This window comes from Methylocystis sp. IM3 (assembly GCF_038070105.1).
Classification (GTDB): Bacteria; Pseudomonadota; Alphaproteobacteria; order Rhizobiales; family Beijerinckiaceae; genus Methylocystis.
In genome coordinates this window covers 1,500,001-1,611,022 of record NZ_JBBPBZ010000002.1, presented here as the reverse complement: position 1 = coordinate 1,611,022, position 111,022 = coordinate 1,500,001, and the positions used below count along the sequence as shown (strand labels likewise).

At 61.7% G+C, this 111,022-nt stretch carries 114 protein-coding genes, 3 tRNA genes, 2 rRNA genes and 2 pseudogenes (2 of these 121 running past the window's edge); 54 read left to right on the top strand and 67 right to left on the bottom strand.

Annotated elements, in window-relative coordinates; genetic code table 11:
• The 6 genes from WOC76_RS09730 to aat all read left to right on the top strand — a co-directional run.
• Positions 1-103: the end of a DsbA family protein gene (locus tag WOC76_RS09730; protein ID WP_341107256.1), read on the top strand. 689 nt of this gene lie to the left of the window's left edge; 103 of the gene's 792 nt are visible here — the last part of the coding sequence; its start codon lies off the left edge, out of view; its stop codon occupies positions 101-103.
• A 140-nt stretch (positions 104-243) separates the two neighbouring features.
• Entirely contained in the window at positions 244-675 is a 432-nt protein-coding gene (gene aroQ, locus WOC76_RS09725) for a type II 3-dehydroquinate dehydratase (RefSeq protein ID WP_341388148.1), read from the top strand.
• An 18-nt stretch (positions 676-693) separates the two neighbouring features.
• On the top strand, positions 694-1,284 hold the full coding sequence (accB, locus tag WOC76_RS09720; RefSeq protein ID WP_341388146.1) for an acetyl-CoA carboxylase biotin carboxyl carrier protein: 591 nt from the start codon (positions 694-696) through the stop codon (positions 1,282-1,284).
• 9 nt (positions 1,285-1,293) lie between these two features.
• Positions 1,294-2,652, top strand: coding sequence for an acetyl-CoA carboxylase biotin carboxylase subunit (gene accC / locus WOC76_RS09715; protein WP_341431394.1), 1,359 nt, complete (start codon positions 1,294-1,296; stop codon positions 2,650-2,652).
• A 14-nt stretch (positions 2,653-2,666) separates the two neighbouring features.
• Complete coding sequence (locus WOC76_RS09710; RefSeq protein WP_341431393.1) at positions 2,667-2,984, top strand: MliC family protein; 318 nt, start codon at positions 2,667-2,669, stop codon at positions 2,982-2,984.
• A 60-nt stretch (positions 2,985-3,044) separates the two neighbouring features.
• Positions 3,045-3,713 carry a leucyl/phenylalanyl-tRNA--protein transferase gene (aat, locus tag WOC76_RS09705; RefSeq protein ID WP_341431392.1) on the top strand — a complete coding sequence of 223 codons (669 nt, stop codon included), beginning with the start codon at positions 3,045-3,047 and terminating at the stop codon, positions 3,711-3,713.
• A gap of 25 nt (positions 3,714-3,738) precedes the next feature.
• On the opposite strand, the gene WOC76_RS09700 is transcribed toward aat, so the two are convergent.
• The 5 genes from WOC76_RS09700 to WOC76_RS09680 form a co-directional block, all read right to left on the bottom strand.
• The gene (locus WOC76_RS09700; RefSeq protein WP_341107264.1) at positions 3,739-4,548 is read right to left on the bottom strand and encodes a DUF2155 domain-containing protein; all 810 of its coding nucleotides are present in this window, start codon (positions 4,546-4,548) and stop codon (positions 3,739-3,741) included.
• 88 nt (positions 4,549-4,636) lie between these two features.
• Positions 4,637-5,044, bottom strand: coding sequence for an NADH:ubiquinone oxidoreductase subunit NDUFA12 (locus WOC76_RS09695; protein WP_341107265.1), 408 nt, complete (start codon positions 5,042-5,044; stop codon positions 4,637-4,639).
• A 102-nt stretch (positions 5,045-5,146) separates the two neighbouring features.
• On the bottom strand, positions 5,147-6,139 hold the full coding sequence (locus tag WOC76_RS09690) for a YVTN family beta-propeller repeat protein (protein ID WP_445730633.1): 993 nt from the start codon (positions 6,137-6,139) through the stop codon (positions 5,147-5,149).
• On the bottom strand, positions 6,136-6,687 hold the full coding sequence (locus WOC76_RS09685) for an SRPBCC family protein (protein ID WP_341107267.1): 552 nt from the start codon (positions 6,685-6,687) through the stop codon (positions 6,136-6,138). The genes WOC76_RS09690 and WOC76_RS09685 overlap by 4 nt, the downstream gene beginning before the upstream one ends.
• Before the next feature lie 26 nt (positions 6,688-6,713).
• On the bottom strand, positions 6,714-7,265 hold the full coding sequence (locus WOC76_RS09680; protein ID WP_341107269.1) for an SRPBCC family protein: 552 nt from the start codon (positions 7,263-7,265) through the stop codon (positions 6,714-6,716).
• A gap of 147 nt (positions 7,266-7,412) precedes the next feature.
• On the opposite strand from WOC76_RS09680, the gene WOC76_RS09675 reads away from it, so the two are divergent.
• The 4 genes from WOC76_RS09675 to WOC76_RS09660 all read left to right on the top strand — a co-directional run bounded on the left by WOC76_RS09675 (position 7,413) and on the right by WOC76_RS09660 (position 13,345).
• On the top strand, positions 7,413-7,970 hold the full coding sequence (locus WOC76_RS09675; RefSeq protein WP_341107271.1) for a hypothetical protein: 558 nt from the start codon (positions 7,413-7,415) through the stop codon (positions 7,968-7,970).
• A 420-nt stretch (positions 7,971-8,390) separates the two neighbouring features.
• Positions 8,391-12,023 carry a vitamin B12-dependent ribonucleotide reductase gene (locus WOC76_RS09670; protein ID WP_341107272.1) on the top strand — a complete coding sequence of 1,211 codons (3,633 nt, stop codon included), beginning with the start codon at positions 8,391-8,393 and terminating at the stop codon, positions 12,021-12,023.
• A 198-nt stretch (positions 12,024-12,221) separates the two neighbouring features.
• Positions 12,222-12,806: a hypothetical protein gene (locus WOC76_RS09665; RefSeq protein WP_341107273.1), complete on the top strand. Its 585-nt coding sequence runs from the start codon at positions 12,222-12,224 to the stop codon at positions 12,804-12,806.
• Between the two features lie 197 nt (positions 12,807-13,003).
• Entirely contained in the window at positions 13,004-13,345 is a 342-nt protein-coding gene (locus tag WOC76_RS09660) for a septal ring lytic transglycosylase RlpA family protein (protein ID WP_341107274.1), read from the top strand.
• 3 nt (positions 13,346-13,348) lie between these two features.
• Here WOC76_RS09660 and WOC76_RS09655 read toward each other — a convergent pair whose 3' ends face one another.
• Positions 13,349-14,203: a hypothetical protein gene (locus tag WOC76_RS09655; protein WP_341388137.1), complete on the bottom strand. Its 855-nt coding sequence runs from the start codon at positions 14,201-14,203 to the stop codon at positions 13,349-13,351.
• Between the two features lie 227 nt (positions 14,204-14,430).
• On the opposite strand from WOC76_RS09655, the gene WOC76_RS09650 reads away from it, so the two are divergent.
• Positions 14,431-14,838 carry a flagellar export protein FliJ gene (locus WOC76_RS09650; protein WP_341107277.1) on the top strand — a complete coding sequence of 136 codons (408 nt, stop codon included), beginning with the start codon at positions 14,431-14,433 and terminating at the stop codon, positions 14,836-14,838.
• Positions 14,839-14,867: 29 nt separating this feature from the next.
• On the opposite strand, the gene WOC76_RS09645 is transcribed toward WOC76_RS09650, so the two are convergent.
• Genes WOC76_RS09645 through WOC76_RS09630 form a run of 4 tightly spaced genes read right to left on the bottom strand, consistent with a single transcriptional unit; the run spans position 14,868 to position 18,284 of the window.
• A complete protein-coding gene (locus tag WOC76_RS09645) occupies positions 14,868-15,428 on the bottom strand; it encodes a hypothetical protein (RefSeq protein WP_341107278.1) in 561 nt (186 codons plus the stop codon).
• Complete coding sequence (locus WOC76_RS09640) at positions 15,419-16,258, bottom strand: DUF692 domain-containing protein (protein ID WP_341107280.1); 840 nt, start codon at positions 16,256-16,258, stop codon at positions 15,419-15,421. The genes WOC76_RS09645 and WOC76_RS09640 overlap by 10 nt, the downstream gene beginning before the upstream one ends.
• On the bottom strand, positions 16,236-17,162 hold the full coding sequence (locus WOC76_RS09635; protein ID WP_341107282.1) for a TIGR04222 domain-containing membrane protein: 927 nt from the start codon (positions 17,160-17,162) through the stop codon (positions 16,236-16,238). The genes WOC76_RS09640 and WOC76_RS09635 overlap by 23 nt, the downstream gene beginning before the upstream one ends.
• Before the next feature lie 9 nt (positions 17,163-17,171).
• On the bottom strand, positions 17,172-18,284 hold the full coding sequence (locus tag WOC76_RS09630; RefSeq protein ID WP_341388134.1) for a COX15/CtaA family protein: 1,113 nt from the start codon (positions 18,282-18,284) through the stop codon (positions 17,172-17,174).
• Positions 18,285-18,443: 159 nt separating this feature from the next.
• Here WOC76_RS09630 and WOC76_RS09625 point away from each other — a divergent pair, with 159 nt between their 5' ends.
• Together WOC76_RS09625 and WOC76_RS09620 are read left to right on the top strand one after the other, a co-directional pair.
• Positions 18,444-19,067: a MerR family transcriptional regulator gene (locus WOC76_RS09625; protein ID WP_341388132.1), complete on the top strand. Its 624-nt coding sequence runs from the start codon at positions 18,444-18,446 to the stop codon at positions 19,065-19,067.
• 43 nt (positions 19,068-19,110) lie between these two features.
• Positions 19,111-19,188 (top strand) — tRNA-Pro (locus WOC76_RS09620).
• Positions 19,189-19,623: 435 nt separating this feature from the next.
• Here the strand turns inward: WOC76_RS09620 and WOC76_RS09615 are convergent.
• On the bottom strand, positions 19,624-20,277 hold the full coding sequence (locus WOC76_RS09615) for an FABP family protein (protein WP_341107285.1): 654 nt from the start codon (positions 20,275-20,277) through the stop codon (positions 19,624-19,626).
• Between the two features lie 174 nt (positions 20,278-20,451).
• Between WOC76_RS09615 and WOC76_RS09610 the strand changes: the two genes are divergently transcribed.
• The 4 genes from WOC76_RS09610 to WOC76_RS09595 are packed head-to-tail and all read left to right on the top strand — an operon-like array spanning position 20,452 to position 24,639.
• Positions 20,452-21,357 (top strand): polyphosphate kinase 2 family protein, encoded by a 906-nt coding sequence (locus WOC76_RS09610; protein WP_341107287.1) that lies wholly within the window; start codon positions 20,452-20,454, stop codon positions 21,355-21,357.
• Entirely contained in the window at positions 21,354-22,787 is a 1,434-nt protein-coding gene (locus WOC76_RS09605) for an MFS transporter (protein WP_341431391.1), read from the top strand. The genes WOC76_RS09610 and WOC76_RS09605 overlap by 4 nt, the downstream gene beginning before the upstream one ends.
• A 48-nt stretch (positions 22,788-22,835) precedes the next feature.
• On the top strand, positions 22,836-23,195 hold the full coding sequence (locus WOC76_RS09600; protein ID WP_341107291.1) for an MscL family protein: 360 nt from the start codon (positions 22,836-22,838) through the stop codon (positions 23,193-23,195).
• A gap of 25 nt (positions 23,196-23,220) precedes the next feature.
• Complete coding sequence (locus WOC76_RS09595; protein WP_341431390.1) at positions 23,221-24,639, top strand: TAXI family TRAP transporter solute-binding subunit; 1,419 nt, start codon at positions 23,221-23,223, stop codon at positions 24,637-24,639.
• 12 nt (positions 24,640-24,651) lie between these two features.
• Here WOC76_RS09595 and WOC76_RS09590 read toward each other — a convergent pair whose 3' ends face one another.
• Positions 24,652-25,809 (bottom strand): AI-2E family transporter, encoded by a 1,158-nt coding sequence (locus WOC76_RS09590; protein WP_341107294.1) that lies wholly within the window; start codon positions 25,807-25,809, stop codon positions 24,652-24,654.
• 102 nt (positions 25,810-25,911) lie between these two features.
• Between WOC76_RS09590 and WOC76_RS09585 the strand changes: the two genes are divergently transcribed.
• From WOC76_RS09585 to WOC76_RS09535, 11 genes are all read left to right on the top strand, one after another.
• The gene (locus WOC76_RS09585) at positions 25,912-26,376 is read left to right on the top strand and encodes a hypothetical protein (RefSeq protein WP_341388124.1); all 465 of its coding nucleotides are present in this window, start codon (positions 25,912-25,914) and stop codon (positions 26,374-26,376) included.
• Between the two features lie 22 nt (positions 26,377-26,398).
• Entirely contained in the window at positions 26,399-26,926 is a 528-nt protein-coding gene (locus WOC76_RS09580; RefSeq protein ID WP_341107298.1) for a DUF992 domain-containing protein, read from the top strand.
• A 35-nt stretch (positions 26,927-26,961) separates the two neighbouring features.
• A complete protein-coding gene (locus WOC76_RS09575) occupies positions 26,962-27,132 on the top strand; it encodes a hypothetical protein (protein WP_341107300.1) in 171 nt (56 codons plus the stop codon).
• A gap of 190 nt (positions 27,133-27,322) precedes the next feature.
• Positions 27,323-30,391, top strand: a complete 3,069-nt coding sequence (locus WOC76_RS09570; protein ID WP_341107302.1) for a plasma-membrane proton-efflux P-type ATPase — start codon at positions 27,323-27,325, stop codon at positions 30,389-30,391.
• Between the two features lie 98 nt (positions 30,392-30,489).
• A complete protein-coding gene (locus WOC76_RS09565; protein ID WP_341108807.1) occupies positions 30,490-31,383 on the top strand; it encodes a DnaJ C-terminal domain-containing protein in 894 nt (297 codons plus the stop codon).
• A 6-nt stretch (positions 31,384-31,389) separates the two neighbouring features.
• Complete coding sequence (locus WOC76_RS09560) at positions 31,390-31,671, top strand: chaperone modulator CbpM (RefSeq protein ID WP_341107304.1); 282 nt, start codon at positions 31,390-31,392, stop codon at positions 31,669-31,671.
• A gap of 690 nt (positions 31,672-32,361) precedes the next feature.
• A complete protein-coding gene (locus tag WOC76_RS09555) occupies positions 32,362-32,499 on the top strand; it encodes a hypothetical protein (RefSeq protein ID WP_341107306.1) in 138 nt (45 codons plus the stop codon).
• 52 nt (positions 32,500-32,551) lie between these two features.
• Entirely contained in the window at positions 32,552-32,839 is a 288-nt protein-coding gene (locus WOC76_RS09550) for a PsiF family protein (RefSeq protein WP_341107308.1), read from the top strand.
• A gap of 352 nt (positions 32,840-33,191) precedes the next feature.
• Positions 33,192-33,422: a hypothetical protein gene (locus tag WOC76_RS09545; protein WP_341107309.1), complete on the top strand. Its 231-nt coding sequence runs from the start codon at positions 33,192-33,194 to the stop codon at positions 33,420-33,422.
• 60 nt (positions 33,423-33,482) lie between these two features.
• Positions 33,483-33,683 (top strand): hypothetical protein, encoded by a 201-nt coding sequence (locus WOC76_RS09540; protein ID WP_341431389.1) that lies wholly within the window; start codon positions 33,483-33,485, stop codon positions 33,681-33,683.
• Positions 33,684-33,759: 76 nt separating this feature from the next.
• Positions 33,760-33,993: a cysteine rich repeat-containing protein gene (locus WOC76_RS09535; protein WP_341107311.1), complete on the top strand. Its 234-nt coding sequence runs from the start codon at positions 33,760-33,762 to the stop codon at positions 33,991-33,993.
• Positions 33,994-34,088: 95 nt separating this feature from the next.
• Here the strand turns inward: WOC76_RS09535 and WOC76_RS09530 are convergent, their stop codons facing one another.
• On the bottom strand, positions 34,089-34,703 hold the full coding sequence (locus WOC76_RS09530) for a PilZ domain-containing protein (protein ID WP_341107312.1): 615 nt from the start codon (positions 34,701-34,703) through the stop codon (positions 34,089-34,091).
• Positions 34,704-34,800: 97 nt separating this feature from the next.
• Positions 34,801-35,364 carry a PAS domain-containing protein gene (locus WOC76_RS09525; protein ID WP_341107314.1) on the bottom strand — a complete coding sequence of 188 codons (564 nt, stop codon included), beginning with the start codon at positions 35,362-35,364 and terminating at the stop codon, positions 34,801-34,803.
• Positions 35,365-35,620: 256 nt separating this feature from the next.
• Between WOC76_RS09525 and WOC76_RS09520 the strand changes: the two genes are divergently transcribed.
• Complete coding sequence (locus WOC76_RS09520) at positions 35,621-36,445, top strand: rhomboid family intramembrane serine protease (protein WP_341431388.1); 825 nt, start codon at positions 35,621-35,623, stop codon at positions 36,443-36,445.
• Positions 36,446-36,518: 73 nt separating this feature from the next.
• Complete coding sequence (locus WOC76_RS09515) at positions 36,519-36,950, top strand: CBS domain-containing protein (RefSeq protein WP_341107316.1); 432 nt, start codon at positions 36,519-36,521, stop codon at positions 36,948-36,950.
• A gap of 53 nt (positions 36,951-37,003) precedes the next feature.
• Here the strand turns inward: WOC76_RS09515 and WOC76_RS09510 are convergent, their stop codons facing one another.
• The 3 genes from WOC76_RS09510 to folE all read right to left on the bottom strand — a co-directional run bounded on the left by WOC76_RS09510 (position 37,004) and on the right by folE (position 39,641).
• Entirely contained in the window at positions 37,004-38,002 is a 999-nt protein-coding gene (locus WOC76_RS09510) for a patatin-like phospholipase family protein (RefSeq protein WP_341107318.1), read from the bottom strand.
• Between the two features lie 557 nt (positions 38,003-38,559).
• Complete coding sequence (gene hisI / locus WOC76_RS09505; protein ID WP_341107320.1) at positions 38,560-38,943, bottom strand: phosphoribosyl-AMP cyclohydrolase; 384 nt, start codon at positions 38,941-38,943, stop codon at positions 38,560-38,562.
• Complete coding sequence (folE, locus tag WOC76_RS09500; protein WP_341107322.1) at positions 38,943-39,641, bottom strand: GTP cyclohydrolase I FolE; 699 nt, start codon at positions 39,639-39,641, stop codon at positions 38,943-38,945. The genes hisI and folE overlap by 1 nt, the downstream gene beginning before the upstream one ends.
• A gap of 257 nt (positions 39,642-39,898) precedes the next feature.
• Between folE and WOC76_RS09495 the strand changes: the two genes are divergently transcribed.
• On the top strand, positions 39,899-40,348 hold the full coding sequence (locus tag WOC76_RS09495) for an iron-sulfur cluster assembly scaffold protein (protein WP_341107323.1): 450 nt from the start codon (positions 39,899-39,901) through the stop codon (positions 40,346-40,348).
• Here the strand turns inward: WOC76_RS09495 and WOC76_RS09490 are convergent.
• Entirely contained in the window at positions 40,339-40,617 is a 279-nt protein-coding gene (locus WOC76_RS09490) for a hypothetical protein (RefSeq protein ID WP_341107325.1), read from the bottom strand. The genes WOC76_RS09495 and WOC76_RS09490 overlap by 10 nt on opposite strands.
• Before the next feature lie 135 nt (positions 40,618-40,752).
• Between WOC76_RS09490 and ruvC the strand changes: the two genes are divergently transcribed.
• From ruvC to WOC76_RS09475, 3 genes are all read left to right on the top strand, one after another.
• Positions 40,753-41,259 carry a crossover junction endodeoxyribonuclease RuvC gene (gene ruvC, locus WOC76_RS09485; protein ID WP_341107327.1) on the top strand — a complete coding sequence of 169 codons (507 nt, stop codon included), beginning with the start codon at positions 40,753-40,755 and terminating at the stop codon, positions 41,257-41,259.
• Positions 41,256-41,873: a Holliday junction branch migration protein RuvA gene (gene ruvA / locus WOC76_RS09480; RefSeq protein ID WP_341388108.1), complete on the top strand. Its 618-nt coding sequence runs from the start codon at positions 41,256-41,258 to the stop codon at positions 41,871-41,873. Before ruvC ends, ruvA begins: the two co-directional genes overlap by 4 nt.
• A gap of 86 nt (positions 41,874-41,959) precedes the next feature.
• A complete protein-coding gene (locus tag WOC76_RS09475; protein WP_341431387.1) occupies positions 41,960-42,556 on the top strand; it encodes a methyltransferase family protein in 597 nt (198 codons plus the stop codon).
• Here WOC76_RS09475 and WOC76_RS09470 read toward each other — a convergent pair.
• Positions 42,532-43,116 (bottom strand): Uma2 family endonuclease, encoded by a 585-nt coding sequence (locus WOC76_RS09470; protein WP_341388102.1) that lies wholly within the window; start codon positions 43,114-43,116, stop codon positions 42,532-42,534. The genes WOC76_RS09475 and WOC76_RS09470 overlap by 25 nt on opposite strands.
• Positions 43,117-43,176: 60 nt before the next feature.
• Here WOC76_RS09470 and ruvB point away from each other — a divergent pair, with 60 nt between their 5' ends.
• Both ruvB and ybgC read left to right on the top strand, forming a co-directional pair.
• The gene (gene ruvB, locus WOC76_RS09465; RefSeq protein ID WP_341388101.1) at positions 43,177-44,214 is read left to right on the top strand and encodes a Holliday junction branch migration DNA helicase RuvB; all 1,038 of its coding nucleotides are present in this window, start codon (positions 43,177-43,179) and stop codon (positions 44,212-44,214) included.
• Complete coding sequence (ybgC, locus tag WOC76_RS09460) at positions 44,215-44,631, top strand: tol-pal system-associated acyl-CoA thioesterase (protein WP_341107333.1); 417 nt, start codon at positions 44,215-44,217, stop codon at positions 44,629-44,631. It abuts the gene before it with no gap.
• Between the two features lie 36 nt (positions 44,632-44,667).
• Here the strand turns inward: ybgC and WOC76_RS09455 are convergent, their stop codons facing one another.
• Positions 44,668-45,639, bottom strand: coding sequence for a PstS family phosphate ABC transporter substrate-binding protein (locus WOC76_RS09455; RefSeq protein WP_341107334.1), 972 nt, complete (start codon positions 45,637-45,639; stop codon positions 44,668-44,670).
• Positions 45,640-45,868: 229 nt separating this feature from the next.
• Between WOC76_RS09455 and tolQ the strand changes: the two genes are divergently transcribed.
• From tolQ to ung, 5 genes are read left to right on the top strand one after another with little or no spacing between them, the layout of a single operon-like run.
• Positions 45,869-46,615 (top strand): protein TolQ, encoded by a 747-nt coding sequence (gene tolQ / locus WOC76_RS09450; protein WP_341107336.1) that lies wholly within the window; start codon positions 45,869-45,871, stop codon positions 46,613-46,615.
• Positions 46,616-46,617: 2 nt separating this feature from the next.
• A complete protein-coding gene (locus WOC76_RS09445) occupies positions 46,618-47,067 on the top strand; it encodes an ExbD/TolR family protein (RefSeq protein ID WP_341107338.1) in 450 nt (149 codons plus the stop codon).
• Between the two features lie 10 nt (positions 47,068-47,077).
• Positions 47,078-48,271, top strand: a complete 1,194-nt coding sequence (locus WOC76_RS09440) for a cell envelope biogenesis protein TolA (protein ID WP_341107339.1) — start codon at positions 47,078-47,080, stop codon at positions 48,269-48,271.
• A 59-nt stretch (positions 48,272-48,330) separates the two neighbouring features.
• Positions 48,331-49,626 (top strand): Tol-Pal system beta propeller repeat protein TolB, encoded by a 1,296-nt coding sequence (gene tolB, locus WOC76_RS09435; protein WP_341107340.1) that lies wholly within the window; start codon positions 48,331-48,333, stop codon positions 49,624-49,626.
• A 49-nt stretch (positions 49,627-49,675) separates the two neighbouring features.
• Positions 49,676-50,344: a uracil-DNA glycosylase gene (gene ung, locus WOC76_RS09430; protein ID WP_341107342.1), complete on the top strand. Its 669-nt coding sequence runs from the start codon at positions 49,676-49,678 to the stop codon at positions 50,342-50,344.
• 15 nt (positions 50,345-50,359) lie between these two features.
• Here the strand turns inward: ung and WOC76_RS09425 are convergent, their stop codons facing one another.
• Positions 50,360-51,001 (bottom strand): glutathione S-transferase family protein, encoded by a 642-nt coding sequence (locus tag WOC76_RS09425; RefSeq protein WP_341388093.1) that lies wholly within the window; start codon positions 50,999-51,001, stop codon positions 50,360-50,362.
• A gap of 14 nt (positions 51,002-51,015) precedes the next feature.
• Positions 51,016-52,125 (bottom strand): calcium:proton antiporter, encoded by a 1,110-nt coding sequence (locus tag WOC76_RS09420; RefSeq protein ID WP_341107346.1) that lies wholly within the window; start codon positions 52,123-52,125, stop codon positions 51,016-51,018.
• Positions 52,126-52,253: 128 nt separating this feature from the next.
• On the opposite strand from WOC76_RS09420, the gene uvrC reads away from it, so the two are divergent.
• Positions 52,254-54,239: an excinuclease ABC subunit UvrC gene (uvrC, locus tag WOC76_RS09415; RefSeq protein ID WP_341388091.1), complete on the top strand. Its 1,986-nt coding sequence runs from the start codon at positions 52,254-52,256 to the stop codon at positions 54,237-54,239.
• On the opposite strand, the gene WOC76_RS09410 is transcribed toward uvrC, so the two are convergent.
• Both WOC76_RS09410 and WOC76_RS09405 read right to left on the bottom strand, forming a co-directional pair.
• Positions 54,240-54,821, bottom strand: coding sequence for a J domain-containing protein (locus tag WOC76_RS09410; protein ID WP_341107350.1), 582 nt, complete (start codon positions 54,819-54,821; stop codon positions 54,240-54,242).
• A gap of 89 nt (positions 54,822-54,910) precedes the next feature.
• Positions 54,911-56,044, bottom strand: coding sequence for a HupE/UreJ family protein (locus WOC76_RS09405; RefSeq protein ID WP_341107351.1), 1,134 nt, complete (start codon positions 56,042-56,044; stop codon positions 54,911-54,913).
• A 184-nt stretch (positions 56,045-56,228) separates the two neighbouring features.
• Between WOC76_RS09405 and WOC76_RS09400 the strand changes: the two genes are divergently transcribed.
• Together WOC76_RS09400 and WOC76_RS09395 are read left to right on the top strand one after the other, a co-directional pair.
• Entirely contained in the window at positions 56,229-56,753 is a 525-nt protein-coding gene (locus WOC76_RS09400) for a copper resistance CopC family protein (protein ID WP_341388088.1), read from the top strand.
• Positions 56,754-56,819: 66 nt separating this feature from the next.
• Entirely contained in the window at positions 56,820-57,389 is a 570-nt protein-coding gene (locus tag WOC76_RS09395; RefSeq protein ID WP_341107354.1) for a hypothetical protein, read from the top strand.
• 16 nt (positions 57,390-57,405) lie between these two features.
• Here WOC76_RS09395 and WOC76_RS09390 read toward each other — a convergent pair whose 3' ends face one another.
• The 3 genes from WOC76_RS09390 to WOC76_RS09380 all read right to left on the bottom strand — a co-directional run bounded on the left by WOC76_RS09390 (position 57,406) and on the right by WOC76_RS09380 (position 60,250).
• On the bottom strand, positions 57,406-58,539 hold the full coding sequence (locus tag WOC76_RS09390) for a PepSY-associated TM helix domain-containing protein (protein WP_341107356.1): 1,134 nt from the start codon (positions 58,537-58,539) through the stop codon (positions 57,406-57,408).
• A gap of 395 nt (positions 58,540-58,934) precedes the next feature.
• Entirely contained in the window at positions 58,935-59,378 is a 444-nt protein-coding gene (locus tag WOC76_RS09385; protein WP_341107358.1) for a DUF6641 family protein, read from the bottom strand.
• A gap of 596 nt (positions 59,379-59,974) precedes the next feature.
• Complete coding sequence (locus WOC76_RS09380; RefSeq protein ID WP_341107360.1) at positions 59,975-60,250, bottom strand: DUF6626 family protein; 276 nt, start codon at positions 60,248-60,250, stop codon at positions 59,975-59,977.
• A gap of 92 nt (positions 60,251-60,342) precedes the next feature.
• On the opposite strand from WOC76_RS09380, the gene WOC76_RS09375 reads away from it, so the two are divergent.
• A complete protein-coding gene (locus WOC76_RS09375) occupies positions 60,343-61,029 on the top strand; it encodes a hypothetical protein (RefSeq protein ID WP_341107361.1) in 687 nt (228 codons plus the stop codon).
• Between the two features lie 289 nt (positions 61,030-61,318).
• Here the strand turns inward: WOC76_RS09375 and WOC76_RS09370 are convergent, their stop codons facing one another.
• From WOC76_RS09370 to WOC76_RS09295, 16 genes are all read right to left on the bottom strand, one after another.
• Positions 61,319-61,882: a hypothetical protein gene (locus tag WOC76_RS09370; protein ID WP_341431386.1), complete on the bottom strand. Its 564-nt coding sequence runs from the start codon at positions 61,880-61,882 to the stop codon at positions 61,319-61,321.
• Positions 61,883-61,910: 28 nt separating this feature from the next.
• Positions 61,911-62,144 (bottom strand): hypothetical protein, encoded by a 234-nt coding sequence (locus WOC76_RS09365; protein WP_341101846.1) that lies wholly within the window; start codon positions 62,142-62,144, stop codon positions 61,911-61,913.
• 2 nt (positions 62,145-62,146) lie between these two features.
• On the bottom strand, positions 62,147-63,796 hold the full coding sequence (tnpC, locus tag WOC76_RS09360) for an IS66 family transposase (protein WP_341101848.1): 1,650 nt from the start codon (positions 63,794-63,796) through the stop codon (positions 62,147-62,149).
• An 84-nt stretch (positions 63,797-63,880) separates the two neighbouring features.
• A complete protein-coding gene (gene tnpB, locus WOC76_RS09355; protein ID WP_341101850.1) occupies positions 63,881-64,228 on the bottom strand; it encodes an IS66 family insertion sequence element accessory protein TnpB in 348 nt (115 codons plus the stop codon).
• The gene (tnpA, locus tag WOC76_RS09350) at positions 64,225-64,608 is read right to left on the bottom strand and encodes an IS66-like element accessory protein TnpA (protein WP_341101852.1); all 384 of its coding nucleotides are present in this window, start codon (positions 64,606-64,608) and stop codon (positions 64,225-64,227) included. The genes tnpB and tnpA overlap by 4 nt, the downstream gene beginning before the upstream one ends.
• A gap of 200 nt (positions 64,609-64,808) precedes the next feature.
• Positions 64,809-65,210 (bottom strand): hypothetical protein, encoded by a 402-nt coding sequence (locus WOC76_RS09345; protein WP_341107364.1) that lies wholly within the window; start codon positions 65,208-65,210, stop codon positions 64,809-64,811.
• A gap of 185 nt (positions 65,211-65,395) precedes the next feature.
• A complete protein-coding gene (locus tag WOC76_RS09340; RefSeq protein WP_341107366.1) occupies positions 65,396-66,046 on the bottom strand; it encodes a hypothetical protein in 651 nt (216 codons plus the stop codon).
• Positions 66,047-66,064: 18 nt separating this feature from the next.
• A complete protein-coding gene (locus tag WOC76_RS09335; RefSeq protein ID WP_341107367.1) occupies positions 66,065-68,815 on the bottom strand; it encodes a DNA methyltransferase in 2,751 nt (916 codons plus the stop codon).
• Between the two features lie 90 nt (positions 68,816-68,905).
• On the bottom strand, positions 68,906-69,469 hold the full coding sequence (locus tag WOC76_RS09330; protein ID WP_341107368.1) for a tyrosine-type recombinase/integrase: 564 nt from the start codon (positions 69,467-69,469) through the stop codon (positions 68,906-68,908).
• 248 nt (positions 69,470-69,717) lie between these two features.
• The gene (locus WOC76_RS09325; protein ID WP_341388075.1) at positions 69,718-70,167 is read right to left on the bottom strand and encodes a hypothetical protein; all 450 of its coding nucleotides are present in this window, start codon (positions 70,165-70,167) and stop codon (positions 69,718-69,720) included.
• 48 nt (positions 70,168-70,215) lie between these two features.
• Entirely contained in the window at positions 70,216-70,413 is a 198-nt protein-coding gene (locus WOC76_RS09320; protein WP_341107371.1) for a hypothetical protein, read from the bottom strand.
• A gap of 39 nt (positions 70,414-70,452) precedes the next feature.
• On the bottom strand, positions 70,453-71,724 hold the full coding sequence (locus WOC76_RS09315; RefSeq protein ID WP_341431385.1) for a tyrosine-type recombinase/integrase: 1,272 nt from the start codon (positions 71,722-71,724) through the stop codon (positions 70,453-70,455).
• 160 nt (positions 71,725-71,884) lie between these two features.
• On the bottom strand, positions 71,885-73,489 hold the full coding sequence (gene guaA / locus WOC76_RS09310; protein ID WP_341107376.1) for a glutamine-hydrolyzing GMP synthase: 1,605 nt from the start codon (positions 73,487-73,489) through the stop codon (positions 71,885-71,887).
• Positions 73,490-73,669: 180 nt separating this feature from the next.
• Positions 73,670-74,959, bottom strand: coding sequence for an RsmB/NOP family class I SAM-dependent RNA methyltransferase (locus WOC76_RS09305; RefSeq protein ID WP_341107378.1), 1,290 nt, complete (start codon positions 74,957-74,959; stop codon positions 73,670-73,672).
• Positions 74,960-75,012: 53 nt separating this feature from the next.
• Entirely contained in the window at positions 75,013-75,993 is a 981-nt protein-coding gene (locus WOC76_RS09300) for a fructose-bisphosphatase class II family protein (protein WP_341107380.1), read from the bottom strand.
• 6 nt (positions 75,994-75,999) lie between these two features.
• Complete coding sequence (locus WOC76_RS09295) at positions 76,000-77,298, bottom strand: homoserine dehydrogenase (protein WP_341107382.1); 1,299 nt, start codon at positions 77,296-77,298, stop codon at positions 76,000-76,002.
• A 198-nt stretch (positions 77,299-77,496) separates the two neighbouring features.
• On the opposite strand from WOC76_RS09295, the gene WOC76_RS09290 reads away from it, so the two are divergent.
• Positions 77,497-78,129, top strand: coding sequence for a MarC family protein (locus WOC76_RS09290; protein ID WP_341107383.1), 633 nt, complete (start codon positions 77,497-77,499; stop codon positions 78,127-78,129).
• Positions 78,130-78,215: 86 nt separating this feature from the next.
• On the opposite strand, the gene WOC76_RS09285 is transcribed toward WOC76_RS09290, so the two are convergent.
• The 4 genes from WOC76_RS09285 to mdh all read right to left on the bottom strand — a co-directional run bounded on the left by WOC76_RS09285 (position 78,216) and on the right by mdh (position 83,379).
• Positions 78,216-80,006, bottom strand: coding sequence for a tetratricopeptide repeat protein (locus WOC76_RS09285; RefSeq protein WP_341107384.1), 1,791 nt, complete (start codon positions 80,004-80,006; stop codon positions 78,216-78,218).
• Positions 80,007-80,354: 348 nt separating this feature from the next.
• Positions 80,355-81,548 carry an ADP-forming succinate--CoA ligase subunit beta gene (gene sucC, locus WOC76_RS09280; protein ID WP_341107385.1) on the bottom strand — a complete coding sequence of 398 codons (1,194 nt, stop codon included), beginning with the start codon at positions 81,546-81,548 and terminating at the stop codon, positions 80,355-80,357.
• Positions 81,549-81,661: 113 nt separating this feature from the next.
• Entirely contained in the window at positions 81,662-82,285 is a 624-nt protein-coding gene (locus tag WOC76_RS09275) for a carbonic anhydrase (RefSeq protein ID WP_341107386.1), read from the bottom strand.
• Positions 82,286-82,416: 131 nt separating this feature from the next.
• Positions 82,417-83,379 carry a malate dehydrogenase gene (mdh, locus tag WOC76_RS09270; protein ID WP_341107387.1) on the bottom strand — a complete coding sequence of 321 codons (963 nt, stop codon included), beginning with the start codon at positions 83,377-83,379 and terminating at the stop codon, positions 82,417-82,419.
• Between the two features lie 279 nt (positions 83,380-83,658).
• Between mdh and WOC76_RS09265 the strand changes: the two genes are divergently transcribed.
• Together WOC76_RS09265 and WOC76_RS09260 are read left to right on the top strand one after the other, a co-directional pair.
• Complete coding sequence (locus tag WOC76_RS09265; protein WP_341107388.1) at positions 83,659-84,216, top strand: hypothetical protein; 558 nt, start codon at positions 83,659-83,661, stop codon at positions 84,214-84,216.
• Between the two features lie 114 nt (positions 84,217-84,330).
• A tRNA-Lys gene (locus WOC76_RS09260) sits at positions 84,331-84,406 on the top strand.
• Positions 84,407-85,392: 986 nt separating this feature from the next.
• Here the strand turns inward: WOC76_RS09260 and WOC76_RS09255 are convergent.
• The 7 genes from WOC76_RS09255 to WOC76_RS09225 form a co-directional block, all read right to left on the bottom strand.
• Positions 85,393-87,585: a hypothetical protein gene (locus WOC76_RS09255; protein WP_341107390.1), complete on the bottom strand. Its 2,193-nt coding sequence runs from the start codon at positions 87,583-87,585 to the stop codon at positions 85,393-85,395.
• On the bottom strand, positions 87,578-87,889 hold the full coding sequence (locus tag WOC76_RS09250; RefSeq protein WP_341107392.1) for a hypothetical protein: 312 nt from the start codon (positions 87,887-87,889) through the stop codon (positions 87,578-87,580). Before WOC76_RS09250 ends, WOC76_RS09255 begins: the two co-directional genes overlap by 8 nt.
• On the bottom strand, positions 87,886-88,122 hold the full coding sequence (locus WOC76_RS09245) for a hypothetical protein (protein ID WP_341107393.1): 237 nt from the start codon (positions 88,120-88,122) through the stop codon (positions 87,886-87,888). Before WOC76_RS09245 ends, WOC76_RS09250 begins: the two co-directional genes overlap by 4 nt.
• A complete protein-coding gene (locus WOC76_RS09240; protein ID WP_341107395.1) occupies positions 88,119-88,340 on the bottom strand; it encodes a helix-turn-helix transcriptional regulator in 222 nt (73 codons plus the stop codon). Before WOC76_RS09240 ends, WOC76_RS09245 begins: the two co-directional genes overlap by 4 nt.
• A gap of 196 nt (positions 88,341-88,536) precedes the next feature.
• Positions 88,537-89,151 carry a hypothetical protein gene (locus WOC76_RS09235; RefSeq protein WP_341107397.1) on the bottom strand — a complete coding sequence of 205 codons (615 nt, stop codon included), beginning with the start codon at positions 89,149-89,151 and terminating at the stop codon, positions 88,537-88,539.
• A gap of 21 nt (positions 89,152-89,172) precedes the next feature.
• Entirely contained in the window at positions 89,173-89,538 is a 366-nt protein-coding gene (locus tag WOC76_RS09230) for a hypothetical protein (RefSeq protein WP_341107398.1), read from the bottom strand.
• A gap of 77 nt (positions 89,539-89,615) precedes the next feature.
• A complete protein-coding gene (locus WOC76_RS09225) occupies positions 89,616-89,879 on the bottom strand; it encodes a hypothetical protein (RefSeq protein WP_341107399.1) in 264 nt (87 codons plus the stop codon).
• Between the two features lie 81 nt (positions 89,880-89,960).
• Here WOC76_RS09225 and WOC76_RS09220 point away from each other — a divergent pair, with 81 nt between their 5' ends.
• Positions 89,961-90,221: a helix-turn-helix domain-containing protein gene (locus WOC76_RS09220; RefSeq protein WP_341431384.1), complete on the top strand. Its 261-nt coding sequence runs from the start codon at positions 89,961-89,963 to the stop codon at positions 90,219-90,221.
• 159 nt (positions 90,222-90,380) lie between these two features.
• On the top strand, positions 90,381-91,466 hold the full coding sequence (locus WOC76_RS09215) for a hypothetical protein (RefSeq protein WP_341107401.1): 1,086 nt from the start codon (positions 90,381-90,383) through the stop codon (positions 91,464-91,466).
• 440 nt (positions 91,467-91,906) lie between these two features.
• Here the strand turns inward: WOC76_RS09215 and WOC76_RS09210 are convergent, their stop codons facing one another.
• The gene (locus WOC76_RS09210; RefSeq protein WP_341107402.1) at positions 91,907-92,530 is read right to left on the bottom strand and encodes a recombinase family protein; all 624 of its coding nucleotides are present in this window, start codon (positions 92,528-92,530) and stop codon (positions 91,907-91,909) included.
• A 384-nt stretch (positions 92,531-92,914) separates the two neighbouring features.
• On the opposite strand from WOC76_RS09210, the gene WOC76_RS09205 reads away from it, so the two are divergent.
• Both WOC76_RS09205 and WOC76_RS09200 read left to right on the top strand, forming a co-directional pair.
• Positions 92,915-94,570: an AAA family ATPase gene (locus tag WOC76_RS09205; RefSeq protein ID WP_341107404.1), complete on the top strand. Its 1,656-nt coding sequence runs from the start codon at positions 92,915-92,917 to the stop codon at positions 94,568-94,570.
• Positions 94,567-95,442 (top strand): hypothetical protein, encoded by an 876-nt coding sequence (locus WOC76_RS09200; protein WP_341431383.1) that lies wholly within the window; start codon positions 94,567-94,569, stop codon positions 95,440-95,442. The genes WOC76_RS09205 and WOC76_RS09200 overlap by 4 nt, the downstream gene beginning before the upstream one ends.
• A gap of 153 nt (positions 95,443-95,595) precedes the next feature.
• On the opposite strand, the pseudogene WOC76_RS09195 reads toward WOC76_RS09200, so the two are convergent.
• Positions 95,596-95,816: pseudogene (locus WOC76_RS09195) on the bottom strand (ISL3 family transposase); the annotation flags it as partial.
• A gap of 228 nt (positions 95,817-96,044) precedes the next feature.
• On the opposite strand from WOC76_RS09195, the gene WOC76_RS24315 reads away from it, so the two are divergent.
• Entirely contained in the window at positions 96,045-96,584 is a 540-nt protein-coding gene (locus WOC76_RS24315; RefSeq protein ID WP_445730634.1) for a hypothetical protein, read from the top strand.
• An 89-nt stretch (positions 96,585-96,673) separates the two neighbouring features.
• On the opposite strand, the gene WOC76_RS09180 is transcribed toward WOC76_RS24315, so the two are convergent.
• The 5 genes from WOC76_RS09180 to WOC76_RS09160 form a co-directional block, all read right to left on the bottom strand.
• A complete protein-coding gene (locus WOC76_RS09180) occupies positions 96,674-98,308 on the bottom strand; it encodes a hypothetical protein (RefSeq protein ID WP_341107408.1) in 1,635 nt (544 codons plus the stop codon).
• 158 nt (positions 98,309-98,466) lie between these two features.
• Positions 98,467-99,732 (bottom strand): hypothetical protein, encoded by a 1,266-nt coding sequence (locus tag WOC76_RS09175; protein WP_341107410.1) that lies wholly within the window; start codon positions 99,730-99,732, stop codon positions 98,467-98,469.
• Between the two features lie 161 nt (positions 99,733-99,893).
• Positions 99,894-101,633 (bottom strand): UvrD-helicase domain-containing protein, encoded by a 1,740-nt coding sequence (locus WOC76_RS09170; protein WP_341107411.1) that lies wholly within the window; start codon positions 101,631-101,633, stop codon positions 99,894-99,896.
• Complete coding sequence (locus WOC76_RS09165) at positions 101,630-103,912, bottom strand: ATP-dependent nuclease (RefSeq protein WP_341431382.1); 2,283 nt, start codon at positions 103,910-103,912, stop codon at positions 101,630-101,632. Before WOC76_RS09165 ends, WOC76_RS09170 begins: the two co-directional genes overlap by 4 nt.
• Positions 103,913-104,242: 330 nt before the next feature.
• Complete coding sequence (locus tag WOC76_RS09160; RefSeq protein ID WP_341107414.1) at positions 104,243-105,505, bottom strand: site-specific integrase; 1,263 nt, start codon at positions 105,503-105,505, stop codon at positions 104,243-104,245.
• A 668-nt stretch (positions 105,506-106,173) separates the two neighbouring features.
• On the opposite strand from WOC76_RS09160, the gene WOC76_RS09155 reads away from it, so the two are divergent.
• On the top strand, positions 106,174-106,413 hold the full coding sequence (locus tag WOC76_RS09155) for a hypothetical protein (RefSeq protein WP_341107416.1): 240 nt from the start codon (positions 106,174-106,176) through the stop codon (positions 106,411-106,413).
• Positions 106,414-106,805: 392 nt separating this feature from the next.
• Here WOC76_RS09155 and tnpC (WOC76_RS24310) read toward each other — a convergent pair whose 3' ends face one another.
• The 6 genes and pseudogenes from tnpC (WOC76_RS24310) to WOC76_RS09135 form a co-directional block, all read right to left on the bottom strand.
• Positions 106,806-107,540, bottom strand: a complete 735-nt coding sequence (tnpC, locus tag WOC76_RS24310; protein ID WP_445730635.1) for an IS66 family transposase — start codon at positions 107,538-107,540, stop codon at positions 106,806-106,808.
• 116 nt (positions 107,541-107,656) lie between these two features.
• Positions 107,657-107,728, bottom strand: a pseudogene (locus tag WOC76_RS24305) (hypothetical protein); the annotation flags it as partial.
• 167 nt (positions 107,729-107,895) lie between these two features.
• Positions 107,896-108,168: an IS66 family transposase zinc-finger binding domain-containing protein gene (locus tag WOC76_RS24300; RefSeq protein ID WP_445730636.1), complete on the bottom strand. Its 273-nt coding sequence runs from the start codon at positions 108,166-108,168 to the stop codon at positions 107,896-107,898.
• A gap of 347 nt (positions 108,169-108,515) precedes the next feature.
• Positions 108,516-108,592 (bottom strand) — tRNA-Met (locus tag WOC76_RS09145).
• Positions 108,593-108,678: 86 nt separating this feature from the next.
• Positions 108,679-108,794 (bottom strand): 5S ribosomal RNA (gene rrf / locus WOC76_RS09140).
• A gap of 76 nt (positions 108,795-108,870) precedes the next feature.
• Positions 108,871-111,022 (bottom strand): 23S ribosomal RNA (locus tag WOC76_RS09135); it runs 696 nt beyond the window's last position.

Here is a 111,022-nt window from a genome sequence, read left to right as displayed (position 1 = left end):
CTCCTGGGTCATCGGCAACGAGGCCTTCGTCGGCGGCGCGCCCTTTGCGCAGCTCAAGGCCAGGGTCGACAATATGCGCAAGTGCGGCAAGACCGCCTGCTGAAAACGCGCGCACAAATCGCCTGATCCTCGGATCGAACCCGCCGCGCTCCCACGCGGCGGGCTTCCTTTGCGCCCACAATGAGGCTAAGAGAGACAGCGCCGCGCGCTTTCTCGGGTTTTGTAGATCGTTTCAGGAACGCAATGTCAGCCGTACACGTCCTCAACGGTCCCAATCTCAATCTTCTCGGCAAACGCGAGCCCGCCATCTACGGGGCCGCGACCCTCGACGAGATTCGTGAAGCGCTGGACGCGCGCTGCAAGGCGCGCGGCGTGACGCTCGTCTTCAAACAGTCGAACTGCGAGGGCGATCTTGTCTCCTGGATTCAGGAGGCGGGCGCCGCGGGAGCGCCGGTCATTCTCAACGCCGGAGCGCTGACCCACACTTCCATCGCGCTCTATGACGCGATCAAGGGCGCGCAGGCGTCGGTGATCGAGGTGCATCTCTCCAACGTCCACGCCCGCGAGAGCTTCCGCCACCACTCCTACATCTCCCCGGCGGCGCGGGGAGTCATCGCGGGCTTTGGCCCGCTTTCATATTATCTGGCCCTCGAGGCCATTCTCGAAAGCATCTGAGAAAGACCTGAGACCCCCATGGCGCGCAAAGCACAATCGCCCTCCAAAGCAACGCGCGGCCGCACTGCGGCCCCCCGTCCCGCCGCCGCTCCAGCCGCCGCCGCTCCGGCGCCGTTGATCGACTCGAGCCTGCTGCGCACGATCGCGGAACTGGTGGCGTCAAGCGATCTGACGGAGTTCGAGGTGGAGAAGGGCGACCTGCGCATCCGCGCGGCGCGCACGCCGGCCCCGCAGGCCATTCCGGCGACCGTCACTATCGCCGCGCCGCCCGTGGCTCAGGCCTATGCGCCGCCCGCGCCGGTTGCGCCTGCCCCTGTCCCGGCGCCGAAACCTTCCGCCCCGGCGCCGGCCCCCGAGGAGTCGCTCGCCGACCATCCGGGGGCCGTGAAGTCGCCCATGGTCGGGACCGCCTATCTGCGACCCAACCCGGACGCCAAGCCCTTCGTGGAGATCGGCGCGCGCGTCTCCGCCGGCGACAAGCTGCTGCTCATCGAGGCGATGAAGACCTTCAACGACATCGTTGCGCCGAAGTCGGGCGTCGTGACGGCCATCATGGTCGAGGACGGACAGCCGGTCGAATATGGCGAACCCCTCCTCGTGATCGAATAAGGGTCGCGAATGTTCGACAAAATCCTCATCGCAAACCGCGGCGAAATCGCGCTGCGCATCCTGCGCGCCGCGAAAGAGCTCGGCATTTCGACGGTCGCAGTTCATTCCACGGCCGACGCCGACGCCATGCATGTGAAGCTCGCCGACGAATCGGTCTGCATCGGTCCGCCGGCCGCGCGCGATTCGTATCTCAACATCCCCGCCCTGCTGTCGGCCTGCGAGATCACGGGCGCGGATGCGGTGCATCCCGGCTACGGCTTCCTCTCCGAGAATGCGCGCTTCGCCGAAATTCTCGAAGAGCACAACATCACCTTCATCGGCCCCAAGTCGGAGCATATCCGGCTGATGGGCGACAAGATCGAGGCCAAGTCGACCGCCAGGCGCCTCGGCATTCCCTGCGTGCCGGGCTCGGACGGGCCGGTGCTCGGTGAGAAGGAGGCGCTGAAGGTCGCGCAAAAGATCGGCTTTCCGGTTCTCGTGAAGGCGGCGTCAGGCGGCGGCGGCCGCGGCATGAAGGTCGCGCGCGACGCCCATGATCTCGGCGTCGCGATGGCCACGGCGCGGACCGAGGCGAAAGCCGCTTTCGGCGACGACACGGTTTACATCGAGAAATATCTCGAGAAGCCGCGCCATATCGAGATTCAGGTTTTCGGCGACGGCAAGGGCGACGCCATCCATCTCGGCGAACGCGACTGCTCCCTTCAGCGGCGCCACCAGAAGGTCTTCGAGGAAAGCCCCTCCCCCGCACTCAACGATACGCAGCGCCGCGAGATCGGCGAGGTCTGCGCGAAGGCCATGCGCGAATTGCAATACGCAGGCGCGGGCACGATCGAATTTCTTTACGAGAATGGCGAGTTCTTTTTCATCGAGATGAACACGCGCATTCAGGTCGAGCATCCGGTGACGGAGGCCATCACCGGCGTCGATCTCGTCTGCGAGCAGATCCGGGTGGCGGCTGGCTCGCCGCTTTCCATGAAGCAGGAAGACATCGTCTTCTATGGCCATGCGATCGAATGCCGGGTCAACGCCGAGCATCCCTCGACATTCCGTCCCTCGCCGGGCCGCATCGCTTACTATCATCCGCCTGGCGGCGTCGGCGTGCGCGTGGATTCGGCCGTTTATCAGGGTTATTCGATCCCGCCGAATTACGACTCGCTCATCGGCAAGCTGATCGTGCACGGCCGCAATCGCACCGAGGCGCTGATGCGTCTGCGCCGCACGCTCGACGAGTTCATCGTCGACGGCATCGACACCACGCTGCCCCTGTTCCGCACGCTGGTGCGCAACTCGGATGTGCAGAACGGCGTCTATGACATTCACTGGCTGGAGCATTTTCTCGCGACCGGCGGCATCGAGCCGGGGTTCTGACGATGGCGACGGCCATGAAAAATCGAGCAATCCTCGTCGCGCTGCTCATCGCGGCCGTCCCTTTCGGCTTCGCGGGCGCCAAGCCCGTGACCCGCGGCCCCTTCGTCTTCGCCTGCGTCTCGGGGGAGTCTGCGCCGCTGACGGTGACCTTCCTCGGGGCACAGGCGGATCGCGCGCGCCTGACCTACAAGGGGCAGACGATCGTCGCCAGACATGCGGTCTCCGCCGACGGCGCGCTCTATACGGCAAAGGGCGTCGAGTTCTGGAACAAGGGCGACGACGGCGCTCTGGAATGGCGCGGCGAAAAGGCGAAATGCGCCGTCGATAACTGAGGGGCGGCCGAGCTTTGGAAAGGGCTGGCGCCGACGGCGTTCGCCGCTACACTTGACCTTATGTCCAAACCCGGCGCCCCCTTCGCCATCACGCCGCAGCTTCTGCTGCGGGCCTATTCCATTGGCCTTTTCCCGATGGCGGAGAGCGCCGAGGACGATCAGCTGTTCTGGGTCGATCCGGAAAAACGCGCGATATTCCCGCTCGATACGTTCATCGTTTCCCGCTCTCTCGCCAAGACGGTTCGTTCGGACCGATTTGAGATCAGCGTCGATCGTGACTTCGACGCGGTGATCGAGGCCTGCGCCGCCCCGGCGCCCGACCGTGAGAAGACCTGGATCAACAGCGAGATTCGACGCCTCTATCGGGAATTGTTCGATATGGGCTTCGCACATACCGTTGAATGCAGGCTGGAGGGCAAGCTCGTCGGCGGGCTTTACGGCGTGGCGCTGCGCGGGGCCTTTTTCGGCGAGAGCATGTTCCACCGCGAGCGCGACGCGTCGAAGGTCGCGCTGACCCATCTGGTCGCCAGACTGCGGGCGGGCGGCTTCCAGTTGCTCGACACGCAGTTCATGACGAGCCATCTCGCCTCGCTCGGCGCCATCGAAATTTCGCGAGACGCTTATCACCGCGCCCTCGAGGAGGCGCTCGTCGTGAATGCGAACTATTGCGTCTGGGAGCCCGACGCCCCTGTGAGCGGGCGCCAAGCGCTCGCAGCGCTCGACGATTGAGCAGCCAAACCGCGCCAATCAGCGATCAGAAGGGGAAGAACCCACCCCCGCCCTGAGGCTCCGCCTGCCCCGGAGGGGCAGCGGCGGGCTTGCGCTTTTTCTTTCGGGTCTGAGCCGGTTGGGCGGGCGCTTCGCCCGGCGCGGCGTCAGGAGCCGGCTGCGCATCGAGCGCGGGTTGCGGCGGCGCCGAATCGGCCGGGCCGATCGGGGCGTTCTCCACCGGCGTCGGGGCTTTCGGCTCGACCTTGCGGGATTTCTTCTTCTTGCCAGCTTCAGGCGGCGGCGCGCCGGGCTCGCCCGATGCGGCGGCGGCGGCGTCGGCCGCCGGCTGAGCCGGGGTCTCGGCCCCTGCGGCGGCGGGCGGCGGGACGGCTTCCTTGCCGCCCTTGCAGTCCAGCAGCCAGACGTCATAGACGGGATGCTCGACGCCATGGAGGCCAGGGCTCGAGGCAAACATCCAGCCGGAGAAAATGCGTTTGGCTTCCTGTCGCGTCTCGGCCTTCGCTTCCGCTTTGACAGGCTCTTTCAGATCGGCCTTGGCCTGACGCTCCGGCTTCCCGATGAGTTCGTCGACTTCGACGAAGCTCGCGGTTTGCGGCGCCTCCGTTTGGGGACGCGTGTTGCAGACGCGGGGCGTCACGTTGAGCGAGCCGAATTGAACCGTCTCGTCGATCGCCACGTCGAAATTGATGATGCGGCCGGTCGTCTTGTCGAGACCAGCGAAAACCGCCGTCGGGTGGCGAATCGGCTCGGCCCGGGCGGCGCCTGTAAGCGCGACCGCAACGGCGGCGAGCGCCACGCCGAAACGCAAGCCATAACGGAAGGATAAGACCATCAGATCACCGCGCCGCGCTTGCGGCCAAAGGAAAAGGCTGGGGCCTGTAAATCAGGGAAGAAAGGCCTTTCCAAGGAGCCGGGCGCTCTTAGCCCTCCGGCTTCCAGGCCACGTAATCGCCGCCCGACGGCGTACGCTCGCCGGTCGACAGCTGCGATCCCGGCGGCCGATAGGCCAAGGGCGTGCCGGTCATGTTGGGTTGATGCGGCAGCTCCCATTCCTTGCGAGCGTAATTCTCCTGGGTGGGCGGCGTGTCGACCGTATGATGCAGCCAGCCATACCAGCCCTGCGGAATGGCCGAGCCTTCGCAATAGCCGTTGAAGATCACCCAGCGGCGCTCGATTCCCAGCGCCTTGTCTTTCCTGCCGCCCCGGCGGCGATAATAGACGTTGCCGAATTCATCCGTCCCCACGCGCTCGCCATAGAGCAGCGTCCACAGGCCCGTGGAGAGGGTCGCTTTGTTCCACCAGGTGAAGAAACGGACGATGTAGGACATGCGTAGTTCGGCCTCTTGCTTGCGGCGCTCCCGGCGCGCCGGCCCGTCGGCGACTTTGCGCCCCTTATGGCGTCGCTGCGCCGCGAAGTCCAGTCTCGAGCGTCATCTGGTCGGCGCGACGAAAGCGCCGAAGGCGCGCGGGCCGTCGCCCGTCTCGGCCTTGCCTGCGACCTTCAGGGTTTTCGCGTCGATCGCCCAAAGCTCGTTGGAGAACCAGTTCGCGACATAGACCTGGTTTCCGTCCGCGCTCGCTGCGATTCCTTCCGGATATTCGCCCACCTTCACGACGCCGGCCGGCGCGAGGCTCGCCGCCTCGAAGACGCTGACCTCGTCGGCGTGCTGGTCCGCGACGAAAATACGGCCCGCCGCCAGCGCCACCGTATAGGGCCGGCTGCCGGTCTTCAAAGTCCCGACGACCTTGCGAGCGGCGATGTCGATCACGCTCACATCGTCCGATTCGACATTGGCGGCGTACGCGCGCGCGCCAGCGGCGTCGATCGTCACGCCGAAAGGATGCTTGCCCACCGGAACGACCGCGAGCCGCGTCAGCGTCATGGCGTCGACGATGGAGAGAGCATTGTCGTCGCGATCCGCGACCAGAAGGGTCTTGCCGTCCGGCGTCACGGCGACGCCCGACGCCATGGCGCCGACGCCCAGCTCACGCGTGGCGCCCGCCTCGGGGTCGATCTCGACGAGCAGCCGGTCGTAGGCGAGCGTCGCATAGACGCGCTTGCCGTCTGGCGAAACGGCGATCCCCAGCGGCGCGCCTTTCAAGGGGATTTTCTTGACGGCCACACGCGCGCGGGCGTCGATCACAGTGATGAATTGACCGTCCGGGCTCGTCACATAGACGCGCGCGCCGTCTCGGCTCACGGCGACGCCCGCCGGCTTGCCGCCGATGGGGAGCGTCGCCACCGTCTTCATCGAGGCGAGATCCACCACACTGACGGCGTCGGCGCTCTGCGCGGTGACGAAGGCTTCGTCGGCAGGGGCCGGGGCGCAAGCGAGGAAGAGGAACAGGGTCGAGAAGGCTGCAAGGGGGATGCTCGGATGCGCGCGCGCCCGGCTTAACCAGCAACGGGGAAAGCCGCTCACTTCCCCTCGACCCTTTTCTTCAACGCCGCAATATCGGCGCGCAACAGCGCCGTGACGGCGGCGATGGCGACGTCGTCATTGAGTTCCGGCGGCGGGTTCGGATTGGGAAAACCGCGATAGAAGCGCGCCTTCCACTCCACAATGGTCTTGCCGCCCTCCACGGGGCGCGCAGTGGCGATATTGGTGAAATTCACGACCGGCAGCCGCTTCACGTCGTCGCCCTCGCGATGGACGCCGATCATCATCTTCTCGCCGTCCCAGCGGGTGAGCATTTCGACGACGACGCCCCCATCGGCCAGGGTGAGGCGGCGCTTGGCCTTGTCGGGCGTATTGTCGCCTTCAGCGTCGACGCGCGCAACGCCGGGAAGCCAGTCGGCATGGGCGAAGTCACTGAGAATCGCCCACACCTTTTGGGGCGGCGCGTCGATCTCGCCGTCTTCGACCACCTTCAACACAGAGGCCGCATGCGCGGCCAGCGCGGCGCCCGGCGCACCCGCGAGGGCGCCGACCGCCGCGAGGAGAAAGGCGCGGCGCGCCAGAACGGCCATGACCCCTCTCCCCGCTGCTGATGCCTTTACTTGCCCTCGGCCTTGGCCTTGAGCGCCTGAAGTCCGCTGGTGTAGATGGCGGTGACAGACTTGACGGCGGCCTCGTCGGTGAGTTCCGGCGGCGGGTCGTTGTTCATGAAGCCGCGATAGAAGGCGCCCTTCCACTCGACTTCGCTCTTGCCGCCCGCGTCCTTGACGGTGATCGTCGAGGAATAATTGTTCACAGGAAGAACCTTCAAGTCCACATTGTCGATCTTGTAGCTGATCGACTTTCCGGCCGCGTCATATTTCGTGACCGATTCCTCGATCTTGCCGCCGTCCTTGAGCGTCAGCGTGCGCTTGGCGCCCGTGTCGTTGCCGCCCGTCCCCTCGGTCTTGACGACGCCCGGATGCCAGCTCATGTCCTGAAAATTGCCCACGATGGCCCAGACCTTGTCGGCCGGCGCGTCGATCTCGATCTTTTCGACGACCTTCTGGCGCGACGGGCCATGCGCGAAGGCCGGCGCCGACGCGAGCCCGGCGGAAACAAGCGACAGGGCCGCTACGACGACAGCGCGGCGCGCAATCACAAAGGACATGGGAAAATCTCCTGAACCTCTCTCAGACCGCCAGCGCGGCGGCCCCGCACATAAGGGCGCCCAAGATGGCGGCGTCAAGGGATTGTGATGACAGCCCCCGCCCGCCTCTCTAGTTTCGCCGTCGATTCTGACGATTGGAGGCGATGGATGGCGCCCTGCCCGCGCCGCCTGCTGGCGGCTGTGTTTCTTGTTGTTTCGGGCCCCGCTGGCGCAGAGGAAATCATCCCGCTTTCCGGCTGCTACGAGCACGTCTATGACGCCGCCTGGCTCGCGGCGCATCCGGCCCAGATCGTGCGCCGGGCGACACTCTCCGTGACCAAGACCTCCGTCCCCGAGACTCCAGGCGAGACCCAAAAGATTCTGGCCGACGCGGAGCTCGTCCTGCGCACGGCGGACATGGCCTTCAGCACCATCGGCGCCTGCTACTGGGACAAGCTCGGGTTGGCCTGCAACGCCTCGCTCTCGGCGGCCGAGTCGCCTCTGTGCAAAACGAAAGAGGACGGCGTGCGCAACTGCCGGTTGTCCACAGACGATCCCGGCGCTTTCGACCTCACCCAGAAAGGCCCCGGCCTGCTGCTGACGATCCGCGAGCGGCTCGAATTGACGAGCCCCCTGGAGACGCGCGCCTTTCTCTATCTTAGCCCGCAAAATACGGAAAACCGGGCCTTTCTGCTCAAGCCCGCGCCTCCGGCCGTCTGCCGCTAGCCTCTCGGAGAGGCGCCCCGCGCCACAAAAACCGGCTTGCAGAATCTTGGCCTTTAGCCGAGCCTCCCTGAACCGCGTCCCTGGATTTGTCCCCAATATCCACCATCTTCTCCACATATTGTCTCCCTGTTGATAAGCGACACAATATCTTGACGGCTGCGTGAGACTCGCGCAGTTTGGGGGCACAGGAGATGGCGCGAACGGCGTTTGACGCGACCTATGGCCATGCCCGGCGTGAGCCGGGGCACGGCGGCTTTGCTCTTGTGCGTATTCCGCTGTTTTGGCGTTCCACCCGCGCGGCCTCTTGGGCTCGCGCCAAAGGCGCGCCTCCTTCGGGTTTCGAGTGGCGAATATCGACGTCGCTTAGCTGACGGATGGCTGCGCGCGGGCTTTGACCGCGCTTTGAGGAGATTGAAGGCAATGAAGATCGAGCGGCGCTACACCAAGTCGGGCGAGTCTCCTTACGCGTCCATCGAGTTCAAGACGACGAAGAGCGAGATCCGCAATCCCGACGGGTCGGTAGTGTTTTCGCTCGACAATATCGAGGTCCCCGCGCAGTGGAGCCAGGTCGCGGCCGACGTGCTGGCGCAGAAATATTTCCGCAAGGCCGGCGTGCCCGCGCGCCTCAAGCGCGTCGAGGAAAACGCCCTGCCCTCCTTCCTGTGGCGCTCGGTCCCCGATACGGACGCGCTCGCGCAACTGCCGAAGGGCGAGAGATACACGTCCGAGATTTCCGCCAAACAGGTCTTCGACCGTCTCGCCGGCGCCTGGACCTATTGGGGCTGGAAGGGCGGCTATTTCGATACGGAAGAGGACGCCCAGGCGTTCAGCGACGAATTGCGCTACATGCTCGCCATGCAGATGGCGGCGCCCAATTCGCCGCAATGGTTCAACACCGGCCTGCATTGGGCCTATGGCATCGACGGCCCGAGCCAGGGGCATTTCTACGTCGACTTCACCAATGGCAAGATGGTGAAGTCGAAGTCGGCCTATGAGCATCCGCAGCCGCACGCCTGTTTCATCCAGTCGATCGAGGACGATCTCGTCAACGACGGCGGCATCATGGATCTCTGGGTGCGCGAGGCGCGCCTGTTCAAATACGGCTCCGGCACCGGCACCAATTTCTCGAAACTGCGCGGCGAGAAGGAGAAGCTCTCGGGCGGCGGCTCCTCCTCGGGCCTCATGTCCTTCCTCAAGATCGGCGACCGCGCCGCGGGCGCGATCAAGTCGGGCGGCACCACGCGCCGCGCGGCGAAGATGGTCGTCGTCGACATCGACCATCCCGACATCGAGCAGTTCATCGACTGGAAGGTGAAGGAAGAAGAGAAGGTCGCGTCGCTCGTCACGGGCTCCAAGATCGTCAAGAAGCATTTGAAGGCGATCCTGCGCGCCTGCGTGAATTGCGAGGGGCCGGGCGACGACTGCTTCAATCCGGAGAAGAACCCGGCGCTCAAGCGCGAGATCAAGCTCGCGCGCCGAAGCGAGGTGCCGGACAATTACATCAAGCGCGTCATCCAGTTCGCCAAGCAGGGCTACAAGGACATCCAGTTCGACACCTATGATACGGACTGGGACAGCGAGGCCTATCTCACCGTCTCGGGGCAGAATTCGAACAACTCCGTGCGGGTGACGGACGACTTCCTGCGCGCTGTGGAGAACGACGGCGAGTGGTCTCTCATCAAGCGTCTCGACGGCAAGGTCTCGAAGGCCTTGAGGGCGCGCGACCTGTGGGAAAAGGTCGGTTATGCGGCCTGGGCCTCGGCCGATCCGGGCATTCAGTTCCACACCACGATCAACGACTGGCACACATGCCCGGCGGGCGGTGAGATTCGCGCCTCCAATCCGTGCTCGGAATATATGTTCCTCGACGACACGGCCTGTAATCTCGCGTCGCTGAACCTGTTGCAGTTCCGCGATCCGGCGACGAAGCGCATCGACGTCACGTCCTATGAGCACGCCGTGCGGCTCTGGACCATCGTGCTGGAAATCTCCGTACTGATGGCGCAGTTTCCGTCCAAGGAGATTGCGCAACTGTCCTACGATTACCGCACGCTCGGCCTCGGCTTCGCCAATGTCGGCGGCCTGTTGATGTCGTCCGGCGTCGCCTATGACAGCGAGGCGGGCCGCGCCATCGCGGGCGCGCTGTCGGCGATCATGACCGGCGTTTGTTACGCAACCTCCGCCGAGATGGCGAAGGAGCGCGGCCCGTTCGCGCGCTTCATGGAGAACCGCGAGGCGATGCTGCGCGTCATCCGCAACCATCGCCTCGCCGCCCATGGCGAGCGCGCGGGCTATGAGGGCCTACACACCCTGCCCGTGCCGCTCGATTACGCGGCCTGCCCCGATCCCGTGCTGATGGCGCATGCCGCGGCCGCCTGGGACAAGGCGCTCGCGCAGGGCGAGCTCTACGGCTATCGCAATGCGCAGGTCACGGTCGTCGCGCCCACGGGCACGATTGGCCTCGTCATGGATTGCGACACGACCGGCATCGAGCCCGATTTCGCGCTCGTCAAGTTCAAGAAGCTCGCCGGCGGCGGCTATCTCAAGATCGTCAATCGCGCCGTGCCGGAGGGCCTGCGCGCGCTCGGCTATCGTGAAAGCGAGATCGCGGAGATCGAGGCTTACGCCGTCGGCCACGCCTCGCTCGCCAATGCGCCGGCGATCAACACGGCCTCGCTGCGCGCCAGGGGCTTCACCGACGAGAAGCTCGCGGCGATCGAGGCGGCGCTGCCCTCCGCCTTCGACATCAAATTCGTCTTCAACAAATGGACGCTCGGGGCGGATTTCCTCACCGGCGCGCTGAAGGTGACGCCCGAGCAGCTCGAAGACAGGAATTTCGAACTCCTCTCGCATCTGGGCTTCTCGAAGCAGGACATCGAAGCAGCCAATGTGCATGTCTGCGGCGCGATGACGCTCGAGGGCGCGCCTTTCCTCAAGCGCGAACATTACGCCGTCTTCGACTGCGCCAATCCCTGCGGCCGCACCGGCAAGCGTTATCTCTCGGTCGACTCGCATATTCGCATGATGGCGGCGGCGCAGCCCTTCATCTCGGGCGCGATCTCCAAGACGATCAACATGCCGAATGAGGCGAGCGTCGAGGATTGCGAACAGGCCTATCTCCTGTCCTGGCGCCTCGGCCTCAAGGCCAATGCGCTCTATCGCGACGGCTCCAAGCTTTCGCAGCCGCTGTCGGCCCAGCTCATTCAGGGCGACGACGACATCGACGCCGTGGACGCGGTGGAGGAAGTCGTCGCCGCCAACATGCCGGCGCGCGCCGCGCATGTCGCGGAGCGCATCGTCGAGCGCGTCGTGCATCAGCTGGTGCGCGAGCGCGAGAAGCTGCCCGATCGCCGCAAGGGCTACACGCAGAAGGCGGCCGTCGGCGGCCATAAGGTCTATCTGCGCACGGGCGAATACGCCGACGGGCGCCTCGGCGAAATCTTCATCGACATGCACAAGGAAGGCGCCGCCTTCCGCAGCCTGATGAACAATTTCGCCATCGCGATCTCGCTCGGCCTGCAATATGGCGTGCCGCTCGAAGAATATGTCGACGCCTTCACCTTCACCCGCTTCGAGCCGGCGGGTCCGGTGCAGGGCAATGACGCGATCAAGAACGCGACGTCGATCCTCGACTATGTGTTCCGCGAGCTCGCCGTCTCCTATCTCGGCCGCAACGATCTCGCCCATGTCTCGCCCGACGACATCGGCCATGACGTGCTCGGCAAGGGCGAGCATGAAGGGAAGGCGCCGGAGGCGAATTCGATCGTCTCGCGGGGTCTGCTGCGCTCCAAGACGGACCGGCTGATGGTCGTGCAGGGCGGCGCCGTCGCGCTGCGCGAGACGCCGGACATCGAGCACGAAGATTCCGATCTTTCCACGCTCGGCTGGACCGAGCCGACCAAGACCGTCCAGGGCGTCGCGGAGAAGCGCGCCGAGGCGCGGATGAAGGGATATGTCGGCGAGGCCTGCCCGGAGTGCGCCAATTTCACACTGGTGCGGAACGGGACGTGTCTAAAATGCGAGACGTGCGGAAGCACGACGGGATGTTCGTGAGATCACCGGTTGGCGCTGCAGTCCTCGTCCTTCGAGACCGCCGCCTGCGGCGGCTCTTCAGGATGATGGTTGTCGCGTTACAGCAAGAGCGTCGCAACGTTCCCTCTTGAAACCCCGCCGCCTCCGCTCCCTTTAAGGAAGCGGGAGCGCGGTTGGCCGGGAGCGTTGCGCTCGCGCCGTGCTCGCGGAGCACCGGACATGGAAACGCAAAAACCCCTCACCTCCGAACAGCGCGGCGAGGTGCGCGAGGTCGTCGGCGTGTTCGACAATCTCGACAAGCTGCAATCCGCGATCGACGATCTTCTCACCGACGGCTTCGACCAGACGACGATCAGCGTTCTCGCGCCGCAGACGGTCGTGCGCGAGGCCGTCGGCGACAAAAGCCTCTCGACGGAGCAGCTACGCGGCGATCTCAAGGCTCCCCATGGCGCCTATATCGACCCGGAAGCACGCAACGAGGCCAAGGCCGGGATCATCGGCGCGCTGTTCTACATCGGGGCAATCAGCGGCGCGGGCATGGCGCTGGCGGCGGGCGGCACGCTCGGCGCGGCCGTCGCGGCGGCGCTGGCGCTCGGCGGCGGCGGCGGGCTCATCGGCGCGACTCTCGCCCAGCTCATCGGCTCGGCAGAAGCCACATGGGTCAAGGCGCAGATGTCCCACGGCGGTCTCCTGCTGTGGGCCCGCGTCTGGGACGAGGCCAAGGAGAGAACAGCCGTCGGCATCATGGAGAAAAACGGCGGCCGCGACGTCCACGCCCAGACGGCCAGAGCCGCCGCCGCGTGATCCGTCCGCGAACCTGAGCATGATCGGCCGGGACAACCCCGGCCCCGACCCCGGCCGCGACGTCCGATCCCCGCTCAGGGCGGGCCGGGCGGGATGCGCCTCCATTTCGCCGCACCCCTCCCTTACCGCTCCGTCCGCGCTGGCCGACGCCGGCGCTGGAGGCGCGCAGCCTGCGCGCGCAGTAAAGGAGCGTTCTGTTGAAGCGTTTTGTGTTTGGAGTCGCCGCATTCGCCGCGCTGACATGCGGCGCGGAGGCGGCCTGGGTCGGCAAGGCTTCCTATTATTCGGGCCGGCGCACCTCGAGCGGCGCCCACGTCGGCGCCTTTACCGCCGCCCATCGCACCCTGCCCTTTGGCTCCCAGGTGCGCGTCACCAACCTGAAGAACAACCGCTCGGTCGTAGTCGTCATCAATGATCGCGGCCCCTTCAGGGGCGGAAGGGTAATCGACGTCTCCACTGGCGCGGCGGACGCCCTCGGCTTCCGCTCGGCCGGCATAGCCGCGGTCAGGATCGAGCCGCTTGCGCTCGCCGAGCGGTAAAGCTCAGTAGCGCCACCAGAGGGCGGTGATCAGGCCGCGCTCGGCCGGGGCGTTGGCGCCGGCGGGCGCGGCCACGCCGCCGAGTTGCACGGACAGCGACGGTGTAGCGTCATAGACGGCGCTCAACTGGAACTTCTGCTGCGCGAGCGCCGTCACGCCGCCACCGCGCGGGGCCATGGCCGAAAAGCTTTGCGCCATCAACGACAGCTTGTCGAAGGGACGGAGCCCCGCGGTCAGATCGAGGCGAATTTCGTCCCCATTCTGCCCCCCGCTCCGAAATCCGAGTTGCCCATCGAGGAAGCCCGATACGCCGAAGAAGTTGTACGAGCGGCCGATCAGCAGACGCGCATCGACCTGTACGGGATCGCGCATGTCGAGAAAGCGGCGCGCTTGCGGCGAGGCGGCGCGCAGCCGCCCCTCGACCGAAACGACGTAATCGCCGGACTCGAGCACCCGCAGCCGGGCGCCCACGGCGCCGAGCCCTAGCCCCTCATAATTCACGCCCCGGGGCGTCGGCGCATACAAGGGCATGCCGGCTTTGGCCTCTGATATGAGAAGTTCGAGCACGTCATAAGGCGCGGGCGCGCCGCGAAATTTCATGGCGTCCCCTTCGCCGACGAAGGTGAGCCAATCCGTCAACCCATGTTCGAGAGAGACGCGCGCCTCGAATTTCCGGTAGGGCGGCGTGGCGACGAGCCGGCCCGACGCGTCATAGGCGTTTCGGGCGCTGGCGAAGCCCGTCGCGATGATGAGCTGGCCTTTGCCTTCGGGATAAAGCCAGGCGCCGGCCTGCGCCGCCCGCGCGCAAGGGATCAGGGCGCTGAAGCAAATGAGCAGGCGCGTGAGCGCAGGACGCATGACGCTAAGCCAATGGGCCGCGCAATATCGCGCAGCCGAAGGTTAACGGCCATGCTCTAGCCTCACAAATCTTTTTTTCGTCTTATTCACGCCCTTTTGCATCGGCGCCACAGCATCCGCAATTTTTTCGGCCGGTAACCAAAGAGCAACCTGCGGCAGGCATAGTGAAGCGGTCTCGCGAATTAACGGTTTGTTTTTCATGAGTGTGGCGTAACGGAGTCGAAAACATGAAATCGCGGGATACGTTGGTCCGCCTGAAGCGTTTTCAGGCAGAGGAAAAGCGGCGGCGCATTGTTCAGCTCAATGCCATCATCGCCGAATTCACCCGCATGTCGAACGAGCTGGAACGCGAGATCGCAACCGAAGAACAGCGGGCCAATATCTCCGACCCCAATCATTTCGCCTATCCCACCTATGCCCGCGCGGCCCGCACGCGCCGGGAAAACATCATTGCCTCTCTCAACGATCTGCGCGGACAGCTCGCAGACGCCGAGGCGCAATTCAAGGAAGCGAGCGATGATCTCGCCAAGGCGCAAAGCCAGGAAGCGCGCGACCGTGGCGCCGAGCGCCTGATCGACGTCGTCGCCGAGCGCCGCCAGGTCGAGATGCCGCTTGCCTATCGGCGGGGCGCATAAAGGGCCTCGCCTCATCACCACCGGTGGCGCTACAGCAGCCGCCAATGCAATCGTCCCCACGGCGCGCGCAACCAAAGGCCAGTGCGCGCGCGGGGCCTTGCCTCGACGGGCGTCCCGGCAAGGAGCGCGCCGGCGATTTCGTCCACCGGAAAGGAAAATCGGCGCAACAGAAGCAAAGCGCCCGGCCGCGCGGCGGCGACGAACGCCATTTCGTAGCGCGCGAGATCAACAATCCAGGCTGGCGAGGCCCCACGCTCGGCCAGGAGCGTCGCCAGGGCCGCGGCGTCGGCGCGATGACGCTCAGGGGCGGGCGGACCTTCGATCGCCTCGAAGAGAAGTGCGTCGAACGCCGGACCCAACGCCTTCGCCGTCAGCGGCAGCGCCTTGCGGGCGTCGAGGGCGCGCTTGCCGAGGAGGCTGCGGGCGAAATCCTCGACCTCGCGCCTGTCCAGCGCCGCCAGCGCCGCGGCCTCCGAATCGCTCAGACCGAAGCCTCGCGCAGTCTCCTGCGGGGCCTGAAAGAATGCGCGCCGCAGCCTGGCGTCGGTGAAGAGACGCGCCAGCAGCGCTTGCGTCTGGCTCAGCGCCATCGGCCATGCGCCTCGAGCGTTCTGCGAGCGCGCGACACTTCTCCGAGCAACTCGCAGAATTCAGGCAGGCGTTCGTCGCGTTCGAGAATGGCGCCCTTGACCGGCGCGCGCGCGACGATGCGATCATAGAGCGACCAGACGTCCTCGCTCGTCGCCGCGTCATGGCTGTCGATCAGCACGCCCTGCCGCCAGCGCCCGCCCGCGTAATGAATTTGCACGAGCCGGTCCCATGGCCACCGTTCGAAGGCGGCGTTCAGATCGACGCCGAAATTTACGCTGTTGGCGTAGAGATTGGCCACGTCGCAGAGCCAGCCGCAGCCCGTGCGCTCGAGGACGCGCGTGAGAAACTCCGGCTCATCCATCTCGGCCCCCGGCACGCGCACGACGGTCGTGATGTTTTCCAGAAGCAGCGGCGCCTTTATGCGTTTTCGCACCGTCTCGACATTGCGCGCCACGGCGTCGATCGCCTCCTGCGTATAGGGCAAGGCGGCGAGATGGCCGATATCGACGCCGCCCGCGCGGGTGAAGCAGAGATGTTCGCTCCACCAGGGCGGATCAATGCGCGCGATCAGCCCCGCGATTTTGTCGAGATAGACAGGATCGACGCCGTCCGCGCCGCCGATCGAAAGATCGAGCCCATGCGCAACGATCGGAAAATGCGCGCCGAGAAGCTCGAGCTCGGCGAGCTTCTCGGGCGAAGCGTCGAGATAATGGTCGGCGATGACCTCGAGAAAATCGACGTGCGAGCGGCTGGCGAAGAGGTCGGCGCGGAACTGCGGCCGATAGCCGAGGCCCGAGCCGAGCGCGTCAATTGCCGGCGTATCCGCCAAAATCGCCTCCGCCGCCGTCGCCGCATGAGCCGCCGCAGCTCGATCCGCAACTTCCGCCGCCGTCGCCCGAGGCCCGCTTGAAATGCTCGGCGAAGGCCGCATCCGGCGTGCCCTTGAGCACCGAGAAGCCGTAAAGGCCGATCAGAAAGAGCGACGCCCCCTCGAAGCCTCTCATGCCGTGCGACGACCCGAGCCGGACAAGCGCCGTGTCGAGGCGCGGCCGATAGGCGAGCTCCATCGCCTGCAGCCATGCGCGGCCCCGGCGGCTGGCGTGGCTACGCGTCAGCACATAGGCGAGCGCGAAAAGCGCCAGGATCGAGGCGAGGCACAGAAAGACGAGATAGGACACATTCGCGGGCCCCACCGTCAGGGCGACATAGATCTTCGCGCCAGCGAAGCCGACAAGCAGAAGCGCGCCAATGAGCTGCGCGCGGCGGCGCCAGATCTTCACCGATTCCGGTTTGATGAGGTCCTGCGCCGCGAGCCGCGCCCGCACGGGCTGGAGAAGCTTCAGCAGTTCGGCGCGCTTGGCGCGGTTGTCGAAGAGCTCATGCGCCTTCGGCTTCGACTGAATGGCGTCGAGCACCAAGGCCTCGATTGCGTCGAGTTCGCCCGGCTGTGGCTCCTTCGCCGTCGGGATGACGCGATCCTCCTTGGCGAGTGCGGCATAGCCGCGCTGCACGAGGTCATAGACCACGGTGCGGACGACCTGATTGGCGCCGCCCTGCAGGAAAGCGATCTCGATGGCGTCCGGCTTCTCGGGAACAGGCGGCGGCGGACGGCTCCCGGTGTGATCGGCGAAATGGATCGCGAGCCAGGTCGCCGCGAGGACGATGATGGCCAGCGCCCCGAAGACGTTGAGAAACTCGGGACCGGGAAGATCGAGGAACGGGATGTTTTGCAAAGCTTCGCCTCAAATGGTTTCGAGATCGCCCACCAGCCGCCGCGCCTGAAGCGTCGCCACGGCCAGAACCCCCATTCCGAGGGCCTGATGCGCGAGCGCCAGCAGGAGATGCGGCGTCCCCGCGAAGGGCGGCTCGATGAGCAGCAGCGTCGCGACGCCGAGCGCGATCTGTCCGACGACATGGCCGAACAGGAGCACGGCGCCCTTGCGCGCGGCGCCGCCCGCATTCATCGCCGCATCGACGAGATGGATGGCCGCGACGATGAAAATCACATAGGCGATCATCCGGTGGAAGAACTGCGCCGTCAGCGGCGTGTCGACGATGTTCGACCACCAGGGTTCGTTCGGCCACAAAACGTCGGCCGGCGGGATGAACGCCCCCGCGATCAGCGGCCAGGTGTTTTCGACAAGTCCCGCGCGCAACCCGGCGACGATGCCGCCCATGAAAAGCTGAAGGAAGACGAGCGCGAGGATCGCAAGGGCCGTCGCCCGCAGCCGCCCTGCCCCGTCGTGCACGCTCGACGCCTTGCGCGGCCCGAGGCCGCCCGCGACCCAGAGACAGGCGGCGAAGATGAGCGCCGCAATGACCAGATGGATGGCCAGCCGCTCCTGCGCGACCTCTGTTCGATGGATGAGGCCGGACGACACCATCCACCAGCCGACGCCGCCCTGCAGCGCGCCGAGCGCCAGAATGCCGATGAGCTTGGGCTTGACAGAAGCTGGGAGCTGTTTGGTGACCCAGAACCAGATGAGGGGAAAAGCGAAGACGACGCCGATCAGCCGGCCCAGCAGCCTGTGCGCCCATTCCCAGGCGTAGATATATTTGAACCCGGCCAGGTCCATGTCCGGGAACAGCTCCTTGTACTGCGGGATTTTCTTGTAATCTTCGAAGGCCTGAAGCCATTCCTTTTGCGACAAGGGCGGAATGACGCCCGTGACGGGCTTCCATTCGACAATCGAGAGGCCCGATTCCGTCAGGCGCGTCGCGCCGCCGACCAGCACCATGAGCAAAACCAGCGCGGCCACGAGCCACAGCCAATTCCGCACCGCGACGGCGTTTTCTTCCGTCGCATGACGCCGCACCTCCGCCACGGGATGAGGAAAGAGAAGCCAGTCTTCCATTGCGCGCCGCCCTGTGTTTCCTGACCCCGGCACTTAAGGGAAGCGGGCGAGTCTTGTCCACACCTCGCGGCGAAGCATGGGGGGCCGTTGGCTTTTTTGGCTGAACAGACGCCCCGCTGCGGGTAATGTTCGCTTCACGGATCGAATCAGGGGGGCAAGGTGGCTGGCAAAGGCGCGACAGCCAGGGAAGAATTCGCCGCGTTGCGCACAATCGGCGAGGTGGCGGAGCATCTCGACCTGCCTCAGCACGTGCTGCGCTTCTGGGAGACGCGTTTCAAGGAGATCGATCCGGTCAAGCGCGCCGGCGGCCGGCGTTTCTACCGGCCGCGCGACATCGCCCTTGTCGAGGCGATCCGCCACCTGCTCTATCGCGAGGGCTATACGATCAAAGGCGTGCAGCGCATCCTCAAGGAGCAAGGGGTCGACGCCGTGATCGCCGACGTGCAGCGCCGCCAGAGCGGCGAATCGTCTCCTCCGGCTCCCACGCCGCCCGCCGAGACCCCGCCGCCCGAGCCGGCGGCAGAGCCGACGCTGTTCGATATGGAGCCAAAGCTTCCCGACGAGCCGCACGGCGCTCCGCCGCCGGCAGTCGCCCATCCAGACGCAGAAACCACCGATTCGCCGGGCGCCCCCCAATACCCACTGGTCGCCATTCCGTCGCCTGTTTTCAACGCTCCGGTCGTGGTCGAACGACGACCGGACACGCGGCAAGCCGAATTGCTGCGGCATGTTCTGGCCGAAATCGACGAGTGCAAGCGCCTTCTCACAGTTACCCGACGTTAGACCGTTGCCAGAGGGCCGCCGCATCTCTATAAGGGCGGCCAGTCGGAGTGTAGCGCAGCCCGGTTAGCGCACTTGTCTGGGGGACAAGGGGTCGTGGGTTCGAATCCCGCCACTCCGACCATGCACTGCAAATGCTCATAAAAAGCAGGCATATGCGCTGGATCGCCGTCTTTGATTGTAAGGGCGGCTCGAACCACGCTCTTCTGTGGCCCCGGCGATAACCCCGCCTCGGCAAACGCCCTCGGAAGACTTGAATTTTCATCAGCCCCTCAAAAAGAGGGCGCCGACGACAATATCCTCAGCGTCCTGGTTTCATCAGGAGGCGATCATGCGTGTCCTCAACAGCCCCACCTTGATATCCTTGGCGTTTTGGGTTGCGACCACGGGCGTCGCATACGCTGGGAAAATCATCGGCAACGGTTAGGCTCGACGGACCCGACCAGTGGTGCGCCGCTCGCTCTCCATCCGGGTTAAATGGGCCGCGAAATCGATTCTTTCATCCGGACGGGCGGGCGGCGCGTTCTTCTGATTTGCGTTCCAGCATGCAAAATCGCTTTCAGCTGCGCCTCGCCAGCGCCAGCGGATTCGGCGTGGGTTCACCGATCTTGAACAGAGTGCTTTTGTCCGTGTGTTCGAAAAGCTTGCCGCCCTTGAGGATAAGGCGGGTGGCTTCCTCGTAACGCCAGGTTCCATCATCGTGGATCGTTACGCGGATCCGATATTCATCGGTGCGAAAAGCGGATTCAAGAAACGGATTGGAGCAAATACCGCTGGTCGTTAGGCCCCTCTCGGCGACAAGTTCGAACTCCCTGGCGTCGGACGCCGCCCGGCCGGCCGCCATGGCGGTCTGCCCACGTGGGATCGTCAGAGTCTGCAAAATGACCCCCGTCGCCGGCTCCCACAACCAGTAGCCGATCTGGTCGTGATAGGTCTCGACGTCTCCCGGCTTTACAATGTGCTGATGGTAGCGCAATCCGTAAAAAAGCTGCGGGCCATTGGTCTGGGGATCGATCGGCTGAAGTTCGAGCCGTTCGGCATAGGCTTGCGTCTGCGGCCCCGCAGCCTTCGGATTGACGTCCAAACCCTTCTCGCCGCGCCAGACGCCCGCCATGGGACGCAAAGGCCCGAGGTTGGCGAGCGTGTCATGATCAATGTCGGACGGCTCGGTATAAATATCCTCCAGATAGCGGCCATAGAGATCGGCTGACATCTTGCGCCCTAGAAATCCCGTTTCTTTCTCAGGATGGTAGTATCGGGCCGGAAGAATGTCGATAGGCGAGGACAAGGCGCCGGTGGCTCTGCTCATTATGGCCATGTGACAGGTTGACGGTTTTCCGGCCGGGCGTGACCATTGCCGCAGTCCTTATCAATTTGGACAAGACGAATGAACTTCACCAAGCGCTTTCGCGTCGATCCCGGCTCCAAAGTCGATCTCGCCGCAGTAGATCCCGGCTTTCATGGAAAGCACGCCAACGACGCCGAGGCGGCCACCGAGCTTCAGGAGCACTTGCAGCGCATCACCAAAGCGCAGCGCGCCCTTTACGCCGATCGCAGCCACTCGCTGCTGATCGTGCTTCAGGGCATCGACGGCGCGGGGAAGGACGGGACTTGCTGGCATGTGATCAGCGCCATGGATCCCCAAGGCGTTCAGGTCAGGGGCTTCAAGCAACCGACGGCCGAAGAGCGCGACCACGATTTTCTCTGGCGCATCCATCCCCATGCGCCCGGGCGCGGAAACGTCGCGATTTTCAACCGTTCGCATTACGAGGACGTTCTGGTCGTGCGCGTGCACAAACTCGCGCCGAAGGAGATATGGAAGCCCCGCTACGATTTCATAAATGAGTGGGAGAAGCTGCTCTCCGTCGAAAACAACACGACGATTTTGAAGTTTTTCCTCTATATTTCGAAGGATGAACAACTCGCCCGCTTCAAGGAGCGGCTCGACGATCCCTCCCACCAGTGGAAAATCAGCGCCTCCGATTATACGGAGCGCAACAGGTGGGACGATTATATCGAGGCATTCGAAGCCGCGCTGTCCCGCTGCTCGACTGCGCACGCGCCCTGGTTCATCATTCCGTCGAACCACAAATGGTTCAGGAATCTCGCTGTTTCAGCCATCATCGCAGATGCGCTCGAAGACATGAAACTCCAAATTCCCAAGCCGACGGTGGACATCGAGGAGATCAGGCGCCTTTACCACCAAGCTGAGGAGGCGAAGAAGCGCGGAAAGAAATTGGAAGCGGACACTCCTCCGGCCGAGCACGCGCCGGAGCCTCCGGCGCAGCCTTGAGCCGCTCTCCAGCCATACCCGCCTCGTCGTTCTTCTCGGCAATCGATCAGGCGCCGATGACATGGCGACACTATGCGCTCTGGCTTGTCGCCAGCGGCGGCGCCTTTCTCGATGGATTCTCGGTCGTGTCGCTCGGCCTGGCCCTGCCGCTCATGAAGCGCGACTTTTCTCTGTCTCCGCTCGTCGTTGGGCTTATGGGGTCCGCACTCGTTCTTGGAGCCGCAGCGAGCGCCTGGCTTGGAGGAATGCTCGCGGACAGGCTCGGCCGCAAACGCGTCATGACGATAGACATGGCGGTGATCGGCCTCGCCGCGCTGCTCGGCGCTCTCGCGCCAGATCCTTGGGTCCTGGTGCTCGCCCAGTTTTTGACTGGCGCCGCGATCGGCGCGGATTTTCCGACAAGCGCGACCTATGTTTCCGAAATGATGCCCAGGAAGGCGAGGAGCCGGATGACGGTCGCGACGATCGCCATGCAGTCCGTCGGCATGTTCGTTGCGGCGCTGGTCGGCCTTGCCGTGCTGAAAATTCATCCCAGCCTCGCCGACTGGCGGCTGCTTCTGGCAGGGGGCGGCGTCATTGCGGTTTTGTTTTTTGTTGCGCGTCTACGCGCGCCCGAGAGCGCGCGATGGCTGGTGACAAAAGGAAGGATCGACGAGGCGAAGGCGCTGCTCGCACTCCTGCGCTGCGAATTCGGAGAAACAACGAAATCGGCGCAAGGTTTTCAGGTGGCCAAAGCGCAAGCCGACCTCGGATCGCCGACCCGGAAGTCACATGGGGCGGGACTTCGGACCCTCCTCGACCCGCATTACCGCGACCGGACGCTACTCGTATCCCTGCCCTGGATGCTCATGGATGTGGCCACTTATGGGGTTGGCCTCTTCACGCCGGTCATCCTCGGAGCATTACATTTCGGCGGCGCCGGGTCAGGGACGGTGGCGGCGGATCTGGCCGACGCCCAAGGCAGCGCGGCCGTTGATCTCTTCCTCCTGGTGGGTTTTCTGGCCAGCCTCTGGGCGGTTCCGGCTCTCGGGCGAATCTTCATGCAGATCGCCGGTTTCGCCGGCATGGCGGTCGGCATGACTCTTCTGCTCTTCGCGGCCGTCGCCAATGACGGCGCGCAGGCGCACATGGGCTTCATTATTACAGGGTTCGTCCTGTTCAACTTCTTCATGAACGCCGGACCCAATGCGACAACCTTTACGCTTGCTCCGGCGCTCTTTCCGACGGCCATCCGCGCTTCGGCAAGCGGCTTCGCCGCCGGCGCCGCCAAAGCAGGCGCCACGTTCGGCACCTTCGTCGTCCCGCAACTCCAGGCCGCCTGGGGCCTTGACGGCGTCGTCGCCTTGATGACCCTGGTGAGCGTCGCAGGGCTTATCGTCACCGCTTCTTTGGCTCATGCCGTGAACGAGGAAGGCGCCCTCGAAGAATAGCCCTCGAGAGATGAGGCCTAGTCGCCGTTGTTCGGGAGAGAAAGCAGGATGCGCAATATCAGGGACTATCTCGCGGGGTCCAGCGTTGTTGATCTGGCGCTCTCGATCCTCCTCGCCCTGGCGCTCGTAAAGGTCGTGGACTCTCTCGTCGTCGATATACTGATGCCGCTTATCAGCCACTTCGCCGGCAACGGACGAGACATGGCGGATTACTTCATCCCGATCGCCCCGGGCATTCATCAGGATATGACCTATAGTGAAGCCAAGCAGATCGGCGCTGTGATCGGCTATGGGCAATTCATCATCGCTCTTGTTTATTTCATCATCGCGGCGACCCTGTTTTTCCTGATATCGAAGGGCCTGCGCGACTGGCGCAAGGCGGATCAGTCAGACCAGACCCGCGAATAAGAGCGCACCGACCCGCCAGGGCCCTATGAATAAAAGAGAACCGGGAATCAAAGAAAAGCTCGATTCACTCGCGAAAGCCGCCCGGGAAGAGCTCGTCAGCGATTTCGAACTCATACTGGAACATCGCTATCTTATCGTCGCCCTTGCTGCGACCCTTGTGGGCATTGCGCTGTTTTCGAACCCGCCGCCGCCGGGCCGCGTCGTTCTGGCCGCAGGGGCTCCCGGCTCGTCGTACAGCGCATTCGCGGAGAAATATAAGAAGTTTTTCGCTGCGCGCGGGATAATACTCGAAGTCCGCCAGACGCAGGGCGCGCTCGAGAACGCCCGCCTCGTAACGGACGCCGGAAGCGATGTGGACGCCGCCTTCATTCAGGCCGGTCTCATCGATCCCCAAGCAGCCGCCAACGTCAGATCTCTGGGCAGTCTCAACTACGCGCCAGTCTGGCTGTTCTTCCGCGGCTCCGATAATAATGGAAAGCTACAGAAGTTCATGGAGCTCGGCCAGCGCCGCATCGCTATCGGACCCGCCGAGAGCGGCTCCTATGCGGCCGCGATGCGTCTGCTTGCGCTCAACAAGCAACCGGTCTCCCGGAATCTTGTCGTCATGCCTTTGGCCGAGGCGGTCGCGGCGATAAACCGGAATGATCTGGACGCGGTTCTTCTCGTTGACGGCGTAGATTCGGAGATCATCCGCGCGCTGGTCAGAAATCCCGATTTGCAACTGGCGAATTTTGCCAGAGCGGCAGCCTATGCACGTGCGGTGAGTCACTGGCAGGCGTTGACTGTTCCGATGGGCGGTCTCGATCTCGCCCGCAACTTCCCCCCTCAGGATACCCATATCGTCGCGACGACGACCGATCTTGTCGTCAAGGAGACCGTCCACCCGGCCATTCAGATGCTCTTTCTGGCGGCGGCGCAAGCTGTCAACGGAAGGGAGGCCTTTTTCGAGAAGCGCCACGAATTCCCTTCGTTCAAAAACGACGACCTCGAGGAAAGCGAGGAAGCAAAGATCTTCTACAAAAATGGCGAGCCGTTCCTGATGAGGTTCCTCCCCTTTTGGCTCGCGGAATTCTTCAACCGAATGTCATTCTACCTTTTTCCGCTGTTCCTGCTGTCATATCCCACGATCAAGCTGATCCTGGATTATCGCGTCAAGCAGGGACGCATCAAGATCAATGCGGTCTATCGGAAGCTGGCGGCCCTGGAAAACCAGCTCACTTATTCCTTCGATCCATTCAACCGGGAGAACTATATCACGCAGCTGAACACCATGGAGCGCACGGCCATGGCCCTGCGATTGCCGAGGGAACTCTCCGGCGAATATTTCATGCTCCGCTCCAGCATCAATTACATCCGCACATGCCTGTTACGCGGCGAGCCTTATATCGAGCAGCGTCACACCTCTCCCCGCGACCAGCCAGACCCGACGTCATTGCGCGTATAAATTCGCCGTAGATCAATCCGCAACGACGCCTTTGGAATGCAGCCAAGCATCCGCCAGATTCCAGGCGACGGCGACGACGATCGGCCCGACGAAAAGGCCTATGATTCCATGGGCCAGTATCCCGCCTATGACACCGATGAAGGTCACGATGGTCGGCGTCGTCAGCCCGTGAGACAGGAAGAACGGTTTGACCAGACCATCGGAAAGGCTCACGGCGCCAAGGCAGATTGTGAGCGCCAACGCGGGAGCGACGGGCAGATATGCCCACGCCCATATGGTTACCGGCACGGTGACCAACCCGGGACCGATCTGCACGATCGCCAGGATGAGCACGAGCAGCATCAGCACGCTCGCGCCAGGCACCGCTGCAAGAGACATCCCGACGCCCGCGACGATCGCCTGCAACAGGGAGATGCCGATCACGCCGCGAGACACCGCGCGAATCGTGGCGCCCGCAAGCTCGACGAAGCGCACGCCATTTCTTTTGTCGATCCGCGCAGCGAGATTCTCCGCTGTGCCGACGAGAGTGGGCGAGGAGAGAAAGAGGAAGCCCATGACAAGGACCGACACAAGAAATTTGACAGTGCCGACGCCGGCGCTGCTCACCGCTTCGATCAGCTTTTCGCCGAGCGGCCTCAATTGCGGAAGAAGAGGGGCTAGCGCGCTTTTTACGTTCGTCGAGGCCAGGGACCAGAAGTCGTAAAGCTGCGCCCCGATGAGCGGCCACTGCTTTACCGACTCGCTGGGCGGTGGGATGGCGAGCTTTCCAGAACTGGCGCCCTCGATCATGCTTGTCGAAGCTTCGATCAGATCGAGGCCGAGCCAGGTAACGGGACCGATGACGAGCAGCAGGCTGAGGCAGGTGATCGTTGTCGCCGCCATGCGCTGTCTGCCGCCGAGCAGCGCGGAAAGCCATTCGAAGGCCGGATAGAGCGCGACGGCCATGATCACGCTCCAGGCGATGATCGGCGCGAAAGGGAAAACGATGATCGCCGTCCAGTAGATGAGAAAGGCGATGAGACTGAGCCGAATGGCGAGTTCGATGGCGTTATGGTCGCGCTCCGCCTCCTCCTGCGTATCTGCGCCGCTCTTTCGAGCGTTTCTCCAGAAAATATCGATCCATTTGGGATCGCGGGACGTAGCAAAACTTTCGCGGCCAGACGCGCTCATTTCATCGCCATTCCATCGCTGTGCTCCGCTCAGTTTTGCGTTTCGGCGAAACCTTGGCAAGCAAAGAAAGAAGGGCGATGCTCAAACTGAGCAGGCCCTTCGTTGACCGGTTTCAGATTGTACTTATTGTCTGTCAGTGACCGTTTCGTAACGCGAAGATGGACCTCTTTGCAATCGTGTGGCGCAGCCTCGATTCGCAAACGTGACCAGGGAAGCGAAGACATGCTGGACGTAGTCGCTGGCCTTCCAATCGGCGTCTTTGGCCTGACCGCAAATGGCACGGTCATCGCCCAGGACATCACGCAGGCGCTCGAACGGGCACGTGCTGAGTCCCAAAAGCAAAGCGGCCTTATCGTATTCGTTGACCCCGACCTGGACGGCTACCTTTCAGAGATCGTCTCGGCGCTGGACAAGGCGTCAGGGGCGGAGCCAGCTCAGTTCTTCAATTGGGCGCTGGTCGTCGCGGACGACGCCGTCAGCGAGGCTGAACAATTTCGGGAGCGTGGTAAATTGCGAATCTTCGCTCAAAGCCGGCGCGGGGACGCGCTCGCTTGGGCGGCCCAATGAAAATCGCTTCAAAGAGGTTGAAATGAACAATTCGAAAACCACGCCTCTCTTCGCCGCCGTTTTCTTCGGCTTGGCGCTTTCGCCAATCGCGGCGATCGGGCAGACGGCGACCGCCGGAATGTTGCAGTGTCACCTTTCGGGCGGGGTCGGGATGATCCTGATCGAGAACCAGGCGCTCGACTGCGTCTATAAAGGCCTGTCCGGGCCGCCCCAGCATTATGTCGGCCGTCTCACCAATGTCGGCGCGAATATCGGCATCAGCGGCCCCGGCGAAATGATCTGGAACGTGGTGGCGGCGACCAACAAGGTCGGCCCGGGCGATCTCGCCGGCGATTATGCGGGCGCCCAGGGCTCGGTCGCGGTCGGCGGCGGCGTCGGCGGCGCCGTCCTGGTGGGCGGATCTGGCAATTCCATTTCCTTGCAGCCCATCTCCGTGTCGGTCGGCACAGGACTGAACGTCTCCGCCGGCATCGGCAACATCAGCCTGCAATATATGCCGGTGACTCCGCCGCCGCCCTTCCACCCGGTCAAACGCGGCAAGGGACAGTAACCGGAGGCCTGCGACGTAGCCTAAGGGAGTATGTCATGAGCAGCGATGGCAATCCTACTCAGAACAAGGCTAACCACTACATCTTCGCCGGGGTCGGCGCGGTGCTCGGCGGCCTGGCGGGCGCGGGCATGGCCGGCGTCATCACCGCCGCCGCGGGCGCCGTGCTGGGCGGTCTTGTGGGATACAATATTCTCAAGCGGCTGTAAGAAACGCGCCGCCGCCCCCATCCCGGCGCGGCGGCGCAACCCGGCTATTTTGAGAGAATTTGCTTTTTGGCGCGCCACCGGGCCGAGCTCCTCGGTCCAGTGAGTAGCATTTCATGGCCGCGCGCCTTCGATCAGGGACAGAGGACCCTGCCTCGGCCCCGGATTCATCGCGTAACGAGAGAGGGCCGCAATGGTTGCGCCGGTAGATTTATCCAAATCCCCCATTCCCGAGGTTCTGGCGGCCTTGTCAACAGACCCGCACAAGGGTCTAGACGCGAAGGCGGCGGGCGACAGGCTGGCTAAATACGGGCCGAACGCCCTCGAAGAAAAGAGAACCAGCGCATGGCTTCTTTTCCTGCGCTTCTTCTGGGGTCCGATCCCATGGATGATCGAAGCCGCAGCGGTCATGGCGGCGATCGTGCACGACTGGGGCGATTTCTCCATCATTCTCGCGCTGCTGATCTTCAACGCGCTGCTCGGGTTTTTTGAGGAGCACCAGGCGTCGAACGCCCTTCAGGCGCTCAAAAACGCGCTGGCGCTGAAAGCCAAGGTCCTGCGGGACGGCGCCTGGAACGAAATAGACGCGAAGGACATCGTCCCCGGCGACATCGTGAGAATTCGCCTGGGCGACGTCGTGCCGGCGGACGCCCGCATCGTCTCCGGCGACTATCTCAGCGTCGATCAGGCCGCGCTCACGGGCGAGTCCCTGCCCGTGACCAAGAAGCCCGGAGATCTGCTCTATTCCGGATCGATCGCCAAGCAGGGCGAGATTCAGGCGGTTGTGACGGAAACGGGCGCGCGCACCTTCTTCGGCCGCACGGCCTCGCTGGTACAGAGCGCGGGCGCGACCTCGCATTTCCAGGCCGCCGTCATGCGGATCGGCGATTTCCTGATTGCCGCGGCGGCCGTTCTCGCCGTGATCCTCATCGCGGTCCAGCTTTCGCGCGGCGCCGACGTGCTCCGGCTCGCCGAATTCGTGCTCATCCTGCTGGTCGCATCTGTGCCGGTCGCGATGCCGGCGGTTCTCTCGGTCACCATGGCGCTCGGCGCAAAGTTGCTGGCGCGCGAAAAGGCGATCGTGTCGCGGCTCGAGTCCATCGAAGAAATGGCGGGGATGGAGATCCTCTGCTCAGACAAGACCGGCACGCTCACGCAAAACAAACTGACGCTCGGCGAGGTCAGCCCCTGGAAGGGCGCCGATCCCAAGGAGGCGCTGCTCGTTGCGTCTCTCGCCTCCAAGGCCGAGGATCGCGACCCGATCGATCTCGCCGTGCTCGCCGGCCTGCATGACGACTCGGCGCTGAAAGCCTATACGCAGACCGCCTACCAGCCCTTCGATCCGGTCACGAAGCGCACCGAGGCGACGGTGAAGGGGCCGGACGGCGTCGTTTTCCATGCGGCCAAGGGGGCGCCGCAGGTCATCGTGGCGCTCGCCAAACTCGAGGGCGCCGATCTCGAGGCGGCGAACAAAGCCGTCGACACCTATGCGGCGAAGGGGTTCCGCACGCTCGGCGTGGCGCGCACGGAGGCCGGCGGCGCATGGCGCTTCCTGGGATTCATCCCCCTCTACGACCCGCCGCGCCCCGATTCCAAGGAGACGATCGCGAAGGCGGAAGCCTACGGCGTACGCGTCAAGATGGTCACGGGCGACGATGTGGCCATTGCGCAGCAGATCGCGGCGGATCTGGGTCTCGGCACAGGCATCCAGCCCGCGACGGATTTGTTCAAGAGCGGGATCGGCAAAGGCGACATTCCCGCGGACATCGCCGCAAGGATCGAGGCGGCCGATGGTTTCGCGCGCGTCTTTCCCGAGCATAAATATGCGATCGTGAAGGCGCTTCAGGAGCGCGGCCATATCGTCGGCATGACCGGCGACGGCGTGAATGACGCCCCCGCGCTCAAACAGGCAGACATCGGCGTCGCGGTCTCCGGGGCGACCGACGCGGCGCGGGCCGCCGCCGCGCTCATTCTCACGGCCCCCGGCCTCTCGACCATCATCCGCGGCATAGAGGAGGCGCGGCGCATCTTCGAGCGGATGATGAGCTACACGCTCTACCGCATCGCCATGACGCTCGACATCATGGTCTTCATCGTGCTGGCGACGATCGTCTACGGGTTCTTCCCCTTGACCCCGGTGATGATCATCATGCTCGCCCTCCTCGATGACATCCCGATCATGACCATCGCCTTCGACCGGGCGAGGGTGCCGAGCCTTCCAGTGCGCTGGCAGATGGACCGAGTGCTTGTGGTTTCTTCGGTGCTGGGCGCCATCGCCGTCGTTCAAAGTTTTGGGCTCCTCGTCATCGGGCAGAACGTCCTGCACCTCGACGCGCCTCACCTTCAAACGATTCTCTTCCTGCAGCTTGTCGTCGGCGGGCATTTGATGCTCTTCGTGACCCGCACGAAGGGTCCGTTCTGGATGCCGCCCTTCCCCGGAACGGCGCTGTTCTGGGCCATCGTCGCGACGCAGATTGTAGCGGCTCTCCTGTGCGCCTATGGCGTGCTGGTTCCTGCCCTGCCGTGGGAGCTGATCGGCCTCGTCTGGGCCTATAACATCGCCTGGATGTTCGTTCAGGATCTCGCCAAGCTCGCGATCTACAAGGAGCTTGCGCTGCGCGCGGCAAAAGCGACGCCCTTCCTGTCGCGGCTCAATGAACGGCTGAATGCGTTCGGGAAGAGCCGGGCTCCCGCAATTACCGCGCCGCAAGCGCAGGAGCGGGACGCGTCGGGGCGGGCCGCTGCTCAGATCGCGACAGCCCTTGGACTCGGCGCAATCGCGGCGCTCCTCTGGACGGGCCATCTGGTCACGGCCGACGGCGCGGCAAGCCCCGTCGCCGACGCCGCGACGCCGCCCGCCGCCGCGGCCAGTGAGAGCCCCGAGCCGAAAGTCGACGCCGCCGCGAGCGCCGCCTCGGCCCCGCAAGCCCCCGCGGCGCCGGCGACCGGGGCGCGGCCCGAGGAAAAGGCCGCCCCCGCTGCGGCGGCTGCGCCCGCCGCGCAACCCGCCACGCCGCGGATGTCGGCGCGATTGGGCGCGCTGCCGACCGAAGCGCGCGCGCGGGGCAAATGGCGCCAGCTGCAAAGGCGCGTCCCGGGCCTGATCGGCGCGCACCAGCCGGAGATCGGCAAAAAGCAGAAAGACGGCCAGAGCGTCTGGGTCATCGAGGTCGCCGATTTCGCAAACCCGCTCGAAGCCGCGGACTTCTGTCAGAGCCTGCGCGCCAAGGGCGCGGAATGCGAACTCGTCGCCGGCGAATGAGGACGAGAGATGGGCGCGCCTGAAAACGCGCCCGTCTTCGCTCAGACTGAGCACCGGAGAGATTGACCAGTGGCGCGCCGCGTCTATCCTTGCGGGCCATGAAAGATCCTTACGAGACGCTCGGCGTTCCAAAGACGGCTTCGCCCGAGGACATCAAGAAAGCCTATCTGCGCCTCGCCAAGAAACTTCATCCCGACCTCAATCCCGGCGACAAAACCGCCGAGGAAAAATTCAAGGAAGTTTCGAGCGCCAACGATTTTCTCTCCGATCCGGACAGGCGGCGCCGTTACGACGCCGGCGAGATCGACGCCACTGGCGCGGAACGACCGCAGCACAGATATTACCGCGATTACGCGGGGGCGTCGGGCCACCAATATGAAACGCAATCGGGTTACGCCGATTTCGCCGAGGATGAGATTTTCGCCGAACTGCTGAGACGGCGGGCGCAGGAAGCGCGGCGCGCGCGCGGCGCCGATCTGCACTATCGGCTGGAGATCGACTTCCTCGACGCCGTCAACGGCGCGAAAAAGGAGATCGTTCTGCCACAGGGCGGCGCGCTGGATGTCACGATCCCCGCCGGCATTGAAGACGGACAGGTCCTCCGTCTGCGCGGCAAAGGCGCCCCGGCTCCCCGAGAGGGAGAAGCAGGCGACGCGCTGATCGAGATTTCCATTCGTCCGCACCGCTTCTTCTCGAGGGAAGGCGACGACATTCATCTCGAACTGCCGATCACGATTACAGAGGCCGCTCTGGGCGCCGAGGTGAAAACGCCGACGCCCAGCGGCAAGGTGTTTTTGAAAATCCCGAAGGGATCGAATACCGGCACGGTTCTTCGCCTGAAGGGCAAGGGCGTTGCACACGGGGGCCGGAAGGGCGACGAGTTGGTCAGGCTGAAAGTCATGGTGCCGGCCCAGCCGGAGTCCGAATTGGAGGCGTTTCTTTCAAGCTGGAAACCTGCGACGCGATACGATCCGCGTCAGGACCTGGAGTGACGAGCGGTGAAAGAGCAGGAGTTTCTACAACACGCCGAGCTTGATCATGTGACGCTCAAAGCATGGATCGGGGAGGCATGGCTTGCGCCGTCAGACAGCGCAGGCGAGCCTGATTTCAGCCAGATCGACCTCGCGCGCGCCCGGTTCATCCTGGAGCTGCAACGGGACATGGGCGTGAACGACCCTGGCGTCGGCGTCATTCTCCATCTTCTGGATCAGCTCCACGGCCTGCGTCGTGCGATGAAAGAGCTGCTCGAGGCCGCTCACGAGACGCGCGATAAGATATGAACCCCCGTCCCCAGCGGCGAGAGCCAACCCCTCGCAAGGCCTATTCTCCCACTGCCGCGGATTGGGATATTTGTGAGCCGCCATCCCCGCCTCCGCCACCGGGCGCCTCGGCGTCGAGCTCGTGCAACAGGCGTCGTAATCGTTCAGGCATGGGGGCGCCGAGGATATCATCGAAACAGGACCGCAACTCGGTTCCCAATTGCCATTGGATGGCAAGTTCCTCGCGTGTCTTTTCCTTTCGTAGAAGTTCGGCCTGAAGCTTATGCACATTCCTCTCCCTGGGGGGGCTATTCAATGCTGCAAACCCCCGAGAGGGCTGCAATTCGTGACTGTCAACGATCTTCGCGCAGGTCTCGCGCGCCCCGGCCTCTCCGAGGCCGGGCGAGGGCTCGCCCTTCCCTGTAGGGAGTCAAGCGCATAACCCTCCAAAATTGACAGCGTTCCCGGACGGCGGCCAACAGCCGGAAGCTGCGGATCGAAGAAACGATCGGCCGGGGAAAGGGACCGACAGTCCCAACAGACCTTCTGTTCAGCCCGCATGGCCATGCTATAGTCCCTCGCTTCGATCGGAGTGACAGCATGGCGTCTCTTTCGAAACTCTTCATGGTCTCGATTTCCGCCAGCGCGTCAAGGTGGCCTGCTAAGGTAACGGGCTCCCCGACACAATCGCGCCGCCAACAGAAAGAAGCAATGAAAGCTGCGCTTTTCGGTATTCTGGCGATCGCCCTCAGCGGGTGCGCCATCAATATCCACCCCAAGGGGCAGTGTCCGACGCCGGGCGTCTCGCCGCTCGCATCCAATTGCCCCGCCGCGGCGCAAGACAGGTAAGGCCCGCGTTGCCAACGGGTCCGTCATGCCCGGCCAAAAAGGAGATCACACCATGGAAAGGCTTGCCCTTGCGCTGCTCTGCGCAGCCGGGACGTTTTGGTTCGGCTCGGTCGCTTACGCACAGTCCCCTGCCCCAGCGGCTCCCGATTGCGCGGCGCAGGCCACCGAGCAGAAGCTCGTCGGCGCTGCGCTCAACAGCTTCATGAAGAAATGCGAACGCGAGACGGCGATGCGCGCCTGCGAGTCCGCCGCGACGGAAAAGAAATTATCAGGGGCCGCGCGGGCGAGCTTCACCAGGAAGTGCGTGAAAGACGCCGCAATGACTCCCGCCGATCAGTAACGGCCTCCGATAGTTGTACTTCTGCGACACTGTTCCGAGGAACGACGTTCGAAGCAATTGTCAGGCTTGGCGAAAGGACGCCCCGACGCTAGCGTGAAACGGTTTTCAGGGGCGCTTTTCAGGGGTTGCGGCTTGCCCCCGCCAGCCGGGGGCAAGCCGCTTTTAATCCACCGACCACAAGCTTTCCGGTCGTCCGCCCAACCGCTGCGAGTCGCGCGTCAGCATCCTCCCGGCAAAGTGTCGCGACTCTTTTGGCATGTCCTTGATAAAACGGAAACATTCAGCCAAAATCGAGTGGCATGGAGGCGTCAGGCCTGCTTCTTCGACCCACCCGGCTGCATGGGAGAAAATCATGGATTTTCATCCTTCCATCGATCGTGCGATCCGTTCCACGCGGGTCGAAGAAGAAGGATCCGCCCCGCTTCCGCAGCGTCGCGACAATGGGCATGATTTCGACGCGCCAGCGTGGCGACAACCGAAGGGGTGGGCGCAGCCGTCCGCCGCCTTCCGTCATTTTCCCCAGCGTCTGATCGACCTCGAGCGGCGCGCCCGCTTCACCAGCCTTCCGCTCGACCAACGCTGACCCGGACGAAACAGCGCCCTATCTCTCGGCTCTGCAATCTCATGTCAGTGCAGGTCAGCCATGCCGTCCAAGCCTCCGATTCGACAGCGCACTCCCGAGGATGACCCCGCGCCCGGCGCGCCCGGCACGGGCGAGGATATTTGTCCCGAATGCCGGGGGACCGGCAGGAAGACGGACTTCGACACCGGAGCCCGTTTCGACGCGCCCTGCCCGCGCTGCGACGGCAGCGGCCGAATTGTCGAAGGGATCGGCGGAGGCTAAGGCGTTGACCGAAACCTCGACTGAAAGCTAATTTGCCAGCGGCTAAAATCGTTTAGCGCAATTCAGGAGAATTTCGATGCCGGCCCGCCGTTTCGCTCTCGCGCTTTTGTCCTTCGCCGTTATCGTCGTCGCTCAACCGGCGGCGGCCTTCGACGAGGCCGTTCTGGCCTATTGCAAGTCCGACATCGAACGGCTGTGCGCCGGCATTCAACCCGGCGGGGGGCGGCTTCTGCAGTGCCTGAAGGGCCACAAGGAAGAGATGAGCGTCGGCTGCGCGCAGGGGCTCGCGAAGATGAAGAAGGGCCGCTAAAGCCCACCGACCAGGCTTATCTCCCCTCCCCTTGCCGGGGAGGGGCTATTGCACGCCGGCAGGCTACGCCGCGGCCTTTTCGAAGCAGCCTGGCGTCACAACCTTGTTTCCTCGTTTATCTCTCCGGGGCGGAAGGGCCTTTCGAACTCCGCGCCGATGCCGCCGGCGAAATGGCGGACGACAACGGCGCGCGTCGCGCCGATGAACACGCGTGCGCCCGCAACAGGCCGCGCCTCGGTTTCGAGACCGACGCCGGAAATCGACAGGTCCCGAATTTTGACGATGGTTTCCTGCCCGTCGGGGAGACGCAGCAACGTCCGTTGCATGATCGGCACAATGCGGTCGTGCCGGCGGTCTTCCGGCAGGCTTATGGCGTTGCGATTGGCGAACCAGGTCAGCTGATCGGCAAGCCTGTCGCGCTTTGTCGGCGACAGACTCATCGTCAGGGCGAAGCCGGCCTCGGTGCGGCCGATGGCGACGCCCGCAAAGCGGCCGATCTGTTCGAGGTAGACGATGACTTTCTCCCCCACCTGGGCTTTGGCGGGCGCGGCCAGCGACATGTCGCCGGGCGACATCTCGATGGTCTGGCACGGATACTCCAGCCGCGACTCCAGCATGTAGCGCCCCCTCAATGTGACGGGAACGCGCTGGAATCTCAGGCTTTCGCGCAAGTCCTGGCAGCGACCATATTCAGGCAGGGGAAATGCCATGTCTTCGCTATCTGCGCCTTTGAGTTTCGGCAAAGATAGCGCGCGCGCCTTTAAGGATTGCTTACGCGCCGCGAAGCACGAGCGGCGCGGATTGCCGTTATTGATTGCAAACGACGAGTCGCGGGCCTGGGCGCGCCCGTTCGTCCGCCATACGCGCGCCGGGGCGCGCCGTGAGGGAGACAATCCGCATCGAGAGGAGTTCGAGCGGATCCACGCAAAATGCGCCGAGCCGATCGGCCGGAGAGGGCGCTGACAGAGAGCCGAGCATTCGGGCGTGCGTCTTCCCGAAATGGCGCAAGGGCAAAAGGAGCAACTCGAGATCGAGTCGCGCGCCGTCGCTGGTCCGCGTCCTGGCTCCGGCGACCACGGGAATCGCGCCGTCGCTGACCGTCGCCATGGCGGCGGACAGGCTTCGACGGCTCTGCTCCTCCCACAGATCGACGAAGGACTCGCCACGCTGCTCGGCCTGCCAAAGGGCATTGATGCGCGCGCCGGAATAACGAAGCGGAAAGGCGCCGTCCGCATCCACTTCGACGATGAAGGCGTCAGCCAGAATATGGCGGATGGCGGCGGGATCGATATGCGCCCGATCGGGAGCGGCGCGCGCGCCTCTCAGCCTGTTCCAGTAAGCGTACAAATCCTTGCTGACCTGATGTCTCATCTTTTCCCGTCCGGTCGATCGGCGGCTTGCGCCAGAATGAAACGGGGCGCCCCCACAGCGCCCAGCCGACGACAATTCGAGCAGGCCGCGTGCCAGCCGGGCGCATTAACCTTTTCTCAATCTCTCGCTTGCCGGAAGCGCAGCCGTGTGTGACCTTCCGGACATGGGGCCAAGGCAAGGGGGACGCTCCGCTCCCGACGCCAAGGCCCCATGACAGACCTTTTCGAAGTAACGCGACACGGCTAAGAGGGGGGCGATGCTCCGAACGCCCCCCTCGGTCCTTACCGGCGACTGGGTCGGACACAGCCAGGGAAGAGACGTGGCCGACAGGGAGAAGGTGCTCAATCTGCCGGGCGTGATCAGCGCCCTCCTCGGCGTCATGGCGGCTGTTCAGCTCTTCGCTGTGCTCGCACCGAGCAGTCTGGTCCACGGCTTCTACGGCGCCTTCGCCTTCATTCCGCTGCGTCTCAGTTTTGCCCTGGCGCCGGAGCGCGTGCTCGCGGCGCTCGGCGCCCTGCCGCTCGATCAGGGGGCCGAGGAGATCGCGGTCCAACTGAGCGACGGCCCGCTCGTCTTTCTCACGCCCCTGACCTACGCCTTCCTGCATGGCGGCTGGACACATCTCGCCATCAACGCCCTCACCTTCGCCGCCTTCGGCGCGCCCGTCGCGCACCGGCTGGGCGTGCGCCGCTTTCTGTGGTTTTTCGGGGCCTGCGCGGTGGCGGGCGCCCTGACGCATTTTGCGCTCCACCCGCTGGACGCCACGCCCGTCGTCGGCGCCTCGGCGGCAATCTCCGGAACCATGGCGGCGATCGTGCGTTTTGCATTCACCCCCGGCGCGCGGCTGGGTCGTGGCGCAATGGATGGAAGAGGGACGCGGACCGCCTCTCTTTCACAGCTCGGCGAGAACAGACAGGCGATGCTTTTTCTGATCGTCTGGTTCGGCGCAAATCTCCTCTTCGGCGTCTTTCCCGAGGCGATGGGCTCGACTGAGCCGATCGCCTGGGAAGCGCATCTGGGAGGGTTCCTTTTCGGGCTTCTGACCTTTGGCGCCTTCGATCATTGGGGGCGGCGCGTCTAGCTCTTTCCGCTCGGACAGCCGCCGTCGCCCGCCGCACGCTCGGGACAGGCCAGGCGCGTCGAGGGAGGGAGCCATGACTGTTGCTTGTATTCTTTCGGAAAAAGGACGACACGTCGTGACCGCCGCGCCGGCGGTCTCGCTACGGCAAGTGACACAGGAACTGATGCGCCACGGAATTGGAGCGCTCGTCGTCGTCGATGGCGCCGGCGCGGTCGTCGGCGTGATCTCGGAACGAGACGTCGTGGCGGCGATCGCCACACATGGTTCGCGGGCGCTCGACGAGCCGGTCGAAAGCCACATGCAGCAAAACCCGGTCATCGCCCACGAGAACGACACGGTCGACTCCACCATGCAGACGATGACGCTGGAGCGGCGTCGCCACCTGCCCGTCATGCGGGACGGCCGGCTTTCGGGCCTCGTCTCGATTGGAGACGTGGTGAAATATCGCATCCGCGTGATCGAGGAAGAGCATCGCTGCATGCGTGAATATATTGCCCAGGCCTGAAACGGCCCTCGCCCTCCGGTCGCGCCCCTTTCGGCGCGATCGGCCGTCCGTGGTCACACGGTCGCGCCGGGAATCGGAATATGGGCGAAGATATTCGGCAAAGCGCGCTTGGCGGCCGAGCGCCCGACATTGATGAGCTGGTCCGCCTTGTGGAAATCGAACATGCCGATATCTTCCATCCGCGCGGTGATGGTGGCGTCCGGCGGGTCGCCCGCGAGGCGCGAGCGCAGGATACGATCCTGAATGATGTTGAAGGCGTCGATCATCGCCGTCGCCACATTCGGCGCGTCACCGGGCTGGCGCTCGAAATAACGCGGGAGAATGCGATCCACGAAGGAGATGTCCGGCTTCTCGCCGAAAGGCCCGGCCTCGGCGGCGCGCTTGGCGGCCGCCGGATCGTCGCGGATGACGCGCGCCCGATACATGGTGTCGGCCGTCACATTGACCGCGATGACGAACTCGGCGCCGAGCGCGCGACAGACCGTCACCGGCACGGGATTGACCAGCGCCCCGTCGAATAGCCAGCGGTCGCCCACGCGCACGGGCTCGAAGATGCCGGGGAGCGCATAGGACGCGCGGATCGCATGGGCGAGCCCGCCGCGTTGCAGCCACACTTCGTGGCCCGTCCCCACCTCGGTCGCGACAGCCGCGAAGGGGATCGGCAGGTCCTCGACGTTGAGAGAGTCCAGCTCCTGCTCCAGCGCCGCCCTCAACCGCTCGCCCGTGATGAGGCTCGCGCCCGAGAAAGAAAGGTCCATCAGCGTGAAGACGCGACGGCGCGTGAGCGACCGCGCGAAAGTCTCGATCTGGTCGAGCCTCCCTGCCGCATAGCACCCGCCGACCACGGCGCCGATGGACGTTCCCGCGACAATGTCGGGATGAATGCCCTGCTCCGACAGTTCACGCAACACGCCGATATGCGACCAGCCGCGCGCCGCGCCGGCCCCGAGCGCAAGCCCGATCAAAGGCTGCCCCCGCGGTTTCCCGCTCTGGTCGCGGTCCTGCTCTATAACGGCCGGAGGTTTCCCTTCCGGCGTCTCCGTTGCGTTCATTGCGTCCCGCGACTCGCTGGTGATCGAAGAGTCGGTGCGTCGTAGCAGCGATAGCATCACATTCGTCCGCGGTTTCCTCAAGTTATTGTTATCTTGACCTTGCGAGGGGCTTAATTGGCAGCCTTTCCAAAAACTCTCCCGCAAAACCATTTAGGGATCGTAGCGAAAACGCCAATATGCGGAACCCGCCACGCTTCGCTGCTTCGTCGCCACACTGCGCATCGCCCGCCGGGTCGAATTTGGCCACCAGCTCCCTCTTCCGAGGAGGCGGGGCTTTGTTTTTGGACAGCTCAGGCGCCGCAGTGGTTTCGATTGGAGGGTTGCATGACTGGATTGGCTCTAGCCGACCTCGCCGGCCGCCTTCGCACTCGCTCCCGTCCTCGTCGAGGCGCATTCCTGGGTCCGCGTCCATCGCGGCGCGAAGGCCTCGCATAGCTGCAAGAAGCAGCAAAAGGAGCAGAAAGAAGCTCCCGCGGCGGCCGAAAAGGATCAGCGCCGGCATAGAAAACCGATATGTGACGCGCTCGGCCCCGAACGGGAGCCATTGCCCGCGCCCGCTAATTTCCGAATACGAGCCGACGGCCGCCGTCTTCGGTCGTAAGCCGCCGGTAGAAGCAGGATTTGCGGCCGGTATGGCACGCCTTGCCGTCGCCGCCGGCCTCGACCGTCAGCATGATGGCGTCCTGGTCGCAATCGACCGCGAGCGACAGAACGCGCTGGACCTGTCCGGATGTGTCGCCCTTGCGCCAGAGCGCGTTACGCGAACGGGACCAATAGTGGGCGACTCCGGTCTCGATGGTCTTGTCCAGCGCGAGCTGGTTCATATAGGCGACCATCAGAATTTCGCGCGATGCGGCCTCGACCGTCACGCAGACAATAAGGCCGTTCGCGTCGAAGCGGGGGGCGAATTCCGCGCCCTCCTCCAGCGCCGCCTTGTCCATCAGCGCGCCCCGCGCAACAGCGTGTAGAAATGCGCCTGCTGGGCCGGATCGTCCCGGAAGACGCCCGAAAACTGGACGGTCACGGTCGACGATCCCTGTTTCAGCACGCCGCGCATCGACATGCACATATGCTCGGCCTCGACCAGCACGGCGACGCCGCGTGGGTGTAGATGTTTCTCGATCTCGCCGGCGATCTGCGCCGTCATCGCCTCCTGGGTCTGCAGGCGACGCGCGAAGACATCGACGAGACGCGCGAGCTTGGAAAGGCCCACGACGCCGCCTGTCGGATAATAGGCGATATGCGCCCTTCCGACGAAGGGCACGACATGGTGCTCGCAATGCGAGGTGAAGGGGATGTCGCGCACGAGCACGAGGTCGTCGTAGCCCTCGACCTCCTCGAAAACGCGGGACAGCACCTCGTCCGCATTCTCCTGATACCCCTTGAAGAACTCCTCATAGGCCTTCACCACGCGGCGCGGCGTCTCTTGCAGGCCCTCGCGGTCGGGATCGTCTCCGGCCCAACGCAGCAGGGTGCGGACGGCGGCCTCGGCCTCGGCGCGGGAGGGGCGTTCGAGCGTCTTCGCGACGGGCGCCGTCACGGGGCGCTCGGCGGTTGCAGGCGTTGCGTCCATCATGGGCTCGGAGCGGTCTTCTTCGAAACTGGGGCGGGCAGGAAAGGTCTTAACCACGTCATCCATGTGGCGCCTCCTCGAACAATCGCGCCGCGGACGGGCGGCGCTTGCCCCCATGCGGTCAAGACGCATGGGTCGGAACCTCAAATCACGCCCCTCGTATGCGAGAAAACGACGCGAAATTCGAGACTTCGCCTGAGTCTTGCAGAAACCTGCGGCGCCTCGGCGTTGCGCCGGGACCGCCGCTTTCGCGCCAGCCCTCGAGACTCTATATAAAGGCGAGCGGGAGCGAAGGTAAGCCCCGCGCCGAGACCGCGCTGAACATGCTCGACAAGGTCTATAACGCCAGAATCCTCGAACTGGCCGGAAACATCCCGCGTATCGGACGCCTGGCGCAGCCGGATGCGTCCGCCAAGGCCTATTCCAAGCTTTGCGGCTCGACCATCACGGTCGATCTCGACCTCCGCGACGGGAAAGTCGCGGATTACGCCCACGAGCTGAAAGCCTGCGCCCTCGGCCAGGCCTCGGCCTCGATCATGGCCCGCAATGTGGTGGGCTCGACCCCCCAGGAGCTGCGCGAGGCCCGCGAGGCGCTGCGTCGAATGCTGAAGGAGAACGGCCCGCCGCCGAAAGGCAAATGGGCCGACCTCGCCGTGCTGGAGCCCGTTCGCGACTACAAGGCGCGGCACGGGTCAACGATGCTGGCGTTCGACGCGGTGGTGGAGGCCTTGAGAAAGGTCGACCCCGAAGATGCAATGCGATCTCAGGACTGACTTCGCTCGGGCAATTTCCCGATGTGGGAAAAGCTTCGTCCAGCCTCACGCCTGATCGGGCCGCGCCAACAGTTTCCCACTGCATCGACCACGACGCAGGTTTCGACGCCGCCGCCCGCCGAAGCGGCGATGCTGATCGGTAACACCGGCTTCGGCTCAAGTTTCCCAAAGACGTCGGGCGGTCCGAATGTACTGTCGATCGTCGCGACGTTGCCGTCGACGTCGACGATAACAGCCACTCCATCGGCGCTGGCGATCACATAGCTCATGCATCCCCCCTCTTCGCGAGTAATCCAGCCCGATTAAAGCAAAGCTCTGGCTCGAACGTCAACGCGTTTCAACCGCTCGTCTCTGTCCTCCCTGCGGTCCTAGCCTGCGCCTCGATGTTTTGGTTATGTTCGATCATGCCCGCTCCTCCGATTCGCATCCTCGGCATCGACCCCGGCCTCAGAAACACCGGCTGGGGCGTCATCGAGTCCCAAGGCTCCCGCCTGTCCTTCGTCGCCTGCGGCCGCGTGCGGTCGGACGCGTCGCTCGACATGGGCAACCGGCTTCGTCAGCTGCACGAGGGACTTATGCAGGTCATCGCGGATCATGCGCCACATGAGGCGGCGGTGGAGGAGACCTTCGTCAATCGCGACCCGCAATCGACCCTCAAACTCGGCCAGGCGCGTGGCGTTGCGCTGATGGCGCCGGCGCTCGCAGGGATCGAGATCGCGGAATACGCCGCCAATCTCGTGAAAAAGACCGTCGTGGGCGCCGGCCACGCGGAGAAGGCGCAAATCCAGATGATGGTGCGTGTGCTTCTGCCCGCTAGTCAGGCGGCCTCCGCCGACGCGGCGGATGCGCTGGCGGTCGCGATCTGCCATGCGCAGCACCGCGGCGCCCGCGCGCTGAGGGCGGCCCTATGATCGGCAAGCTCAAGGGCCTCGTCGACAGCTATGGCGAGGATTTCGTCATCCTCGACGTGAATGGCGTTGGCTATGTCGTGCATTGCTCGGGAAGGACGCTGCAAAAGCTCCCCCGCCCCGGCGAGGCGGCGGCGCTCGCCATAGAGACGCAGGTGCGCGAGGATTCGATCAAGCTTTTCGGCTTCCAGGGCGAGGCCGAACGCGACTGGTTCCGCCTGCTGCAAACCGTCCAGGGCGTCGGCGCCAAGGTGGCGCTCGGCATTCTCTCCATCCTCTCGGCCGCCGAACTCGGCTCGGCCATCGCCACGCAGGACAAGGCGATGGTCGCGCGGGCGCCGGGCGTCGGGCCGAAGCTCGCCGCGCGCATCGTCGCGGAGCTGAAGGACAAGGCCCCCGCCTTCGGCTCCGTTGATCCGGTCGTCGCCAAACTTTCGGGCGGCGACGAGGACCAGAACGCGCCCTCGGCCGTGCGAGACGCCATCTCGGCGCTCGTCAATCTCGGCTATGGCCGGCCGCAGGCGGCCGTGGCCGTTGCGGCCAGCGTGAAACTGCTCGGCGAAGGCGCCGAGACGGGCGCGCTCATCCGCCAGGGGCTGAAGGAGCTGGCCAAATAGCGCGTTAAGGCAAAGGTAAAGTCTTGTCGACAATAAGAGTGGGTTAACGCGGCGCAAAACCGCGCCGGCTGAACTCGGGGATCCGCATGAGCGTGGCACAGGCCAAGGGGCGCGTTCCGTTTCTGGCGCTGGCTGTCCGGCGGCTCCGGCAAGATTTGCAGTTCTCCCGCATTTTTCTCGTGGATCTCGCCGCGACCTCGGCTTACGCCGCGGCGACGCTGCTGCTTTTGCACCTGAGCGCCCCGACCCCACAAGGCGCGCGCGCCGTCCTTGTCGCTGGCGCGGTCTATGGGCTGTTGCTGGCCTTGAAGCTTGGCCTGGTCGTCTATCTTGAAAAAAGGGGCGGCGACGCGCGGCAGTTCGTCGGCTCCGAAACGCTCGTCACCAGCGGCGTCTATGCCTTCTCCCGAAACCCGGTCTATGTGGTTTCCCTTCTCCAGAGCCTCGCCTGGTCGCTCGGATTGATCGGCGTCTGCCTCACGAGCGAAGCGCCCTGCGCGCTGACGCTTCTCATGACGGTGGCGGCGCTGCTCTACGGCCATTACTGGGGCATGGACAGACTCATCGTCCCCAATGAGGAAGCGGCGCTACGCGCCCGGCACCCGGACGAATTCGCCAATTATTGCGCACGGGTGAACCGCTGGTTGGGGCGGCGGGCTCAGCCGGTAAGGACGTCGCGGTAAATTTCAGCCAAGGGGATGGACACGCCGATGGCAGGAAGCGCGAGCGACTGACCGAGCCCGTCGAGGATGCGCACGCCCGCCCAATCCGCCCCGACCCGGTCGAACGCCTCGATATGCGCCCTGTCACGCTCCACGAGCACGTAGTGCCGAAGGCTCGGCAGACGCTGGTAAACAGCCCATTCTTCGAAGCGGTCGCGCGCCTTGCTGCCTTCCGACATGACTTCGACGAGGGCGGTCGGCTCGGTTAGATAGGCCGCTCCCGGCTCCAGGGCGCGACAGTGGACGATGATGTCGGGAAGCGTGGAGGAGTCGCTCTCCACACTCCGCAGCCGGAACGATTCAACGAGCGTCCGGCAGGGGGAGCCGCTTGCCCTCAGGCGCTCCCGCAGGCCGCCGGCGAGATTCTGGATGATGTAATTGTGCTCCCAGCGCGCGCCGACCATCATCCGCACGACGCGGCCGCCGATCAGCTCCCATTTCTCGTCGGCGGGCTTGTCGGCGAGAAGTTCCTCGAAATCGTCGAGGGACATATACTCGTATTGCGAGGACGGGCGATTCACGGCGCGGCTCCGTTTGGCGAAGATCAGCATAGCGCGCGCGCCGGCGCATGGGAGCGATCCTTGACCACCCCTGCCCGGCTTGTCAGCCCAGAGCAGCGCGACGACGACGCGGATGCGAGCCTGCGTCCCCTGACGCTCGCCGATTTCACCGGCCAGGAGGCGGCGCGCGCCAATCTCAAGGTCTTCATCGAGGCCGCCAAGACGCGTGGCGACGCGCTCGACCATGTGCTGCTCGTCGGCCCTCCCGGCCTCGGCAAGACCACGCTGGCGCAGATCGTCGCCCGCGAGCTCGGCGTCAATTTCCGCTCCACCTCGGGGCCGGTGATCGCCAAGGCCGGCGATCTCGCGGCGCAGCTCACCAATCTCGAGCCGCGCGACGTGCTCTTCATCGACGAAATTCACCGGCTCAATCCGGCGGTGGAGGAAATTCTCTATCCCGCGATGGAGGATTTCCAACTCGACCTCATCATCGGCGAGGGGCCGGCGGCCCGCTCGGTAAAGATCGACCTTGCGAAATTCACCCTCGTCGGCGCGACGACGCGCGCGGGCCTGCTGACGACGCCGCTGCGCGACCGCTTCGGCATCCCTGTGCGGCTGAATTTCTACACGGCCCAGGAGCTGGAGCTGATCATCAAGCGCGGCGCGCGGGTCATCGGCGTCGGCATGAGCGACGAGGGCGCGCGCGAGATCGCGCGGCGGTCGCGCGGCACGCCACGCATCGCCGGCCGCCTGCTGCGGCGCGTGCGGGACTTCGCCGTCGTCGAGGGGTTAGCAACAATTACGCGGGAGCTGGCCGACCGGTCTCTGTCGCTGCTCGACGTGGATTCGATCGGGCTGGACATCATGGACCGGCGCTATCTCGACATGGTGGCGATCAATTTCGGGGGCGGGCCGGTCGGGATCGAGACCATCGCCGCCGCCCTTTCCGAGCCGCGCGACGCCATCGAGGACATCATCGAACCCTATCTGCTCCAGCAAGGCTTCCTCCAGCGCACGCCGCGCGGCCGCCTGCTGACGCCCCACGCCTTCCGCCATCTGGGGCTCGCGGAGCCGTCGAGGCCGGGCGGGCAGTTCGGGTTGTTTGTAGACGAGGAATAAATGAACGCTCACACGCTCCCCATCCGGGTCTATTGGGAGGACACGGACGCCTCCGGCCTCGTCTATCATACGTCCTACATCCGCTTCATGGAGCGCGGGCGCACCGAGCTGTTGCGCTCGATCGGGCTCGATCAGCGCCCCTTGCTCGAGGGCGCGGCGGGCGCGCCGATTTTCTTCGTGGTTCGAGCCATGGAGATCGACTTCCGCAAGCCCGCGCTCATGGACGATCTTTTGAGCGTGCAGACGGCGCCCCTCGAACTCGGCGCCGCCTCGCTGATACTCGACCAGCGCGTGCTTCGCGGCGACGAGACGCTGGTGACGGCGACCGTGAAGGTCGTCTGCGTCGAGGAGGGACGGGCGAAACGGCTGCCCGCGGACGTGCGGGCGAAGTTCGAGGCGCTGCGGCCCCCGCATTGAGACGAGGCTGGCCCGTCGGGCCATCGCCTCGGCCGCTCATTCCGCCGATGCGAGCAGCCCGAGACGGGTCAGTTCATGCTCGCGGATATTTCGCGTGATCGGGTAATAGCCGCCCTTTTTCGCCTGCGCCTGACCGTCGCGCGACAGAACATATTTCACAAATTCGCCGGACAGCGTGTCCAGCGGCGATTTCGGATCTTTCAGAACATAGACATAAAGACCCCTGGCGAGGGGATATTTCCGCGTGTAGGCGCTCTCGAAGGAGGTGTCGAAGCACTTTTTGCCGGCGGTCGCGGCGACCGGTACGGCGCGCACCCCGTCGGTCTTGTAGCCGATCCCCGAATAGCCGATGGCGCCCTGATCCCCCGCAACCGCCCCGACCACCGCTTCCGAGCCCGGCTGCTGTTGGACGGCGTCCTTGAAATCGCCGCCGCCGAGCACGTTCTGTTTGAAGAATTTATTCGTTCCGGAGAGCGTATTGCGGCCATAGAGCGTGATCGGCTTGGCGGCCCATTCGCCGGTCGCCCCCACATCGCCCCAAAGCCGCGCGCTCTTGCCGCCGGCGCTTTTGGGGTTCTCGGCGAAAATCCGGTCGAGTTGCTCCAGCGTGAGGCACTGGATGGGATTGTCCTTGTGAACGTAGATCGCAAGCGCGTCCACCGCGACGAGAACGCCCGCCGGCCGATAGCCGCGCGCCGTCTCGAACGCCGCGACCTCGTCCGGGGTCATCTGGCGGGACATGGGCGCGAGCTGCGACTCCCCGGAGAGCAGAGCGGGCGGCGCCGTGTTGGAGCCCTTGCCTTCGATCTCCACGGTTACGCCGGGATAGATGGATTTGAAGCCCTCGGCCCATAGCTCCATCTCGCGCAGAAGCGTATCCGAGCCGACCGATTTCAGCCTACCGGACAGAGCCCCGACCGGCCTGTAGGGCGAAAGCTCGAGATCGAAGGAGACGGCGGGAAGGGTCAACGCGCAAAAGGCGAAGACCGTCGCGAAGAAGCGTCGCATGAGGGGCTCGGGGACACGGAGGATTCTACTGTCATGATCCAGAAACAAGCTGACAATCAGATGACACCGCCTCGTCTGGAAACGACGCCTTAACCCTTACGGCTTGTTAACGCTTCGGGGATAGGTCATCCTTGTGCGGCGCAACCGAGCCCCAGAAAGGGCGAAATTGCGGGCAATATGGACGCGCTTTCAAGGAAAAGCGCGCCGGATACCGCTTCAAGGACAAATCATGAATCCAGCCGACATCGCCGCGACCGCCGCCGCCGGGGCCGCTCCCGCCGCCGAGATCACCATCTGGACGATGTTCTGGGGCGCGCACATCGTCGTGAAATTCGTGATGGTCGGGCTGCTGCTGGCCTCGGTGTGGTGCTGGGCCATCATCATCGACAAGACGCTGCTCTTCACGCGCGTCCGGCGCGCCATGGATCGTTTCGAGGAGAATTTCTGGTCCGGCAATTCCCTCGAAGAGCTCTACGGCAAGCTGTCCGAGCGGCCGACCTCGGGCATGGCGACCCTCTTCGTCGCCGCCATGAAGGAATGGAAACGCTCGTTTCAGACAGGCGCCAGCGCCAGCTTCATGGGCCTTCAGGCGCGCATCGAGAAGGTGCTGGACGTCTCCATCGCGCGCGAGGTCGAGAAGCTCGAATCAAATCTTCTGGTGCTCGCCACGGTCGCCTCGGCGGGTCCCTTCGTCGGCCTCTTCGGCACGGTCTGGGGCATCATGACCTCCTTCCGCTCCATCGCCGCCTCCAAGAACACCTCGCTCGCGGTCGTCGCGCCCGGCATCGCCGAGGCGCTGCTCGCCACCGCCATCGGCCTGTTCGCGGCCATTCCGGCGCTCATCGCCTACAACAAGATGCAGGGCGACGTGGCCAGGGCGCAGGCGCGCATGGAGAGCTTCGCCGACGAATTCTCGGCCATTCTCTCGCGCCAGATCGACCAGCACGCGGCCTCGAACCGCGACCGGGCGGCCTGACCATGGGCGCGTCGATTTCCAGCCCCGGACGCAAGGGCGGCCGGCGCCGGCGCGGCGTGCCGCGTTATGGCGCCATGGCCGAAATCAACATGACGCCGTTCATCGACGTCATGCTGGTGCTGCTCATCATCTTCATGGTCGCGGCGCCCCTGCTCGCGACCGGCGTCGCCGTCGATCTGCCGCAGACCAAGGCCGGCCAGCTCAACATCGACCAGAAGCCGGTCTCGATCGCCATCGACGACAAGGGCCAGATCTTCCTCATGGATCAGCCGGTCGAGGCGGAGCAGCTTCTCGACAGGCTCAAGGACACCGTCAAGCAGGGCTTCGACGAGCGCATTTACGTGCGCGGCTCCAAGGCGGTGAACTACGGCCGCGTGGCGGAGGTCATGTCCCTCGTCACCACCGCAGGATACAAGAAGGTCGCCCTGGTGACCGAGCAGGAGAAGAAGTGAGTCTGCGAAGGTGAGGGTTTCGCGCTCCGAGCCTGGCGTCGTCATCTCTTCCGCGGCCCATGCGGGGCTGTTGCTGGCGGCGCTCGTCCTGTTCTCGGATACGAAGAAATTTGACGACGCGCAGGAGATGATCCCGATCGAGGTCGTCACCGGCGACGCGCTCAATCAGGTCGCCAAAGGCGAAAAATCCGCGCGCGACCTGAAGCCCTCACAGCGCGTGGACAAGGTCGCCCCGCAAAGCGAGACGAAGCCCGAACCGCCGCTCGCCGAAGCGAAGAAGGACACGCCCACCCCTCCCCCGCCGCTCAAGCGCCAGCCCGACCCCGGCGCCGACGACAGGCCGGAGCCGGTTCCGCCCAAGCGCGTCGCCGCCCTGCCCCCGGCGCCCGAGCCGCCCACGCGGCCGCAGCCCGAGAAGAAGCCGGAGCCGCCCAAGCCCGTCGAGGCGAAACCCGCCCCGACGCCGCCCGCAAAGCCGAAGGCTGCCGCGCCCGAGGAAAAGGAGCAGGACGAGCCCAAGGAAGCGGAGGTCGTCAAGCCCAAGCCGCCCGTGCGCCCCAAGCCCGAGAAAGTGAAAGAGACCGAGGCGAAGGAGACGCCGAAGCCAGAAAAGCCGAAGGAGCGCCTCAAGCCCGACGAGGTCGCGAAGCTCCTCGATAGCAAGAAGGCGGAGGAAAAACCCGCGAAGCCCGAGAACAGCGAAGGCGAAACGGCGGAGAAAAGCATCAAGGGCGCCAAGCCGAAGTCGGGCGACGAGAGCGCCCCGAAGTCGAAATTCGACGCCGCGAGCATCTCCAAGCTTTTGAGCAAGGAGGCGCCGCAGCGCCGCGCGGCGACGGGCGACCAGCTCCGCACGGCGTCGCTGGGGGCGCCCGAGGGCTCGGCGCCGAAAATGTCGGCCACGATGGAGGCGCGCATCGCCGCCTACATCCACGATCACTATCACCCCTGCTGGGCCTCGGCGCTGACGCTCGGCGGGCAGACTTTCGCGCCCGTGGTGGAGTTTCACCTCAGCCGCGAGGGCCAGCTCGAAGGCCGCCCGCGCTTGCTCAATCCCTCTGGCAATCCGGTCGAGCAGGCCCGCGGCGAACAGGCCGTGCAGGCGGTGCGCCGGTGCAGCCCCATGCGCATCCCTCCCGAATTCATGCCTTATTACGAAGAAGCGCTGCATGACGTAACCATCCGCTTTCAGGACGCCAACTGATGGCGCCCGAGAGCGCCTCTCCTGGGTGCGAAAAGCGACAATCGAACGAGACGCCTGACATGACACTCATCACACGCCGCGCCGCCGCGGGTCTCATCGCCTCCGCCGCGCTCGCGCCTTTCGCGCCTGCGCGCGCCGGCCGCATCATCGACCTGAAGGGCGGCGGCTTTCAGCCGACCAACATCGCCGTCGCGCCATTCGTCGGCGATGAGGCCGCGCGCGCCGTCACCTCGGTCACGCTCAATAATTTCAAGCGGTCGGTCTTCCTGCGGCCGGTCGAGTCTTCTGTCGCGCCAGGTTCGCCCGATCAACCGGACATTTCCGCCTACCGGGCCGCGAATGCGCAATTCGTCCTCACCGGGCGCTCGGTGCGCGCGGGCGACGGGCGGCTGAAGACGGAGTTTCGTCTCTTCGACGTGACGACCGGCGAGCAGGTAGCGGGCCAGCAATATGTCACCGAGGCCGCCAATATGCGCCGCGTCGCGCATCTTCTCTCGGACGCGGTCTTCAGCCGCATCACGGGCGAAAAGGGCTTCTTCGACACGCGCATCGTCTTCGTCGACGAGACCGGCACAAAAGACAGGCGGCGCAAGCGCCTCGCCATGATGGATCAGGACGGCGCCAATGTTCGCTATCTGACGCGCGGGGACGAACTCGTGGTGACGCCGCGTTTCTCACCCTCCTCGCTCGACGTGACCTATATGGCGCTCAACGACGACGGCGAGCCGAAGGTTCTTCTCATGAACATCGAGAACAGCCAGCGCGAGGTCGTCGGCAACTTCCCCGGCATGACCTTTTCGCCGCGCTTCTCGCCCGACGGGCAGAAGATTATCATGTCGTTGTCGGAAGGCTCCTCGACCAATCTCTACACGATGGATCTGCGCTCGCGCACCACGACGCGGCTGACCGACACCAGCGCCATCGACACCGCGCCCTCCTATTCGCCGGACGGATCGCGCATCTGTTTCGAGAGCGACCGCGGCGGCTCGCAGCAGATCTATGTGATGAGCGCGCATGGCGGCGACGCCAAGCGCATCTCCTTCGGCGGCGGCCGCTACTCGACGCCGGTCTGGTCGCCCAAGGGCGACTATATCGCCTTCACCAAGCAGAACGGCGGCAATTTCGCGATCGGCGTGATGAAGACGGACGGCTCCGGCGAGCGCATCCTCACCGAAGGCTTCCACAATGAAGGCCCCACCTGGGCGCCCAATGGCCTGTTTCTGATGTTCTTCCGCGATAGCGGCGGCGGCGGCGGGCCGAAAATCTTCATGGTGGACGTTTTCGGCCGCTCGGAGACGCAGGTGCCGACCCCGAGCTACGCCAGCGATCCGGCCTGGGGGCCGTTGCAGGATTGAGGGGCGCCGGTCATGACGGCGGCGAGGCGCGCGTGATACACCTCTCGGCATGACCAGGCCCGTTCGCATTGAGGAAAGCTGGAAGAAGCATCTCGCCCGCGAATTCGAGCAGCCGTACTTTGCGGAGTTGCGCGAATTCATTCGCGGAGAATACGCCTCCGGCGCCGTCTTCCCGCCGGCGGCGCAGATCTTTCGCGCTTTCGACGAATGTCCCTTCGAGGCGGCGAAGGTCGTCATTCTCGGCCAGGACCCCTATCACGGTCCCGGACAGGCGAACGGCCTTTGCTTCGCGGTCGGCGCGGGCGTGGCGCCGCCGCCGTCGCTGCAAAACATCTTCAAGGAGATCGAGGCCGATCTCGGCCATCCCGTGTCCCGCAACCCGGACCTGTCGCGCTGGGCGAAGCAGGGCGTGCTGCTGCTCAACGCCACGCTCACCGTGCGCGCGGCGCAGGCGGGCTCGCATCAAAACAAGGGATGGGAGCGCTTCACAGACGCCGCCGTCCACGCGCTCGCGCGCGAGCGCGAGGGCCTCGTCTTCATGCTCTGGGGCTCATACGCGCGCCGCAAGGGCGCCGGCATCGACCGCACAAAACATCTCGTGCTCGAATGCGCTCACCCGTCGCCACTCTCCGCGCACAACGGGTTCTTCGGGTGCAGGCATTTCTCGAAGGCGAACGACTGGCTCATCGCCCAGGGCAAGACGCCGATCGAGTGGTAGCGCGCTCGTCCGCGCTCAGCCTTTCGCCGCCGCGGCCTCGTGAATTTTCAGCAATTGCGAATCGGTCTCAGCCACCCGCGCGAAAGCCGGCCGCGACGCCACGCGCTCGATATAGGCTGCGATCCTCGGCGTCGAGGGCACGAGGCCGAAGCCCGTGGTCCAGCGCAACGCGGTCGCCCACAGAATGTCGGCCGCGGTGAAGCGCGCGCCCAGGAGATAAAGCCCCTTCGCGAGCTGATCGTCGATCAGCGCCATGACGCCGTCGAAATCGCCATAGGGGCTCATGCTCCTCGGCGGCTCATGCTTGCTGTAGCGGTCCATCACCGCCGGCTCGAAGGCCGATCCGTAAAAGACGAGCCAGCGCAGATAGGGACCACGCAGTGGATCGCCGATCTCGGGCGCGAGCTTCTTTTGTGGGAAGGCGTCGGCGAGATAGATGAAAATGGCAGCAAGCTCCGTCACCAGGGCGCCGTCGTGCACGATGGCCGGGACCTTGCCGAGCGGATTGACCGCGAGATAATCCGGCTGGCGCTGCGCGCCCGTCTTGAAATTCACGTCGCGCAACGCGTAGGGCGCATCGAGCTCCTCGAGCAGGATCAGCACGGCGGAAGAGCGCGTCTGCGGGGAGTGGTAGAAAATCAGATTGCTCTCGCTCATCGGCGGCCCCTCGGCTACGGGAAGAACAGGAAGAACGCATATGTGGCGAAGACCACGAGATGCACAAGGCCGGTGAAGGCGTTGGTGCGGCCCGAGCCGAAGCTCACGACGCTCAGCAGCAGCGTCAGGCCCAGCATGACGGCGTCTCGATGACCGAGGCCGAAAACGATCTCTCGGCCTGTCGCGAGACTCATCAACGCCACTGTCGGAACCGTCAGGCCGATGGTGGAGACGACGGAGCCGAGCGCGCCGTTGAGGCTCGATTGCAGCGCGTTGCGATGGGCGGCGCGCATGGAGTTCAGCGACTCGGGAAGCAGAACCAGCAAGGCCACGCAGCCGCCTGTTACGGGATTGACCTCCGCGATGCCCGCCCAGGCCACAGCCTCCTCGAGAGCCGGAATGACCCGCTGCGCCAGAAGCGAGACGCCGAGGAGGCTCGCGGCGAGTCCGATCACGGCATAGGTGGTGATGACGGGCGTCGGCCTGTGGCCTTCAATTCCCAGCGCCGCAATATGGGCGTCGATGAAATAGGAGCGGTGCCGGATGGTCTGGATGAAGAGAAAGGCGCAATAGAGCAGGATCGACAGCACGCTGACGAAGACGAGCTGCGCGGGCGAGAGCGTCGGACCATAGGACGAAGTGGTGTAATTCGGGATGATGAGCGTCAGCAACGAGAGCGCGATCAGCACTGCGAGATAGGCGCTCGCGCCCATGGGCTGAAGCTCCTGCTCCCCGTGCCGGAAACCCCCGAGCAGCAGGCACGCCCCGACGAGGCCGTTGCAGACGATCATGATCGCCGAAAAGACCGCCTCGCGCGCCTCCGTCGGATCGTCCGCCCCATGCGCGATCATCGACGTCATGATGGCGACCTCGATGATCGTGACCGAAATGGTCAGCGCCAGCGTGCCCAGCGGCTCCCCCAATCTGGCGCTCAAGAGCTCGGCGTGCCGAAGCGCCGCGAAGACCGAGCCGACGACGAGCACGGCCGCCGTCAGCGGCACGACAAAGGCCATGGACGGGTGAAAATTCTCAATCCAGCCCTCGGTGGCCGCAAAAACCGCCGCATAGACGAGCGCCAGCGCCGGAAAGACGACGCTGCCCATCGTAACGCCAACCCCAACCATTGTTTCTCCGATTTTGCGCCGAGCCCGTCGCGCGCCGACTTTGGCCTCCGCGCCGCCGCAGCGCAAGCGTCGCCGGGGCCCATTTTCGGACCTTCCCAAGGCGGCAAACGGCGCATAAATCTAGGGTCATGACCCCCTCCCCCGGAAAGCCGACCGACCTCCCCCCGGAGGATGACGACGCCTTTGAACTCGAGGACGCCGCGCCTGAACCGGCCGAGGCGGCGGGCGAGGACGATGCGCCGCAGACGCCCGAGAGCGTGAAAAGGGGCGTCGCCGTCATCAAAGGCTACTGGAAACATGCGCCGAACGGCCCCGGCGTCTATCGCATGATCGCCGAAAACGGCGAGGTGCTCTATGTCGGCAAGGCGAAGAACGTGCGAAAGCGCGTGGCGAGCTACACGCGCCTCGCCGGCCATGTGAACCGCATCGCGCGCATGATTTCGGCGACTGCTTCCATGGTGTTCATCTCGGTCGAGACCGAGACGGAGGCGCTGCTTCTCGAGGCCAATCTCATCAAGCAGATGAAGCCGCGCTTCAACGTGCTGATGCGGGACGACAAGTCGTTTCCCTATATTCTGATCGCGCGCGATCACGAGGCGCCGCAGATCGCCAAGCATCGCGGCGCGCGCGTGCGCAAGGGCGATTATTTCGGGCCCTTCGCAAGCGTGTGGGCGGTCAATCGCGCGCTCAACGCTCTGGAGCGCGCCTTTCTCCTGCGCTCCTGCGCGCAAAGCTTTTACGACAATCGGACGCGGCCCTGCCTGCTTTATCAGATCAAACGCTGCGCCGGCCCCTGCACCGGCGAAATCTCCATCGAGGATTACGCGGTGCTGGTGCAGGAGGCGCGCGATTTTCTCTCGGGCAAGAGCCGCAGCGTGCGCGAGCAATTGGCGCAGGAAATGACGGAGGCCGCCGAGCGTCTCGAATTCGAACGCGCCGCGCGGCTGCGCGACCGCATTTCCGCGCTCTCCGCCATTCAGGGCGCGCAAGGGATCAATCCGCGCACGGTCGAAGAGGCCGACGTCTTCGCCATCGCGAAGGACGCGGGACGTTTCTGTATCGAGGCGTTTTTCTTTCGCGCCTATCAGAACTGGGGCAACCGCTCCTATTTCCCGCGCGCCGACGCCAGTCTTTCCGAGGCCGAGGTGCTCGACGCCTTTCTCGCGCAATTCTACGACGAGCATCCGTCGGCGCGCTGCGTGCTGCTGTCGCATCCAATCGAGGACAGCGCGCTTCTCGAAGAGGCGCTTTCCGCGAAGCTGCGCAGAAATGTCGATGTCATCGCGCCGCAGCGAGGCGAGAAGCGCGAACTCGTGGAGCATGCGCTCAACAATGCGCGCCAGACACTCGGCCGCAAGCTCGCCGAAGACGCGAGCCAGCAGCGGCTGCTCGCGGCGCTGGGCGAGGTCTTCGGCCTCCCCGCCCCGCCCCGGCGCATCGAGGTTTACGACAATTCGCACACGGGCGGCGCACAGGCGATCGGCGCGATGATCGTCGCCGGCCCTTCAGGCTTCATGAAGCCGCATTATCGAACCTTCAACATCAAGAGCACTGACATTACGCCCGGCGACGATTACGCCATGATGCGCGAAGTGCTCACGCGCCGCTTCGCGCGTCTCGCCAAGGAAACGGAGAAGGACGCCGATCCCGACGCCTTCCCGGCCAAGCCCGATCTGGTTCTGATCGACGGCGGGCGCGGGCAGTTCGACGTGGCGCGCGAGGCGTTGCGCGAGAGCGGCGTCGAGGGCGTGGCGCTCGCCTCCATCGCCAAGGGCCGCGACCGCGACGCCGGGCGCGAGACCTTCTTCCTCGTGGGACGCGAGCCCTTCCGCCTGCCGCCGCACGATCCGGCGCTTTATTTCGTGCAGCGGCTGCGCGACGAAGCGCATCGCTTCGCCATCGGCACGCATCGCGCGCGGCGCAAGAAGGAGTTCACCAAAAATCCGCTCGATGAAATTCCCGGCATCGGCCCCTCGCGCAAGCGCGCCCTGCTGCTCGCCTTCGGCTCGGCCAAGGCGGTCGCCCGCGCCGCCTTGGCCGATCTCGAAAAGGCGCCGGGCATCAACAAGGCGACGGCGCGCATGGTCTATGACCATTTCCAGCGCGGCGACTGATTACCGGAGTTTCCAGAAAGCCTCGAGCCAGTTGATGAGCGCCAGCAGCGCGACGACCGCGAAGACGAAGAGCAGCGCCATATAGACGCGCATCAGCAGATCGAGAAAAAAGCGCAGCACCGCCAGAATGGCCTGCTCCAGCGCGTCGGCGAGGCTCACATAGTCACGCTTGCGGCTGGCGAAAAAGCCGGCGCTGAGAAGAATGGCGACGCCGCCGGCGGCGAGCAGCCCCGGCCTGAAGGCCGCATGAATGCCGTCGCCGCGATCGAGCAGAAAGAGCCCTAGAACAAAGGCCGCGAAGGCGAGCATGAGATAGGCGCGGCGCCGCAGCACGCCTGCGGGCCGCGGGCGCGCGGGCGCGGCCTGCCGCGGGGCGGGATCGGCCGGGCGCGCAACCTGGGGCGTCTCGCGCGCGCCGCGGACCGTCAGCGCGTTATAGGCTTCCGTGACCTGCTGAAACCTGAGCGCGTCTCCGCCGTCGACATCCGGGTGATATTTCTTTGCAAGCCGGCGATAGGCCGCATTGACCTCGCGCCGCGAGGCATCCTCCTTGACGCCAAGAACCTCGTGATAAGTCGGCATTCGCCCTGCTCTGATGGGATGAACGCCGCCACTATTCCCGTGAGTTCGGGCAGGATCAAGAAGAATGCGCGCGGCCCGCGACCCGTCGTTCAGGCCATGGGGAAGAACAGCCAGTAGACGCCCGCGGCGGTGACGGCCGCCGAGCAAATCTGCACGAGGCGCGGATTGCGTTCGCCCTTGAAAAACAGCCTGTCGATCAGAACCAGAAGCGGCACCACGATCAGCACGACGCCGATCTGGCCAACCTCGACGCCGATGTTGAAGCTCGCCAGCGCCGGCACGATCGCGCGTTGCGGCACACCCATTTCGATGAGGCCGCTCGCGAAGCCGAAGCCGTGCACGAATCCGAAAAAGAATGTGTCCCGCCAGCGTCCCTCGACCTTTCGCGTGAAGAAATTCTCCAGCGCGACGTAGATGATCGAAAGGGCGATGGCGAATTCAGTCCAGCGGCTCGGAATATCGACGATCTGCAAGGCCGCCAGCGACAGCGTGATCGAATGCGAGACCGTGAACGCGGTCACGATCTTGACGACCGGCCAGGCCCGCGACGCCCACAGGACCACGGCGATCAGGAAGCAGATATGGTCATAGCCGGTGACGATGTGCTCGACGCCAGCCGCAAAGAATTTCGGCGCGAGCTGCCAGGGGGATAACAAGGGCTGCGAGAGGTCGATCGGAGCGTCGCCCGGGTAGATCATGACCTGCCCGGGCGCCGGTTCGCGCCCCATCTTCTGCGCCTCGGTGAGCGGCGACCCGTCGTCTTTCTCGCCGATGCTGACGAGATGTTTTGCGCGCGCCCCCTGCGCTTTCAATAGCTCGAACGGGTTATAGAACATCTGCCCCGCAATAGCGCTGCAATCCATCCGCAAGACGACCTTAGAATCATACGGGTTGGTCGGGTCTTCGCCGACGGAGGCGACCTCGCTCGGGCAGTTTTGCCCCTCCGCGTTTTGCAGCGCGACGCGCTTTTGGATGAATTTCCCGATCATCGCTTCGATGACGCCCGGCTCGGTCAGGTCGACATCGGGAGAGAGCTCTTTCTTGTTCTCGGCGAACATCCGCTCGATGTCCGACCCCAGAAAGCCAACATCGACGCGATAGCGGCCATTGCCCTCCGGCACGATGCGACTGCTGGAAATATCCGCCGTATGCGCCTCCGCCGCCGTTGCGGCGCCGAAGACCATCCAAAGGGCGGCGAACGCCATCCGCACGGACCGAAGCATCGGCGGTTTACTCCCTTGACGCGCTGGAAGGACGATGAGTATGCATTTGGATCGAATACTGCATATCCCGGTTCAAATGACAAGATTGGGTCCGTCCGTCTCGCAGCTTCGGATTTCCGACGGGATTGGCGGAATGCGCTCAACGCGGCAAACTGCGCATATTTCGTGTCGAAGGTCGGACTGCATGAGAGAACAGGGATATCGAGAACACAAGGTCGCCGGGCGCCAAAAAGCCGCGAGTCTTGTCGCCACTATTTTGTTGGCCTTGACCGCGCCCCAGACCGTAGCCGCTTACGGGACCGGCGCCGCGCCGGACGCGCCCACTCTCGCGACGCCCGGCGCCCCCCGGAAGATCGAGCTTACGGGCCCGTCAGCGCCGCGCGCGCAGGCCGGGAAACCGATCCTGATGGCGCACGCCATCATCGTCCGCACCTCTCCGCCCCAGGGCGGCGCGGCCGAGGGGGGCATCGGCAAGGTCGACGTGTGGTACGACGCGGGAATACGCGACGCCTTCGCCGCACTGGCGGTGGTGAGCGCCTCGGGCGAGCGCGTGGACAAGCGCGACGCAGCGATCGACAGCGCCGATGCGGCGCATGTCTCGGTGAGCGTCAACCCGCTGACCGCCGGCAAATATACGGTGCGCTACCGGGCCTTGTCGGCCGACGGCCATCTGGTGAGCGGCGCCTGGGAATTCGAAGTGCGCCCCTGAAACAAACCAACAAGCAAGGCGCTCGTCTTGCTTTTGAAATGACGCGCCAAAAGAGAGGAAACGGAAGTGAGCCCCAACGGTCGCCTGAACCTCATGCTGTCTCTTGGCATAGTCCTGCTAATCAGCGTCAATGGCGCTTTCTTTTCCTACGCGTGGTGGGGACCCGCGATCACGCGCTATGCGGATGATTTCTGGAAAGCGCACACGCTGAAGCCGGCCGTCAAGGCAGGCGATCGCACAATATCCGAGTGCCTGGGCGTGAGCGACTTTTACTCGGTGCATCTGACGACCTACTTCCTGGCGGATTCGGCCGACAGCGCCGGCGGGGCGACCGACGACATGAGCAAATACGACGAATACTGTGACCGCGTTCCGGGAACAGGAAAAGTCATTTTTTCGATCACGCTGATGGAAAAGGAAGCGAGAGGAGAGCCGGTCGCCCTCGCCTTCTATCAAAAGGGACCGGAGGGCGCGCTCAAGGAATTGAACGCCCTGCCGTCTAAATCCTATCCGAGCGGATTTGCGACCCTGGAGGCGACTGTTTCTCACAAGGGAAATTATGTTCTCAAGGCTGCATTCGGCGAAGCAAAGAACAAGGAAGACACGATCGAAATGCCGATCCTCGTCGGACAATGAGGCGGTTCTCGTTGTGCTATGACGCCGGACGCCGCCGCGCCCGGCGCTTTTGCAGCCATCTTGTCAGGCCGGTTACATAGAGGATGAAAGGCGATACGCCGATCAGCATGGCGATCGGGCGGCCCGAACCGCCGAAGACCTCGCCGCTGTGAATCGGGAACAACCATTCGAGAAAGGTTTCGCTACCCGAAAAGCGGCTTCGGTCCTGCACGTGCAGAACCTCCCCGGTATATTGGTCTATGCCGACGTTACGAAAGGTCTTGGTCTGGTTCGGCTCGCTATCCGACTGCTTGCCCACGATGTAAACAGCCGTCGGCGCATTGGGGAAGAGAACCCAGTGAAGCCTGCCGTCGGGAAAGACTCCGTTCGCAATGTCCGCCGCCCTGCCCGCGCCGATGGGCGCGCGATCGGGGCGGGGCGTCGATTTCCCGAAATCCGGATCGGCGCGCACGGGCGAGAACAGGCTCGCGACCGTACGCGTCGCCGGCTTGAAGATCATGGCGACGCCTGTGAACAGAGCGATCAACAGAAAGGCGCTGCAATAGAAGCCCAGGCTCTTGTGCAGATCCTGCGTCACTCTTTCGCGGCTCGCCCCCCATTTCACCTTCAGCCCGAGACGCCACTCGCCGTTCAGCGGCCACCAGAGATAGAGTCCCAGCAAGACCGATATGAACAGCAGGATGCCGAGCACGCCCACCAGATAGGCGTTGTTCACGCCGAGCAGCAGCGTCCAGTGAAAGGTCATGAGAATCTGGACGAGGGGCTGCGACAGCGGATCGTCGCCATGCAGAAAGAGCCGCTGCCCCTTGACCGCAGCCGTGTAGGGATCGACGAAGATTTCATAAACGTAAGTATCGAGATCGTCCGTCTCGACGATGTAACTGATCGCCGCCGCCGATCCGGGCTGACGCGGCATCGTCAGTCTTTCGACCTTGCCATCGAGCGGCATCGCCGCGGCCGCCGCAGCAAGAAGGTCATCGACCGGCCGGTAGGAAGCCTCTCCTCGCGGAACCTCCACGCGCATGATGGACGCGTTCAGCAACTCGTCGATGCTCTCCCTGTAAGAGAGAATCGCGCCGCTGAGGGCGATCAGAACGAAGACCGCTCCCAGAAAGAGTCCAATGAGGCGGTGGACGCGGAGGAAAAGCACCCGCCCCCTCGGCCGCCATGACTGCGCGCGCGCAATGGGCGCCGTATCAGTTTCCGGGGTACAATCGTTCATCGCGAAACGGCTCTGCAGTAAGACCGAGGCAGCGCGAGTATGTTAGACTTATTCTACGTCAAGACGCGCAGGCGCGCTCATTACAAACGCGCCTCAGCGTGAATCATTCCCACTCAATAGCTACGCATATCGACCATCCATAAATATCAATAGCTTATGAGCGGATAATATTATTGTGTAACTTTTGTGCATCTACTTGCAACGCCGCTCATGTTTATCGTTTAGATAAAACCTTTCATACTTCAATGACGCTGAATGGGCAACTTACACGCTGCGCAAGCGTACCAAGCCACCCATTAAGCCTGTATCCCCATCCTATGCCATCAAGTAACACGCTTTTTGGGTGCAATACGAGCCGCGTTAGCCTTTGCAATGTGAGCATCAAGCTCGCCCGCATTCGACGCCGTAATCAGTGCTTGCAACGCTGCCTGCACTGCCTCCAAGTCCGCGCAGATGATGCCAGCTTTGCCCTTATCGAACTCCAGCAGCTTGCTTCCCCAACGTACCGTAAGCACGATGCTGTTATCAGCCATCACCTGCCACCACTTCTTCAGCCGCTTATCCCGCTCAACCAACACCTTGTTGCCATCATCATCGCTTTTCCACTGCCGCTTCCTTACCGCGTATGTTTCCCCCGCAATCTCAGCCCTCGCCATCCCAAGCTGTTCCTGCAAGTGCGCAATCAGCTTGTTCCGCCTCTGTTGTTCGGGCGTATTGGCAGTGATGGAGGAAACAGTCGTAAACGCCAGCGTCTTCAGTGTGCTCATTGTAGCTGCTCCTGCGCATCAATTACCCAAGCAGCTTGCGGTCATCTGATATGTATTCCTACCTGAATTTTGCCTTTTCAGCCATTTTTTTACGCCCCAACCAACCGTTTTGATATAGTAATGATACTATCGACCATTCATACCAAGCATTTTGCACACCATGTACTTTCGTACATCTCTCCAGTTGACGCTTTATTGATTGATGCTAACATGCTTGTACATAGCATATGCTACAATCAGCACTCGTGGCTGATTTAAAGACCTCCGGCAGCGACTAAATGTTGTGGTTTTTGTTGTTGCGCTGGTGCTGCTAATAGCCTGGCGTCTTAAACAGCTTCCGAGCGTCCTACAGCGTGTTTTAGGCAGCGCCGCTATACGATAGCTGCGCTGGTGCAGAACCGTGTTGTACGGCGCTGCTAGGACGCCTTTTTCTGTGTTGCTTGCGCCCGAGCTTTGGACGCTGCTTTCTGTGCCTTCTGCACACGTATGTTAGCAGCCTTTACGTTCAACGCCTTCTTCTGCCGCTTTATGCTGTCTGCCTGTGCGGTCAGTGCGTCATAGGCTTCTTGTGTCATTATCTCCCGTATCTTCATCCCCTACCCCTTCAATATCTCTTCAACGCATCTGTCGCCCATCCTCACCAAATACTGCCCCGCCAAAGCCACTTTTGGGTCAGTGCTTTTTTCCAGCTCTGCTCCGTTACCCTTCAGCTTCGCTGCAACATTAGCCAGCACTCGTGCTGACGGCTTTCTATGTTTTGCCTTCATCGTCCTTAAGTAGCTTTTCTCCATTCCAAGCCAGTTCCGACTAAATTCGTCACTGCTTCTAACCGCTCCAAGCTTCTTCAATTCAGCGTAAACGTATTCGATCATCAAAGCCTCCATTAAATTGCACTGGTTCTCGCATTGTTGTATAAATAAGCGTATGCAAGTTCTTATTTTACTTTTGCAATATTTATTATACGGTGACTAAATTGCTTAAACAACCAAACGTAGCCACAGAAGAGATTGATTACCGAGCCATTCTGTCTCAAATCCAAGCCAATGCCCTAAACAGAGACATTGATGATTATGCCAACACGCTGCACCATCTCCGCGTAAAGCAGCACCGCAATCTGCTACTAAACCAGCACACAAAACGCCGTAAGCTACGCCAAGCGTTGGCTGACGATGTTGCTAACTGGAACTGCACATGGGACATTGACCTGGCTTTAACGCTGCCACGCAGCCATCCAGCAGCTCATGCTTCAAGCCCAGCTCCACTCGTCAATCTTCTGCGCAGGTACTTTACCGCAGTTGATGCACGTGTTTTTCCAAACCAATCCCGTAAGCACCGCCAACAGCTTCACCGCTTTGTTGTAATTGAACATGCAGAGGGTGTGGGCTGGCACATGCACGGATTGGTTGCATCACCAAGCCACATTGACATTGTCGCAACCAACAACATCCTACGCAGCCAGTGGTATCAAGCCATAGGCGAGATAACCGACGAGAGAATGGACAGCAGGCGTTATTATTGGTCCGACATACACCAAGACGATTACATCCATTATTGCCTTAAACACGTTATTCAAACAAACAATTCGGAAATTGACATAAGTAAGGGTACAATATGCTGGCGTAACACTGTTAGACCTGCTTCAGCAGCCTAACAACCGCACATAAGCACATGTTACGCATCTTCACCGCGTCACCGCACCGGGTTTACGATGGAGTGTAAACGAGAGGATTGATTGAACAAAAGCATGCACAGTGATGGGCAGGCTTTAGGATAACTATTGACTATTCAACCTCAAAAAACAAACACAAAAACACAATCAATTAATCGAACAATCAACCAATCGAAACAGACACATAAACTGATACACGATCAAATGCGTCAACCAGCAAGCCTCCAAAGCGTCGTTATCTCCTTCAATCTCAAAAGAACACTCTCCAAGTTTATCGACGCATCAAGCCGGTCAATGCTTTAATTTCATCAATCTGCCTTGCATCCTTCGATCCATCTCTGCGTGCTGTTTGTGGAGCTACAATCGCTGCCTTAAGAGCATCTATCTTAAGCTCTTTCGGCGTACGGTATTGGACATCTGCTCGATACTGCTCTGCAAGTCTCGGTACCCGCTCCTTGCTTGCGTCAATATCGCCACCATGTTCGCCATAATCCCACGTCCTATCGAGGTACGTTGTGATTTTCCTATCAGCCTCGATAAGCTCGCTCAGCTTCTCCAATGCCCGTTCATAGAAGCGCTGGCCTTCTCGCAATGTCTCAGCGCCGTCAGCAATGAGCTTTGGCTTTTTGCCGCTTTGCAGACGTTTCGCTTGTCGTTGATGCCGACTTTGGCTCAAACGTTCAGCATTACCGAACTGCATATCAGCCACCTGCAACAGCCGCGTGTATTCAAGCAACGCATCGCGTGCCTGTTGGGCAATGGATCGCTCTGATTTTTGAGATTTTGAACGAGCTTGATATTCGAGCCAATGCTCTGTACCGTAGCCATCCGGCATAGGCCGCAGGTGTCGGCGTCGGGGCGTTTTAACGCTTGAGGAGTGTCGGATCGGCCTTATACATTTTGATCAGCTCGATCAGGTTATCGATTCCGAAGTCGGTGAACGCCATCACGCCGTCGTACGTGATCCCGTGGACCCATATGAGACCATCTTCGGGCTCCATCTCGGCAGCGACGTCGAACAGCCAATCCTCGTTCTCACCAAGTTCTTTGGCGACCTGGCTGATCGTCGTGATGTGAGAGACCTTGTTGACGTGCATTATCAGGCGACACGAGCGAAGGCTGCCGGACCTTTTGCCACCCAATTCCAGGGCAGCAGTTCATCGAGGCGGTGTGCGGGATGGAGGGCGATGCGCGAGAGGACGTCGGCGAGCCAAGCCTGCGGATCGACGCCATTCATCCGTGCGGTGACAACGAGACTATACATGGCCGCGGCCCGCTGCCCTCCGCGGTCCGACCCGCAGAACAGCCATGATTTTCTTCCGAGCGCGATGCCCCTTAGCCCTCGTTCCGCGGCATTGTTGGACATGCACACGCGTCCATCTTCAAGGAACAGCGTGAACGCCGCCCAACGTTTGAGCATGTAATTGATCGCCTTGACCAGATCATGCCCGCGCGAGAGCCTCGCTGCCTGCGTGCGCAAATAGTCCTGCAGATCATCGACCAGCGGTCGGCTCAGCGTGTGGCGAACCGCCAGGCGTTCTTCGGCGCTCTTACCGTTAATGGACCGCTCGATCTCGAAAAGGACGTCGATGCGGCGCACCACCTCGATCGCGATCGGCGACAAAGGGATTTCCTTTTTACCCGCCGCTTTGCGGCGCGCGTTCTCATCCAGATCCGCCATGGCGAAGAACGGGCGCCGTGCGTGAACCCAGCACGCCGCCTCCTTGACCGGACCCGGCTTGCGATCCGCCAGATAGAGCCTGTTGTAGCCGTCATAGGCGTCGGCTTGCAGGATGCCGGAATATCCCGCCAGATGCGCCTGTGGATGTTCGCCCCGGCGATCGCGCGAATAGTAGAACATCGCCGCCGGCGGCCCGGCGCCGCCGAACGGTTTGTCGTCTCGAGCATAAATCCAGCACCGCCCGGTATCAGTCTTGCCTTTGGCCAAAACCGGCACGGTCGTGTCGTCGCCATGCAGGCGTTCGGCCGCCATGACATGAGCTTCCACACGGCGGAGCAGAGGATCGAGGGCCGTGCAGACCGAGCCCACCGCGTCGGCCATCGTCGACAGCGCGATCGGCACGCCTTCCAGGGCATAGCGCTCGGCCTGGCGGTTCAAAGGCTGGTGTTGGCCAAACTTCTCGAACACGATCATCGCCAGCAGGCTCGCCCCCGCCCATCCTCGCGCAATCACGTGGAATGGGGCCGGCGCCTGACTGATCTTCTCGCAATCCCGGCAGGTGAACTTCTCCCGCACCGTCTCGATCACCTTCCACTGACGGGGCGTCGTTTCCAATGTGCGCGTCACATCCTCGCCGAGCTTGCGCAGACGCGCGCTCCCGCAGCATTCGCATGCCGTCGGCGCCTCAATCACGACGCGCTCGCGAGGAAGGTGGTCGGGGAATGTAGTGCGCTCCGGACGCTTGCGCGTAAATCCTGCGACAGTCGTCCTGACGACAGCCTTTTCGGCCGCAAGCTCGTCTTCCGTCGCCGCAGCTTCCAACTCCTCGAAGGTGAGCGCCAGTTGATCGATCAATCTCACGGACCGCTCAGACCGCTGCCCGAAGATCTGGCGCTCCAGTTTCGCGATCCTAAGCTTCTGTTGCGCGATCAGCGCCATGTCTTCCGACGCTTTCGCGCGGGCGACCGCCAATTCCGCCGCAACTTCCAGGGCCTTTGTCTGAGCGACGGCCAGCGCCGCTTTCAGGGCGGCGTTCTCGCGGGCAAGCTCGGCGTCAGCGGCATCCATGAGAGGGAGTGAATCATAAATCGCGTGATTTGAAGCGCCCTAAAATGCACGCGACCACGCTTTTTTTACTCGGTCGGGAGCGCTCTATCCGGCGCGTTCCGGCCGCCAGGTCAGTTGCGGGTTTCTCCAATCGATCCCTTCCAGCATATAGGCCATCTGCCCCGCCGAGATCGAAACCGCCCCTGCCGTCGCCGACGGCCAGATGAACTTCCCGCGATCCAGACGCTTGGCGTAAAGCGACAGGCCGACGCCGTCATGCCAGAGAATTTTGGCGAGATCGCCACGGCGGCCACGGAAGATGTAGAGATCGCCCGCGTGCGGGTCGCGCTTCAATTGCTCCTGCACCTGCAGCGCCAGCCCCTGCATGCCGCGGCGCATGTCGGTATGGCCGGTCGCAATCCAGACCCTCACGCCGCTCGGAACCGGAATCATCGCCGCGACAATGCCTCCAGCACCCGTGACAGCGCCGCCGGCTCCACGTCCGCCCACACGAGGATCCGATCGCCCCCGGCGAGAACAATCTCCATCTGGCCGTTCGACCCTCGATCGGAATAGTCCGCCGTCGCATCCCGCGAGATTGTTACGGGCAGGATCGGCGCGAGCTCCTTCGGCGCCGCCGCCTCAACGCCAAACTGCCGACGCCAAGAGAAGAGCTGGTTGGCGTTGAGGTCGTGGCGTCGCGCGACCTCGGCGATCGAGGCGCCGCCCTCGAGGCATTCGCCGACAATGCCGCGCTTCTCCTCCAGGGTCCAAGATCGGCGGCGGCGGCGCTCTGGTGATACGGAATCCTCGTCATGATGGTCTGTCGACATCGCTGATAGTGTCCGCTTGTATTTGAAATGGACACGATCACCGCGCCATCGTCAGACAGCTATCCAGGAACCGGCATTCAACGCCAGGCGGCCCTCGCCGGAGCGATACTCTGTACCGAGCACTGACTTCAATTCAAATTGCTCGACGGTACCGCCTTTGACCAGCCTAGCTAGCAGCTTTCTGCAGCCATCTAAGTCAGTCAGTCCCCGTTTCCCTTTTTTCTCTTCTCCTGCAACTTTGCAAGTTGCTGGTCAAATTCACCTGCTTTGAGACCTGCAATTATAAATTCGATGACTTCCTTTACGCCGGCCTTATCAGTGACCACAAACTTGTCCTCTCCCACAAGTTCAAGCATTGCACGACCATATTTTGCATGCACATAGAATTGACCATTCTTCTCAGCATAGCAAAGTTCCGGCGCGGCCTTGTCACCACCCTTTTTTGTGACTTTAAATTTTGGGTCAGCAAGATAGTTCAATGAGTTTTGCAGATACTCAACGACTTTTTCAGCAGGCGTCTTGCTTGCTGTCTTTCCTGCTAACGTGCTCTTTACGGTAACGACGTTTGGTCTATTCTTCTTTAGATCTTCCCACCAACCCATTATAAATTCTCCACGTCAGCAGCCAAACACCAAGCAGGAACAGGTACGCGACAAACAGTGACAACGCATTACATGCTATGCCGTTTTTCTGATCAATTCAAGCCGCGTGCAGCTGAAAGCCGCCCAATCCCGTGCAACACCACCATTCCTAGCTTCGTGCTACAGTGCATTCTGTGCTGAGCAATTCATCGAACGCTTGCATTGGTTTTGAGCGTTAACCATTTGATTTTATCTTCTTCTGATAATGATTGCGGCACCTGTGCGTATGCCTCTTCCTTAGTCTCATACATTCTGAATTTTTCAAATCTTAAATCCCTGTCATAATACTCATTAGCGGAGTACAGGACTTTGTTGCGCGGCACTGGCTCACGTGTCTTCTGTCCTTTCAAAAACTCATCGCCCAAAACCATTCTATCATTGTAACCTATGCCATCCCTAAAGCTGAAAGCTCTTCGGTCATCACGGAAGAAGATGTGATGCGAGCACGGGTCATAAGTCGGATTGATAAGCGTGCCGTTTGGCAGCAATATATTGCTATGATGCACAAGCCTGCACATTCCTGCTGGGATTTCCTCAAAGATATATTCGCACATCAAGTACCAACCCGAAACATGTTTACCTATGCCATTTTCCTCAGCAATTTTGCAATTCAAGTGGCACTGATTTCGATCATTGCTCGGCGCACAAGCAGGATCATTTTTCACAACGACAGGAGCGTGCAGAGTTGTGACTTGAAAGAACGTTCTATAACTCGGAACGGACATTATTTGAGCAATAACCTCTTGCCATCCATCATAATTGTCATTGAAACCTGCTTTAAAAGTGTAACCCGACATAGACACCGCTCCCCTTCCTTATTTTTTCTTTGATTTTTTTGCAGCTGCAACAGCTAGTGGCGCAACCTTCTGCTCATAAAGCTTGAATAGGTATTGCACTCGCTCCATTTCGGACGCAAACGGCTGCTTACGATAGCAAGCATCTACAGCTCTATCCAACGCTTGATGTGCTTTAACAAGGTCAGCTGGCATTAGGTTAGGATCATACAAGTTTGCCAGCGTCTCCCCTGCATGATTTGCACGAGCATCAAGCACGCCCTGTGCGGCAACCTCTACCGCCTTCTTCTGCGCCGCCGTAGCTGTTTCTGGCCATACATAGTTATTATATACAATCTCAATTGAATACTGATAATCGCTTTTAAGCCTGCCGGTAACTTGCCGCATCCACGCATTGTGCATAAGAGACATCAGCACGCCGAATTGGTACAAGCTCGCGTTAGGTAGCAGTCTTATCTTATTGCTTGAGAAGACATCTGGCGTAAGATATGCAATTGGCATATATATTCTTCGTTCAGATGAGACTTCTGGCAGCGCCATGTAGGGGCATGTAGGAATGTTCTCTGTCATATAACGTGTTGGCATCGAAGATTTTGCTTTAGTCTGATCTCTCTTGCTGGCCGCTCGATAACTCCGAACGGCTTCTACACGTTCAACGACCTTTGGCATTGCCTTAAGCTGACTTGGCTTGCAATCGCCAAGCCACAATATCCATCTATCCGAGCCATTAAGTAGCTCTCTAGTGCCAATGAACAACCTGAAATAAGGCGCCGCACTCGGCTCTATTAGCAAAAATTGATGCTTCTCTTCGGTGGTGAATATGTAGTTACCGTTATCAATTGGTTGATTTCCCATTGCGATTTTCGGCACGTCGCAAAGCGGTGCGGTGCGCGATCGTACCGTGGTATCAGAAGGGTAATCGATTAGGTACGGGGATATGTGCTGCGCATTTATGACACGAACGCCCACGCCATCATGATCAAATATCTGCTTATTCTTCCTATCTCGCTTGCTAAATCCGACGATCACGACATGAACATGTGCCGCACCGCGAGCCTCACTCTCCCATTTAAATGTTCGGTGAGCAAACTGTATTTTAAAGCCGCGACCAAGAATTATCGGCCACAATATACTGACCTGCTCACCTTGGGTGATTGAATTGGTCGAGACGAACGCACAATCTATAGGTCGATTGTCTACATAAGCGGCTGCCTTTAAGTACCAGCCTGTGACATAATCCATATCACCAGATAGGGTATTCGACGGAAACAACGCTCGCAGCTCTGCCTTCTGCTGCACAGACATCACCCGTGCGCCGCTAAACGGTGGATTACCCATGATATAGGCGCATTTATCTGGCGCAATGACAGTCGCCCAATCAGTTGTGAGTGCATTGGCACACACGATAGTTGCAGACGTTTTAAGTGGGAGCCTTGTAAACGCCTTACCGAACGCCGCTGCAAGCTCACGGTTGCATATGTGGTCCATAAGCCACATACCAACCTTTGCAATCTCCGCTGGAAATTCCTCAATCTCTATCCCATACATGTCATCAACGTTCAATTTTACGAACAATGACACGTCAAGAAAGCCAGCACTTTGGCCCTTGTACCTCTCAACAAGCAGCCTTGTCTCTAACTTCCGCAGCTCTCTGTAGGCTATGATAAGGAAGTTGCCGCAACCGCATGCTGGATCGAGGAACTTTAGAGCAGCAATCTTATTGTGGTAAGCATCAAGCTTCGCTTCCCTGCGCGAGCTTTTATCTGCAATGATCGTCCCCAACTCGGCCTGCAGATCGTCAAGGAATAACGGCTTGATGAGCTTCAAGATGTCGTCTTCAGACGTGTAGTGAGCACCTAAAGCACGTCGCTCAGCCCCTTCCATAACCGATTGAAACAGAGAGCCGAATATTGCAGGAGAAATCTGCGTCCAATCAAAGTCAGCGGCTTTTAGCAGCGCATTCCTCATGCTCTCATTCATTGCAGCATTTGGAAGCCTACGGCCAAACAACGCACCATTCACGTACGGGAACGCAGCCAATTCAGGACTTATGTGTTTTTGCCGCTTGTCTTCTGGCGTGTTTAGGACCTCGAAAAATCTATCGAGCAACGACCCAAGATCGCTACCATCGTCCTTCGAGAAATCGCCTATTAAATTTCTAAACTGCTCCGGCTCGAATATCGCAGTGTCTTCTGAGAATAACGCAAAAAGTATCCTAACCAGCAATGACGGCAATTCATGACTTGGATAACCACCATCTTTAAGTGCATCATATATGTCACCAAGCAGCTCAACAGCTTTGATGTTAACTGGCGTTGAAGCAGATGGCATACGCAGCGTAAAGCCGCCTATAAAGCCTAGCTTATCAATATTCTTGTCTAGTTCGGATAGCTGAAACTTGTATTCACTGCCATCAGACTGCTTGATAACTTCAAAATTTTGAAAGTCAGAGACAACGAGCCACTCAGGTCGATCTGCTAGCTTGAGACAGTTTGCGTACTCTTGGGCTTCCTTTCGCGCAATTGCGAGGTCCTTACCTGCAGATTTCTGCTCGACCAGTAGTTTGCCTTTCCATAACAAGTCTATAAATCCAGTTTTCCCATCCTCATACTTAATTCTATGCTCATATTGCGCAACATTTTTACGTGGCGTGCCATATACAAGGAATAACGCATCCCAAAAACTTTGCTTCTCGGCAATCTCATCTTTTGCATCTTTCCAATCATTTGAGAACTTCTGAGCTCTAGCAATGATTTCAGCTTTCGTAAGCATGCAATACCCGCCCTGCTACCGCCATGTCTGCGGCACTGAGTTGGTATTGTATAAGCCTCTCCCGTCCCTCGCCAGCCCCAAGCTACGGCGTTAAACAAGCTCGACCGCAGCCCTAAGCACGTTCTCGTTCAAGTCGATGTAACGCTGGGTTGTGGAAATGCTGCTATGCCCAGCTAGTGCAGCCAACACCCGCACGTTAACCCCTTTATGAGCCAGGTTCGTTATAAAGCTACGTCTCATCGAGTGCGACGTAGCCGTGTCCAGTCCGCATGCATCGAACATGCGACCAAACACCTGAACCAAGCTGTTTGCTGAGAACCTTTTGCAAGCCTTGCTCTTAAACAATGGCTCGTTTCCGCTTCGGTCTATGGTCCGCAAATAACGCTCGACCTCCGCTTGTGCTTGGACATTTAGCAGCACGGTCCTCGCTTCATGCCCCTTTGTCTGATGCGATCTCAGCAATATCTGCTCTCGCACCTTACCCTTTGCATCAACCACGTCCGCAACATTCAATGCCGCCAACTCACCGACACGCATGCCCGAACACAATGCAAGCATAAACATGCATCTATTCCGTGCAGGATACGATGACCGTGCTATGTGAGCCAAAACGAGTTTAATGTCTCGCTCTGTGAGTACCTGTGCCTGCTTCATTGTGCTGCACCTGCGTTGGATAATGTTTTCGTATATGCAGCATGCTTTCTTATCCTAAGCAGAACAACCGGAGATTTTCCGCTTCAACTATGTGCATTTTCAGCAGGTTATGTGCTTGGATAACATAATCATACTTTTGTTATGTTGCGGACTTGTGCTTTATGGTTTTGATTTTGCCCTACATTTTACCCCGTCGACCAAGCCAGATTGAAGAGAGCGATCTGCGACAGCGTCAAATCCCCCAACCGCTAATTTTTTGTGCAACGATATAGATATACGATATTCATGAGCTGCGAATTGCTCATCACCAGCAGTAACCCATCCTCAGCATGCAGCACATAGTGTTGCCCCCCTTCTTTCCAGCCGAATATCAGTGCATTTCTGCCGTAATCAACGTTTATTTCCGCTGCGTATTTTGCGTATTCCTTCCTCAACTCAGTGTTATCCGGATTTTCTATAACTTTCAGGGTGCGCTTATTTATTGACCTTATCGCATAAGAGACGTCATCTTTGTGATTTCCATTTAGCGCCATATCAGCGCTTGTAATGTTACCCCAACCAACGCTTGTTTCTTGTCTACACGATACCGTAAAATCTGGAAGAGTATCTGCTTTGGGCATCGGGTCTGCAGAAGCGCAATTTGTATACATCATAAAGATCGCGGTTAGGGCTTTCAAACTGGTAGAGGGTTTTAGCATTGCCGTGCCTTTCAGAGATCGTTATGCGCCAGCTTATTCAGGGCGCAGTCACTGCACATTTATCAACGTCACTAACAAGTTCCCATATCCAACCCTGTTTCCCAGCTTATCAAGCGTAACGTCCCGCTTGACAACGTACGTACCTCGAAATGTGCCATACCTGTCGTAAATCGCCATGTTTCCATCCATCAGTTTCTTCAATATGGCGATCTTGTTTCCCATTTTGTCACGCAATATCTTCTCCATGCGCAATCATCTCCTTAAATACCCATGCGTATTTATAAGCTAATCATCATCATCTAATCGCACCATAATACCATCATTATCCATGCCGTGGTCCGCTAACGCATTCTCTACCATGATGTCTCTATCAACGTGGTAATATGTCTTTTCAATCTGCGTGATGCTTGTGCCACACATATCCGCAACCTGTCGGTGTGTTAAGCCATGTACAAGCTTTTGGGTAATAAAGTAGTGACGGAAGCTGTAAGGAACAATGTTTCGGTTTGCGAGGTCAGCTATCTCAGCCAACTCCATTATTTTTCCAAAATGGTATAGCAACGCACGTTCTGTTATCGCCTTCTCACCATCCAAGCTGAATACAGGACATTTTCCTACGTGTCTGGTTGCATAAAGTGGTGTTACAAGCTGCCGTAACTCTGTAAAGTAGCCATTATCTCTTACCATAAACTCCCTGCTTTGGCGTACTTTTGATGTTTCAGCACGGACTTTGATTTGTATTAGTGGCACACCGACGCCATCCTTGTTGCGTCCTGTCCAAACCAAATCTCCCCATTGTAGCTGACGCTGCTCACCTGTCCGCAACCCCGTAACGCTTGCAATGAGGAAGTAATAGCAAGCCAGCTTACGAGACAGCCATTCTTTCTCATCCAGCTTATTCTTATCCCTATCCCAGTACCTTCCAATCGCAACGCCAATGTCATCAATTTCAGCCGGAGTAAATGTTGACCGTCTTATCGTATCGTCTTTCTTGTCAATTTTTGGCAGTTTCTTAAAGTCAAACCCGTCAATCACAGCCTCATTATTCCTAAACAGCCACCGCATCATTGCGTTGATGGTGCTCTGCTCATTCGCAATCGTCGTTTGGCTCGCTGGCAGTGCCTTTTTGTTCTTTTTGATGCGACTGTGGAAGTAGTCTTCGCAATCTGTCCTCTCAAGCTCTTTTATCTTCGTGTCTCGCCCAATAAACTCCAGCCAATGCTCCAAATGCGTTTTAATCGTTGACCATCGACCACTGACTATGATGCCAGCTTCAACATCCTTTCTGCGACATTCGAGATATTTGGCGACGGCTTCTTTGGTTGTCAGTGAGAAGTACTTTTTACCTGCTTGTGCATTCGCATACAGCTCCAAATAGGCTGCTTTGCCTTTATCTATTGCAGTGCTTCTACTGCGTGTTTTAAGGCTTTTACGTGCGTATTTTCCTTCTCCCGCAAGCCACATGCGGAAGTGCCAATAATCGCCACGCTTGTAGATAATCGCCTCATCAAAAATGGCGATTTCATCGTCTTCAAATGTCTGCTTCTTCAGCGCCATTTATGAGCTTTGGGTCACTACGATTTGCAGTAGACACAACTTTGTGCAGGATTTTGTGCAACAGTATGCTCAAAACCCTGCAAAAACAATGGCAGAATTTTTTGGGTAAGTTTTGTGTAAGTTTTATATCGTTGTTTTTATTGAATTTACGGCCTTATTTTTACTCCCACTCGATCGTGCCCGGCGGCTTCGAGGTCACGTCATAGACCACGCGGTTGACGCCCTTCACTTCGTTGATGATCCGCGTCGCGGCGCGGCCGAGGAAATTCATGTCGAAATGGTAGAAATCCGCCGTCATGCCGTCGCTGCTCGTCACGGCGCGCAGCGCGAGGACGTAATCATAGGTGCGGCCGTCGCCCATCACGCCGACGCTGCGCACCGGCAGCAGCGCCGCGAAAGCCTGCCAGATGTCGTCGTAAAGACCCGCCTTGCGGATTTCGTCGAGATAAACGGCGTCGGCCTTGCGCAGGATTTCGAGCTTCTCGCGCGTGATGAGGCCGGGGCAGCGAATGGCGAGGCCAGGACCAGGGAAAGGGTGGCGCCCGACGAAGGCCTCCGGCAGGCCGAGTTCGCGCCCCAATGCGCGCACCTCGTCCTTGAAGAGTTCGCGCAAGGGTTCAACGAGCGCCATGTTCATGCGCTCCGGCAGGCCGCCGACATTGTGATGCGATTTGATCGTCACAGACGGTCCGCCCGTGAAGGAGACGCTCTCGATCACGTCGGGATAAAGCGTGCCCTGCGCCAGAAACTGCGGCGCGCCGCGCCCGTCCTGGGCGATCTTTTTGGCCTCCGCCTCGAAAGTCTCGATGAAGAGGCGTCCGATCGTCTTGCGCTTCACTTCCGGATCGTCGACGCCCTCGAGCGCGCCGAGAAACGCCTCCTCCGCTTCGACGTGATGCAGCGGGATGTTGTAATGGTCGCGGAACAGGCGCACGACCTCCTCCGCCTCGCCGAGCCGCAACAGGCCGTGATCGACGAAGACGCAGGTCAGGCGATCGCCGATGGCCTCGTGAATCAGCACGGCGGCCACGGCGCTGTCGACGCCGCCTGAGAGGCCGCAGAGCACGCGCCCGTCGCCCACCTGCTTGCGGATCGCGGCGATGGCTTCGCCGCGAAAGGCCGCCATGGTCCAGTCGGATTTGAGCCCCGCGACCTTGTGCACGAAATTGGCGAGAAGCTTCGCCCCGTCCGGCGTATGCACGACCTCGGGGTGGAATTGCAGCCCGTAATAGCGGCGCTTTTCGTCTGCAATCGCGGCCATGGGCGCGTTTTCGGAAGCGGCGATGACGCGGAAGCCCGCGGGAAGGGCCGCGACGCGGTCGCCATGGCTCATCCAGACGGTGGCGTTCGCCCCTTGCGCCCAGACGCCGTCGAAGAGCGCGCTGTTTTCGTGCGCAGTGATCTCCGCCCGGCCGAATTCGCGGTGATGCCCGGCCTCGACCTTGCCGCCGAGCTGCGTCGCCATGGTCTGCTCGCCGTAGCAAATGCCGAGCACGGGGACGCCCGACTCGAAGATCGCCTGCGGCGCGCGCGGCGAGCCTTCGTCAGTGACAGAGCACGGCCCGCCCGAGAGGATCACCGCCTTGGGACGGATCTCGGCGAAGGCGCGGTCGGCGCTCTGGAACGGCGCGATCTCGCAATAAACCCCGGCCTCACGCACGCGCCGCGCAATGAGCTGGGTGACCTGCGAGCCAAAGTCGACAATGAGCACCTTGTCGTGGCGGTTGGCGATATCGTGGTGAAAGGTTTCGGCGGCGTTGGTCATTTCAATGCCTGGCTTGGAGCGGCGCCGTCGCGCTGTGCGTCGTGGCCGGGCGTGTCCCGGCCATCCACGCCGAGCAATGACAGGATCGCCGGGCCTTTGCGTGGATGCCTGCGACAGGCGCGGGCATGACGCATTTGGATCGTTCGGAAGGTATTAAGAGAGGCGCGCCCGAGGCGCAACTCACCCGCGCCGCGTCACACTCACATAAAATCCATCTGTGCCGCTCGTCGCAGGCGATAGCCGCAATCCCGGCCCATGGGGCGACGCGAAGCGGGAGAGATCAGGGAGCCCGGCGTCGTCGGCCATCTGCTGCGCCGGAAGCGCCGCAAATCCGGGATGGGCGGCGAGAAACGCCTCGATCTGGCTTTCGTTCTCGTCGGTCAGCAGCGAGCAGGTCACATAAGCGAGCCGGCCGCCCGGCTTCACGAAGCGCAAGGCCTGTTCGAGCAGCGCCGCCTGCTCCTTGAGCCGCAGCTCCAGCGCGCCGGGCGCGAGCCGCCATTTGGCGTCCGGGTGGCGCCGCCATGTGCCGACGCCGGTGCAGGGCGCGTCGATCAGCACGAGGTCGCAGCGGCCTTCGAGATCGGCCAGCACATCCGCCTTGCCTTTGGGCTGCCGCACCTGAATGTTGCGCGCGCCGGCCCGCTCCAGCCGCTCGTGGATGGGCATGAGCCGGCGCCCGTCGGCGTCATAGGCATAAAGCTGCCCGCGATTGTGCATCTGCCCGGCGAGCGCCAGCGCCTTGCCGCCGCCTCCCGCGCACAGGTCGAGAACCTGCTCGCCGGGCGCGGCGGCGCAGAGGAGGGACGCAAGCTGCGAGGCCTCGTCCTGCGGCTCCACGAGCCCCTTCACATAGGCGGTTTCGGCGGGAAGCGCCGGTCCCCTGCCCTGCCCGGCGTCGATGCGCAGACCGATCGGCGACAGCGGGGTCGGCGCGGGGGCAAGATGCGAGAGCTTCGCCAAGGCCTGTTCGCGCGACGCCTTCAATATGTTCACGCGCAGATCGACCGGCGCGCGGGTCGCCAGCGCGGCGCCCTCCTCGGCGGCGCGGGCGCCGAAGGCGGCCGCGAAGCGGTCCGCGAGCCATTCGGGATAATCGCCGCGCACATGATCGGGCGCGCCGTCGAGCGACGCCGTTTCGAGGCGCTCACGCTCCGCCTCGGTCAGCGGCGCGGGGGCGTGACCCTCGCCCGAGCAGAGCGCGGCGATGGCCGCGGCGTCCATCCCGCGCGCTTCCCTCAGCGCGCCCAGCAGGGTCGCGCGCGGCGTATCGGCGCCCATGACCCACTGCGCGGACGAGTATTTGCGCAGCGCGTCGAAAACGAGGCTCGCGATTGCCGCGCGATCCTTGGACCCCGCAAAGCGATGCCTGGCGCCCCAGTCCTTCAGCGCCTCGGCCGCGGGACGGCGTCGCTGCGCAAGGTCGGCAAGGATCTCGATCGCGGCGGAGACATGGGCGGCGGGTGTCATGAATGGCTTTCCGGGAAATGAGGCGGCCGCGCCGGCTCGCAGACTGCGAAGGGTCAGATACGGGGCCGGCGCCTGGCGCCGATGCAGCGCACTGTGCCGGTCGCGGAGCGATAGACGAGCGTCTCGGTTTCGATCCCGCCCTTGTCGAAGACGACGCCGTCCACGAGCGGCCCGTCGGTGACGCCGGTCACGCAGACCACCACGTCGCCCGTCACCATTTCTGCGACGCTGTATTTCTTGCGCGGGTCGTCGAGACCGTGGCGCAGCGCGCTGGCGCGCTGTTCGGGCGTCTCCAGCACGAGGCGGCCCTGCATCTGTCCCCCGGCGCAGCGCAACACGGCCGCCGCGAGCACGCCCTCCGGCGCGCCGCCCCGACCGAGATACATATCGACGCCCGTCTCCGACGGGTCGGTCGCAAAAATGATCCCGGCCACGTCGCCGTCGGAAATGAGCCTTACGCAGGCGCCGGCCTTCCGGCATTTGGAGATGATCTGCGCATGGCGCGGCCGGTCCAGCACGCAGACCGTGATTTCATTGGCTGGCACGCCCTTGGCCTCGGCCACAGCGCGCACGTTCTCGGCGGGATCGCGGTCGAGATCGACCAAACCCTCGGGATAGCCGGGGCCGACGGCGATCTTGTCCATGTAGGAATCGGGCGCGTGCAGGAAGGAGCCCGATGTCGCCGCGGCGGCGATGGCGATCGAGCCGGACATGTCCTTGGCGCAGAGCGTCGCGCCTTCGAGCGGCGCCACGGCCAGCTCGACGCGTGGCCCCGCCGCCGCGCCGATCTCGGCGCCGACATGAAGCCGCGAAGACTCGGCGTCGTCGCCTTCGCCGATCACGATGCGGCCGCGCACGGGCAGCCGCGCCAGCTCTTCGTACATGGCCTCGACGGCGGCGCGATCCGCGCTCATCTCGTCGCCCCGTCCGCGCAGCCGTGCGGCCGCGACCGCCGCGCGCTCCGTGGCGCGCGCCAACTCGATCGTGAGCAGGCGGTCGATGGACGCGGCGTCGAGCTGCGGCTGGTGTGTCATGTGAACCTATTCGCGCTCGATGCGGATGACCTGGGCGCGCGAAACAATGGTGCCATCCTGGAAAATAAGCTCCAGCGCCTCGCGGACGAGATGTTCGCTGGTCGCATGGGTGATGAGAATCACGTCGACTGAGGCGCCGGGGGCCCCGCGGCGGCCGCGCTGCATGATGCTTTCGAGCGAAATCTGCCGCTCGGCCATGCGCCCTGCGATCTTGGCGAAGGCGCCCGCCACGTCTCGCACCGACATGCGGATGTAATAGCCGCCCTCATGCCGGCGCATCGGTGTCCGCTTGAGCTCGGCAAGCTGCGCGGACGGCAGGCCGAAGGGCGCGGAGCGGACGCCCTTGGCGATGTCGGCGATGTCCGCCACCACCGCCGAGGCCGTGGCGTCGCCGCCGGCGCCGGGGCCGACGAGCGTCAGCTCGTGGACGGCGTCGGCGTCGATGGTCACGGCGTTGAGCACGCCCATCACCTGCGCGATGGCGGAGTTCTTGCTCACCATCGTCGGATGCACGCGCTGCTCGATGCCGTCCGCGGTGCGCTGGGCGACGCCCAGAAGCTTGATGCGGAAGCCGAGCTCGTCGGCGGCCTCAATGTCCGCGAGCGTCACGCGCTCGATGCCTTCGATGTCGATCGACTGCGCCGAAATGCGCGTGCCGAAGGCGAGCGAGGTGAGGATGGCGAGCTTGTGCGCCGTGTCGAAGCCGCCGATATCGAAGGTCGGATCGGCCTCGGCGTAGCCGAGCTTCTGCGCCTCCTTCAGGCACTCCTCGAAGGAGAGCTGCTCGCGCTCCATGCGCGACAGGATGTAATTGCAGGTGCCGTTCAGAATGCCGTAGACGCGTTCGATCGAATTGCCCGCGAGACCCTCGCGCAGCGTCTTCACGATCGGAATGCCGCCCGCGACCGACGCCTCAAAGGACAGTGCGACGTGCCTTTCCTCGGCGAGCTGGGTCAGATGCAGGCCATGCGCCGCGAGCAGCGCCTTGTTGGCCGTGACGACGGACTTGCCATGGCCGAGCGCGGTCTCGATGCTGGCGCGCGCCGGCCCCTCCGAGCCGCCGATCAATTCGACGAAAAGGTCGATTTTTTCGCTGGCCGCGAGCCTGACGGGATCGGCGAAGAATTCCGCCCCGGAGAAGTCCGCGTCGCGCTTTTTTTGCGGATCGCGCGCCGAAACGCCCGTGACGACGATGCTGCGGCCTGTGCGCGCCGTCAACGCGTCGGCCTGCCGGTGGAGAAGCCGCGCGACCGCCGCGCCGACAGTGCCGAGCCCCGCGATCCCGACGCGCAAAATCTCCGACATTTCGACCCTTCCGGGAAAAAGAAAAACCCTCGGGCGCCCCCGCCCGCAAGAAGCGCCTTGTGCACGATTTCCGTGAGGGGATCAAGGAAGGGCGCAGGCAGGCCGTCCCCGCCTGCCCGCCACCAGGCGCGTGGACTGCCTGAACGCCGCATTAGATAATAAGGAGAAGCCTCGTGTTCAGCGAGGTTGGAGGCTGTGATGGCGGTGATCGACCTTACCGGTCCGGCGACAGCTTTCGTCACCCTGCTCGTCGTCGTGGAGCCTGCCGGGCTCGCCCCGATCTTTCTCGCCGCGACGGCGCGGGAGGCGCCGGCCGCCCGTGCGCAAATTGCCGCGCGCGCCTGTTTCTATGCCTGCTTCATCCTGACCGGCGCCGCGTTCGGCGGCGCCGCCCTCCTCACCGCCCTGGGGATTACGATCCCCGCCTTTCGCATCGCCGGTGGCCTGCTGCTGTTTTCCATTGCCTCTGAAATGGTCCTCGGCGTGCGCATCAACCGCGACGCCGCCGCCGCCCATCAGGCCGTGATCGAGAACGGCAAGCATATCGCCGCCTTTCCGCTCGCCATTCCCATGATGGCAGGGCCCGGCGCGATCACCGCGACGTTGTTGCTCGCGGGCGAGGCCCATGGCGATCCGGCGCGGCTTGCAGGGCTGATCGGCGCGATTTTCGTGGTCATCGCGATCTGCTGGGCGGTTTGCCGCCTGGCGACCCCCGTCGAGCGCCTCCTCGGCCCCTCGGCCAGCGTCGTGATGGAAAAACTCATCGGAGTTCTGCTGGCCTCGCTCGCCGTCCAATATGTGATGGACGGCGTACGAAGCTTCCTCATGTGACAACCAGGCGCAAAGGCAAACCGCCGTCGGTCATACGGCCTGGTCTAACGCGACCGGCGCGGGCGTCACGAAAGCGGGAGAGCCCCTTACCCGCCCGTCTTTCCACTGGCGTTCGCGACCTCCGGCGTATCGGGAAGGCCGTTCTTGATCTTGTCGAGTATCTTCGGCAGATCGTCCGGATCGGGGCTGAGGTCGCGCGCATGGTTCCATTGGAACTGAGCCTCGAGCTTGCGGCCGACCCGCCAATAGGCGTCGCCGAGGTGCTCATTGATCACCGGATCCGAAGGCTTCAGATCGATCGCCCGCTCCAACTCGCGCACGGCGTCGTCATAACGGCCGAGGCGATAGTAGGCCCAGCCCAGGCTGTCGACCACGTAGCCGTCGCGCTGGCGCAGATCAACCGCGCGGCGCAGCATCTTGAAGGCGTCGTCGAGATTGACGCCCTGATCTACCCAGCTGTAGCCGAGATAATTGAGAACGAGCGGCTGATCCGGATTGAGCTCCAGCGCCTTTTTCAGATCGGCCTCGGCCGCCTTCCAGTCCTTGCGGCGCTCGTTGGAGATGCCGCGGTAATAATAGAGCAGCCACCGGCTCTTCTCGTCCTTGGGAGCCAGTTCGATCACCCGCGAATAGGTCGCAGCCGCATCGGCGTAGAGCTTGCGCGAGCGCTGGAGATTGCCGAGCGCGGTCAGGGCCTCCTGGTTTTTGGGGTTCGCCGCCACGACGGCCGTGAGATGTTCCGTCGCCTCCTTGGACTTGCCGAGCGTCTCGAGGATCAGCGCCGCCTGGATGTCCGCATTGACGCGCAGCGGGCTGTCCTTCGGCACGCTGTCATAGAGGTCGATCGCCATCTCCTCCTGCTTCATCCGCTCGTAAACGTCGCCGAGCGTGATGATGGCGAGGGCGTTCTCCGGCGCGAGGGCCAGCGACAGACGCAGATAGATCAGCGAGGCGAGCTCGTCGCCCTGGCGACCGCCGATGGCGCCGAGCCCGTAGAGCGCCTCGGCCGCGCCATCGTCCGGCGTCCGTACGAAAGGCGGCAATGGCTTGCCTTCATCGAGCGCCGCAATGCCGGCGACGACGATCGGATGGCCGGGCGCCACTTCATTGAAGGATTCGTAGATCTTCTTGGCCTCGTCGCGCTGGCCGCGGCTCGCGAGGAAGCGGGCGTAGGCGTCGACGAGACGCAGCGTGTTGCGCTCCGCTGCATAGGCTGATTTGAAACGCTTTTCGGCCTCCGCCTTGTCGCCGCCAAGATCGGCGATCAGCGCCGCGTGGTAATCGCGAAAAACGACGAAAGGCTCGTCGTTCAGCGCATCGAGCGTCTGAAGCGCCTTGCGCGTGTCCTTGGCGCCCGCATAGGTCCAGGCGGTGAGCAGCGTCGTGGTGATGTCGCGGCGGCGATCGCCGGCGCCCTTGGCGAGCTCCGCGCGCGCCGCCGAATAGCGGCGATTCTTGAACAGATCGACGCCCTTGGTCAGATGGGCGAGCCCATTGTTCTTGTCATGCGCGATGACGCGCGGCGCAAGCGCGACGGCCTCCGCCATGCCGCCATTGGACAGCGCCGCGACGAAGGCGCGGTCGATCAGATCCTGGTTGTTGGGATCGTCGCGTAAAGCCTCTCGGAAAAAGGTCGAGGCGGCGAGCGTGTCCCGCTCGGCGCCCGCCACGATCGCCGCAAGATAATTGCCCGAAAGACTCGCTCCGACTTCGAAGGGCCGCGGGACCGACAAGTTTCCCTCCCGCGCCGTCGCATGGCTTGCGCCTGGAAAGGCGCAAGAAACGGCAACGACCGCCGTAAGCGCCGCCGCGCTGAACCGCAGCCGGCGCTTGACGCCGCGTGAGAGGGAGTCGAGCGGGCGAGCGAATTGAAGCACAGGCGCTTTCCTAGGAATAGAGGCGGCGCGGCCCTGCGAAAGACGCGGCCGGTCCGCCGGGACGAGTGGCCGAAGCGCAAGAGATTCGCTGTCAAAGATGGCGGTTTTGCGCTCATTGCGCAAGGCGAAACGCTCGACGAGCGGCTTGGCCGGAACCGGCGCCCGCGGGAGGTCCGGCCCGATCCGCCGGTTTTCGGCGCGCTTCTCCCGAGCCAAGGAGAGACGCCACATTCCGCGCGAGGCGCTGATCCGCATTGAGATCGCCGCCTCGCCCGTCTTCCTTCACTCCCCCTTGTTACGGGGAGGGCGGCCCCGCCACGTGCGGGGCCTGGTCGCGTATGGGCGCGATCAGCCGCCGATCGCCTTGACGATCTTCTGAGCGGCGTCGTCGAGATCATCCGCCGGGATCACGTTCAGGCCCGACTCGCTGATGATCTTCTTGCCGAGCTCGACATTCGTGCCCTCGAGGCGCACCACGAGCGGCACCTTGAGGCCGACCTCGCGCACTGCCGCGATCACGCCTTCGGCGATGGTGTCGCAACGCATGATGCCGCCGAAGATATTGACCAGAATGCCCTTAACATTCGGATCAGCGGTGATGATCTTGAATGCCGCCGTCACCTTCTCGGTCGTGGCGCCGCCGCCCACGTCGAGGAAGTTGGCCGGGAAGGCGCCGTAGAGCTTGATGATGTCCATGGTCGCCATGGCGAGGCCGGCGCCATTGACCATGCAGCCGATATTGCCGTCGAGCGAGATATAGGCAAGGTCGTGCTTCGACGCCTCGATCTCCTTCTCGTCCTCTTCCGAGAGGTCGCGCAGCGCGGCGAGCTCGGGATGACGATAGAGCGCATTGTTCTCGAAGCTCACCTTGGCGTCGAGGCAGCGCAGCTTGCCGTCCTTGGTGGTGATCAGCGGGTTGATCTCGAGAAGCTCCATGTCCTTGGCCACAAAGGCCGTATAGAGCTTTTCGACGAGGTCGCCCGCCTGCTTGGCGAGGTCGCCCTTGAGATTGAGCGCGTCGGCGACGCGGCGGCCGTGATGCGGCATCAGGCCCGTGGCGGGATCGACCGAGAAGGTGACGATCTTCTCGGGCGTGTCATGCGCCACCTTCTCGATGTCCATGCCGCCTTCCGTGGAGACGACGAAGGCGATGCGCGAGGTCGCGCGGTCGATCAGCATGGAGAGATAGAATTCCTTGTCGATCGCGGCGCCGTCCTCGATATACAGGCGGTTGACCTGCTTGCCGGCCTCGCCGGTCTGCAACGTGACCAAGGTCGCGCCGAGCATCTGCTTGGCGAAGGCCTCCGCCTCCTCGATCGACTTGGCGATGCGCACGCCGCCCTGCGGGCCGGCCGATTCTTCCTTGAACTTGCCCTTGCCGCGGCCGCCGGCGTGAATCTGCGCCTTCACCACATAGACCGGGCCGGGCAGTTTCTTCGCGGCGTCGGCCGCCTCTTTCGCCTCGAGCACCGGAAAGCCGGCCGCGACCGGAGCGCCGAATTCGCGCAGAATGGCTTTGGCCTGGTATTCGTGGATATTCATGCCGGAGTCTCTCCTCAAAGCAAAAGCGGCAGGGCGTGCGGCCTAATGGCCATGGCCCGGCGGCGGCGTCAAGCGGGCGGGAAGTCGCGGGGAAGTCGCGGGTCGTGGCGGCCTCAGCCCTGCTCCGCCTCGCGCCCTTCGCGCCCGTCGACGAGCACGTCGATCTTCCCCGACTCGACGCGATAGAGCCAGCCATGGATGCGCGGCAGCGGGCCATTGGCGTGCATGTTCTTGATAATGGCGAGGCTCTTCAGGTGTTTGATCTGCAATTTGACGTTCTCGGCCGTCAGCACTTCGAGCTTCTGCTCGCGGGTGAGGTTCTTTTCGTGGGCGATTCGATCGGCGGCGTCCTTGGCGCCGCTTGCAATGCAAAGCCAATCGGCGATGTAATTCTCATGCACCCCGTCCTCGATCGCCGCGATGCCGCCGCAGCGCGTATGGCCGCAAACGATGATGTCCTCGATCTTGAGATGAACGACCCCATACTCGATGATCGAGGCGACGTTCACGTCGTTGTAGGCCACGATATTGGCGACGTTGCGGTGGACGAACATCGTGCCCGGACGCGATCCCGTGATCACGTCTTCGCTCACGCGCGAATCGGAGCAGCCGATCCAGAGCACTTTGGGCGACTGCCGCCTCGCAATCGATTGATAATAAGCCGCGTGCGGATAGAACTCCTCCACCACGAACTGCTCATTGCCGGTGAGCAAATCGTCTATCGTCCGTCTCGACATGGCCTCCGCCGTTCCTCTCGAATTGGAGCGCAGCCGTCTCGTTCAGCAAAGATCGGACCAGGACATGGGCGCGTGAGAATGCCGGCCGCATAAGATTGCGGGCCCTGCAGCGATCGACGGAAGGCGGCCGGTCAGGCGAAATCCGGATTGAGCCCCTTGGCCGCCTGAATGAGCGTCTTCACGGAGTGCACGGATTTGTCGAACATGGCCTGCTCGGCGGCGTCGAGCCTGATCTCCATGACTTTCTCGACGCCATTGGCGCCGATGATCACGGGAACGCCGACATAAAAACCCTTCACGCCATATTCGCCATTGAGGTAGGCGGCGCAGGGCAGCACGCGGCGCTTGTCCTTGAGGTAGCTCTCCGCCATGGCGATAGCGGAGGTCGCGGGGGCGTAATAGGCCGAGCCGGTCTTCAGCAGGCCCACGATTTCGCCGCCGCCCTTGCGGGTCCGGTCCACGATGGCGTCGATCCGCGCCTGGGTGGCCCAGCCCATGGCGATGAGGTCGGGCAGCGGGACGCCGCCGACAGTCGAGTAGCGCACGGAAGGCACCATGTCGTCGCCATGGCCGCCGAGCACGAAGGCGCTCACGTCCTCGACCGAGACATTGAACTCTTCGGCAAGAAAATAGCGGAAGCGGGCCGAATCGAGCACGCCGGCCATGCCGACCACCCGATTCGTGGGCAGGCCCGAGGCCTTCTGTAACGCCCAGACCATCACGTCCAGCGGATTGGTGATGCAGATCACGAATGCATTGGGCGCATATTGCCGGATCCCCGCCCCCACCTTGGCGATGACTCCGAGATTGACCGAGAGAAGATCGTCGCGGCTCATGCCCGGCTGGCGCGGCACGCCCGCCGTGACGATGACCACATCCGCCGCGGCGATGGCGGCATATTCCGAGGCGCCGGTGACGCTGGCGTCGAAGCCCGAAACGGGCGAAGCCTGGGCGATGTCCAGCGCCTTGCCCTGCGGCACCCCGTCGACGATGTCGAACAGCACGATGTCGCCCAGCTCCTTGAGACCGGCGAGATGGGCGAGGGTTCCGCCGATATTGCCGGCGCCGATCAGAGCGATTTTCTTCCGCGACATAATCAATCTCGTGCTGTTATTTCCATGAAACTGCTAGCGCGCTTTTGCGCGCGAGGGAAGACGCGGCGGCGGCTTTTTCCCCGCCCCGAAGCCTGAACGGAACAAGCCGGCTAAACCACGCGCGCCAAGCCCAAATCGCCGGCGCCGCGCCGCCGCGCCTCATTCTCGGGCAAGGATGCTGGGCGCCGGCAGGGCGCAAATGTCGCAGGCCTTGCGGGCGGCGGCGGCGCTTCCCACCTGCGAAGCGGAGCGCCGTTCGGGCGCCTGAGAGGGCTGAAAATGGTGAGTTTCATTTCGCGCGGCCGCCTCGCCGCCCTAGCCGTCGCCGGCGCGGCGGCGCTCGCGGGTCCGGTCGCGGCCGCGGAGGACCCGGATGAAGCGGAACTCCTGAAGAGTTTCGAAAAGGTGGACGTCTGGCATTTTCCCGTAGACACGACCGTCCGTTACAACGACCAGGACGCCGTGGCGACCCGCGAGCTTGTGTTCAAAGGGGAGCAGCCCCAGGGCGATCTCTGTTACATCCGCTTCGATCTTGTGCGCGGCGAGGGGGATTATGGCTACGGCTTCCAGCCGTCGGTTTCGCCCGCGGAGCGCAAAAATACCGTGTGGGGCTCCAATGTTCTGAAGCGGGGCACAGTGCTCGACCAGTATTATTCGGCGCTTCGCCTCAATGTGATCTATTTCTTTGTGGACGGCCCGAAATCCCCGACGGCCAAGGAAGTTTGCCAAAAGAAGCAATCGGCTCCCACAGCGCAGGCCGGCAACGCCTACAGGGGCCCATGGGCGGAGCTTGTCACGAAAGTGCGGGCAATCCACGGCTGGCCAGCCAAAAAATAGCCCATTGAGGTGGACGTCGAAAATATTGGCCGCGCGAGCAAGACGGCGCTGGACAGGGGGAGCCACATTTGATATTCGCTCCCTCGTTCCGACGGCGTCCCCACGCTAACGGACGGGCGCATAGCTCAGTTGGTAGAGCAGCTGACTCTTAATCAGCGGGTCCAAGGTTCGAGCCCTTGTGCGCCCACCAATAAAATCAAGGCCTTAAGCCACCTTCCGCCTTAAGGCGGCACCTCACCCCAGAAAGAAGTAAGCAGGAAGTAAGCGCCTGCTTACGCATCCAGAGCCCCCCTTCCCTTTCTCCCTAGAAAGCGCCACAGGCCACGGGCGTCCGGGCGCATGCCCTTCTCTTTTCTTTATTTCTTTCTGAGAGAAAAAGAGCGTCCAAGCGTCCAACTGCGTCCAAAGCCCCGGATTTCCTGGCCTCTCAGTTGGACGACCCCGGACGCTCTTGGACGACAAGCCATTTCACACACAACCCTCGCGAACCGGCTCGCGAACTGTTGTCAACCCGGTTGACATGAAACGCCGCAAAGCATCGCAGGCGTTGAGGCTCTATGCGCTTTGGGTTCGCGATATCAGCACCCACAACCACAACCACAACCGCGAACCGTGAACCCTGATCGACAACCCTATTGAAAATTTCTATTACGAGGGGACCCCCGGGACCCCGCCTTCTCCCTGGTCATAAGTGTTTGGAAGGACCCGCAAAAGGGGCGCTTTAGGAGACGCCATCCATAGACGTTGCCTATGAACCTGCGTGGGGAAGATGGACCGTGAGGCACTCGAAAAGCGGTAGGGGCGCAGGGAAACGCGAGGGCGATCGGCTTTCAGGCGTGACGCTGAGGCCGGCAGGGCGCTGTGCTGTGAGCGACGCGCCAGGGGGAAGCCGCGAGGTGCGATCGGCCTCCAGTTGCGGTCCTGAGGTCCGCTGGAGGCCGTCCCGCAGGGACCGCCCCAGCGGAGGGCGCGAAGGCGATCGGCTGCCAGGCGCGGTCGTGAGGCCAGCGGGCGGCTACCCCGCGAGGAACACACCAACCGACGCCGGGAGAGCAATCCGCCGTCAGGCGCGGTTCTTGGCCCGCGGGCGCCTATGAGCGAGCGGCCGTCAGGCGCAGCGGTAGGCCGTCCCGGCCTAGAGCCCGCCTTCCATTGAGTGCACGATAGCTTCGAGCTTTACGACCCTTCGCCAACCATGAGCGTGATCATTCGATCGCCAGAATGCTTGCGCGCAACCGTTATCCCATGGCGACGCAGGAGAGGCTTGGCCCTTTCCAATCGTCCCGAAAGCGCAGAGGCCGTCCCCGGCCAGGATCGCGTCTTCTTTATCGCTTCGCTGACTCGCGACCCGAGCGCCTCAAGAAGCCGGGTCGCGGTCCCGGCCCAGCCCTGAGGGTATTCGTCGTGGACGAAAGAAATGATGGCGCTCGCGACCGGATCTGCCTCGATCGCGCTGGCGTCCAATTCTTCCCGGTTCGCGCGATAAATCGCGGTGAATTCCCCTGGCTCCCATGCGAGGGCTGGCGACGCGGCTTCGATCAGCCTTTCAAAATCCGCCATCCGCGACGCGCCAGAGAGCTTCACGCCCGGCAGATTGCCAAAGGCGCTGGCCATGACATTAAGCAACGCGCCGAGCACGTGTGGAGCGGCAGCCGTCCAATCCGCGTCATGCTGCTCTTCGGCCTTTCGATCCTCATCTTTGATCGGGTTGAGGCGAACCACGATTGAGCGCGAGGCCAAATCAGGGCGGGAGGCGAGTTCTGTAATACCGTTACACAACACCGGGTTCTTCACGTAGGCGACAAATTCCTCGCCATCCGTGAATTTTGCGCGCGACGAAAAGCCGCCGCCAGTTGTGACCCGGCACAGGGCATCGCTCATGTCCGATGAAATTGCGGAAACGTTATCGATTGCAATTAGGTGGCCATTGCGAGCCGCGACGATCAGGTCGGTGTCGTCCTTGGGCATGGCGCGAACAGGCGCAATATTTGGATCGATAAGCGACCGAAGCAGGCGAGACAATGTGCTCTTCGCGCTGCCCTGTTCTCCATTCAGGATCAGAATTGGGAAAGGCCCTTTGGCACGCATCGCGGCAAGCAGCCACGCGACGATCAGCCGGAAGCCGTCATAGTCGGCGTTGACGAACTTTTCGAGGAGCTCGAGGCCATCCGCGCCTGCTGAATAAGCAGGCTCCGGCAGGGGAAGCATGGCCGCGGAGCGCACCATCGGGTAATTATGATCCGCCTCGACCGTCCACTCGCCTGGCGTTATCTTCACAACCCGCCACGCGGGGTCGCCGAGGTCGATCAGCCAACAGCCCTCCGCTTCTCCAACGCGCAACCACGGTTTTCGCTGCGGACCCTCAGACAGCGCGCGGGCTTCGAAGAAGCGAAGTGCATCGTCGATCGTCGACTTCGTAGGCGGCGCGACGCCGCCTTGGTAAGCCGCTAGGGTGATATAGCGGCAAAATTCGCGCGAACTGACCTTGTAATTTTTACGGTGGCCGTTGACCTTGACGCTGACGTAGGCCGTTTGGTCCGGCGAGTGCCAGAAGGTGCAATCCTGCCCGTTTATCAACTCAATTACTGACTCAACACCGCGCTTGCGGCGCGCGCCATCCTCATTGCCTTCGGCCGACTTTCTTTCGCGACGCTTGGTGCGCGTCGCCCGGGGTTGATCTTGGGTCGCGGCTGGGCGCGCGGCGGCGATCAGTGCCGCAACATCGGCCATCGTCCACCCGCCTGCTTCAGCATCCGCAGCATCCCAGCCCTCGTCTACGCTTGTTGGCGGTTCGATGATGGCGACAGACTTCGCGCCAGCTTCAACGGCAAGGCGCGCAACCTCTTCGGCATAGGCGGCGCCTGCCGCATCGGCGTCGCGCCAAATCGTAACCTCCCTATCGCGCAGCGGCGACCAGTCAGCCTTGGCCGCGCTCTTCGAGCCGTTCGGCGAGGTGACGGACACATAATCCGGAGCCAATCGCCCAGCGGCGTCGCAGGCCTTCTCGCCCTCGCAAACCAAGACAGGCGCACTGGGGCGCGCCGCGAGGTGATTTAGACCATATAGCGGCCGCGGCGTAGGCCACGCGGCCCAACGCCATTCCCGCTTACCCTTTGCGGTCGAAAACCACAGCGCGAGCGGCCGGTATTCTTTGCCGTCGGGGCGATCGAAACGCATTGCGTGGCCGAGCAGCTCGCCGCGGGCGTTGAAGTATTTCCAGGTCGCAGACGGCGCGCCGAGGGTTGGGTGTTTAGCCGGCGGAACCGGCGCGTCGGATGGAGACGGTGCGACGATTTCCCATTCGGCGCTGTCGACAACGCGGAGCGGCGGGCGCGCTCCGCTGAGCGGGCTGAAAGGATCATCAGTCATAGGGGTTGACCCCCAGCATATCCCCGACTTTGATGGCCGCTTCATCCTGGCGAAGGTCGAAAAGATAGGCAGCGAGCGCGATCAGATCCCCGCCGCAATCGCCCGTGGCGAAGTCGCTCCATTTCCCGTTGCGCAGATTGACTTTGAAGCTGCCGGGGTGGGCGTCAGCGCGCCTTGGGTTGCGACACACCCATTCAGCGCCTTCGCGCCGGCCTCCTGGAAGCCACCGCGAGACGATGGCTTCGTTATTCGCGAGCGCCGCCCCTGCGACGCGCGCGAAGGCGATTGAGCGGCGGCGCGTCATTCGCGCCCCCGTTGGTCGAGCGGCGGAAAATCGATCGCGTCCGCCGACGCCACGAGGGGCCTCGCGGCCGCTTCCGCCGACGCCTTGATACGGCGAGCGGCGCGAAAAACCATGCGCCGCTCGGAGCTGGTTACGACTTGATCGACCACTTCGCCAAGCTGGATGAATGTCTGAGGGATGTTCAGTGGAATGTGATGCGCCCACATCGGGGCGAGATCCGCGCCCTTGCTCATCTCGCGCCCTCCGAGGTGTGGCGACGGACGCCGGCCGCAATGAACGCTTCGAGGTCCGCGACGCGATAGCGAACGCAGCGGCCCAACTTGACGAACGCCGGTCCGCCGCCCCGGACGCGCCAAGCCTGAAGGACGCGATCCGTCACGGAGAGAAATTCGGCGGCTTCCTTTTCGGTTAAGAGCGCTCTCGAAGAGGAAGCGCTGCTGTCTCTTTGCATGTGATGACCCTCCGTCGATCCTGTTGAGGAATGAGCGGAGAATATGAAATTCCGTCGCACAAGTGCCTGATAGAACTCCGGTTTTTAGTGCATGATGGTCAGCTGCACTTTTCCGGGGCTGGGGTTCGCGGTTCACAACCTTTGGTTCGCGGTTGTGGTTGCGCAACCAGGTTGACGATAATCGCCGGCTCACGGATCAACGTGAAAGGAGCCGAGCAAGGCCAAAAGCAATTCGCCTCCATTGTCGACGACCGTCGGAATGGTCGCCACATAAGCCGCCTTCCAGCGCGCCTCGCCGAGCGTTCGGCAGAAATATGCGCACACCGCGCGCTGCGGCGGCCTCCGCGCCGCTGGCTTCGACCAAGCGCCGTTCCGCTTTCGCAAGTTCCGAGGCCTCGTGATCGAATATTGCGTCGGCGTTGGCGAGCGTCTCCGCCTCTTTCCTGTCGATCGCTGCGCTTATCGGCGCGGTCGACAATGGGGCGATTTTCTCATTGACGGCGAGCTGCTCGCGCGCGCTCTCGAACGCGCCTTCGATCAGCGTCTTGACCTCTTCGCGCCCGTAGAACTGACTGTCCAAAGAGCCGCCAAGTCCATCAGGAATAAAGAAGTTCTCTCGGTCCTGCGTATCGTGCGGGAGTTCTGCCGCCTGCTCCGCGTCGATCGCCGCATGAAAAGAAGCGAGGGCAGACCTATGCGCAGCGATGAGCGCCTCAAGGTCCTTCGATGGTGCGACACTGCCGACAGCTGGAATAGCGGCGACAGGTGCGGACGCCAAGCCAATGAGAATGTTTCTTCGTGTCGAGGACATAGGCGCAACCTCCTGTTGCGTTCAAAGCGCCAACGATTGGAAGAATGCGTCGATCGCTAGCAGGAGACTTCCGTCTTCCCAGTAATTGAAATACCGATCGAAAAACGTCCCCCGTTCGTAATCGCGCAAGTGTTTTAGTTTAAAAACAAACTCCGCCTCACTCGCGCATGGCGCATTGGCGAATTCGATCACGGCGTCTGTTTCGTCGCACGCCAGTTGCGCCAAAACGCAATTGTTCTCTCTTGCATCGCATGCTGCGCTGAACTCGGCGCAGGCTTCCTCGAACCGTCTAAAAGCGGCGGCGAGGCTCGCAGAGATTTTCAGCGGCCCGCCACAAGGCGCGAAAGGCGTCATTGCCGCGGCGGAGAGGCTGGCGAGCGCCGCCACAAGGGAGCGCCGCGTGGGGCGTATCGTCATTTCGACCTCTTTGGTTCTACTGGGAAGGAGGGGCCGCCTCAGCGCTGCTACGCGGCGACCATGAGGGGCGCGCGGCCGCTGAAGCGGGTGAAATAGGTCCGGCGCGCCGGCGCATCGGCCGGGCAGCTGCGAAGCGGGAGGCCGGTGTTCTGTTCGAAGCGGGCGCGGGCGGCCTTGGCCTTCTTCCACTGCGCCGCCAGCTCGCGCGCGAAGATTTCGCGATAAGACCCCTTCATGCCCGAGGCCTTGCGCCAGCTGGCGTAGAAATGTGCGGCTTTCGGGATTTCAGCGCGGTTGAAGGTGACGGACATTGGCGAGTGCCTCTTGATTGCGTCCAAGTATGCATATAAAGTGCAATAAAGCGCAGAATATGTCAACATAAAAAGTGCAATATGAGCCAATTTTTGATAACTCGTGCTCAGTCTCGAGCGGCGCGCGCACTTATCGACTGGTCGCGCGAGCAATTGGCCGAAGCCTCCCGGGTCAGCCTGCGGACAGTTGTTGATTTCGAACGAGGCGCACGCGAGCCTCGGGAAATCACCAAGGAAGCATTACGCCGAGCCCTCGAAGCGGCCGGCGTAATTTTCATTGACCGCAACGGCGAAGGGGCCGGCGTCCGGCTCCGCAAGGATTGCGACGCGGAGCAGCCCTGACAGGGTAGAAGCCATGGCAGTAAAGGAACGCTGTGAAAGACGATCAGCCGCGGCCTCAGGCCGAGTTGCGATCGATTGCGAAGCTTTTCAGCGACGTTCCCTGCCCCGCTGCGTGGCTCCTTGGCCCTACGCTTGCTCACGGACCCGAGGCCTGGTTGCATGACGTCGCGACGGAGAAACGGCGATGCCGGGCGATCGGAATGCCCAGACCAATCTCGAGGCCGATTCAATTTTTACGCGGAAGGCTTCCGTCGGTTTAAGATTTACGCCAACGCGCTTGATCCTTTCGACCTCAGAGCCATCCTTGATCCGCAGGAGAGCGACGATCCGAATGCCGCCTGGGAGCGGCTGGGGACACAGCGGAGCAAGGAACTTAGGGAAGCGCCGAAGCAACTTGACGTAGTCGCGCCTGAAATCTTCACAGAGCCAGCTGGCGCGCGGCCGTGCTGCGACGTAACGAGTTTCATTCTCTCGAAGGATCAAAAAGAACACGCGCCCCGCGCCCGCGCAATCGTCGCCCGCGCATACTGGCGCGCGGACGAATACTCGCACGCTCTCGCCCAATCCTTTTGCGACGCGCAAAGAAGCGCCAAGATCGTCAAAGCCTTTGACGATTTCGGCGTAGATTTTAAAGCCGAATATGCCATGGAGCTGATATCGCGATGGCGACGCGAGAGTTGGTCAGAACGAAATGACCGCGAAGAAACAATCCGAAATGGCCTTGGCGCTCTTGATATGGTCGTGAGCGGCCTACGCCATTTTGCGGACGAGCACATTCAACACGGCCGCACACCGGACAGCGGGAGGTTTTTCTTTGCCTTGCGTCTCGCGGAGGCATTCACAATATGGCGCGGCCGTCCACCCGACTTCGACAGTGGGAAGGAAGATCGTAAGCGATCGACAGAATGGTTGCGGTTTATCGAGGCCGCCCTGGCTGTGTCTGGTTTGAGCAGCGGCGGCCTTAAAGGCCTTGAGGGCCTACTCAGGAGGCTTTGTGACTTAGGACCAATAAAGAAAAACGACAATTCTCTCGACGCAGAGACCAGGAGGGGTGAATTGAGGCATTATCTACAATCGCTGCTTTTCCAGTTTTACAAGAGCCAATCGTTTTTTTCAGAAGGCGATCTGCCGTCATCAGGCTTGCTAATAGACGTTTGGCGGGGCAACTCTTCGGTGGCACGCTCTTTCGAGCCCGCTGCCTACGAATGGTTCCTTCCAGGCTCGCAACATCGCAAGCGGCGCTAAATTAAACCCACTGTGCGCGCCGCGTATTCGCGTTCAAGCGGTTGTTACATCAACCCAGACGAATCCATCCTCGATCAAGCCACCACTTAATCTCGCGCCTTCCCGATATAGCGCTCGACGGATGTGTCGGAGGTTCAACTTTGACGTCACCAACCTTCGTCAAATATTCTTCAAACGTGCGACTTGTCAGCCCCGCAAGATAGAAAATGTGACGAGGGTCTTCGGTGTTCGCCGCGCGTTTCCGCATATGGGCATCGTTCACAATCCGATAGGGTCCTTTCAGTTCATTAATCATTCCGCTGCCCCCGCCGATCACTACCGTAAGCCTATTTGTTGGCGACTTCCATCGTTGCCCAGTGCATAGCCGGAGCTTCCACAATCCTTAGCGCTGCACCTTAAATTAAAGCGACGCGCGCGCCCGGATGACGAACTGTCCTGCTTCAGGCCAAACGACCGCTAATCTCTTTCGCAATGCGGGCGATCGTCGAGCGTGAGCAGCCCGACGCAGCCTGGATGCTTGACCAGCTCTGCCCAGAGGCGATCATTTTCGCGATAGCGCCGTTGCGCTCAATATCCGCGGGCCTGCCCTTATAGACGCCGCTGGCCTTGGCCTTTTCAACCCCTTCCTTCTGCCGGCGGCGCCGGTCCTCGTAATCCTTGCGGGCGACGGCCGCGAGCATGTCCAGCATCATGGCATTGATCGCCTCGAACATGCGGGCCGTGAACTGATCCGCATCCGGGCGGGCCATCGCCCAGCTTGTCGGGAGGTCGAGGGCCACGACGCGCACATGCCGGGCGGCAATCTCGCTCTTGAGCCGCTCCCAATCGGCGGCGCCGAGGCGCGAGAGGCGGTCGACCTGCTCAATCAGGAGCACGTCGCCCGGTTCGCAGTCCGCAAGCAGCCGAAACAGCTCGGGGCGCTGCAGCGACGCGCCCGACTCGTTCTCGACGTAACAGGCGGCGATCCGCAGACCATGCTCTTTGGCGAAGGCCTGCAACGCGCCCTTGGCGCGGGCGGCGTCCTGGTCGGCGGTGGAGGCCCGCAGATAAGCTCTAACGAACATTTGAAACCATCCGGTTCTTTTTGGATGGTTTCTATATGCTTGGTTCGTTTTGCATTGTCAAACGGTATTTATCGAACCATAAAAAGACTGGTTCGCTAAAGGTATACTCAATTTGGACCGGATGCGCCGGCTAATCACAAAAGCGGCCGCGTAGAGACGTGTTGAAGTCGTTGATGCTTCATTGGCGGCGGTTTCGACGTTCAGCGTCGCCGCTGTCGCTACCCTACGTAGGCCGTGGCCGACACCTCTATCCCCCCTTAGGCACCGCCTTCGCCTAGTAGCGCAAGAAGTCGAGCCAAAGCCAAGACGCTCCTAATGGCGGGTTGTCCCCGCTGATATTTATGCCTAATAGGTCGCCGTCTCGTCCTTGCTGGAGTGAACTGGGTGGTCAATCAAAGCGCTCGCGACTATCGAGTCGTATTTGCTAGAGCCCCAGGCAGCCTGCAGGAAGCCGGCGTCATCGTCGTTAGTCCGTCAGCGGACGCGTGGAATGACTTTGGATTTCGAATTCGCGTCGACATCGCGATCTATCTCCACGACCCCGGGCGCGCACGTGATCCGCTCCTGCTTCAAGGGTTCGTTGGGTTCCTAGCTCCAGAGGCGCGCCATCCGGACGCCCGCTTAATTTTGAACGCTCTCGACAACACCAAAGAGCAGTTCATCGACCCTGCGAGGCTGCCGGATTACTTCACTATGTTACCCGATATGTCCGGTTACAGGAGGATCGTTGGCGAACTCGGTCCGGGCGACGCGAAGGACGCCCTTCGTGCCATGCGCGACTTGGTTGCGGCCGAGGTAGATTCAGGCGGGCGGTCTAGGCTTCGCCGCGCTAAGGCGACGACCGTCTTTCAACTCGGCTTCCTTCGCTCGACAGAAACGTATTTCGCGTGGAAAAATGCGGGCTCAGTCCTGGAAGGACTTGAATTCGAAGAGTTAGGCCAAATCTCCCGGACCCTTAAAATCAACTTCCAACTGCCCGGGCGGCCCAACGAGCACCGGCTAGCATTCCATTTCGATCAGCATGAAACGACATTGCCAAAGCGATTTGCTATTGTCATCGGGGCAAATGGCGTCGGCAAGAGCCAGACATTGGCCCGCATCGCTGATGCTGCACAGAAGGGGTCCGGTGATCTAACGGACGAGAATGGAGAGCGACCCGCGTTCAACCGCTTGCTCGCGTTCGCGCCTACCGCTTCAACTTCGGTGTTCCCGTCTAGACGCCGCACCTCCAAGGTATTGTACCGGCGGTTTGCACTGAACAGGCGAGACAATCACCGTGACCGACAGGCGACTTCGGACCTGATAGTCCAGCTCGCTCGCACTACTGATCGCATCAAGGTTAACAATCGTTTCCGCCTGTTCCTGAAAGCGTTAGCGAATATCGAGCGCTTTGAGGAGCTACGGCTGCCTGGCTCGTCGAGGGGCGCGGAGGGTGTCTCGATAGCGGATTTGCAGCGGGGCTCCGAGCAGCAGATCCTAGGCCGAATAGCAGCGGTCCGTAACGACAAGGAATTAGTGCGGTTGATCGATGGGAAACACTTCCCGCTCTCGAGCGGGGAAGAGGCATTCGTCCGATTCGCTGCGCTGGCCAGTCTCCATATCGAGAACGGCACATTACTACTGTTCGACGAACCCGAGACGCACTTGCACCCAAGCCTGATCAGCCAGTTTGTCGCTGTCCTAGACAGCCTGCTAGAGGAAACGGGATCTGTAGCCATCATAGCCACGCACTCCGTGTATTTCGTGCGCGAGGCTTTCGAAGACCAAGTGCAGGTACTGCGGTCGCAACCGGACCGCTCGATCGTGGTGGAGCGCCCGACGTTGAAGACTTTCGGTGCGGACGTCGGCGCCATCTCTTACTTCGTGTTCGGTGAGGACCAGCCTTCGAGACTCGCCATTGACGTCGAACGTCGCATCGTCGAGACCTCGGACGACTGGGAGAAGGTGTTCGCCCGCTACAAGGACGACCTATCACTAGAACTGCTGGGCGAGATTCGTGCACGCCTATCCCATCGCGGCACTCCGGCGGGGGACAGGTGAATAGACTCCCTCGGCCGAACTTCTTCGATGACCATTTTGCGCTGCAGTCGCTCTCTCAGAATAGAAGCGTCAATAGTTATCCGGAGCTCCAGCCTCATGTTGCCGCGGTTCTCGGCGGGTATCAGCAGTACGTCGCCGTGGCTGGTGATGCCACTAAGGTGGAGCCAGTCCCGCTCCCCGCACAGATCAAGAAACACCTCTTGGCACATTACAAGTCGCCGAATGTCGATCTTCAGCACATCAGGGAGCTACGAATCCGGAGCGAGGTGAACACATGCCCAATGTGCGGCTCCCTTCATAGCGGCACCTTGGACCACCTTCTTCCCAAGACCGACTTCCCCGAATTCGCGATATTCGGATTGAACTTGGTACCCGCCTGCAAGTGCAATGGCTTGAGAAGCAGGAACCTGACAGGTCCTAACTTGGGGGAGCGTATCCTTCATCCTTATTTCGACGACTTCCTGGGCGAACGGCTTATAGCCGTTCGCTTCACGGAGTTGGGCCCTGTGCCCCATTTGTCCTTGCGCGTACTGCTGGACGCCCCCGATCCGCGCCTCCCGTCGGTGAGCTTCCACATTGCGAACGTGGTAGAGCGGACGGGCGTGCTCCAGTTCATGTCCAGAACTTGGGCCAAGCTAATCAGACGCCCCGGTCAACTCACCACCGATCTCAGCGGAAATCCGGCATCGCGGGACGATCTGAAGGAGATATTGCAGAAGGAGCTAACGCGGCTTGATGACTTTCATGAAAGCAAGAATAATTGGCTATCTATGTTTGTGTTTGGCCTATTAGATGATGATGTTCTTGACTGGCTTTACGACCGGTTTTCGCGGCCAGGCAGGCAGCCGGATGATCCGTTGCTAATTACATAATTTTTGCGCTGAAGTTGCGATGTCGCTTGCACTGCAGTTCGCAATCAATACGATGCGTCCATCAAAACCGACAGCAGTGTCAATCGGCGTTGGAAGTTTGACCCTATAGGCGTCCAAAATTTGGCTCTGACGCAAACCTGATGCAGCCTTTTGTCAGTCGGCTCCGACAAGTCGCGCTTCAAGACGGTCGAGTTTCGCGCGCCCATACATCTGGCGCTTACTCAGCTTCAGCCTTCTGATTTTGCCCTCTGTCTAGCCATTGGACCAGATGAAGGTAATCACCGCCGCAACCGCCGCATGGTCTTTGATGACCCGTTTGCAAAGGACGCCAGAAGGCGGGCCCTCAGTCGCTCGAGCCAGCCGTCGAGTTCGTTCGGGTGCAATCTCTTTGATGGTTGCACCGCGCTTGGCCTGAGCGACAATGACGGCGTTGATTTCTTCTCGACGCCAACTTACGTGAAGCCGTTCGTGAAGCGGAACAAGAACGACGCGGCCGATGCGGAAGGCGCCGAAGCGGCGGCGGGGCCGACGGTGGGTTTCGTTGCGGTGAAGAGCGTCGAAAAGCAAGCGTCCGGGGATGACATTCAAGTCGCGCGATTTGCTTGTCGGCCAGCGCACCAGACGTCAACGCGGTGCTGGGCATCTGGCGAAATATGGCGCGTATCGCTCCCAACGGTCCAGTGCACGTCAAGCGTCTTGTCGAAGCGCCGCAAGACCGCGACATCGGGCTACCGGAAATCGATCCCGACGTTCACCAACTCCTGTTCGATCATATTGCCTTACTGCCCGAAAAGATCGGCATTCTCGAAAGGGATATTCGCGAGCGGGCTCGGCAAGACGAGGCCGCCAAGCGGCTAATGACCATCCTTGGCATCGGCGGATCTGCGCGACCCACAGAGGCGCTGGCGCCGCCGCCGGACAGTTTCGCGAAGGGGGCGCGACTTCGCGGCCTGGCTCGGCCTGACGGCGCGGCAAAACTCGTCGTGCGGCACAACCCGGCTCGGAGGGACCTCGAAAATGGGACAGCGCGATTTGCACCGAATGCTGGTCAGCGCCTGATGACCGTCGTCCGCTGGGCCGCTCGCAAAGGAGCGCCCGACGGTTCCTGGCTCGGCCGCATGCTGAAGAAAAGCCCCGCCTAGTCGTATTGCCTGCCAAGGGACGCAGCTAGACAACGGACCTGTCGGCTTGCCTCCTACATTCGGGCCACCCTAGGCGATCACGAATGTACTCATTCGTCCGGTGATCGGGTGAAGATGGTCGTGGGGAAGTCGTCGAAAAGCGAAGGATGACCGTATTGCTCGCTAAGGATCTGCACTCCACTCTCGATGAGGTCCGGATTGCCCTCGCCAAGTGGGCGGGGATAGAGCCGCGTCAAAACAGAGATAGGGATCCGGATATCGCCAGCGTGCTCCCAGTCTTGTAGCCGCTCTTGATAGGCGGCAACGCGAAGGTCGGCTGCCGCTTCACGGGCGCCTTCGACATAAGCGACGTAGATAATCCCGACGGCGCCGCCATAGATCTGACCCGTCGCGGAGCCGAACAGGTTGGTTGGCGCCCAGGTCCTCTTGCGCAGAGCCTCGGGCGACTCGTTGCTCCACAGCAAAGCAAGCGGATTCTGAACCTCTTCGACGACCCCGCCGCGGGCATTCGCGATAGAGCAGCAGAGGCCATCCCACTCCGGCAATTCCATGTTCCAGCCGAAGACCCGCTCCAACATCGTTGGGCTATAGGCGCGCGTGACCACCGGCAACCGGCCGCGGCGTGGCAACTCCTGAAAGGCGACTGCCCCCCAGCCATATGCCAGCGGGCTGTTGGCGTGAGGAGACAGACGTGCACGGAAGGCCGCGCCGGCGACCTCCTCGACGTTTAAGCTCTTAGCCTCGACTGCGAGACGTAGCTCAAAGCGCCCGGCGAGACCGCTCGCGCGCGCGAGGTGCCGAAGCCGCAGGAAGATGGCGCGCATTACGCATTCCTCCTCTAGCTCGAATTTTGAGAGCGGGTCCTGCCGCTTGCACTCGATGACCACTGGAAACGGGTCTCCACATTCCAGGTCGGGCGACTTATCTGTAGTCTCTTCGATGAAGGCGACGGTGCGGCCGCGGCCCGCGCAGCGGGCGGCGGTCAACAGCTCGAAGAAGGTCGCGTCAACAGCGTGGCTCGGCCCGAGCCAGAGTTTCTGTAGGCGGCTATCAACGTCACCGCCGACTGCGTTCAGATGATCGAGCTCGGCACCCAACTGAGCTAGAGTTGGGATATGAATGGCGCCCGCGAAGTGGTCGTAGTGCAGGTTGCCGTCCAAGTAGTCGCGCGCGGTGTAGATCGCCTGGCGGAGACGGTGTAGAGGTGGTTTCTCGCTTTCTGGCCTCAGGCCCTTGGTGATCGATAACACCCCGTCCGGACCGAACACCTCGTCAAGGCGTGCGAAATTCGGCGCCTCCTCGTCGATCCATTGGGCCGGTAACAGCCTCTCGATCGCCTCGAGTGCGCGCGGGAGCAGGGCGTCGAGATCTGCCGTGGAATTAATTTTATCGGCAGTGAGGGCTGAGCGGGGAAGCTGATCTATCCCTGAGGCGCGGTCGGCCTCGTTCTCGGCCAGCTCTTCCGCCGTGATGCACGAACGCTTTTGAAGCCTCTGGACCAACTGCGCGTAAGCGTTATGGAGCTGTTCGGCCTCAGCCTGTGCCGCGTCCATGGCGGCCCGATCTTCGCCGGAGCGTGTTCGAGCGTACCGCCGACGGGCAGCGTCGAGTCCTTTAATGAGGGCACGAACGCGAGCCTCGGCGACATCGAGTTCCTCCTTCAAGCGAAACACGGCCTGCACATTGAAGCTGTTTGCCTCTTCGGTCTCATCGGGCGGCGGCATACGGCGACTCTGGACCTTTGTCTGGCCGCACCCTCGCGGCCCGGTGGGCGGATTTTGTTGCAATGCACCGGCGGGCTTCGGCCAAAGGCTCTCTCCGGTCCGAGGCTGGACGAAGCCTCTGCGAAGGGGGCCAATGTGAGACCATCCTGCGCTCTTGCTTAGCTCTGATAATCGTCCTTTTCTTCGGGTTCCTCGTGGTCGCGGAAACCGCAGCTCTCCATGAACATCCAAGCTCGGAGCCAATTAAAGACTTCCTCAATTTTCAGTTTTGAGACGTCTTCCTTGTAGCTGGTCGCCGACGCGTTGCGGGCGTAGATGCCGTTCAGGTAACTGACGTAGGCCTCGCGCACCATACCGGTCGGCCGGAAGGCGAAGTTGTGGGAGATGGCGACCTCACTGACGGAGGTGACGACGGCTCTCCACAGCGGGACTTCGACCTCACCACGCGCCCCATGGGTGAGGCCGTCGCTAACTACGCGCTGGGCAAGCCGTATCAGCCGGTCGTAAAAGGCGAATTTTGGCGCTTCAAAAAGCGTGGCGTGGTGTTCCAAATCCATCTGGGCCGTGACGGCGTTCGCCCGATCGAGCTCGGCTAGTCGAAACGGATTCAGGGCGCAGATGAACAGGCTGCTGCGGTCTGAGTAGGGGATCGAGTTCCAAAATTTTCGTATGAAACAGAACCCGTGCAGCCGTTCCTCCTCCATCAACTGCGCTGCGTAGTTGCTGAGGCCAGACAGGTGTCTGCGGGTCCTTTCGTTCAACGAGCCGCCTTCTTCCTTGTTGTCGATCCAACCCGCCAGATCGTCGATGGTAATGACCGCGCAAGCCATGGCGTCATGCGACAAGAGCTGGTTGGTGAAGCGCTTGAACTCGTCGTCGCTGGGCACGTGCAGTCGTAGGCGTAGGCTGTGGAGTTCGTCGGTGAGAAAGACCGGCGCGTAGACTAGGACGTCGCGGTCGGCGATCAGGAGGTCGTAGAGATAAGCCTGACGCGTGATCTTCACTTCCATTGCCGAGACAAGGACGTTGGTGATGTCTTTGTGGCCCGACAAGGCGAACATCCCGGCGAGGTAATTGCTGTAGGCGAACAGCTCCGAGAATGCGTTGCGCTCAGCAGCCCTATCGACCTTCAGCTCCAAGATAAAAAGACCGCTGTCGTGGCTGCCTATCAGGTCGAGCTCCATCGGCCGGGTGTGGTCCGTAGGAAGCTTAATCTTGCTTCCAAGGAATTCACCATGCCGGACGGAATTATGCAGCCGCTCCAGCTTGGCAATTGCCCGCGCCCTGATAATTCGCCAGAGCTGAAACTCCTCTTCGTCGCCAGTCGCATCGTCTTCACCAAAGGCGTCGGTGTCGTCAACCAGGTGCCTGAGCCCGGTCTCGAAGAGAAAATCGTGGACCACGTCCTCGCTAAATTGGGCCAAAGGCTCCTGCTCCTGCGCCTGCGGGGCGTCTTTGTGCGATCGGTGTCGCTCTTGGTTGAAACTTGGCATGCCAGCTAGACGAGCATAATAGTTAGATCGTTGGCCATACGAGACCTTGATTCAGTGGATGGACGATAAAACGCACAAAGCTAAGGCAGCCATCATAGCGCCGGGCCGATATCCCGGATCGGATGGCCAGCGAACCATCCCGACAGTGTCGCCATCGCGCCGGGCTCAAGTAAATGCGTGAAGACGAGCGCCAAGCGCCTCTTCGGCCGCGAGACCGCGACATAGAACAGGTTGCGGTAACGCTCGTATGCCGCCGTTCGAGTACCGATCAGGCCAGGGTTTCCGGCCATCTTCAAATAGAGATTGAAGTCGTACTCGTTCCAGCCGCGCCCGAATACGACGAGGACATTTTCGAACTGGTCGCCCTTCACCCCATGCTTGGTTTCAAACGGCGAGTGACCGTCGAGATACTCGCAGAGTGCGATGATCTCTTGGTAGGGCACTGTGTGAAGTGCATGGAGCTCCTTGACGCGTCCAGTCAGCGGCTCGCCGGCCGAAAGCGCGTCGGAAAGTGCTCTCTCCTGACGCACGACCGCGTCTGAGAGGATAGGCAGGCCCGTGGAGGACACGTGCGCGATCACGTCGCCGACCGTGCCCGTGTAACGAAGTTCGCAGAGGCGCTTCATAGCGTCCGACCATCTTGCCTTGTCGGCCGGCCCGTTCATCACCGGACGCTCGGCATCAATCGCTGCGAACATCTTGCCGAACCGCTTGGCTAGGTAGGCACGCGCCGCCGGTTCAAGATGCTCGTGGAAGTAAGCGATAACCTCGTTGGCCTTTCGCGTGAAGGAGTCGTTGAATGTGAAGACGGTCCGCATCGAGCCATAGCCCATCTCTGTCGCAAGCGCCCGGTGGGTGAGCATCAGGACCTTCGTGTCGCCGGCAAAATCCCAGCCTACGTCTTCGAGCTCGGCACGGACATTCCCGAGCGCTCGCGCGGCTTCTGTTGGAGGGAGATCACCCTGCCAGTGGTTCGCCGTGAGCCGTGCACCGCCCCATCCGTTGGTATGAAAGACATGAACTTCGCCCGGCGCAGTCGGGTCTTTCACCGCCTGCGCGAGCTCCGGGCGGATCAAGTTCAAGATGTCGACGATTGGCTTCGAGCTGCGAAAGTTCGCCTTCTTATCGATGCGCTTCAAAGCGTCGTGCGTGATCGAGCCGCAGCCATCGCCATAAATCTTCTGCCAGTGGTCACCAAAGAATCCAAATTGCGGCGCTTGCGGCTTACCGATGAACTGGTTCTTGAGACATTCGATCAGCTGTGCATTCGTGTCCTGATACTCATCCACGAGAATGATTGGGAAGCGCGACGCCACCGCGTTACGGAACTTCGCGGACTGCATCAGTTCGATGAACGCCGGGAAAATGTCGTCGTGGTGCAGGTTCGCAGTGCCATCTTCGATGGAGCGCCGGCCTAGCGCGTACGCAACCGCCGTGATGTTCGCGGCGTTGACTTCTTCGATGCGATCCGCCCAACCGGGCAGCGCGCGGACGAGCTCGCGAAGCCGTCTTTGAAACGGGCTGACGAGCATCCACGCGAACGCGTGGGTCGTGTCACAGTAGATTACCGGATCGCCATCGGTCTGCGCGATGATCATATCCCGCGCGACATTGGTATACGTGACGCAGGCGACTTGCTGGTGCGCGCGTTGAAGCTCTCGCGTCCGGTCCTTCAGGATGTAGCGAAGCGCAGCGATCAGAGAGTAGGTCTTACCGGCGCCAGCTCCCGCCTCGAACACGAAGCTCGACCCGTCGTCCAGGCAGCCTTTCAACACTTCCCATGCGGCGGCGGCGGCGGCCTCGGCGGGATTGGGTTCAGGGGCCCCGATCACGAGGCTTCACCGGAGGTTGGCGTGTCGGTGAGCGCATCAATCGCATTGACGGCGTTCGCCTCGGCGGCAAGCGCCACACCAGGATCAGCGACAGCGGCGCTGCTTGCGGCGAGCCAGCGCACACCCTCTTCAATATATCGCGGCGTGACCCATGCGGTTTTCTCAATAGCGTAGGTCAGCGCGAACTTCGACTTTTTCTGCTTGGCAGCCTTGGCCTTGGCGGCCTCCGCGAGCGCGTCATTCGTCGCGCCCGTAATGCCGAAGAGGGCCTGATTCGCGAGAATGAACGCGTCTTCGAATGTCCGGCCACACGGCCCGCCTGACGCTTCAGGCACCTGATATGCGAGACGCAGACTGCCTCGGGTCTTGACGGCATTATCGGCTGACATCGCTGTCGACAACGGAAACAAAGTCGCGTGATCCGCGACTTCTTCCTCGTCATCGTCAACAGGCTGGGCTTGAGCTGCTTCCGCCATCGCCGGACCTCGGTCCGCTGGAGTCGCTTGCGGCGCGGCTTCAGGCGTTGTTGCCGGCTCCTCGGCAGCCGCTTCGGTTACACTTTCGGGCACCGGGGCCGATGCTTCGGCCGTATTAAACCAGTGCTTGATGCAAGAATTGCTCGTGGTCTCCCCCTCGTGGACGAGGCAAGCCTCAAGCTTATTCTTGGCGTTGCGTTTGACCGAATCGAGATCAGTGATGATCAGACTGCGCAGTCCCAGGAATTCGAGGAGCGGAATGAAGAGCTGTGCATAAGCACCTCCAACCTCCATGATCGCTATGTATTGGCTGCCAAGCTTCAGGGAGGGATCGACGGCATCGAGGGCGCGCATTACTTGCGGCAACATCAGCCGCTCCGTCGTCCCTTCAATCAGAACCGCCTTATCCGCGAAGAAAAGGTCGCAGCGCGTCAGCGTCAAGTACTGGTGCAGAAAGTCAGAGGCTGGTCCCTTCAATCCAGCGAGGTCGCTGCTGAGATCTTTAACCCGAGTGCAGCGCACGCCAACCGGCTGATCCTTCGACGTGACGGCGAAATAGCGGATCGTGTCGAAACGGGCTTCATTCGCAATGTGCGGCGAGTGCGTCGAGACGACGAATTGCACCGGCCACGAGACGTCCTCGCCCTCCAATGCACAGAGCTTTTTGACGATCTCCGGCAATTGCCGGATAAAAACCTCCTGCATCTGCGGATGCAGATGGGCTTCGGGTTCTTCGATCACGATGAGCTGCAAGCCAGGCGCGTTCGCATGCGCCCGGTACTCGCGAAAGAAGCCAACGATCTTGAGCAGGATATAGAGAAGGTTGCGATACCCGAGCCCATTGTAGGATTCTGGTAGCTGCACGCCGCTGTAACCGGCGTAATGAATCTTCGTGAAGTTGGAAAGAAGCTTGCCGACTTCAAGCTTCGTCTCCGGCTGCAGCGGCACGTTGTCCAGTCCCGGATACCCGAAATACTCAATCGCGGGCATGAGCTTCGCGAGCTCCGCCTTAAAATTCGTGTCCATGCCCGACTGGATTTCCTCGACGGCCTTCTTGAGCCCGTCAGCGATGTTCTTTTGGGAGCCGTCCGCCGTCGAGACGGAGGCGCTTTGGAACAAGCCCTCAAGCACCTTTGCTAACACGTCGGTGTCACGGCCACCTGTGCCGTCCAACGCCCGCTGCGCATTCACAAAGCCGAGCGACAGCAGGTTCGCGACAGCCTTCGGCGTCACTTCACGCGTGTCCGTCGGGTCCTGCGGGTCCTCGGCCCATATCCGCGTCGAAAAGAGCGTCGGCACGCGGTCGGCCAAGCTGCGGAAGAGTGCCAAGCGATCTTCGTTGGAGTGCGCCTCGTCGGTCCCTTGCAGCACGGTTTTCTCGTGCCCCTCAAACAATGCTGCAATCCGACCATCGGCGAGGCTCCGCGAGCACACGATGACGGCCTCCGTGCAGTTGACGTCGGTATCTATGACGAACTCGCGGAGCGGGCCGAACTCTGGAACTGTCGGGTCAAAGCTCACGTGAAGCCGCAAATCGATTGACGGTACGAGCGCTCGGACCTTTTCGACGTCGGCACCTTTTAGGTGCGCGCGGTGCGCCGCGCAGAATTTATCATAGCAAGCGCTCGAAAAGTCCTCTATCTCGAATGTGCTCCGTTCCGATAGGAATTTGCGGATGACGTCGGAGAGTGAGGTTTTTCCGCAGTTGTTGCGTCCTACTACGACTGTGGTCTCATCTTCAAGCTGCAGAGAAATATCGTGCAGTAAGCGGAAGTTCTTTATTTGCAATGCCTTTAGCTTCACTCGGCCGCCTCATTAGAAGGTAATTATGCATGGTGAATTTACACTCGTGATGCAGCTAGCGAAAGTGTGGAAAATTGAATGGGAAGCCTTCCCTTACGCTCAAGCCACACGGTCTCAGCCGTCCCCTTCTGCGGCGCTCGCCTGCGCTCGATGCCATCCTGGAAGCAGCCGCACAAAACGTCCGCAAAAAGTCAGGAGCACCCCTCGGGGGCGGCCTGCTTTGCGACAGGGTGACCTACGAGATTTCGCGAGATGAGCATAAGAAGGCTTACTTAGATTGCATTTTATCTACCCAACAACGGAGCGCATTCTGGCCTAACGCTTTTCCTTTCAGGGGGATGACTTCTGCCCCCCGCTCCCGTTGAGACTTGCGCGAATTCTAGCTGCCACCTTGTCAGAGACTTCGCGAACAGGATCTTCGTCGAAATTCACGTATCGGTTTGTCATGGCCGTCGAGACATGTCGCAAGACGTCTCTTACGATGAAGGCGTTAACTCCCGCCTGCGACGCGAACGTACCCACCGTATGGCGGAGGTCATGGAGCCTTACATCTTCTATGCCCGCTCGCACCCTGAGCCGCTGCCATGCATTTTCGACGACTTCCGTAGAAATACACCTTCGCGGGTCACTTGGCCGAGCAAAAACCCATGACGACCCCTCCACGCGCCTAACCCTGGCCAGCACGTCCAAAGCGACGGACCCGACCGGGTGCGTCTTGCGCGCGCCACCTTTCTTTCCCGGAAGCTTCAGTGTGCCAGCCTTGAAATCAACATGTTCCCAACGAAGCTCACAAATTTCAGAGAGCCTCGCGCCCGTGAACAATAGGATGCGAATAACTCCTAGCGGGCCGGCTGATACCATGGTCCGGCGCTTTTCGGGTTTGGGCAGGTGTTTACTCTTCGCTCCCCCATTCTCTGGCCAAGGCAAGCCTTCAGTCTCGGCCTCTGTCATGGCCGCTCCCAGCCGCTCCAATTCTGCGACCGAAAGGAACCGCTCCCGATGATTCTCGGGATATCGCTTAATATGCCGGCACGGGTTCGATTGATCGGGCCGCAGGCCCCAAAGCTCGGCATTTGCAAAAGCCTTTGACAGATTAGCCAGCAACAAATTTGCTTGGCGAGGCGTCCCTTTCATCGAAACATGCAGCTTGGAAACATCTTGACGCGTCACACCTTCGACCTTCAGCGCCCCAAGCGCCGGCCGTGCAAATTGGTCAAAGAGCCGCTGGGTAGAATGCAGGGTGCGTTTGCTGTTGTGGATCTGCACATGTTCGTCGATATGACGGCTAAGCAGGTCAATGACGGTTGGCGAAGCCCGGAGCGCCGAGCGGTCGCCCATTGGATCGCCCCCATCCGAGACTGACGCAAGGTGCTTGCGCGCCCGAGCTCGCGCCTCGTCAACCGTCAAGACGCCGTGACGGCCGATCGTCATCCGTCGAGACCGACCCGCCTTGGTTCGATACTGGAGAACGTAGGCTTTCGCTCCAGAAGGTGAGACGCGGATGCCGAACCCCCTCAAATCAGTGTCCCAAACCAACCCTGCCTTTTCGGCAGGCTGCAGTTCGTCGACAACGCGCTTCGTAAGCTTCGGCATGACAGCTAGCCCCTGGTCAATTGGACGCCGTGCCGTCCAATTTGAACGACTCCGTTTGTGAGGTCGTCCACGCGCAACGCCAACAAATCCGGCTCGTTGGACGAAGTTGGACGCTTGGACGACCCCAGCCCCCTACTCTCACTCTTTTTTCGCAATCAACGGCGCCCGGCAACGTCCGATCTACCCAAAAGTAAGCAGAAAGTAAGCAGGAACCAGAGAACCAGACCGTAGTCCATGGCGCAAGGTCGCAGAGCAACATCCTGAAATTGTGCAGAAAATCGTAGTGACGCGTATTCGATGATAACCCATAATATACTCTCTTCACGGACTCTTAATCAGCGGGTCCTAGGTTCGAGCCCTAGTGCGCCCACCAATAAATCAACGGGTAACGTTGATTTTTGGCCGCTGAATCCTCCACTACCTTCTCACCCGGCGCTCAAGATCATAATTCGTCACGGGACGCTGGCGCCGATGCAGGCGAGAGGTTTGGAGCGACGGCGAGAACCTGGATTGGCGCGGAACGTCACACTGGCAACCAATCTCAGTTGGGATTGCGCCGTCCTCAAAACTTGACGCAAGCGGCTCGAAGACATCCTAAACAAAAAGCGTGAGCGTCATTGTCACCTTGTCCGAGTTGGTCCATGTTGCGCTCGTTTGGGAGGGGCAACATGTCCAAATGGTTCGTGGCAAACAGATTGATGATTGCGTTCACGGTCATGTTCCTAGGGCTCGCAGCGGTCGGCGCATGGGCGTACTTGTATCAAACGCTGCCCGGCGGCGTCTGGCACCGCAATCGCATTACCGGAGCGACCTGCTATAAGACCGTCTACTGCTGGAGCGGAACTAAGGACCCGTTTGGTAAAGGCTTGAAGTTGCCTAATGAGCCCTTCGGAAAAATGGACGAATAAGCTCTTACCATGGGAATTAACGTTGCCGTTCTATTTGGAACGGGAAAGCAGAGTGAGAAGAGAGGTGGTGGTTTCTGCATTCCTATGGCCGACAACCTTTCTCCGGTATAATGCTCGACACAAACGAAAGCTGTAAGGGCGCGTCATCAGCCGTTTTCATCTGGGTCTACGGCATCGGAGACGACGGCGTTCTCGAATTCACAGACTTCGGCATATAAACTCTCGTCGAGCTCATCGGAATCTACAAAGACCTGAAGCAGCGCGCCGCGCCAGACGCTCAGCCTAACCCGTCTGCGGCCCACGCCGGATGCTTACGGGTCGCTCGTGGACGCGTGCGTCGCCATCGACCGCGAAATGGTCGTTGCTCGGAAGCCGCTTCACGGTAACCGAGCTTAGGTCACGTCTTTGATTTCGACGGGCGGCGCGAAGGCCCAGGGCCTGAGTTCGTCGAGCTTGCTCGCGAGATGACCCTCGACGATCTTGGTGAGCACGTCCGTCATGTATGCAAGCGGATCAACCCGATTGAGCTTGCACGTTTCGATGAGCGAGGCGAGGATCGCCCAGTTCTCGGCGCCGCCGTCCGAGCCTTGCGAAGAGCGCGTTCTTCCGATTGAGCGCAATGGGGTGGCTCGCACACTCTCGACAATGTTGGAGTCGATCTCGATGCCCCCGTCGTCGAGGAAGCGCATCAGACCGTCCCAGCGTGACAGGGCATAGCGGATCGCTTCGGCAAGTTTCGTCTTTTGGCTGATGAGCGCGAGTTTCTCGCGCAGCCAGGGTTCAAGTTCCGCGAGGACCAGGCGGCATTTTTCCTGGCGCGCGCCATGACGCTCATCGGGATTTTGACCGCCGATTTGGCTTTCAATGGAATAGAGCGCGCCGATCCGCTCGAGCGACACGCTGGCGATCGGAGCCAGCCCCGCTGCTGCGAGTTCGTAAAAGCGCCGACGAACGTGCGCCCAACAGAAGGCGAGCGACACGCTGTTCTTCTGCACCAGCGCCAGATACCCAGCGTAACCATCGACCTGGACGACGCCCGCGAAGCCTGCAAGATGAGCGAGCGGCTGCTCGGATTTGCGTTTTTGCGCATAGACATAGACGGCGAGCGGCGGATCGGCGCCGCCCAATGGCCGATCATCCCTCGCGTAAGCCTAGAGCTGGCCCGTCTTGGTGCCCCCCGTCCGGGGTCCCTCGTCTCGTCGGCGAAAATTTTTGCCGAGGACCCGATGTTTTTCAGGAGGCGCTCGTGGAGGGGCCGCAAATGCCAGGCGGCGCGCCCGACCCAGTCGGCTAGCGTCGAACGATCGAGCGAGATCCCCCGCCGGGCGTAGATCTGGGCTTGGCGATAGAGCGGAGGTGGTCGGCATATTTGGAAACGGGCACATGGGCGACCATCGCATCGGTCGGCAGGCCATATTCGATCAGCCGCGCCGGAACCGGCGCCTGCACCACCGCGCCCTCACAGGCCCGGCAGTATTTGGGTCAGCGCGTCACGAGCATCCGGAACTGCGCCGGAACGACATCGAGCCGCTCAGAAACATCTTCGCCGATCTGGTGCAGCACGCCCTTGCAGCAGGGGCAGGCCGTGTCCTCGATATCGACGATGAGCTCAACGCGCGGGAGATGTGAGGGTAACGCGCCCCGGTTCATGCGACGCTTTCTGGCCGCCTTCTCGCGTTCAGGGGCAGAGCTGGCTTCTGCTTCCGCGGCCGCGACGGCTTCCGTCTGCTCGACCTCTTCGAGCGCGAGCAGCATCTGGTCTTCGGGGAGCGTCTCGGCGCGACGCCAATAGCGATGGTGATCTGGACGAGGCGCTCGTTGCGCGCTCCATGCGGGCAGAAGACCATATTTTCTGCCGACTTTCGACGATCTTCGACGCCCTGATTCACTGTGTCGCGGCTCATCCCGGCAACGCCGGCGCCGGCGTCTCTTTCGTATGCACGCGCCGCCAATCGAGCCCCTCGAGCAGACGGACCATTTCCGCTCGACCGAGCGACGTCATTCGCGCATTCTTATGTGGTTTGTTGCGGACACGCGCGAAAGCCCCGCTGGCGTGGGCGGAGCGGGGCTTTGCGTAACGGATTGTGTTTATTTGTGTATTTTGGATGCGGGGGCAGGATTTGAACCTGCGACCTTCAGGTTATGAGCCTGACGAGCTACCGGGCTGCTCCACCCCGCGCCGAGGGACTGACGCTAAAAAGCGCCGCGGAAGTGGGCGGCGCTTTTATGTTTGGATCGGAAGAGGCTGATTTATGTGTTTGGCAGGCCTGGCGACGACCTACTCTCCCAGGTCTTGAGACATAGTACCATTGGCGCGGAAGCGTTTGACGGCCGAGTTCGGGATGGGATCGGGTCTGATCGCTTCGCCGAAGGCCACCAGGCCGGCGAAACACATATTGAAGCAAGGGTCTTTCCAGCCGTCCTCACTGTTATGAGGATGGGCGTTGATAAATGAGAGCGATCAAGCCGATCGAGCTATTAGTACCGGTAAGCTACGCGCGTCGCCGCGCTTCCACACCCGGCCTATCAACGTGGTCGTCTTCCACGGCTCTCGAGGGAGAACTCGTTTTGAGGTGGGTTTCCCGCTTAGATGCATTCAGCGGTTATCCCGTCCATACATAGCTACCCTGCACTGCGGCTGGCGCCACAACAGGTCCACCAGAGGTATGTTCATCCCGGTCCTCTCGTACTAGGGACAAATCCTCTCAATTCTCCTACACCCACGGCAGATAGGGACCGAACTGTCTCACGACGTTCTGAACCCAGCTCACGTACCACTTTAATCGGCGAACAGCCGAACCCTTGGGACCTTCTCCAGCCCAGGATGTGATGAGCCGACATCGAGGTGCCAAACAACCCCGTCGATATGGACTCTTGGGGTTATCAGCCTGTTATCCCCGGCGTACCTTTTATCCGTTGAGCGATGGCCCTTCCACGAGGGACCACCGGATCACTATGACCGACTTTCGTCTCTGCTCGACTTGTCTGTCTCGCAGTCAGGCAGGCTTATGCCATTGCACTCGACGAGCGATTTCCGACCGCTCTGAGCCCACCATCGCGCGCCTCCGTTACTCTTTGGGAGGCGACCGCCCCAGTCAAACTGCCTACCATGCATTGTCCCGGACCCGGATGACGGGCCTCGGTTAGACATCCATGACGATAAGGGTGGTATTTCAAGGGTGGCTCCACACGAGCTGGCGCCCATGCTTCAAAGCCTACCACCTATCCTACACATGCCGACACGAATGCCAATGCAAAGTTACAGTAAAGGTGCACGGGGTCTTTCCGTCTGACCGCAGGAACCCCGCATCTTCACGGGGAATTCAATTTCACTGAGCTGACGTTGGAGACAGCGGGGAAGTCATTACGCCATTCGTGCAGGTCGGAACTTACCCGACAAGGAATTTCGCTACCTTAGGACCGTTATATTTACGGCCGCCGTTTACCGGGGCTTCAATTCAAGGCTTGCACCTCTCCTCTTAACCTTCCGGCACCGGGCAGGCGTCAGACCCTATACGTCATCTTGCGATTTCGCAGAGCCCTGTGTTTTTGTTAAACAGTTGCCACCCCCTGGTCTGTGCCCCTCCGATCTGGTTGCCCAAACCGAAGGCCTCCTTATCCCGAAGTTACGGAGGTAAATTGCCGAGTTCCTTCAACGTCATTCTCTCAAGCGCCTTGGTATACTCTACCAGTCCACCTGTGTCGGTTTCGGGTACGGTCTGATGTGGAGGCTATTTCCTGGCGCAACCAGGCCGCAAGGACAATCCAGTAAGTCCTCACGACTTTCGTCACGCGTCACCTTCCACTGGCTCACGAATATTAACGTGATTCCCATCGACTACGCCTTTCGGCCTCGCCTTAGGGACCGGCTAACCCTGCGAAGATTAACTTTACGCAGGAACCCTTGGACTTTCGGCGACACTGTCTTTCACAGTGTTTCTCGTTACTCATGTCAGCATTCGCACTTCCGATGCCTCCAGAGCGCCTCACGGCTACTCCTTCACCAGCTTACGGAACGCTCCGCTACCGCTCATCCTTGCGGATGAACCCAAAGCTTCGGCTCGTGGCTTGAGCCCCGTTACATCTTCGGCGCGAGAACCCTTATTTAGACCAGTGAGCTGTTACGCTTTCTTTAAAGGATGGCTGCTTCTAAGCCAACCTCCTGGTTGTTTTGGGATTCTTACATCCTTTCCCACTTAGCCACGAATTAGGGCCTTAGCTGTTGGTCTGGGTTGTTTCCCTCTCCACGATGGACGTTAGCACCCACCGTGTGTCTCCCGCACACTTCTTCCAGGTATTCGGAGTTTGGTTGGGTTTGGTAAGTCTGTGGGACCCCTAGCCCATCCAGTGCTCTACCCCCTGGAGAATTCATGCGAGGCGCTACCTAAATAGCTTTCGCGGAGAACCAGCTATTTCCGAGTTTGGTTGGCCTTTCACCCCTAACCACAAGTCATCCGAGTCTATTTCAACAGACACCGGTTCGGTCCTCCAGTGCGTGTTACCGCACCTTCAACCTGCTCATGGCTAGATCACTCGGTTTCGGGTCTAAAGCAACGAACTGAACGCCCTGTTCAGACTCGCTTTCGCTGCGCCTACGCCTACCGGCTTA

What these genes read in the sequence shown, in the direction of transcription:
- WOC76_RS09710 (WP_341431393.1), top strand. Translation starts at nt 2,667, where the DNA reads ATGAAAAATCGAGCAATCCTCGTCGCGCTGCTCATCGCGGCCGTCCCT.
- guaA (WP_341107376.1), bottom strand. Translation starts at nt 73,489, where the DNA reads ATGACCAACGCCGCCGAAACCTTTCACCACGATATCGCCAACCGCCAC.
- WOC76_RS09365 (WP_341101846.1), bottom strand. Translation starts at nt 62,144, where the DNA reads ATGCACGTCAACAAGGTCTCTCACATCACGACGATCAGCCAGGTCGCC.
- WOC76_RS09520 (WP_341431388.1), top strand. Translation starts at nt 35,621, where the DNA reads ATGCTCCGAACGCCCCCCTCGGTCCTTACCGGCGACTGGGTCGGACAC.
- WOC76_RS09315 (WP_341431385.1), bottom strand. Translation starts at nt 71,724, where the DNA reads ATGGCGCTGAAGAAGCAGACATTTGAAGACGATGAAATCGCCATTTTT.
- WOC76_RS09225 (WP_341107399.1), bottom strand. Translation starts at nt 89,879, where the DNA reads ATGTCCGTCACCTTCAACCGCGCTGAAATCCCGAAAGCCGCACATTTC.
- tnpA (WP_341101852.1), bottom strand. Translation starts at nt 64,608, where the DNA reads ATGTCGACAGACCATCATGACGAGGATTCCGTATCACCAGAGCGCCGC.
- aroQ (WP_341388148.1), top strand. Translation starts at nt 244, where the DNA reads ATGTCAGCCGTACACGTCCTCAACGGTCCCAATCTCAATCTTCTCGGC.
- hisI (WP_341107320.1), bottom strand. Translation starts at nt 38,943, where the DNA reads ATGGACAAGGCGGCGCTGGAGGAGGGCGCGGAATTCGCCCCCCGCTTC.
- WOC76_RS09670 (WP_341107272.1), top strand. Translation starts at nt 8,391, where the DNA reads ATGAAGATCGAGCGGCGCTACACCAAGTCGGGCGAGTCTCCTTACGCG.
- WOC76_RS09420 (WP_341107346.1), bottom strand. Translation starts at nt 52,125, where the DNA reads ATGGTTGGGGTTGGCGTTACGATGGGCAGCGTCGTCTTTCCGGCGCTG.
- WOC76_RS09255 (WP_341107390.1), bottom strand. Translation starts at nt 87,585, where the DNA reads ATGACTGATGATCCTTTCAGCCCGCTCAGCGGAGCGCGCCCGCCGCTC.
- WOC76_RS09675 (WP_341107271.1), top strand. Translation starts at nt 7,413, where the DNA reads ATGGCGCCCTGCCCGCGCCGCCTGCTGGCGGCTGTGTTTCTTGTTGTT.
- WOC76_RS09425 (WP_341388093.1), bottom strand. Translation starts at nt 51,001, where the DNA reads ATGAGCGAGAGCAATCTGATTTTCTACCACTCCCCGCAGACGCGCTCT.
- WOC76_RS09700 (WP_341107264.1), bottom strand. Translation starts at nt 4,548, where the DNA reads ATGGTCTTATCCTTCCGTTATGGCTTGCGTTTCGGCGTGGCGCTCGCC.
- accB (WP_341388146.1), top strand. Translation starts at nt 694, where the DNA reads ATGGCGCGCAAAGCACAATCGCCCTCCAAAGCAACGCGCGGCCGCACT.
- WOC76_RS09570 (WP_341107302.1), top strand. Translation starts at nt 27,323, where the DNA reads ATGGTTGCGCCGGTAGATTTATCCAAATCCCCCATTCCCGAGGTTCTG.
- WOC76_RS09540 (WP_341431389.1), top strand. Translation starts at nt 33,483, where the DNA reads ATGCCGTCCAAGCCTCCGATTCGACAGCGCACTCCCGAGGATGACCCC.
- WOC76_RS09515 (WP_341107316.1), top strand. Translation starts at nt 36,519, where the DNA reads ATGACTGTTGCTTGTATTCTTTCGGAAAAAGGACGACACGTCGTGACC.
- WOC76_RS09510 (WP_341107318.1), bottom strand. Translation starts at nt 38,002, where the DNA reads ATGAACGCAACGGAGACGCCGGAAGGGAAACCTCCGGCCGTTATAGAG.
- WOC76_RS09410 (WP_341107350.1), bottom strand. Translation starts at nt 54,821, where the DNA reads ATGCCGACTTATCACGAGGTTCTTGGCGTCAAGGAGGATGCCTCGCGG.
- WOC76_RS09235 (WP_341107397.1), bottom strand. Translation starts at nt 89,151, where the DNA reads ATGTCCTCGACACGAAGAAACATTCTCATTGGCTTGGCGTCCGCACCT.
- WOC76_RS09445 (WP_341107338.1), top strand. Translation starts at nt 46,618, where the DNA reads ATGGGCGCGTCGATTTCCAGCCCCGGACGCAAGGGCGGCCGGCGCCGG.
- WOC76_RS09610 (WP_341107287.1), top strand. Translation starts at nt 20,452, where the DNA reads ATGAACTTCACCAAGCGCTTTCGCGTCGATCCCGGCTCCAAAGTCGAT.
- WOC76_RS09590 (WP_341107294.1), bottom strand. Translation starts at nt 25,809, where the DNA reads ATGAGCGCGTCTGGCCGCGAAAGTTTTGCTACGTCCCGCGATCCCAAA.
- WOC76_RS09160 (WP_341107414.1), bottom strand. Translation starts at nt 105,505, where the DNA reads ATGCCGAAGCTTACGAAGCGCGTTGTCGACGAACTGCAGCCTGCCGAA.
- tnpB (WP_341101850.1), bottom strand. Translation starts at nt 64,228, where the DNA reads ATGATTCCGGTTCCGAGCGGCGTGAGGGTCTGGATTGCGACCGGCCAT.
- WOC76_RS09385 (WP_341107358.1), bottom strand. Translation starts at nt 59,378, where the DNA reads ATGAGCACACTGAAGACGCTGGCGTTTACGACTGTTTCCTCCATCACT.
- WOC76_RS09550 (WP_341107308.1), top strand. Translation starts at nt 32,552, where the DNA reads ATGGAAAGGCTTGCCCTTGCGCTGCTCTGCGCAGCCGGGACGTTTTGG.
- WOC76_RS09525 (WP_341107314.1), bottom strand. Translation starts at nt 35,364, where the DNA reads ATGAGACATCAGGTCAGCAAGGATTTGTACGCTTACTGGAACAGGCTG.
- WOC76_RS09530 (WP_341107312.1), bottom strand. Translation starts at nt 34,703, where the DNA reads ATGGCATTTCCCCTGCCTGAATATGGTCGCTGCCAGGACTTGCGCGAA.
- ybgC (WP_341107333.1), top strand. Translation starts at nt 44,215, where the DNA reads ATGAACGCTCACACGCTCCCCATCCGGGTCTATTGGGAGGACACGGAC.
- WOC76_RS09575 (WP_341107300.1), top strand. Translation starts at nt 26,962, where the DNA reads ATGAGCAGCGATGGCAATCCTACTCAGAACAAGGCTAACCACTACATC.
- tolB (WP_341107340.1), top strand. Translation starts at nt 48,331, where the DNA reads ATGACACTCATCACACGCCGCGCCGCCGCGGGTCTCATCGCCTCCGCC.
- WOC76_RS09180 (WP_341107408.1), bottom strand. Translation starts at nt 98,308, where the DNA reads ATGCCGCCGCCCGATGAGACCGAAGAGGCAAACAGCTTCAATGTGCAG.
- WOC76_RS09400 (WP_341388088.1), top strand. Translation starts at nt 56,229, where the DNA reads ATGAGAGAACAGGGATATCGAGAACACAAGGTCGCCGGGCGCCAAAAA.
- WOC76_RS09300 (WP_341107380.1), bottom strand. Translation starts at nt 75,993, where the DNA reads ATGACACACCAGCCGCAGCTCGACGCCGCGTCCATCGACCGCCTGCTC.
- WOC76_RS09595 (WP_341431390.1), top strand. Translation starts at nt 23,221, where the DNA reads ATGAATAAAAGAGAACCGGGAATCAAAGAAAAGCTCGATTCACTCGCG.
- WOC76_RS09580 (WP_341107298.1), top strand. Translation starts at nt 26,399, where the DNA reads ATGAACAATTCGAAAACCACGCCTCTCTTCGCCGCCGTTTTCTTCGGC.
- WOC76_RS09240 (WP_341107395.1), bottom strand. Translation starts at nt 88,340, where the DNA reads ATGCAAAGAGACAGCAGCGCTTCCTCTTCGAGAGCGCTCTTAACCGAA.
- tolQ (WP_341107336.1), top strand. Translation starts at nt 45,869, where the DNA reads ATGAATCCAGCCGACATCGCCGCGACCGCCGCCGCCGGGGCCGCTCCC.
- WOC76_RS09645 (WP_341107278.1), bottom strand. Translation starts at nt 15,428, where the DNA reads ATGGCGCTGAGCCAGACGCAAGCGCTGCTGGCGCGTCTCTTCACCGAC.
- WOC76_RS09215 (WP_341107401.1), top strand. Translation starts at nt 90,381, where the DNA reads ATGACGTCGCGACGGAGAAACGGCGATGCCGGGCGATCGGAATGCCCA.
- WOC76_RS09370 (WP_341431386.1), bottom strand. Translation starts at nt 61,882, where the DNA reads ATGCCGGATGGCTACGGTACAGAGCATTGGCTCGAATATCAAGCTCGT.
- WOC76_RS09340 (WP_341107366.1), bottom strand. Translation starts at nt 66,046, where the DNA reads ATGTCGGGTTACACTTTTAAAGCAGGTTTCAATGACAATTATGATGGA.
- WOC76_RS09455 (WP_341107334.1), bottom strand. Translation starts at nt 45,639, where the DNA reads ATGCGACGCTTCTTCGCGACGGTCTTCGCCTTTTGCGCGTTGACCCTT.
- WOC76_RS09650 (WP_341107277.1), top strand. Translation starts at nt 14,431, where the DNA reads ATGAAATCGCGGGATACGTTGGTCCGCCTGAAGCGTTTTCAGGCAGAG.
- ung (WP_341107342.1), top strand. Translation starts at nt 49,676, where the DNA reads ATGACCAGGCCCGTTCGCATTGAGGAAAGCTGGAAGAAGCATCTCGCC.
- WOC76_RS09555 (WP_341107306.1), top strand. Translation starts at nt 32,362, where the DNA reads ATGAAAGCTGCGCTTTTCGGTATTCTGGCGATCGCCCTCAGCGGGTGC.
- WOC76_RS09325 (WP_341388075.1), bottom strand. Translation starts at nt 70,167, where the DNA reads ATGCTAAAACCCTCTACCAGTTTGAAAGCCCTAACCGCGATCTTTATG.
- tnpC (WP_341101848.1), bottom strand. Translation starts at nt 63,796, where the DNA reads ATGGATGCCGCTGACGCCGAGCTTGCCCGCGAGAACGCCGCCCTGAAA.
- accC (WP_341431394.1), top strand. Translation starts at nt 1,294, where the DNA reads ATGTTCGACAAAATCCTCATCGCAAACCGCGGCGAAATCGCGCTGCGC.
- WOC76_RS09245 (WP_341107393.1), bottom strand. Translation starts at nt 88,122, where the DNA reads ATGAGCAAGGGCGCGGATCTCGCCCCGATGTGGGCGCATCACATTCCA.
- sucC (WP_341107385.1), bottom strand. Translation starts at nt 81,548, where the DNA reads ATGAATATCCACGAATACCAGGCCAAAGCCATTCTGCGCGAATTCGGC.
- WOC76_RS24300 (WP_445730636.1), bottom strand. Translation starts at nt 108,168, where the DNA reads ATGCTGCTCGCGCTCGAAGAGGTCGAGCAGACGGAAGCCGTCGCGGCC.
- WOC76_RS09290 (WP_341107383.1), top strand. Translation starts at nt 77,497, where the DNA reads ATGGCGGTGATCGACCTTACCGGTCCGGCGACAGCTTTCGTCACCCTG.
- WOC76_RS09695 (WP_341107265.1), bottom strand. Translation starts at nt 5,044, where the DNA reads ATGTCCTACATCGTCCGTTTCTTCACCTGGTGGAACAAAGCGACCCTC.
- uvrC (WP_341388091.1), top strand. Translation starts at nt 52,254, where the DNA reads ATGACCCCCTCCCCCGGAAAGCCGACCGACCTCCCCCCGGAGGATGAC.
- folE (WP_341107322.1), bottom strand. Translation starts at nt 39,641, where the DNA reads ATGGATGACGTGGTTAAGACCTTTCCTGCCCGCCCCAGTTTCGAAGAA.
- WOC76_RS09275 (WP_341107386.1), bottom strand. Translation starts at nt 82,285, where the DNA reads ATGTCGAGACGGACGATAGACGATTTGCTCACCGGCAATGAGCAGTTC.
- WOC76_RS09265 (WP_341107388.1), top strand. Translation starts at nt 83,659, where the DNA reads ATGGTGAGTTTCATTTCGCGCGGCCGCCTCGCCGCCCTAGCCGTCGCC.
- WOC76_RS09685 (WP_341107267.1), bottom strand. Translation starts at nt 6,687, where the DNA reads ATGGCCGTTCTGGCGCGCCGCGCCTTTCTCCTCGCGGCGGTCGGCGCC.
- WOC76_RS09545 (WP_341107309.1), top strand. Translation starts at nt 33,192, where the DNA reads ATGGATTTTCATCCTTCCATCGATCGTGCGATCCGTTCCACGCGGGTC.
- WOC76_RS09655 (WP_341388137.1), bottom strand. Translation starts at nt 14,203, where the DNA reads ATGCGTCCTGCGCTCACGCGCCTGCTCATTTGCTTCAGCGCCCTGATC.
- WOC76_RS09475 (WP_341431387.1), top strand. Translation starts at nt 41,960, where the DNA reads ATGAGCGTGGCACAGGCCAAGGGGCGCGTTCCGTTTCTGGCGCTGGCT.
- WOC76_RS09490 (WP_341107325.1), bottom strand. Translation starts at nt 40,617, where the DNA reads ATGAGCTATGTGATCGCCAGCGCCGATGGAGTGGCTGTTATCGTCGAC.
- WOC76_RS09305 (WP_341107378.1), bottom strand. Translation starts at nt 74,959, where the DNA reads ATGACACCCGCCGCCCATGTCTCCGCCGCGATCGAGATCCTTGCCGAC.
- WOC76_RS09680 (WP_341107269.1), bottom strand. Translation starts at nt 7,265, where the DNA reads ATGTCCTTTGTGATTGCGCGCCGCGCTGTCGTCGTAGCGGCCCTGTCG.
- ruvC (WP_341107327.1), top strand. Translation starts at nt 40,753, where the DNA reads ATGCCCGCTCCTCCGATTCGCATCCTCGGCATCGACCCCGGCCTCAGA.
- WOC76_RS09345 (WP_341107364.1), bottom strand. Translation starts at nt 65,210, where the DNA reads ATGGGTTGGTGGGAAGATCTAAAGAAGAATAGACCAAACGTCGTTACC.
- aat (WP_341431392.1), top strand. Translation starts at nt 3,045, where the DNA reads ATGTCCAAACCCGGCGCCCCCTTCGCCATCACGCCGCAGCTTCTGCTG.
- mdh (WP_341107387.1), bottom strand. Translation starts at nt 83,379, where the DNA reads ATGTCGCGGAAGAAAATCGCTCTGATCGGCGCCGGCAATATCGGCGGA.
- WOC76_RS09320 (WP_341107371.1), bottom strand. Translation starts at nt 70,413, where the DNA reads ATGGAGAAGATATTGCGTGACAAAATGGGAAACAAGATCGCCATATTG.
- WOC76_RS09615 (WP_341107285.1), bottom strand. Translation starts at nt 20,277, where the DNA reads ATGTCAGCCGATCTCTATGGCCGCTATCTGGAGGATATTTATACCGAG.
- WOC76_RS09295 (WP_341107382.1), bottom strand. Translation starts at nt 77,298, where the DNA reads ATGTCGGAGATTTTGCGCGTCGGGATCGCGGGGCTCGGCACTGTCGGC.
- WOC76_RS09250 (WP_341107392.1), bottom strand. Translation starts at nt 87,889, where the DNA reads ATGACGCGCCGCCGCTCAATCGCCTTCGCGCGCGTCGCAGGGGCGGCG.
- WOC76_RS09565 (WP_341108807.1), top strand. Translation starts at nt 30,490, where the DNA reads ATGAAAGATCCTTACGAGACGCTCGGCGTTCCAAAGACGGCTTCGCCC.
- WOC76_RS09665 (WP_341107273.1), top strand. Translation starts at nt 12,222, where the DNA reads ATGGAAACGCAAAAACCCCTCACCTCCGAACAGCGCGGCGAGGTGCGC.
- WOC76_RS09535 (WP_341107311.1), top strand. Translation starts at nt 33,760, where the DNA reads ATGCCGGCCCGCCGTTTCGCTCTCGCGCTTTTGTCCTTCGCCGTTATC.
- WOC76_RS09405 (WP_341107351.1), bottom strand. Translation starts at nt 56,044, where the DNA reads ATGCTTCGGTCCGTGCGGATGGCGTTCGCCGCCCTTTGGATGGTCTTC.
- WOC76_RS09380 (WP_341107360.1), bottom strand. Translation starts at nt 60,250, where the DNA reads ATGATCGAATACGTTTACGCTGAATTGAAGAAGCTTGGAGCGGTTAGA.
- WOC76_RS09220 (WP_341431384.1), top strand. Translation starts at nt 89,961, where the DNA reads ATGAGCCAATTTTTGATAACTCGTGCTCAGTCTCGAGCGGCGCGCGCA.
- ruvA (WP_341388108.1), top strand. Translation starts at nt 41,256, where the DNA reads ATGATCGGCAAGCTCAAGGGCCTCGTCGACAGCTATGGCGAGGATTTC.
- WOC76_RS09600 (WP_341107291.1), top strand. Translation starts at nt 22,836, where the DNA reads ATGCGCAATATCAGGGACTATCTCGCGGGGTCCAGCGTTGTTGATCTG.
- WOC76_RS09330 (WP_341107368.1), bottom strand. Translation starts at nt 69,469, where the DNA reads ATGAAGCAGGCACAGGTACTCACAGAGCGAGACATTAAACTCGTTTTG.
- WOC76_RS09155 (WP_341107416.1), top strand. Translation starts at nt 106,174, where the DNA reads ATGTCCAAATGGTTCGTGGCAAACAGATTGATGATTGCGTTCACGGTC.
- WOC76_RS09630 (WP_341388134.1), bottom strand. Translation starts at nt 18,284, where the DNA reads ATGGAAGACTGGCTTCTCTTTCCTCATCCCGTGGCGGAGGTGCGGCGT.
- WOC76_RS09210 (WP_341107402.1), bottom strand. Translation starts at nt 92,530, where the DNA reads ATGTTCGTTAGAGCTTATCTGCGGGCCTCCACCGCCGACCAGGACGCC.
- WOC76_RS09335 (WP_341107367.1), bottom strand. Translation starts at nt 68,815, where the DNA reads ATGCTTACGAAAGCTGAAATCATTGCTAGAGCTCAGAAGTTCTCAAAT.
- WOC76_RS09495 (WP_341107323.1), top strand. Translation starts at nt 39,899, where the DNA reads ATGCTCGACAAGGTCTATAACGCCAGAATCCTCGAACTGGCCGGAAAC.